The 115,343-nt window shown below is 38.3% G+C and carries 97 protein-coding genes and 1 other RNA gene (1 of these 98 cut by a window edge); 45 read left to right on the top strand and 53 right to left on the bottom strand.

What is annotated here, in order from left to right; genetic code table 11:
• Positions 1 to 114: 114 nt before the first annotated feature.
• The 3 genes from JM79_RS08075 to JM79_RS08065 all read left to right on the top strand — a co-directional run bounded on the left by JM79_RS08075 (position 115) and on the right by JM79_RS08065 (position 2,967).
• Positions 115 to 1,269, top strand: a complete 1,155-nt coding sequence (locus tag JM79_RS08075; protein ID WP_141877661.1) for a hypothetical protein — start codon at positions 115 to 117, stop codon at positions 1,267 to 1,269.
• Between the two features lie 105 nt (positions 1,270 to 1,374).
• Positions 1,375 to 2,109 carry an NYN domain-containing protein gene (locus tag JM79_RS08070; protein ID WP_141877660.1) on the top strand — a complete coding sequence of 245 codons (735 nt, stop codon included), beginning with the start codon at positions 1,375 to 1,377 and terminating at the stop codon, positions 2,107 to 2,109.
• A gap of 6 nt (positions 2,110 to 2,115) precedes the next feature.
• Entirely contained in the window at positions 2,116 to 2,967 is an 852-nt protein-coding gene (locus JM79_RS08065; RefSeq protein WP_141877659.1) for a pirin family protein, read from the top strand.
• 23 nt (positions 2,968 to 2,990) lie between these two features.
• On the opposite strand, the gene JM79_RS08060 is transcribed toward JM79_RS08065, so the two are convergent.
• From JM79_RS08060 to JM79_RS07950, 23 genes are all read right to left on the bottom strand, one after another.
• Complete coding sequence (locus tag JM79_RS08060; protein ID WP_141877658.1) at positions 2,991 to 5,279, bottom strand: choice-of-anchor L domain-containing protein; 2,289 nt, start codon at positions 5,277 to 5,279, stop codon at positions 2,991 to 2,993.
• A 19-nt stretch (positions 5,280 to 5,298) separates the two neighbouring features.
• Positions 5,299 to 5,919, bottom strand: coding sequence for a bifunctional phosphoribosyl-AMP cyclohydrolase/phosphoribosyl-ATP diphosphatase HisIE (hisIE, locus tag JM79_RS08055; RefSeq protein ID WP_141877657.1), 621 nt, complete (start codon positions 5,917 to 5,919; stop codon positions 5,299 to 5,301).
• A gap of 4 nt (positions 5,920 to 5,923) precedes the next feature.
• Positions 5,924 to 6,679 (bottom strand): imidazole glycerol phosphate synthase subunit HisF, encoded by a 756-nt coding sequence (gene hisF / locus JM79_RS08050; RefSeq protein WP_141877656.1) that lies wholly within the window; start codon positions 6,677 to 6,679, stop codon positions 5,924 to 5,926.
• A 51-nt stretch (positions 6,680 to 6,730) separates the two neighbouring features.
• Complete coding sequence (gene hisA / locus JM79_RS08045) at positions 6,731 to 7,459, bottom strand: 1-(5-phosphoribosyl)-5-[(5-phosphoribosylamino)methylideneamino]imidazole-4-carboxamide isomerase (protein WP_141877655.1); 729 nt, start codon at positions 7,457 to 7,459, stop codon at positions 6,731 to 6,733.
• 1 nt (position 7,460) lies between these two features.
• A complete protein-coding gene (gene hisH / locus JM79_RS08040; protein ID WP_141877654.1) occupies positions 7,461 to 8,042 on the bottom strand; it encodes an imidazole glycerol phosphate synthase subunit HisH in 582 nt (193 codons plus the stop codon).
• Positions 8,042 to 9,181 (bottom strand): bifunctional histidinol-phosphatase/imidazoleglycerol-phosphate dehydratase HisB, encoded by a 1,140-nt coding sequence (hisB, locus tag JM79_RS08035; RefSeq protein ID WP_141877653.1) that lies wholly within the window; start codon positions 9,179 to 9,181, stop codon positions 8,042 to 8,044. Before hisB ends, hisH begins: the two co-directional genes overlap by 1 nt.
• Entirely contained in the window at positions 9,178 to 10,224 is a 1,047-nt protein-coding gene (gene hisC / locus JM79_RS08030) for a histidinol-phosphate transaminase (RefSeq protein ID WP_141877652.1), read from the bottom strand. Before hisC ends, hisB begins: the two co-directional genes overlap by 4 nt.
• Complete coding sequence (gene hisD, locus JM79_RS08025; protein ID WP_141879203.1) at positions 10,224 to 11,510, bottom strand: histidinol dehydrogenase; 1,287 nt, start codon at positions 11,508 to 11,510, stop codon at positions 10,224 to 10,226. Before hisD ends, hisC begins: the two co-directional genes overlap by 1 nt.
• Positions 11,511 to 11,519: 9 nt before the next feature.
• Complete coding sequence (gene hisG, locus JM79_RS08020; protein WP_141877651.1) at positions 11,520 to 12,383, bottom strand: ATP phosphoribosyltransferase; 864 nt, start codon at positions 12,381 to 12,383, stop codon at positions 11,520 to 11,522.
• Between the two features lie 210 nt (positions 12,384 to 12,593).
• A complete protein-coding gene (locus tag JM79_RS08015) occupies positions 12,594 to 13,409 on the bottom strand; it encodes a prohibitin family protein (RefSeq protein ID WP_141877650.1) in 816 nt (271 codons plus the stop codon).
• Positions 13,410 to 13,423: 14 nt separating this feature from the next.
• The gene (locus JM79_RS08010; RefSeq protein ID WP_141877649.1) at positions 13,424 to 15,460 is read right to left on the bottom strand and encodes a hypothetical protein; all 2,037 of its coding nucleotides are present in this window, start codon (positions 15,458 to 15,460) and stop codon (positions 13,424 to 13,426) included.
• Between the two features lie 97 nt (positions 15,461 to 15,557).
• Positions 15,558 to 15,758 (bottom strand): hypothetical protein, encoded by a 201-nt coding sequence (locus tag JM79_RS08005; RefSeq protein WP_141877648.1) that lies wholly within the window; start codon positions 15,756 to 15,758, stop codon positions 15,558 to 15,560.
• Positions 15,759 to 15,770: 12 nt separating this feature from the next.
• Positions 15,771 to 16,517: a 3-oxoacyl-[acyl-carrier-protein] reductase gene (fabG, locus tag JM79_RS08000; protein WP_026916300.1), complete on the bottom strand. Its 747-nt coding sequence runs from the start codon at positions 16,515 to 16,517 to the stop codon at positions 15,771 to 15,773.
• 110 nt (positions 16,518 to 16,627) lie between these two features.
• Positions 16,628 to 17,503, bottom strand: a complete 876-nt coding sequence (gene sucD, locus JM79_RS07995; protein WP_141877647.1) for a succinate--CoA ligase subunit alpha — start codon at positions 17,501 to 17,503, stop codon at positions 16,628 to 16,630.
• Positions 17,504 to 17,654: 151 nt separating this feature from the next.
• Positions 17,655 to 19,643: a M56 family metallopeptidase gene (locus JM79_RS07990; RefSeq protein ID WP_141877646.1), complete on the bottom strand. Its 1,989-nt coding sequence runs from the start codon at positions 19,641 to 19,643 to the stop codon at positions 17,655 to 17,657.
• Between the two features lies 1 nt (position 19,644).
• Positions 19,645 to 20,010 carry a BlaI/MecI/CopY family transcriptional regulator gene (locus JM79_RS07985; protein WP_141877645.1) on the bottom strand — a complete coding sequence of 122 codons (366 nt, stop codon included), beginning with the start codon at positions 20,008 to 20,010 and terminating at the stop codon, positions 19,645 to 19,647.
• Between the two features lie 107 nt (positions 20,011 to 20,117).
• Positions 20,118 to 20,513, bottom strand: a complete 396-nt coding sequence (locus tag JM79_RS07980) for a nuclear transport factor 2 family protein (RefSeq protein WP_141877644.1) — start codon at positions 20,511 to 20,513, stop codon at positions 20,118 to 20,120.
• 5 nt (positions 20,514 to 20,518) lie between these two features.
• A complete protein-coding gene (locus tag JM79_RS07975; RefSeq protein ID WP_141877643.1) occupies positions 20,519 to 21,448 on the bottom strand; it encodes a UDP-3-O-(3-hydroxymyristoyl)glucosamine N-acyltransferase in 930 nt (309 codons plus the stop codon).
• Between the two features lie 3 nt (positions 21,449 to 21,451).
• A complete protein-coding gene (efp, locus tag JM79_RS07970) occupies positions 21,452 to 22,018 on the bottom strand; it encodes an elongation factor P (RefSeq protein WP_141877642.1) in 567 nt (188 codons plus the stop codon).
• Between the two features lie 6 nt (positions 22,019 to 22,024).
• Positions 22,025 to 22,810: an acyl-ACP--UDP-N-acetylglucosamine O-acyltransferase gene (lpxA, locus tag JM79_RS07965; protein WP_141877641.1), complete on the bottom strand. Its 786-nt coding sequence runs from the start codon at positions 22,808 to 22,810 to the stop codon at positions 22,025 to 22,027.
• 5 nt (positions 22,811 to 22,815) lie between these two features.
• Positions 22,816 to 24,213 (bottom strand): bifunctional UDP-3-O-[3-hydroxymyristoyl] N-acetylglucosamine deacetylase/3-hydroxyacyl-ACP dehydratase, encoded by a 1,398-nt coding sequence (locus tag JM79_RS07960; RefSeq protein ID WP_141877640.1) that lies wholly within the window; start codon positions 24,211 to 24,213, stop codon positions 22,816 to 22,818.
• Positions 24,206 to 25,231 (bottom strand): UDP-3-O-(3-hydroxymyristoyl)glucosamine N-acyltransferase, encoded by a 1,026-nt coding sequence (gene lpxD / locus JM79_RS07955; RefSeq protein WP_141877639.1) that lies wholly within the window; start codon positions 25,229 to 25,231, stop codon positions 24,206 to 24,208. The genes JM79_RS07960 and lpxD overlap by 8 nt, the downstream gene beginning before the upstream one ends.
• Positions 25,232 to 25,255: 24 nt before the next feature.
• Positions 25,256 to 26,485 carry an HD domain-containing protein gene (locus JM79_RS07950; protein ID WP_141877638.1) on the bottom strand — a complete coding sequence of 410 codons (1,230 nt, stop codon included), beginning with the start codon at positions 26,483 to 26,485 and terminating at the stop codon, positions 25,256 to 25,258.
• Positions 26,486 to 26,593: 108 nt separating this feature from the next.
• On the opposite strand from JM79_RS07950, the gene JM79_RS07945 reads away from it, so the two are divergent.
• The 6 genes from JM79_RS07945 to JM79_RS07925 all read left to right on the top strand — a co-directional run bounded on the left by JM79_RS07945 (position 26,594) and on the right by JM79_RS07925 (position 31,287).
• Positions 26,594 to 28,144 (top strand): PglZ domain-containing protein, encoded by a 1,551-nt coding sequence (locus JM79_RS07945; RefSeq protein ID WP_141877637.1) that lies wholly within the window; start codon positions 26,594 to 26,596, stop codon positions 28,142 to 28,144.
• 129 nt (positions 28,145 to 28,273) lie between these two features.
• Complete coding sequence (tsaE, locus tag JM79_RS07940) at positions 28,274 to 28,678, top strand: tRNA (adenosine(37)-N6)-threonylcarbamoyltransferase complex ATPase subunit type 1 TsaE (RefSeq protein WP_141877636.1); 405 nt, start codon at positions 28,274 to 28,276, stop codon at positions 28,676 to 28,678.
• A gap of 279 nt (positions 28,679 to 28,957) precedes the next feature.
• The gene (locus JM79_RS16125; protein ID WP_185739469.1) at positions 28,958 to 29,104 is read left to right on the top strand and encodes a hypothetical protein; all 147 of its coding nucleotides are present in this window, start codon (positions 28,958 to 28,960) and stop codon (positions 29,102 to 29,104) included.
• 121 nt (positions 29,105 to 29,225) lie between these two features.
• Positions 29,226 to 29,645, top strand: coding sequence for a hypothetical protein (locus tag JM79_RS07935; RefSeq protein WP_260443400.1), 420 nt, complete (start codon positions 29,226 to 29,228; stop codon positions 29,643 to 29,645).
• A gap of 55 nt (positions 29,646 to 29,700) precedes the next feature.
• Entirely contained in the window at positions 29,701 to 30,903 is a 1,203-nt protein-coding gene (locus tag JM79_RS07930) for an alanine dehydrogenase (RefSeq protein WP_141877634.1), read from the top strand.
• 3 nt (positions 30,904 to 30,906) lie between these two features.
• Complete coding sequence (locus JM79_RS07925; RefSeq protein WP_141877633.1) at positions 30,907 to 31,287, top strand: DUF4258 domain-containing protein; 381 nt, start codon at positions 30,907 to 30,909, stop codon at positions 31,285 to 31,287.
• Between the two features lie 17 nt (positions 31,288 to 31,304).
• Here the strand turns inward: JM79_RS07925 and bcp are convergent, their stop codons facing one another.
• Positions 31,305 to 31,757: a thioredoxin-dependent thiol peroxidase gene (gene bcp, locus JM79_RS07920; protein WP_141877632.1), complete on the bottom strand. Its 453-nt coding sequence runs from the start codon at positions 31,755 to 31,757 to the stop codon at positions 31,305 to 31,307.
• Positions 31,758 to 31,788: 31 nt separating this feature from the next.
• Between bcp and nth the strand changes: the two genes are divergently transcribed.
• A complete protein-coding gene (gene nth / locus JM79_RS07915) occupies positions 31,789 to 32,448 on the top strand; it encodes an endonuclease III (protein ID WP_141877631.1) in 660 nt (219 codons plus the stop codon).
• 238 nt (positions 32,449 to 32,686) lie between these two features.
• On the opposite strand, the gene JM79_RS07910 is transcribed toward nth, so the two are convergent.
• Positions 32,687 to 33,271 (bottom strand): sigma-70 family RNA polymerase sigma factor, encoded by a 585-nt coding sequence (locus tag JM79_RS07910; RefSeq protein ID WP_141877630.1) that lies wholly within the window; start codon positions 33,269 to 33,271, stop codon positions 32,687 to 32,689.
• A 223-nt stretch (positions 33,272 to 33,494) separates the two neighbouring features.
• On the opposite strand from JM79_RS07910, the gene uvrA reads away from it, so the two are divergent.
• Both uvrA and JM79_RS07900 read left to right on the top strand, forming a co-directional pair.
• Positions 33,495 to 36,284 carry an excinuclease ABC subunit UvrA gene (gene uvrA, locus JM79_RS07905; protein ID WP_141877629.1) on the top strand — a complete coding sequence of 930 codons (2,790 nt, stop codon included), beginning with the start codon at positions 33,495 to 33,497 and terminating at the stop codon, positions 36,282 to 36,284.
• Between the two features lie 133 nt (positions 36,285 to 36,417).
• The gene (locus JM79_RS07900; protein WP_141877628.1) at positions 36,418 to 37,641 is read left to right on the top strand and encodes a hypothetical protein; all 1,224 of its coding nucleotides are present in this window, start codon (positions 36,418 to 36,420) and stop codon (positions 37,639 to 37,641) included.
• A gap of 82 nt (positions 37,642 to 37,723) precedes the next feature.
• Here the strand turns inward: JM79_RS07900 and JM79_RS07895 are convergent, their stop codons facing one another.
• The 4 genes from JM79_RS07895 to JM79_RS07880 all read right to left on the bottom strand — a co-directional run bounded on the left by JM79_RS07895 (position 37,724) and on the right by JM79_RS07880 (position 43,255).
• Positions 37,724 to 39,181: a polysaccharide biosynthesis C-terminal domain-containing protein gene (locus JM79_RS07895; protein ID WP_141877627.1), complete on the bottom strand. Its 1,458-nt coding sequence runs from the start codon at positions 39,179 to 39,181 to the stop codon at positions 37,724 to 37,726.
• Positions 39,181 to 40,461, bottom strand: coding sequence for a glycosyltransferase family 4 protein (locus tag JM79_RS07890; protein ID WP_141877626.1), 1,281 nt, complete (start codon positions 40,459 to 40,461; stop codon positions 39,181 to 39,183). Before JM79_RS07890 ends, JM79_RS07895 begins: the two co-directional genes overlap by 1 nt.
• Before the next feature lie 8 nt (positions 40,462 to 40,469).
• On the bottom strand, positions 40,470 to 42,899 hold the full coding sequence (locus JM79_RS07885; protein WP_141877625.1) for a YfhO family protein: 2,430 nt from the start codon (positions 42,897 to 42,899) through the stop codon (positions 40,470 to 40,472).
• A 62-nt stretch (positions 42,900 to 42,961) separates the two neighbouring features.
• Entirely contained in the window at positions 42,962 to 43,255 is a 294-nt protein-coding gene (locus tag JM79_RS07880) for a DUF4834 family protein (protein ID WP_141877624.1), read from the bottom strand.
• A 106-nt stretch (positions 43,256 to 43,361) separates the two neighbouring features.
• On the opposite strand from JM79_RS07880, the gene JM79_RS07875 reads away from it, so the two are divergent.
• Positions 43,362 to 44,327 carry a transporter gene (locus tag JM79_RS07875; protein WP_260443399.1) on the top strand — a complete coding sequence of 322 codons (966 nt, stop codon included), beginning with the start codon at positions 43,362 to 43,364 and terminating at the stop codon, positions 44,325 to 44,327.
• Positions 44,328 to 44,375: 48 nt separating this feature from the next.
• On the opposite strand, the gene JM79_RS07870 is transcribed toward JM79_RS07875, so the two are convergent.
• The 3 genes from JM79_RS07870 to JM79_RS07860 all read right to left on the bottom strand — a co-directional run bounded on the left by JM79_RS07870 (position 44,376) and on the right by JM79_RS07860 (position 49,013).
• Positions 44,376 to 45,638: an aminotransferase class I/II-fold pyridoxal phosphate-dependent enzyme gene (locus JM79_RS07870; RefSeq protein WP_141877622.1), complete on the bottom strand. Its 1,263-nt coding sequence runs from the start codon at positions 45,636 to 45,638 to the stop codon at positions 44,376 to 44,378.
• A gap of 137 nt (positions 45,639 to 45,775) precedes the next feature.
• Positions 45,776 to 46,816 (bottom strand): cysteine synthase family protein, encoded by a 1,041-nt coding sequence (locus tag JM79_RS07865; protein ID WP_141877621.1) that lies wholly within the window; start codon positions 46,814 to 46,816, stop codon positions 45,776 to 45,778.
• A gap of 70 nt (positions 46,817 to 46,886) precedes the next feature.
• Positions 46,887 to 49,013, bottom strand: a complete 2,127-nt coding sequence (locus tag JM79_RS07860) for a S9 family peptidase (protein WP_141877620.1) — start codon at positions 49,011 to 49,013, stop codon at positions 46,887 to 46,889.
• 64 nt (positions 49,014 to 49,077) lie between these two features.
• On the opposite strand from JM79_RS07860, the gene JM79_RS07855 reads away from it, so the two are divergent.
• The gene (locus JM79_RS07855) at positions 49,078 to 49,401 is read left to right on the top strand and encodes a YbaB/EbfC family nucleoid-associated protein (protein WP_141877619.1); all 324 of its coding nucleotides are present in this window, start codon (positions 49,078 to 49,080) and stop codon (positions 49,399 to 49,401) included.
• A gap of 46 nt (positions 49,402 to 49,447) precedes the next feature.
• On the opposite strand, the gene JM79_RS07850 is transcribed toward JM79_RS07855, so the two are convergent.
• Both JM79_RS07850 and JM79_RS07845 read right to left on the bottom strand, forming a co-directional pair.
• A complete protein-coding gene (locus JM79_RS07850; RefSeq protein ID WP_141877618.1) occupies positions 49,448 to 49,963 on the bottom strand; it encodes a redoxin domain-containing protein in 516 nt (171 codons plus the stop codon).
• A 79-nt stretch (positions 49,964 to 50,042) separates the two neighbouring features.
• Positions 50,043 to 51,071 carry a GntG family PLP-dependent aldolase gene (locus tag JM79_RS07845; RefSeq protein ID WP_141877617.1) on the bottom strand — a complete coding sequence of 343 codons (1,029 nt, stop codon included), beginning with the start codon at positions 51,069 to 51,071 and terminating at the stop codon, positions 50,043 to 50,045.
• Between the two features lie 201 nt (positions 51,072 to 51,272).
• Between JM79_RS07845 and JM79_RS07840 the strand changes: the two genes are divergently transcribed.
• Genes JM79_RS07840 through JM79_RS07830 form a run of 3 tightly spaced genes read left to right on the top strand, consistent with a single transcriptional unit; the run spans position 51,273 to position 54,603 of the window.
• On the top strand, positions 51,273 to 52,745 hold the full coding sequence (locus tag JM79_RS07840) for a circularly permuted type 2 ATP-grasp protein (protein WP_141877616.1): 1,473 nt from the start codon (positions 51,273 to 51,275) through the stop codon (positions 52,743 to 52,745).
• Between the two features lie 3 nt (positions 52,746 to 52,748).
• Complete coding sequence (locus JM79_RS07835) at positions 52,749 to 53,693, top strand: alpha-E domain-containing protein (protein WP_141877615.1); 945 nt, start codon at positions 52,749 to 52,751, stop codon at positions 53,691 to 53,693.
• 43 nt (positions 53,694 to 53,736) lie between these two features.
• The gene (locus JM79_RS07830) at positions 53,737 to 54,603 is read left to right on the top strand and encodes a transglutaminase family protein (RefSeq protein WP_141877614.1); all 867 of its coding nucleotides are present in this window, start codon (positions 53,737 to 53,739) and stop codon (positions 54,601 to 54,603) included.
• A gap of 16 nt (positions 54,604 to 54,619) precedes the next feature.
• Here the strand turns inward: JM79_RS07830 and JM79_RS07825 are convergent, their stop codons facing one another.
• Positions 54,620 to 57,007, bottom strand: coding sequence for a zinc-dependent metalloprotease (locus JM79_RS07825; protein ID WP_141877613.1), 2,388 nt, complete (start codon positions 57,005 to 57,007; stop codon positions 54,620 to 54,622).
• Positions 57,008 to 57,102: 95 nt separating this feature from the next.
• On the opposite strand from JM79_RS07825, the gene prfB reads away from it, so the two are divergent.
• The 4 genes from prfB to JM79_RS07805 all read left to right on the top strand — a co-directional run bounded on the left by prfB (position 57,103) and on the right by JM79_RS07805 (position 61,650).
• Positions 57,103 to 58,201 (top strand): peptide chain release factor 2 gene (gene prfB / locus JM79_RS07820; protein ID WP_141877612.1). Its coding sequence is split into 2 segments (ribosomal slippage): positions 57,103 to 57,165 and positions 57,167 to 58,201, totalling 1,098 coding nucleotides; the frame shifts between segments, so codons are not numbered across the junction.
• A 51-nt stretch (positions 58,202 to 58,252) separates the two neighbouring features.
• Positions 58,253 to 58,597 carry an arsenate reductase (glutaredoxin) gene (gene arsC / locus JM79_RS07815; protein ID WP_141877611.1) on the top strand — a complete coding sequence of 115 codons (345 nt, stop codon included), beginning with the start codon at positions 58,253 to 58,255 and terminating at the stop codon, positions 58,595 to 58,597.
• 11 nt (positions 58,598 to 58,608) lie between these two features.
• Positions 58,609 to 58,977: a hypothetical protein gene (locus tag JM79_RS07810; protein ID WP_141877610.1), complete on the top strand. Its 369-nt coding sequence runs from the start codon at positions 58,609 to 58,611 to the stop codon at positions 58,975 to 58,977.
• A 111-nt stretch (positions 58,978 to 59,088) separates the two neighbouring features.
• A complete protein-coding gene (locus JM79_RS07805) occupies positions 59,089 to 61,650 on the top strand; it encodes a TonB-dependent receptor (RefSeq protein ID WP_141877609.1) in 2,562 nt (853 codons plus the stop codon).
• A gap of 52 nt (positions 61,651 to 61,702) precedes the next feature.
• Here JM79_RS07805 and JM79_RS16120 read toward each other — a convergent pair whose 3' ends face one another.
• A complete protein-coding gene (locus JM79_RS16120) occupies positions 61,703 to 61,879 on the bottom strand; it encodes a hypothetical protein (RefSeq protein ID WP_026916335.1) in 177 nt (58 codons plus the stop codon).
• Positions 61,880 to 62,002: 123 nt separating this feature from the next.
• Positions 62,003 to 62,482, bottom strand: coding sequence for a hypothetical protein (locus JM79_RS07800; RefSeq protein ID WP_141877608.1), 480 nt, complete (start codon positions 62,480 to 62,482; stop codon positions 62,003 to 62,005).
• 275 nt (positions 62,483 to 62,757) lie between these two features.
• Between JM79_RS07800 and fumC the strand changes: the two genes are divergently transcribed.
• Positions 62,758 to 64,155: a class II fumarate hydratase gene (gene fumC, locus JM79_RS07795; protein ID WP_141877607.1), complete on the top strand. Its 1,398-nt coding sequence runs from the start codon at positions 62,758 to 62,760 to the stop codon at positions 64,153 to 64,155.
• A gap of 75 nt (positions 64,156 to 64,230) precedes the next feature.
• Here the strand turns inward: fumC and ccsA are convergent, their stop codons facing one another.
• Entirely contained in the window at positions 64,231 to 67,392 is a 3,162-nt protein-coding gene (gene ccsA, locus JM79_RS07790; RefSeq protein WP_141877606.1) for a cytochrome c biogenesis protein CcsA, read from the bottom strand.
• Positions 67,393 to 67,518: 126 nt separating this feature from the next.
• Here ccsA and JM79_RS07785 point away from each other — a divergent pair, with 126 nt between their 5' ends.
• The 9 genes from JM79_RS07785 (at position 67,519) to JM79_RS07745 (ending at position 77,070) form a co-directional block, all read left to right on the top strand.
• A complete protein-coding gene (locus JM79_RS07785) occupies positions 67,519 to 68,280 on the top strand; it encodes a DUF2520 domain-containing protein (protein WP_141877605.1) in 762 nt (253 codons plus the stop codon).
• Entirely contained in the window at positions 68,264 to 68,779 is a 516-nt protein-coding gene (locus tag JM79_RS07780) for an HAD-IIIA family hydrolase (RefSeq protein WP_141877604.1), read from the top strand. Before JM79_RS07785 ends, JM79_RS07780 begins: the two co-directional genes overlap by 17 nt.
• Positions 68,780 to 69,694 (top strand): geranylgeranylglycerol-phosphate geranylgeranyltransferase, encoded by a 915-nt coding sequence (locus JM79_RS07775; RefSeq protein WP_141877603.1) that lies wholly within the window; start codon positions 68,780 to 68,782, stop codon positions 69,692 to 69,694.
• A 2-nt stretch (positions 69,695 to 69,696) separates the two neighbouring features.
• The gene (locus JM79_RS07770; protein ID WP_141877602.1) at positions 69,697 to 70,293 is read left to right on the top strand and encodes a Maf family nucleotide pyrophosphatase; all 597 of its coding nucleotides are present in this window, start codon (positions 69,697 to 69,699) and stop codon (positions 70,291 to 70,293) included.
• Between the two features lie 15 nt (positions 70,294 to 70,308).
• Positions 70,309 to 71,196, top strand: a complete 888-nt coding sequence (locus JM79_RS07765; protein ID WP_260443398.1) for a septum formation inhibitor Maf — start codon at positions 70,309 to 70,311, stop codon at positions 71,194 to 71,196.
• Positions 71,196 to 71,735 carry a mechanosensitive ion channel domain-containing protein gene (locus JM79_RS07760; protein ID WP_141877601.1) on the top strand — a complete coding sequence of 180 codons (540 nt, stop codon included), beginning with the start codon at positions 71,196 to 71,198 and terminating at the stop codon, positions 71,733 to 71,735. The genes JM79_RS07765 and JM79_RS07760 overlap by 1 nt, the downstream gene beginning before the upstream one ends.
• Before the next feature lie 68 nt (positions 71,736 to 71,803).
• Positions 71,804 to 74,293 (top strand): PIG-L family deacetylase, encoded by a 2,490-nt coding sequence (locus JM79_RS07755; RefSeq protein WP_141877600.1) that lies wholly within the window; start codon positions 71,804 to 71,806, stop codon positions 74,291 to 74,293.
• A 108-nt stretch (positions 74,294 to 74,401) separates the two neighbouring features.
• Complete coding sequence (locus JM79_RS07750) at positions 74,402 to 76,102, top strand: sodium:solute symporter (RefSeq protein WP_141877599.1); 1,701 nt, start codon at positions 74,402 to 74,404, stop codon at positions 76,100 to 76,102.
• Positions 76,099 to 77,070, top strand: coding sequence for a Gfo/Idh/MocA family oxidoreductase (locus JM79_RS07745; protein WP_141877598.1), 972 nt, complete (start codon positions 76,099 to 76,101; stop codon positions 77,068 to 77,070). Before JM79_RS07750 ends, JM79_RS07745 begins: the two co-directional genes overlap by 4 nt.
• A gap of 52 nt (positions 77,071 to 77,122) precedes the next feature.
• Here JM79_RS07745 and JM79_RS07740 read toward each other — a convergent pair whose 3' ends face one another.
• A complete protein-coding gene (locus JM79_RS07740; protein ID WP_141877597.1) occupies positions 77,123 to 77,968 on the bottom strand; it encodes a DUF2911 domain-containing protein in 846 nt (281 codons plus the stop codon).
• A gap of 162 nt (positions 77,969 to 78,130) precedes the next feature.
• Here JM79_RS07740 and JM79_RS07735 point away from each other — a divergent pair, with 162 nt between their 5' ends.
• The 3 genes from JM79_RS07735 to JM79_RS07725 are packed head-to-tail and all read left to right on the top strand — an operon-like array spanning position 78,131 to position 80,648.
• Positions 78,131 to 78,640, top strand: coding sequence for an SRPBCC family protein (locus tag JM79_RS07735; RefSeq protein ID WP_141877596.1), 510 nt, complete (start codon positions 78,131 to 78,133; stop codon positions 78,638 to 78,640).
• A gap of 5 nt (positions 78,641 to 78,645) precedes the next feature.
• A complete protein-coding gene (locus JM79_RS07730) occupies positions 78,646 to 79,344 on the top strand; it encodes an SDR family oxidoreductase (RefSeq protein WP_141877595.1) in 699 nt (232 codons plus the stop codon).
• Positions 79,344 to 80,648: a deoxyribodipyrimidine photo-lyase gene (locus tag JM79_RS07725; protein WP_141877594.1), complete on the top strand. Its 1,305-nt coding sequence runs from the start codon at positions 79,344 to 79,346 to the stop codon at positions 80,646 to 80,648. The genes JM79_RS07730 and JM79_RS07725 overlap by 1 nt, the downstream gene beginning before the upstream one ends.
• Here the strand turns inward: JM79_RS07725 and kdsB are convergent.
• Positions 80,638 to 81,390, bottom strand: a complete 753-nt coding sequence (gene kdsB / locus JM79_RS07720) for a 3-deoxy-manno-octulosonate cytidylyltransferase (protein ID WP_141877593.1) — start codon at positions 81,388 to 81,390, stop codon at positions 80,638 to 80,640. The two genes, JM79_RS07725 and kdsB, sit on opposite strands and share 11 nt — an antisense overlap.
• Positions 81,391 to 81,417: 27 nt before the next feature.
• Positions 81,418 to 82,854, bottom strand: a complete 1,437-nt coding sequence (locus JM79_RS07715; protein WP_141879201.1) for an ATP-binding domain-containing protein — start codon at positions 82,852 to 82,854, stop codon at positions 81,418 to 81,420.
• Between the two features lie 123 nt (positions 82,855 to 82,977).
• On the opposite strand from JM79_RS07715, the gene JM79_RS07710 reads away from it, so the two are divergent.
• The 5 genes from JM79_RS07710 to JM79_RS07690 are packed head-to-tail and all read left to right on the top strand — an operon-like array spanning position 82,978 to position 86,201.
• Positions 82,978 to 83,640: a hypothetical protein gene (locus JM79_RS07710; RefSeq protein WP_141877592.1), complete on the top strand. Its 663-nt coding sequence runs from the start codon at positions 82,978 to 82,980 to the stop codon at positions 83,638 to 83,640.
• The gene (locus JM79_RS07705) at positions 83,600 to 84,442 is read left to right on the top strand and encodes a DUF3822 family protein (RefSeq protein WP_141877591.1); all 843 of its coding nucleotides are present in this window, start codon (positions 83,600 to 83,602) and stop codon (positions 84,440 to 84,442) included. The genes JM79_RS07710 and JM79_RS07705 overlap by 41 nt, the downstream gene beginning before the upstream one ends.
• On the top strand, positions 84,439 to 84,972 hold the full coding sequence (locus tag JM79_RS07700; protein ID WP_141877590.1) for an RsmD family RNA methyltransferase: 534 nt from the start codon (positions 84,439 to 84,441) through the stop codon (positions 84,970 to 84,972). Before JM79_RS07705 ends, JM79_RS07700 begins: the two co-directional genes overlap by 4 nt.
• Positions 84,973 to 84,988: 16 nt before the next feature.
• Entirely contained in the window at positions 84,989 to 85,369 is a 381-nt protein-coding gene (locus tag JM79_RS07695) for a hypothetical protein (RefSeq protein ID WP_141877589.1), read from the top strand.
• On the top strand, positions 85,347 to 86,201 hold the full coding sequence (locus JM79_RS07690) for a glycoside hydrolase family 16 protein (RefSeq protein ID WP_141877588.1): 855 nt from the start codon (positions 85,347 to 85,349) through the stop codon (positions 86,199 to 86,201). Before JM79_RS07695 ends, JM79_RS07690 begins: the two co-directional genes overlap by 23 nt.
• Here the strand turns inward: JM79_RS07690 and rnpB are convergent.
• Positions 86,198 to 86,513, bottom strand: an RNA gene (gene rnpB, locus JM79_RS07685) — RNase P RNA component class A. The genes JM79_RS07690 and rnpB overlap by 4 nt on opposite strands.
• Positions 86,514 to 86,626: 113 nt before the next feature.
• On the opposite strand from rnpB, the gene JM79_RS07680 reads away from it, so the two are divergent.
• Positions 86,627 to 88,549: a DNA polymerase III subunit gamma/tau gene (locus JM79_RS07680; protein WP_141877587.1), complete on the top strand. Its 1,923-nt coding sequence runs from the start codon at positions 86,627 to 86,629 to the stop codon at positions 88,547 to 88,549.
• 2 nt (positions 88,550 to 88,551) lie between these two features.
• The gene (locus tag JM79_RS07675) at positions 88,552 to 89,136 is read left to right on the top strand and encodes a tRNA-(ms[2]io[6]A)-hydroxylase (RefSeq protein WP_141877586.1); all 585 of its coding nucleotides are present in this window, start codon (positions 88,552 to 88,554) and stop codon (positions 89,134 to 89,136) included.
• On the opposite strand, the gene JM79_RS07670 is transcribed toward JM79_RS07675, so the two are convergent.
• The 4 genes from JM79_RS07670 to pdxH are packed head-to-tail and all read right to left on the bottom strand — an operon-like array spanning position 89,133 to position 93,273.
• Positions 89,133 to 90,035, bottom strand: a complete 903-nt coding sequence (locus tag JM79_RS07670) for a rod shape-determining protein (protein WP_141877585.1) — start codon at positions 90,033 to 90,035, stop codon at positions 89,133 to 89,135. The two genes, JM79_RS07675 and JM79_RS07670, sit on opposite strands and share 4 nt — an antisense overlap.
• Entirely contained in the window at positions 90,032 to 92,134 is a 2,103-nt protein-coding gene (gene ppk1 / locus JM79_RS07665) for a polyphosphate kinase 1 (RefSeq protein ID WP_141877584.1), read from the bottom strand. The genes JM79_RS07670 and ppk1 overlap by 4 nt, the downstream gene beginning before the upstream one ends.
• A gap of 5 nt (positions 92,135 to 92,139) precedes the next feature.
• Positions 92,140 to 92,625, bottom strand: coding sequence for a histidine phosphatase family protein (locus JM79_RS07660; RefSeq protein WP_141877583.1), 486 nt, complete (start codon positions 92,623 to 92,625; stop codon positions 92,140 to 92,142).
• Between the two features lie 3 nt (positions 92,626 to 92,628).
• Entirely contained in the window at positions 92,629 to 93,273 is a 645-nt protein-coding gene (gene pdxH / locus JM79_RS07655) for a pyridoxamine 5'-phosphate oxidase (protein WP_141877582.1), read from the bottom strand.
• A 607-nt stretch (positions 93,274 to 93,880) separates the two neighbouring features.
• On the opposite strand from pdxH, the gene JM79_RS07650 reads away from it, so the two are divergent.
• The 3 genes from JM79_RS07650 to JM79_RS07640 are packed head-to-tail and all read left to right on the top strand — an operon-like array spanning position 93,881 to position 106,964.
• Entirely contained in the window at positions 93,881 to 104,164 is a 10,284-nt protein-coding gene (locus JM79_RS07650; protein WP_141877581.1) for an HYR domain-containing protein, read from the top strand.
• Positions 104,165 to 104,176: 12 nt separating this feature from the next.
• Positions 104,177 to 105,073, top strand: coding sequence for a type IX secretion system membrane protein PorP/SprF (locus JM79_RS07645; protein ID WP_141877580.1), 897 nt, complete (start codon positions 104,177 to 104,179; stop codon positions 105,071 to 105,073).
• 16 nt (positions 105,074 to 105,089) lie between these two features.
• Positions 105,090 to 106,964, top strand: coding sequence for an OmpA family protein (locus tag JM79_RS07640; RefSeq protein WP_141877579.1), 1,875 nt, complete (start codon positions 105,090 to 105,092; stop codon positions 106,962 to 106,964).
• Between the two features lie 424 nt (positions 106,965 to 107,388).
• On the opposite strand, the gene JM79_RS07635 is transcribed toward JM79_RS07640, so the two are convergent.
• Complete coding sequence (locus JM79_RS07635; RefSeq protein WP_141877578.1) at positions 107,389 to 109,551, bottom strand: T9SS type A sorting domain-containing protein; 2,163 nt, start codon at positions 109,549 to 109,551, stop codon at positions 107,389 to 107,391.
• Between the two features lie 338 nt (positions 109,552 to 109,889).
• Here JM79_RS07635 and JM79_RS07630 point away from each other — a divergent pair, with 338 nt between their 5' ends.
• Positions 109,890 to 111,368: a S41 family peptidase gene (locus tag JM79_RS07630; RefSeq protein ID WP_260443397.1), complete on the top strand. Its 1,479-nt coding sequence runs from the start codon at positions 109,890 to 109,892 to the stop codon at positions 111,366 to 111,368.
• A gap of 103 nt (positions 111,369 to 111,471) precedes the next feature.
• Here the strand turns inward: JM79_RS07630 and JM79_RS07625 are convergent, their stop codons facing one another.
• The 6 genes from JM79_RS07625 to JM79_RS07600 all read right to left on the bottom strand — a co-directional run.
• Positions 111,472 to 111,978, bottom strand: a complete 507-nt coding sequence (locus tag JM79_RS07625) for a CAP domain-containing protein (protein WP_141877576.1) — start codon at positions 111,976 to 111,978, stop codon at positions 111,472 to 111,474.
• Between the two features lie 173 nt (positions 111,979 to 112,151).
• A complete protein-coding gene (locus JM79_RS07620) occupies positions 112,152 to 113,075 on the bottom strand; it encodes a ribonuclease Z (protein ID WP_141877575.1) in 924 nt (307 codons plus the stop codon).
• 2 nt (positions 113,076 to 113,077) lie between these two features.
• Entirely contained in the window at positions 113,078 to 113,410 is a 333-nt protein-coding gene (locus JM79_RS07615) for a ribonuclease Z (RefSeq protein WP_141877574.1), read from the bottom strand.
• A gap of 8 nt (positions 113,411 to 113,418) precedes the next feature.
• Positions 113,419 to 114,351, bottom strand: a complete 933-nt coding sequence (locus JM79_RS07610; RefSeq protein WP_141877573.1) for an aspartate carbamoyltransferase catalytic subunit — start codon at positions 114,349 to 114,351, stop codon at positions 113,419 to 113,421.
• Entirely contained in the window at positions 114,344 to 114,898 is a 555-nt protein-coding gene (gene pyrR, locus JM79_RS07605; protein WP_141877572.1) for a bifunctional pyr operon transcriptional regulator/uracil phosphoribosyltransferase PyrR, read from the bottom strand. Before pyrR ends, JM79_RS07610 begins: the two co-directional genes overlap by 8 nt.
• Positions 114,899 to 115,001: 103 nt before the next feature.
• Positions 115,002 to 115,343: the 3' portion of an alpha/beta fold hydrolase gene (locus JM79_RS07600; RefSeq protein WP_141877571.1), read on the bottom strand. The gene runs 654 nt beyond the window's last position; the window shows 342 of its 996 coding nt (coding positions 655-996); its start codon lies beyond the right edge, outside the window — the gene reads right to left on this strand; it ends in the stop codon at positions 115,002 to 115,004.

The following is a 115,343-nucleotide window of genomic DNA, read 5'->3' as shown; positions in this document are numbered from 1 at the left end:
GTCAGTTCACAATATTTTGAGACTAATTAAGAAAGATTTAGTAGTAAGCACAGGGCTTTCGCTTTGAAGTGTTTCACAATAGACTTACCTTTTAACTACCAAAAAATTAAAGATATGTCTATGATAAATGAAAAGGAATTTAAGGAACTAGCAAACTTCAAAAATGACACATGTGTGTCTATTTTTATTCCAACACAACGTGCTGGAAAAGAAGTTTTAGAACAGAAAAATCTTAAGCACTTACATTCACTTTGGACTGAGGCAAGTAAAAAACTTTCAGCAAAGGGAATTGAAAAAAGTAAGTTAGATACGATGTCTAAGAAGTTTGAAGAACTTCTGGCTGATAAAGATTTCTGGAGACACCAATCAGATGGACTGGCGGTTTTCGCTGCTCCAGATTATTTCAAAACTTTCAGTCTTCCCGTAAATTTTGAAGCTTACACTTATATTTCCGAAGAGTTTTATGTGAAACCATTAATACCAGCAATGAATGGTGATGGCAAATTTCATGTATTATCCTTACAGATAAGTGATGTGCAATTATATGAGGCCAGTAAATATTCCATAACTCCAATCGATATCGATGATCTTACACCTTCAGAACTTGAAGAACGTGTAGGGTATGATTATAAAGAAAAAGCTCTGCAATTTAGAACGCAGGGAGCTGGAGGAGAAAAAACTCAGTTTCACGGTCACGGAGGTAGTGAAAGAGATGAAAAAGACGAGATCAAACAATTCTTTCGCGCGGTAGATCAAGGACTTCAGAATTATCTAAACAAAGAAAAGTTACCATTGATCGTTTACTGTCAGGATTATCTATTCTCAATTTACAAAGAGGCCAATACTTACAATCACCTTGTAGATGAAGTTGTGGATGGTAATCCAAATGACTCTGATCTACTGGGTGTACATGAAAAGTCTCTAAAGATCGCGGAAAAGTTTCTTGATAAGGATCGCGACAGCAAGCTTGAGAAATATAAAGAGCAAAGTCAGACAGAGAATACCTCTTCTGCCCCAAGTGATATCATGTCGGCAATCCATCAGGGAAGAATCGACACCCTATTTGTCGAAAATCGAGCCGAGATATGGGGAACTTACGATGAAGATCAAATGAAAACTGAGATCGACGATGAGCAAACCAGCGAAAACAGCTCTCTAATGAATCTTGCGGCGAAGAAAACCATTGAAATGGGCGGAAAAGTCTATTTGATTCAGGATTATTTAATGCCTGAAAAAGAATCTAAAATGAATGCACTTTACAGATTCTAAAATTTCAAAAATAATGGAGCCCGGATGTATTTCCGGGCTTTTTTTATTCCCTCTTCTTAGCAAAAACTGAATTTAACCTTAACTTTATCCAACCAAACCAGAAAAATGGATACAAACTTAGCCGTGCTCATAGATGGAGACAATATTCCATCAGCACATATAAAAGAAATGATGGAAGAGATTGCTAAATACGGTAATCCTACGATCAAAAGAATTTACGGAGACTGGACCAAACCTCACTTGAATAAGTGGAAAAGTGTACTTCTTGAAAATGCCATTCAACCAATTCAGCAATATGGATATACCCAGGGTAAGAACGCTACAGATTCTGCAATGATCATCGATGCGATGGACATCCTGTACTCTAATAAAGTTGATGGCTTCTGCCTGGTTTCGAGTGATTCAGATTTTACACGTCTTGCTACCAGACTTCGTGAGGCCAGCATGAAAGTTATTGGAATCGGTGAAAAAAAGACTCCAGATCCATTCATTGTTGCCTGCGATAAGTTCATATATATTGAAATCCTGAAGAATAATTCCAAGGATAATGAAAATGACAAGGCTAAAACCAAGGAGAGTAGAAAACAGAATGTAGACAAGATCACTCCAAAGGTGGTTCGACTTATCTCACAAACCATTTCTGATGTTGCCGATGAAGATGGCTGGGCTTTCCTTGGAGATGTTGGAAGTTTACTTCAGAAGAAACAACCGAATTTTGATTCGCGTAACTATGGTTTCCAGAAGCTGACTCCAATGATAGATTCTATTGAAAAATTTGAAATAGAATCCAGAGAGAATTCCAATTCCCGTTTTAAGCTTATCTATGTTCGAAATAAATAATTGCTGATGCGGAATATTAAGAAATTACATAAAGCCGAATATCGTCCAATTGGAGATCTTAAGACCTGGTCCCCTATGCCAACCAGGGATTTGCAAATGCTGGATCCTTTTCTGTTCTTAAATCATCATGGTCCGCAAACTTATGATGCGAATAACCAGGGGTTGCCGTTTGGCCCGCATCCACATCGTGGTATGGAAACCGTTACTTTCATCATTGAAGGTGATATCACACATAAGGATACCGGTGGGCATAATAGTGTAATTGAAGCTGGTGGTGTGCAATGGATGACTGCCGGAAGCGGACTCTTACATGCTGAAGTTTCTTCAGAAGAATTTAAAAAAAATGGTGGTGACCTTGAGATCCTTCAATTATGGGTGAATCTCCCTCAAAGACTGAAGATGATGCAACCACAGTATAAAGGACTTCAGAAGGAGCAGATCTCTGTCTGGGAAAATGAGGAAAGATCTGTAAAAGCCCAGGTCGTTTCAGGAAACTTCAAAGGGATACGTGGAGCTTTTGATACTCCAACTTCTGTGGATCTGGCTGTGGTACAATTTAATGCTAACACAACACTCGAATTGAAAATCCCCAGAGACGAAACGATCTTCTTTTACGTAATTTCCGGAGAACTGCAGGTGAATGATATTCTGGTACCTGCCTTACATCTGGCTGAATTCTCTAATAATTCTGAAATTCTGAATATCAAGGCTTCAGTAGAAAGTAAATTATTGTTTGGTCATGCTAAACCACTAAATGAAAATGTTGTTTTTGGTGGGCCTTTCGTGATGAATTCTGAAGATGAGATCAGGCAGGCTTATGATGATTTTCACTCCGGAAAAATGGGTAGCTGGGATTAGATTTATTAAAGTTTTTTCTGACGCTATCTAATTAAGCTGAAGTGTCCGGTTAAGCCCACTTCTCCGTTTTGAATCAGACTAAACCAGTATTCTCCCGCAGGTAGATCTACATTTTCGAATTTGCCGTTCCACCTGGTGTTCTTAGGGTCCAGCACAGTATATAATTTACCATAACGGCTATAGATCTGTACAGTATAATCTGTGGCAATACCATGAACCGTCCAGGTATCATTGATACCATCGCCGTTTGGAGTAAAGAAATGATCGTAACCAAAAATGGATATTTCTTTCGAAATCATATTGCAACCTTTTGTATCTCGAACATAGATCGTATGAATTCCAGGCGAGACATTACTAAAGATCGAACTTGGCTGAAATTGCCCGGGATCGTCTAACGAATATTCATAGGTTGCATTTCCAGTGATATCAATCTCCACTTCGTATCCATTAGCAAGATTCTTTATTTCCACCTCCTGAATGGTGGCTGTTTCTATAAGATTGACCTCGAAGTTTCTTGAACTTACGCAGGAGTTTTGATTGGTTACTTCTACTCTGTAATTTCCTGGTTGGGAAACGCAGATTTTCGAGGATGACTGCGGAAGTAGCTCCTCTTCGTAAAACCACTGAAAAGTAAAATCTTCTAAAGCATTCGAGTCCAGACCAGAGTCCAGCAACAATTCTTCTTGATTAGCATTGCATAAACTTAATACCAAATCTTCTGGAAGTTCAGCCGCACCAGCGTTTTGAATTGGTAAAACCGCAAAACCTAAACAAGCTTCTTGGTCGAGAATTTTCACGTATAGCTCTCCCTGTTCTAATTCTGAAAATGAAATGTCTGTTAGTATTTCAGAATCCTCGCTTAAGGCATTTTCTTTACTTAAGTAAATCTGGAAGTCGGAAGCACTATTGTTCTGCTGAAATAGATAGTCTCTAAGCTTGTTGATTTCTATCTCTTTACCACCAGATCCTTCTCCTGAACAAATTGAAAATGCGTTCAAAATGGTTTCAGAAGTTATAGTTAGATTTATCTCTGCGATTTCGGAACATCCAAAACCATCGTGAACAGTCCCGTAAACTGTCGCCTCAGCAGAATTGTAATTTTCAGAATCAATAATCTGATTAACTCCGTTTTCAGCGTCTGATCTATTTATAAAAAACTCTTCTACCACAGTTCTCTGACTCGGATTCAAAATTTGGGAAGCACTTTCAGGCAAGTTAAAACTGGCGATATCAGTATCAGAAAAACCGCAAGCTACAAGTTCTGCCGGGCTATAATCTATTTGAGGATAATATTCTATTATGACATTACCCTGTGCAATACAGCCTTCCGTAGAAGTTAATTCAATGGAGTATTCACCAGGTGTGGTTACAAGCAGTTGATCACCTTTCTCATCCTGCAGCAGAACACCGTTTCTGTACCATTCTACCTGATCTCCTGTTGCTGTAGCTGGCTTAAGTATAATACTTTCCCCATAGCAAATAGCATCATTATTCTGAACCAGTCGATCGGGACCAAGGTCTGCGCTAGATTGAAAACTTCCAGCTTCCAGGAATACTGCAGAATCATATTTATCATTGAGATCATCAGCGATTACGAGCTTCACATGGTAGGTTTCGCCTGGGATTACCGCTGCCAAAGCATTCAGAACTTTCGTCTGACCATCGAATATCGTTTCAGCATCAAAATTAAAGCGATCAAAATAAGCTTCGTTAACAGCTGGACAATTATCAGAAATATAAGGATGGACGGTCGTATTCAAAATGGGTGTTTGAGTACCCGGGACGACCGCGAGGTTTTCATAAGTGGTTTCATCTGCCTTCCGAATGAAAAAAGCAAAAGCATCAGAAAATTTACAAGTAACCGAGTTATCAAATTGATACTCTTCAGAAGCAAAAAGATAGCGAAAACTAATGCCGGCCACATTAGGCACGAAATCAAATTCTATGATAGTGGCGTTATAGGAGTCTATATTAAGTTCTTCCTCTAACTGGCTATCACCTTCCCAACTAGAATGAAAATCATTTGCAAGGTTAGAAGTAGGCTCTGAAATGGTATTTAGCTTTCCCGTACTTAAAACCAGGCCATTACTAATAGGAAACTCTGTGCCGCTTGCATCAAAATATCCGAAACTTTTACTGCCATCGGTAAAATTCGCTCCGGAAACATTGGTCACCACAACATCTGTAATGCAGTCACTTTGTATGAGTACCTCTTCAATAAGTTCCTGTGCAGTATATCGATCCTGATCGACCTGAATGCTCTGAGAGAAACTCAGTGCAGGCAGGAACAATAGCAGGATCAATTTTCTCATTAGTGTCTTAAACTAACTCTTAATGTCTCTTCTTGAGAACTTTTACAATATCCTCAAGTCCGTAACCTTTGGCTTTAAGCAGGATCATATAGTGAAATAATAGATCTGCACTTTCATTTAGGAAAAGATCTTCGTCATTATCCTTGGCTTCAATTACCACTTCTACAGCTTCTTCACCAACTTTCTGTGCGATCTTATTGAGCCCTTTATCAAACAGGGAAACCACATAGCTATTCTCATTTTCCTGTCTGTTTTCTTTAGGTGTTTCACTCAGCTTTTTCCTGCTGGCGATAATGCCTTCCAATTCTGAAAGGAAACCGTATTCTGTTGAGTTTTCCTCAGCCCAGCAAGTGTCGGTTCCTTTATGGCAAACAGGTCCTTCAGGGCGAACTTTGATGAGTAAAGTATCTTTATCACAATCCAATTTTATAGAAACAAGATTCAGAAAATTTCCACTTTCCTCACCTTTAGTCCACAGTCTCTGCTTGGTTCTGCTGAAAAAGGTCACTTTTTTGGATTCGTTGGTTTTCAGATATGCTTCCTCATTCATATACCCAAGCATCAAAACCTTTCCAGTATCCTGATCCTGAATGATCGCAGGAACGAGTCCGTCGTTATTTTTATTAAAATCGATATCCATAATATTATATTCTTACCGGAAGACCGGAATTTTTAAGACTGTTTTTTAGATCTGAAATTTCAATTTCTTTAAAGTGAAAAACGCTTGCAGCCAGAGCAGCATCAGCTTTACCTTCCTTAAAGGTATCTTCAAAATGCTGAATATTCCCTGCACCTCCAGAGGCAATGATCGGTATATTCAATTCTTCTGAAAGCCTGGCAAGTGCTTCATTGGCAAAACCATTCTTGGTACCATCGTGATCCATGGAAGTGAACAGGATCTCTCCAGCCCCACGGCTTTCTACTTCTTTGGCCCATTCAAAAAGATCCAGTTCTGTTGGAACTTTTCCGCCAACCAGGTGAACCGTCCATTTGCCATCAATATTTTTAGCATCAATAGCAACCACCACACACTGACTCCCAAATTTATCAGATAATTGATTAATAAGATCTGGATTCTTTACTGCGGAAGAGTTTATAGAAACTTTATCTGCACCATTCTTCAGAAGTATATCTACATCTTCTACGGAAGAAATCCCGCCGCCTACAGTAAATGGAATATTAAGTTGTTCTGCTACATCAAGAACAAGTTTGGCGAGCGTTCTTCTCTTTTCTTCAGTAGCTGAAATATCGAGGAACACCAGTTCGTCTGCCCCTTTTTCAGCATATGCAGCGGCCAGTTCTACAGGATCACCAGCATCACGCAAGTCAACAAAATTGACGCCCTTTACCGTTCGGCCATTTTTAATATCCAGACAGGGAATTATTCTTTTTGTAAGCACAGGTCTAAAATTTCAAGGTTTTTGAGTAGTTTTTAGTTTAAAGGTCTACTCCTATTCGTTTTCTAAAATATAATTTTCAAGTTGTTTCAGACTAATACGATTCTCATAGATCGCTTTTCCTATGATCACGCCTTCGCAACCAAGTTCCTGCAATTTCGGAAGTTCATCAAAATGAGATATTCCGCCAGAGGCGATCAATTTAATGTCCTTAGTTTCATCCAGAATCTCAGCATAAAGATCAAAAGATGGCCCTTCGAGCATTCCATCCTTGCTAATATCTGTACAGATCACATATTTGATACCTTCAGTTTCAAAATTCTGAATAAAAGGAATTACCTCCTGTTTGGATTCTTCCAGCCAACCTGATACCGCAATCTTTTTATTTCGGGCATCTGCTCCAAGAATGATCTTTTCAGCTCCAAATTTGGTAAGCCAGGATTTAAAGATCTCTGGATCTTTTACCGCGATACTCCCACCGGTAATCTGCTTCGCACCACATTCAAAAGCGATCTCCAGATCTTTATCGGTTTTAAGTCCGCCACCAAAATCTACTCTTAGAGAAGTTTTTGAGGCAATGGATTCCAGAATTTTATGGTTGACGATATGACTGGATTTAGCTCCGTCAAGATCTACCAGGTGAAGATATTTAATACCATGAGCTTCAAAAGATTTAGCCACCTCCAGAGGATCCTCGTTATATATTTTCTTTGTGTTGTAATCTCCTTTAGAGAGTCTTACACACTTGCCGTCGATAATATCTATCGCAGGGATAATTCGCATATTATAAGTTCAAAAAGTTCTTTAAAATCTGTTCTCCGGTTTTACTGCTCTTTTCAGGGTGGAATTGTACGCCGTAAAAATTATCCCTATTTAAAGCAGTTGAATAATCAACTCCGTAATTTGTTCTGGCGATTTCATCATGACATTCGGGAACATAAAAACTGTGCACCAGGTAAACATATTCTTCTGCAGACACATTTTCAAAAAGTTTGCCTTGAAGTTCAGTGATCGTATTCCACCCGATTTGAGGCACTTTTAGATCTGCATTAAATTTCTTCACTTCAGCATCGAAGATACCTAATCCAGTAGTATTTCCTTCTTCCGAAGATTTACACATCAATTGCATTCCCAGGCAAATTCCAAGTACTGGTTGTTTCAAATCTGGAATAAGCTTGTCTAATCCAGTGGATCGCAACATTCTCATGGCGCTTCCAGCTTCTCCAACCCCCGGAAAAATAACCTTATCAGCATTTCGAATTTCTTCCGCATTACTGGAAAGAACAGCTTCAAAACCCAATCTTTGAATGGCAAACTTTATAGACTGGATATTTCCTGCCCCGTAATCGATAATCGCAATTTTCATTATAGCATTCCTTTTGTAGATGGAAGGATCATTTTTTCTGTATCTCGTTTAACCGACATTTTTATAGCTTTCGCAAAAGCTTTAAATATTGCCTCGATCTTATGATGTTCGTTCGATCCTTCAGCCTTGATATTTAAATTAGCTCTGGCACCATCTGTAAATGACTTAAAGAAGTGAAAAAACATTTCCGTAGGCATTTTACCAATCATTTCGCGTTTGAAATCTGCTTCCCAAACCAGCCAGTTTCTACCACCAAAATCGATAGCTACCTGGGCAAGACAATCGTCCATTGGTAAACAGAAGCCATATCGTTCCATTCCAAGCTTATTTCCAAGCGCTTTATTGAACACTTCACCCAGAGCAATGGCTGTATCCTCGATGGTGTGGTGTTCATCCACTTCCAGATCACCCTTTACTTTGATCGTAAGGTCCATTTGTCCATGCCTGGCTAATTGATCCAGCATATGATCGAAAAAGTCGATACCGGTACTTATATCGCTTTTCCCGGTACCATCCAGGTTTAGGTCGATCTTAATATTGGTCTCATTCGTTTTTCTCTCGATCCCGGCTGTACGATCCTTAAGTTTTAAAAATTCATAGATTTCCTTCCAGGAAGCGGTTTTCAATGCAATATGCTGACTTACTTCTTCTTTATCTTTCGAAATTTCATCTGCAGCCAGATCTTCATGCGTATCTATAAAGATGCCCTTCCCTCCAAAGTTCATGGCAAATTCCATATCTGTAAGCCTGTCCCCGATCATAAATGATTGCTGAAGATCATATTCATTATTACCTAAATATTTCTCTTCCAGCAGTCCGGTATTGGGTTTACGGGTTTTAGCATTGTCTTTTGCAAACGTACGATCGATCAACTGTTCTGAAAATCTTACACCTTCGCTTTCAAAAGTTCTGGTAATAAAATTTTGATAAGGCCAGAAATCTGATTCAGGGAAACTGTCGGTTCCAAGTCCGTCCTGATTGGTAACCATTACCAGTTCATAATCCAGTTCTTTGGCTATTTTATTCAGGTAAGTGATCGCCTGAGGATAAAGCACAAGCTTATCGATACTATCGATCTGGTAATCTTCAGGTTCGTGGATAAGAGTTCCATCTCGATCTATAAACAATACTTTTTTCATGATTCTAATTCTTTGAAGGCCTTGAGTAAATTCTGATTTTCTGACGCTGTTCCTACCGTAATTCGAAGACAGTTTTCGCAAAGAGGCTGCTTGCTTCTATTTCTTACGACAATACCTTTACCGATCAATTCCATATATCTTTGATCTGCATCATCCACCTTTATGAGTAAAAAATTGGCATCTGAAGGAAATATCTTTGCAACATATTTTAGTTGAAGTAATTGTTTAGATAAAGCATCCCTTTCATACTTAATATCAGATACTTGCTGTTTTATCTCTGAATAATTCTGAATACCTTTGATTGCTCTTTGCTGCGTTAATTCATTTACGTTGTATGGAGGCTTGATCCTGTTTAGGATTTTAATAATTTCTGCTGAAGCGAATAGCATTCCCAACCTGATCCCGGCCATCCCGAAGGCTTTAGAGAAAGTTTGAGTAATGATAAGGTTTGGGTAAGCTTCAAGCGATTGAGACCATCCTGCAACGTCTGAAAAGTCTATATATGCTTCATCGATTACGACCAGCCCATCAAATGACTCTAAGAGTTTCCTTACAAGTTTTGCATCAAAAGAATTTCCGGATGGATTATTCGGAGAACACAGGAACAATAATTTAGTATTTGCATCTACAGCGTCCAGGATTGCTTCCATGTCAGGTTCAAATTCTGAAGTTAGCAGCACTTCACGATTTTCAACATTATTAATTCCTGAAAGCACCTTGTACATTCCGTAAGTTGGTGGTAAACTAATAACGTTATCTTTTCCAGGTTCACAAAATGCCCTGAATATGAGATCCAGAACTTCATCGCTCCCATTCCCGAGCAATATTTGCTTTTCATGAACCTGTTTAATTTCTGAAATTTTGGATTTTAAAAGCATTTGCTGTGGATCAGGATATCGATTCAATCCGTTTTCAAACGGATTTTCATTCGCATCCAGAAATATCATAGCTTCACCATCAGTTTTATATTCATCCCTGGCAGATGAATATGGCAGAAGACTTTTCATGTTATCCCTTACGAGATTATTCAGATCGAAATTCATTATTGGTTCAGTGATTTTAATCTTAGAGTTACAGCGTTCTTATGAGCCTGTAGCCCTTCAGCTTCTGCCATCAATTCAATAGCCGGGCCTATATTTTTAATTCCTTCTTCTGAAACTTTCTGATAGGTGATCTGCTTCATAAAACTATCCAGATTCACCCCGCTATATTGTTTTGCATAACCATTGGTTGGCAAGGTGTGATTCGTGCCTGAAGCATAATCTCCGGCACTTTCCGGAGCATAATTCCCAATAAAAACAGATCCAGCATTCACAATATTTTCCACAAAATAATCTTCATTTTCTGAACATACTATAAAATGCTCCGGCCCATACTCATTAATTAGCTCCAGAGCAGTCTCTTCGGAATCTACCAGAATAAGTTTAGAGTTTTCGATCGCCTGTTGTGCAATGGCCTTTCTAGGTAATTCATCCAGCTGCTTTTCTACTTCATCACTTACCAGCTTCAGCATTTTTTCCGAAGTGCATACCATGATCACCTGGCTATCCACGCCGTGTTCTGCCTGACTCAACAGGTCTGAAGCAACAAAAGCCGGGTTCGCTGAATCATCTGCATACACTAGTAATTCTGATGGTCCAGCAGGCATATCTATCGCTACCTGGTATCTTGTAGCTAGCTGTTTTGCCACGGTTACGAATTGATTCCCCGGCCCAAAGATCTTATAAACTCTGGGTACACTTTCGGTACCAAAGGTCATTGCTCCAATCGCCTGGATTCCACCAATTTTAAAAACCTGCGTTACTCCGCACAATTTCGCCGTATATAAAACTGCAGGATTTACGTTTCCATTCTTATCTGGTGGTGTACAGAGTACGATCTCCTCGCAACCGGCAATATTTGCCGGAGTTGCCAGCATCAAAATAGAGGAAAATAAAGGTGCAGTTCCTCCTGGAATATAAAGTCCTACTTTCTGTATCGCCTTTTTTTCCTGCCAGCATTTTACTCCATTCATGGTTTCCACAACAACTCTTTCAGTTCTCTGTGCTGCATGAAATATTTCGATGTTCTTTTTAGCAAGTGCTATCGCCTCTTTTAATTCCTGAGAAATTTCAGCGGAGGCTGCATCCATTTCAGAAGCAGTAACCTTGAACGTATCCAGTTCGATTCCGTCGAAAGCTTTCGTATATTTTCGAACTGCTACATCTCCTGTAAGCCTTATCTCATCAAAAACCTTATGCACTGTTTGCTCAATATCGGCAACAGTTTGAGTTGGTCGCTTTAAAATTCCGCTCCACTTAGATCTGTCAGGATTGTTGATCGTGTTCATCATTGTAAATTAAAGTACCATAGTTTCTATCGGCGCTACCAGAATTCCTTCAGCACCATTACTTTTCAGTTCGTCCAGAACTTCCCAAAATCTATCTTCATTGATAACGGTATGGATCGAACTCCACCCCTTCTCTGCCAAAGGTAAAACAGTTGGACTTCTCATCCCGGGAAGCAGACTAATAATCTTTTCTAATTTATCATCAGGGGCATTCAGAAGAATATACTTTGAAGTTCGCGCGTTCAATACAGATTTTAATCTGAATTGCAGCTTTTCAAGTATCTGCTTACGTTCTTCAGAAATTTTAGGAGAGATGGCCAGTACCGCTTCACTTTTCAGCATGACTTCAACTTCCTTGAGTCCGTTTTTAAAAAGTGTACTTCCGCTAGATACAATATCGCAAATAGCATCTGCAAGCCCAATATTAGGAGCAATTTCAACAGAACCATTAATGATATGAAGATCGGCAGAAATACCTTTTTCCTGCAAATAGTCTTTCACCGTGTTTGGATAGGAAGTGGCAATTTTGAGTCCGTCAAGGTCTTTAATACTGTTGTATTTAAATGACTTAGGCACCGCGAGGGAAACTTTACACTTGGAAAAACCAAGTTTCTCTCCTCTAATAATATCTTTTCCCTTCTCAATAAGTACGTTTTCACCAATAATGGCAACATCTACCACACCATCCCTCAAATATTGAGGAATATCACCATTACGTAAATACATCACTTCCAAAGGAAAATTTCGCGATGATGCTTTTAGCTGCTCCTTCCCGTTATCGATGGAAATACCCGCATCTTTTAAAACCTTGATAGAATCTTCAAAAAGTCTTCCTGACTTCTGTACTGCGATCCTTAATTTTTGCTGACTCATAATTTAGTTAATATTAGGAATAAAAAAACCCGCTTGATTTCTCAAACGGGTTATGATATTATAGTTAGTGTTACAACATATCAAATTTACCTCGCTTGAGCGTGGAGTAAAAAATGATGGTGATGTACATTAAAATTTGTCATTGTGATGCCAAAGCTAAATAAAAATCTGAATTATAAAACCAGTTTTTTAATTTTTAATATTTGTTTATTAGTTGTCACCAAGAATAATTGGCATTCCACCTTCACCAGAACCTATAACAATCACCTTGCTATTTGGTGATTTCGCCAGTTCTACGGTAGCCTGAATTCCTTTTTCCTGCAATACCTTATCTGTAAGTGATTCGCTAAGAATAGTATTCGCACGTGCTTTACCTTCAGCGTCAATTCTTTGTCTTTCTGCTTCCTGTTCTGCTTTTGAAAGTCGGAATTCGTACTCAAGCGACTCCTGTTCCTGTCTAAGTTTACGTTCGATCGCATCTTTTATCGTAGACGGTAAGGAAACATCTCTTACAAGAACCTCATTCACCTGAACATATTGATCTTCCAGAAGCAGGTTTGTTTCGTCGAAGATTTCCTTCTGAATTGCTTCCCGCTTACTTGCATATAGTTGCTCCGGGTTGTAACGTCCTACCACAGCTCTGGTTGCAGATCTTATCGCTGGCTGAAGTAAACGTTGAATGTAAGCTTCTCCTTTTTCCTGGTGCAACTTACCAAGAGCTTCATATTCTGGCTGAAACCATACTGATGCATCGAGGCTGATTTCCAGACCGTTTGAAGATAATACAGTCATTTCTTCATCGATGGATTGCTGACGTACTTCGTAAACAAAAACTTTGTTCCAGGGTGCAACCACATGAAATCCTTCAGAAAGAGGACTTCCTTCAGTTACAACACCACCACCAAATGTTTTGTAAAGAACCCCGGCTTCTCCGGAATCAATAGTTACAGTAGATTTTGCTAATAATATTATTACAATGACTAACCCGATAAATAACGGGATACCAATTTTAGGTAATCTTTCCATATAATTTTTTGAACTTAAATTAGACCCTTATATTTTCGGTAAAACCATTCCAGGGCAAGGGCAAACACAACAAGAAATAGCAGGTAGTACCAGTCAATCAAAGGTACGGTTTTTTGTTCGCTTTTAAGAACTGGCCTGTGACTATCATTCTTCAACAAGTAGTCTTCAAAGGTTTTAAACTGATCTTCGTAAAATATGATTGAATTATTATTCGATGCAAGGAATTGCATACCTGCCAGATTTGCTGCTTGCTGTTGCTCTTCCGCATTATAGTCGAGCACGTTGAAAGCTCCAGTTTTTCGCAGATTCGTATTTTCAGCCTGTAATTTATAAGTGTAATTCCCAGGTGCAAGATTCCCGATCTCTGCCACATATTTCAGGTTCCTGACTACAAGGCTGGAATTTATAACAGTATTTCCCAGACTATCCAAAATGCTGATATTAAGGTTAGCTCCGGAATCGAAGCTATAATTTTCGTCGTAATAAGCAGCACTTATTTCTACAAGTTCATTCTCCAGAAAAGATTGCGGATGCTCTGTGATCAATCTTTCATTAGATTTCACAGCACTTAAATTCTGTACCAAATCACTAATAAACCCATTGAACTGCTCGAAATTCTTGTCTTTCCGAAAACTTGCCGCTCTCCAGCGCCAAATATTCTCACCCGTAAGCAGACCTATTTTTGGTTTGACTCTGGAAACGGCAAGAAGCGGACTATCAGTTTCGACTCCCTGTATTTTTTGATATAACTGCACTGCGTAACGATTTGCATCGACTTCCGTTTCTCCAAATGCAATTTGTAAGGGCGGTAAATCTTCGTAGTCAAAATGTTTTGGCTGATAAATGGCGAAATTATCGTTCTTAACAGCAAAGACATCCTGTGGTTGATCGATGCTGTTCTTGGAGAATCCTAATTGGAGTTCATTGAGAAATTGCCAGTCAGTTTCAGGTCCTGTGATAAACAGTTTTCCTGCCTCAAGATTAGAAATTGACTCTATAGTTCTTTGAAAGTTTCGATTTACATTGTGTAGCACAAACAACTGTATATCAGTTAATTCAAGATTATTAAAATCACGAATATATTGTATCTCAACCATACGTTGTGAGTTCGATTCTATAACTGTCTTTAAAGCTCCCAGATCTGGATGAGGACCTGGACTTAAAATCATGATCTTAGAGCTTTCGTCTACAATTTCCACGGAGAAGTTTTCGGTATTGTTTCTGACATTCTTCTCATCTGGTAATTGGCTAAGCCTGGCAATATAGTCTTTGAGTCCGATACTTTTAGCTTCCAGTTCAGCATTTACAATAATAGATTTATTGTTTTCAGAAAATTCCAGATCCTCCTGAAATACAACCTTTCCCGAGTTCAGAATCTGCAGCTTCGTATTACGTTCATTAGATCCAGAATAGTTCAGGAAAACTTCAACAGGAAATTTATTATTCAGGAAGGCATACCTGTTTACATTGATGCGCTGAATAGCTATATCTTCAAAAGTACTTGTATCGCCTACGATTATAGGTAAAATTTCAGTAGTTCCAGAAGATTTATGATATCGAAAGTCTCTGCCGGTATTTTGATTTCCATCACTAAGCAAAACAAGTACACCTTTATTGTTATTCATTAGCTCTTCAGCCTGTTTTAAAGACTGCTGAATATTGGTATGTCCTTCACTGAAGTATGAAGTACTATCTGAAGTTAGCAGGTCCCTTCCGAAGTTATAATGGATAATTTCGAATTTGTCATTCAACTTTTCTGAAGAGAGAATCTTGTTTTGAAAGTTCTGAAGAACAGAATCCTTCTGAAGAATTTTAATAGACTCTGAAGCATCGGATAATATTACCAGTTTCTCTTTCACCTGAAAGCGTTCAGTATGAGTAATCTTGGGATTGATAAGCAGTAAAAGAATCAGAAATATAGAAAAACTACGAAGTCCGAAAAGTGTATAATTCCCGGAACTTTTCGTGTTCTTATAAAGATTCTGAAAAAAAGAAAACCCCAGAGCTATCAAAAGCGCCAGGGTTATCAATAATATTATTTGAATGTTCATTAATTCACGTTGGTATAGTGAAAATACAAATTATAGTGTGATTATAGTATCTGTAAGCTACAAAGCTCGATTATTTTCAACCTTAAAGATATTACGTTTAATTCGCAGATCTTCTTTTGAAATTTAATTCACTCCATTTAAACGGAACAAATTTTAAAAGAATAGCCACTCCCACTCCCATTAATACCCCCGCAAGAGTCTGAAATAGGGAATCCTGAGGCAACAAATAAGTAGCGATTCCAGATAGGACCATTATAGCAAGTCCCTTCCACTGACTCCAATTTAATTTTAGATTCATAAGATTATTCAATTAAGTATGCATTCCGCCATCTACATGTATCACCTGTCCGGTCACGTAAGAACTTAAGTCACTACCAAGATACACACACGTATTCGCGATATCTTCAGGTTTTCCACCACGTTTTAAAGGAATAGAATCTCTCCAGCCCTGTACTGTTTTTTCGTCAAGCTTCTCGGTCATTTCGGTTTCGATAAAACCTGGAGCTACTACATTTGTTCTAATGTTTCTGGAACCAAGTTCCTGAGCCATCGATTTTGAAAACCCAATGATCCCAGCTTTAGAAGCTGCGTAGTTTGATTGTCCGGCATTTCCAGTAACTCCTACTACAGAACTCATATTAATGATACTACCAGAACGTTGCTTAAGCATGGTTCTTTGTACGGCTTTGGTCATATTAAAAATAGACTTCAGATTAACCTCGATCACCTTGTCAAAATCTGCTTCGCTCATTCGCATTAAAAGGTTATCCTTTGTAATACCAGCGTTGTTGATTACGATGTCTATAGATCCAAATTCAGCATTTACATCATCGATCAATTTCTGTGCTTCTTCGAAACTGGCAGCATTAGATTGATAGGCTTTAGCTTTTACACCTTTAGCTTCTAATTCTTTTGCAAGATCTTCAGCAGACTGTGCCGAAGAATTATAGGTGAATGCGACATTGGCTCCATGCTCGGCAAAAACCTGAGCGATTCCTTTTCCAATACCTCTACTACCACCTGTTATGATGGCATTCTTTCCTTGTAGTAATTTCATATAACTTGATCTTGGTTAATTGTCTTTCCAAATATAGCAAAAGCCTAAGGCATTGCATAAAAAAACCCTTCTTAGAGTATAAGAAGGGTTTCAAATTATTTCGGGTTTGCTTATCCTTTTAAAACTTCAGCAACTTTCATCCCTATTTCAGCAGGAGAATCAACCACGTGGATTCCATTCTCTCTTAAAATTTTCTTTTTAGCCTGAGCAGTGTCTTCACTTCCTCCAACGATCGCACCAGCATGTCCCATTGTACGTCCAGCAGGAGCAGTTTCTCCAGCGATAAATCCAACAACTGGCTTTCTGTTACCGTTTTGTTTTACCCACTGTGCAGCATCAGCTTCAAGCTGACCTCCAATTTCACCGATCATAACGATACACTCAGTTTCATCATCGTTCATCAACAATTCTACTGCTTCTTTCGTAGTAGTTCCAATAATTGGATCTCCACCAATACCAATCGCAGTAGTGATACCAAGACCTTGTTTTACAACCTGATCTGCAGCTTCATAGGTAAGTGTACCAGATTTAGATACGATCCCTACTTTTCCTTTTTTGAAAACGAAACCTGGCATGATACCAACTTTAGCTTCTCCCGGAGTGATCACACCTGGACAGTTAGGTCCAATAAGTCTGCAATCACGGTCTTTAATATAATCTGAAGCCTTTACCATGTCTGCAACAGGTATTCCTTCAGTAATAGTAATAATCACTTTAATTCCAGCATCGGCAGCCTCCATAATGGCATCTGCAGCGAAAGCTGGTGGCACGAAGATGATAGAAACATCTGCTCCAACCTGCTCTACAGCTTCAGAAACTGTATTAAAAACTGGCTTATCAAGATGCTTTTGTCCTCCTTTACCAGGAGTAACTCCACCAACTACATTTGTACCGTATTCTATCATTTGTTCAGCATGGAAAGTACCTTCACTACCGGTAAAACCTTGCACGATTACTTTAGAATCTTTATTGACTAAAACGCTCATAAATGTCTTTTAATTTTGGAACACAAAAGTATGTTTTTAAATATAAAACCTAAAGTCATTTTATAGATTATTGCGAGAAAAAACCTTAAAGTTGACATAAAATGATCCTGAAATGAGAAATCCCGATGAATTTACATCGGGATTTCTAAAACTATCTACTTCCCGTAATCTTCATAAAACCTTCGGAATCTCCTGTTTGGTTAACAACGATCTTCGTATAGTTCTTTGATTCTATAATCTTAGTTGCTTTTTTAGCCGAGATCTTTTTGCCATTATAGAAAAAAATTCCACCCTCTGCATTGATCACTTTAATTGTCTTTAATGGATCTGGAGCGGCTGGTGGTGCTGGAGGATTTGGTACCGAATTTTGCTTGTTCTTATCTTTGACTTTTGACTTGTTCTTTAATTTCTGGTCTTTACTGTCCATCTCTTCCTTTATATAGTTTACCTCTAAGGATTCATTGGCTAGTAACTCTTCCTCCCCTGTAACAAATTCCCCTGTCTTAGCAGCCTTTGGCCTCTTAGGAGGTTTTGGTGGTTTTGGAGCCTTTTGTGGTTTTGTTGACTTAGGCGGTTTTGGAGGCTTAGGAACTTGATGATCTTCACCACGGTGCACTGGAGGTGGCGGTGGAAGTATATCATGACCGCTAACCTTAGACATTCTGCTTTTTCTGAATTCGCTATTCAGAGATTCCATATATCCAGATGCTGGATCTATAACTTGCATTCTGAAATTATAAATTTTCAACTCTTCGTCTGTTATCCCTTCGGAAAGCTTATCCAGAGTTTCACTTAACTTACCAGGATTAGTTTTCACTCCATTTACTCGAAGCGTGCTGCCAGCAACCTGAATACTGAAGAGATTGTCTCTCTGTTCTCCAATACTTGAATTTGAGCTTTGGGAGGCTGGATTTCTGCCTTCTATAGCCTGTACTGGCGGTGGCGGAGGTGGTGGCGGTGTTGCACCAGTTTCTGGAGCGCTTGGAGCTAGAAACTCGGTTCCAGATATTCTGGATAATTCAGTTTTGCGATACTCAGCATTAAGTTTCTCAATAAAACCGGTAGTTGAATTAGCGAAGTCTACATAAAAATATGGGTTTTTCAACTGCCAGTCGTTCCAGTCCTTCGTAGTTTTATCCAACTCTTCAGCAAAATCTTTAAGAGATACTGGCTTGTCGTACAAAAGAATATCTTCTTTGTTCACTGTGATATAAACCGATTTTTTCTTCTGAAACTCGATCAATTCCAAGTTCTCATCAATTGATAGCACTGGCTTCGCTACAATTTCTTGATTGAAAGTATAAATACAACCTCCAAGAATGGGTAGCAACACCAGCATTTTCATACTCAGCCGTCTGGCTGAAAGATTTTTTGTCATCATAAGTATTCGTTTTTTGATTAATGAATGATTAATGGGACTTGCCAGAACGTTATGATCCTGTCCCCGGCTGTAACCTAAAAGAAGTTCACTGTAATCTCTCAGATTTTGATGCTTTGCAAGTACTTGCTCATCTGCGAGAAACTCATGGTTTAATTTGATGGATTTTTTGATGAATATAAATATAGGATTGAACCAGAAAATCGCATTCACCAGTTCCAGAAATAGAAGATCCCAGGAATGTTTTTGATCCACATGCGCTTTTTCATGTGCTATCACCGCTTCTGAAATCTGTGAGTTTTTAAATTCCTTTCTACTGAAGAATATATAATGCAGGAAACTGAAAGGATTGATGGAATTACCAAGCAGCACATAGATATACGGAAATTCTTTTTTAAGTTGACCTTTCTTTATTGTCAATCGCATTTTATTAAGGTTCCATATAAACCGAAGCAAAAACGCGAGAAATCCAATAAAGTAAATTGCCAGCCATATCTGACTCCCATATTGATCGAAAAAACCAACTTCCTGTACTGCTGATGATTTTTCAGATGATTTTACTATCATCGGCGCAGTGTCAACGAATTCTTTGGCAGCAACCTCATAAGAAATGGTAATAAATGGTAGGATCGCTGAAAACAACAGCATGAAGATCAGATAAAAACGCTTTAGCCTGTTGGATTTTTCAGCTTCCAGAAAAAATTTATAGAAGGCAAAAAGAACCAGCAAACATCCCGCAGATTTTAAGATATACTCCAGCATCTCAATCCTTTTTTATTTTATCATCAATCAGTTTTCTCAATTTCTTCAATTCATCATCAGTAAGATCTGTTTCTTCAGTAAAGAAAGAAGCAAACTGGGAGGCAGAGTTATCGAAAAAGGATTTGATCATTCCATTCATTCTTTTAGAGAAATAAGCTTTCTTGCTCACTTTAGGATAATATTCTCTGGATCTACCTATCTGCTCATAAGCAACAAAATTTTTATCCTGCATTCTTTTAAGCAAAGTTGCGATAGTCGTCGTAGCAGGTTTTGGATTAGGATAAGCTTCGATAAGTTCTTTCATAAAAGCTTTCTCCTGTTTCCAGAGCAATTGCATTAGTTCTTCTTCAGCATTAGAAAGTGACATAGTAAAGATATTGATTCTCTACAAATGTAGAATAAATATTTAACTCTACAAGCGTAGAAGTAATTAATTATAAAAAAACCCTCTGTGAATCAGAGGGTTTAATGTTTCTATGACCAGGGATCATCGTCGATCTCTTCACCTAGCTGACTAATTTGGGTGCCCTTGTAAAGTTTTCCATCTTTCAGCTCCCACATCGCGACAAAATGCGCCAACGGCATTTCCTCTTCGGGGTTTTCTATAGTTCTTACGAAATATGTAAAATGAATAGCAGCTTCATTCCCGCTGGAGATGATCTTTTCAGTCTCAGCCCGCAATGATTCGTATGATTCTGAAATCTCTTTCGTAATCGCAGAAATACCTTCTAAATTTAATTTTCTGAATCCTGTAGTACCGTACCAGCGTAATTCAACATCTGGATGAAGATATGCCTTCAGCACTTCTTCATCTTTATAGAAATTAGATTCGTAAAATTTGGTTACAATATCTTTAGTCTCTAGATCCATAAATCTTATTTTAATTTTTTGACAATCTCCGGCAATTGTTTGATCGCCGCATATTCTCTGAGTTTTGTTCGTACTTCACCAAAAGGCGTGCCCCAATAGGTTGTGCCAGGTGTAGTATCTTTTGAAACTCCGCATTGTGCCATAAGAACCGTTCCGGTAGCAATTCGAATATCACTTCTAATTCCAACCTGTCCCCAGATCGTGACATCGTCTTCTACGATTACACAACCGGCTATTCCAATTTGAGATGCTAATAAACAATTTTTTCCGATAACAGTATCATGCCCGATCTGAATTAAATTATCAAGCTTAGAACCTTCACCAATTGTAGTATCTCCAGTAACCCCGCGATCTATCGAACAATTCGTTCCTATCTCTACATGGTCCTGCACTACTACTCTACCACCTGATAATAATTTATCGAATCCTTCTGGTCTCTTTTTATAATAAAAAGCATCACCGCCCAGTACCGTTCCACTATGGATAATCACATGATCTCCAATCACACAATTATCACCGATGGTAACATTTGCGTGGATAAGACAGTTCTTACCAATGGAAACATCATTGCCAATAACAGCATTAGGTTGCACAATAGATCCTTCGCCGATCTTTGCAGATTCTGCGATAGTAGCATTTAGCTTCTCGAATGGTTTAAAATAGCGTGTAAGCTTATTGAAATCGCGAAATGGGTCTTCAGAAATTAGCAAAGCTTTCCCATCTGGACAGTCCACTTCTTTATTAATAAGAATAACAGTCGCTGCAGAGTTAAGTGCTTTATCGTAATATTTAGGATGATCTACAAAAACGATATCTCCCGGATTCACCACGTGAATCTCATTCATACCCAGAACAGGAAAATCTGCATCACCTACATACGAACAATCAATAAGATCTGCTATCTGAGATAGCCTATGTTCTTGAGGGAATTTCATAGATTACTCCTTAATTCTCTCTTTGTAAGTACCTTTTTCGGTTTCGATCTTGATCTTATCACCTTCATTGATAAAAAGAGGAACATTCACCTCATAACCAGTTTCTACGGTTGCTGGTTTTGTAGCATTTGTAGCGGTATTTCCTTTTAAACCAGGTTCTGTATGAGTAACTTCTAACACTACACTTCCGGGCATTTCTACTGAAAGTGGCATGTTATCTTCAGTATTAATAAGAATTGTTACCACTTCGCCTTCCTTCAAAAGCTTCGGCATATCCAGAGCGTTTTCAGTAAGTCTAATTTGTGTATAATCTTCAACGTTCATAAAATGCCAGAACTCGCCATCTTCATATAGGAACTGAAATTTATGAGTTTCAACTCGAATATCTTCGATCTTATGCCCTGCGGAAAATGTGTTATCAAGAACTTTTCCTGTAGTAACACTTTTTAGTTTAGTTCTAACGAAAGCCGGACCTTTCCCTGGTTTTACATGTAGAAATTCGGTAATCTTATAAATATCGTGGTTGTAACGAATACATAAACCGTTTCTGATATCACTGGTACTAGCCATAAGTTTTTAGTTTGAGCTGAAGTATCCTTTCATGATACCTCTTTGTGAGTTTTTAATAAATTCTAATATTTCGTCCCTTTCTGCGGTTGCCTGCATTTCAGCTTCAATGATCGCTACCGCCTGGGAATTATTGTAATTCTTCTGGTATAATATTCTATAAATATCCTGAATTTCCCTGATCTTTTCGGTAGAAAAACCTCTTCTTCTTAGTCCGATAGAATTGATACCTACATAACTTAGAGGTTCTCTACCCGCTTTTACAAATGGCGGAACATCTTTTCTAACCATAGATCCACCGGTAACAAATGCATGTTTTCCAATGCTACAAAATTGCTGAATCGCTGCCATTCCCGCGAGAACTACATGATCCCCAACGTTTATATGACCTGCAAGCGTACTATTATTTGAAAAGATACAATTATCTCCTACGATACAATCATGAGCAACGTGGCAGTAGGCCATAATCCAGCAATTGTTCCCAATCACTGTTTTCATTCTATCTGTAGTTCCTCTGTTTATGGTAACACATTCCCGAATCGTTGTATTATCACCTATTACAGTAAGAGTATCTTCATCATTAAATTTCTTATCCTGAGGCACCGCAGAAATTACTGCACCTGGAAAAATACTACAATTCTTACCAATACGTGCACCTTCCATGATGCTAACATTGGAACCAATCCAGGTACCTTCTCCAATCACTACATTATTATGTATGGTCGCGAAAGGTTCGATCACCACATTCTTGGCGATCTTTGCTCCCGGATGCACATATGCTAAAGGTTGGTTCATAGTTTTTATTTTGATTTTACAATTTGTGCCATAAGGATGGCTTCAGTCGCTAATTGTCCGTTTACATAGGCATAACCCTGCATCTGGCAAATTCCACGACGTATAGGAGCCAGTAACTCCAGCTTAAAAATTAAAGTATCCCCAGGCACCACCTGTCTTTTGAACTTCACATTATCGATCTTCATAAAGAAAGTTAGATAGTTTTCAGGATCCGGAACCGACTTTAAAGCTAATATTCCACCGGTTTGAGCCATGGCTTCCACCTGCAACACACCAGGCATTACTGGTTTCCCAGGAAAGTGACCAACAAAAAATGGTTCGTTCATCGTCACATTCTTCATCCCAATCACGTGAGTATCTGTCAGCTCATAAATCTTGTCTACTAATAGAAACGGTGATCTGTGCGGCAACGTATCCATGATATCATTCACATCCATAAGTGGCGGTTGAGAAAGATCGATTTTAGGTACATTATTACGCTTTTCAGCTTTAATAACCTTGGCTAATTTTTTAGCAAATTCAGTATTGATATAATGACCAGGTTTTGTGGCAATGATTTTACCTCTAATCCTTGTCCCTGCTAGAGCCACATCCCCAATAACGTCCAGTAGTTTATGTCTTGCTGCTTCATTTGGATGATGTAATGTTAAGTTATCCAGAATCCCATTTGGTTTTACTGAAATATCATCTCTATCGAAAGCTACTCTCAACTTCTCAAGAGTATCTTCACTAATCTCTTTATCTACATATACGATCGCATTGTTTAGATCGCCACCTTTAATAAGGCCATGCTCCAGTAAAGTTTCAATTTCATGCAGAAAACTAAATGTTCTGGAATCGGCAATTTCAGTCTTAAATTCTGAAATATGCTCTATGGAAGCATTCTGAGTACCCAGTACTTTGGTTCCAAAATCGACCATGGTTGTTACCTGATATTCATCTGCAGGCATAAGGATGATTTCAGATCCATTATCATCACGATAACAAATAATATCGGTCACTACGAATTCATCTCTATCTTCTTCCTGTTCTTCAGTACCAGCTTTCTCTAAAGCTTCTACGAAAAATTTGGAAGAACCATCCATTATTGGTGGTTCCGGAGCATTCAGCTCAATATATAAGTTATCTATTTCGAGACCTACACAGGCAGCAAGTACATGTTCCGAAGTCTGGATCGTAACACCTTTCTTATCGAGGTTAGTTCCACGCTGAGTATTTACAACGTAATTTACATCTGCCTCTACTTCAGGAGATCCTTCAAGATCTGCTCTTCTAAATACATAGCCCGTATTTACAGGCGCTGGTTTAAAAGTCAGCGTTACTTCTTTTCCAGTATGCAGGCCAACGCCTTCAAGAGAAATCTCTTCCCTTATGGTTCTTTGTTTTGAAACCTTATTAGCCATTATTAATCTTTTTTTCCAGTTGGTGAATTAATTTCATTGTTTTCGGTAGGTTTTTAAAATGTATGTAGGACTTATTGTAATCACCATAACCAAACGCTGGCGACCCCTGAAGCATCTCATCATCCTTGATGTCTCTACCTATACCTGATTGCGCCTGTATTTTCACACGGTCTCCAATCGTTAGATGCCCGGCGATTCCTACCTGTCCTCCAATAAGACAGTTCTTTCCAATCTTTGTAGATCCGGCAACACCAGTTTGTGCAGCAATAGCAGTATTCTCTCCTATTTCTACATTATGTGCGATTTGTATATGATTATCCAGTTTCACACCTTTTTTGATAATCGTGGAACCTAAGGTTGCGCGATCTATAGTCGTTCCCGCACCAATGTCCACATGATCCTCTATAATAACATTCCCTATCTGCGGAACCTTACTGTAAGCACCAGTTTCTCCCGGACTAAATCCAAAACCATCAGCACCTACTACAGCGCCACTGTGAATAGTTACATCGTTTCCTATGATACTTTCAGAATAGATCTTCACTCCTGCAAAAATAGTTGTGTTATCACCTATCTGCACATTATCACCTATGTAAGCATTCGGATAGATCTTGACATTTTCTCCCAGTTTCACCTGTTCTCCTATATATGCAAAAGCGCCCAGATACAGTCCGTCACCATGAGTAGCAGATTCAGCAATAAAACTAGGATTCTCAATTCCTGACTTATTTAGCTTGATCTGGTTATAATATTCAAGTAAAGTTGAAAAAGCCTTGTAGGCATCCTTTACTTTTATTAATGTAGTGTTTACCGGTTGCTCAACCTCGAAGTTTTCGTTAACGATCGTAACGCTCGCATTCGTGGTATATAAAAAGCTATTATATTTAGGATTACTTAGAAAAGTTAGTGAGCCTTCACTCCCCTCTTCTATTTTAGCAAGTTCAGAAACTTCGGCTTCAGGATTTCCCTCCACCTTACCTTCCAATATCTCGGCAATTTGTTTTGCTTTAAATTTCATTCTGGCAAAAGTAAAAAAAATGAACTAATCTTTAACTTTTGGATAACACATATAGTATTTGGTCACAGTATTTGTAAGAGCTTTGAGATTAAACTGGTCTGAAACCTTTACTACGTCACATATTTTACCATTTTTATGTAAAATATTGATATTATCCTTTTCTCGTTTATAGGCAAGATTTGCGATTTCGCCATCAAAAACAAAGTAGGATGCTTCCTTTTCTGAAATATTATATTTCTTTTGAAGCGCTATTTTTCGCTGATCCAGCTTTTCCTGGGAAGGTCGTTTCTTTTTGATCTTACTCTTCAGAAGTTTCCTGTTAATGATCATTTCGCACAAATTGCTGAGTACAAAATCATCTGAATACATCCACTCCTTCATTGCAGAGATCACATCATTATCATCAAGCCTCGAAAACATCTCAAGGGTATGCTGATCGAAATTATGTCTTTCTACTTTATTCTGAAGAAAATACAATAGACTACCACTTGCATGTAATTGATGCCCCTCGCCTATCAATTCCTTTGCACGCTTTAAAACACGTATAAGTAATTGCTCTGCCACCAGGCTGGTTTTATGCAAATATACCTGCCAGTACATTAAGCGTCTACCTATCAAAAATTTCTCTACAGAATATATACCTTTCTCCTCAACCACCAGTTCGTCATTCACCACATTCAACATGGTAATAAGGCGTTCACTATTGATATTACCTTCTACGGCACCGGTATAGAAACTATCGCGTTTTAGATAATCAAGACGATCCATATCCATCTGACTACTAATTAACTGATTCATAAATTTGCGATCGTAACTTCCTTTAAAGATCTGAATTGCCAGAGTTAAACTTTGGTTAAATTCAGTATTCATTTGCTCCATGAAAAGCAGTGAAATGGTCTCATGATCTACTCCTTCTACCAGGCTGTGTTCCATCGCATGACTAAAAGGACCATGGCCAATATCATGCATCAAGATCGCAATAAGCAAAGCTTCTTCTTCCTCTTCTGAAATTTCTACGCCTTTAATCCTGAGTATTCTAACTGCTTTCAACATTAAGTGCACACAACCAAGAGCATGATGAAACCTGGTATGATGTGCCCCTGGATAAACCAGATAGGATAAACCCATTTGGGAAATTCTACGCAATCTCTGGAAGTAAGGATGCTCGATAATCTTAAAGATCCGTTCATTAGGAATGGTAATAAAACCGTAAATTGGATCGTTTAATATTTTGAGTTTAGTTTGTGAAGCCAAGCTTTTATAATCTAATGTTCAAAACAAAGATACATATATGAACTTAGCCCCGGTAATAAGTTCTATTTCAATTATAATGGTTCTCTTCGGAAGCCATAAATAATCAAAATTATGACGATAAAGATATTATGGGTCGACGATGAAATTGACCTGCTAAAACCACATATATTATTTCTTCAGAAGAAAAACTACGAGGTTCAAACCTGTAAAAGTGGAACTGAAGCGCTTGAACTCATCGAAGAAGAAAATTTTGACATCATATTCCTGGACGAAAATATGCCGGGACTTACTGGTCTGGAAACCCTTGCTGAAATTAAAGAGCGTCGGGAAACTGTTCCGGTGGTCATGATCACAAAAAGCGAGGAAGAGTATATCATGGAAGAAGCGATTGGTTCTAAGATCGCCGATTACCTTATTAAACCAGTGAATCCTAACCAGATATTATTGAGTCTTAAGAAAAACTTGGATCACTCCCGACTCATCTCTGAAAAGACAACTTCCAACTACCAGCAGGAGTTTCGGAAAATTGCTATGGAATTGTCTCAGGTGAATTCCTACGAAGAATGGGTATCCTTATATCAGAAATTGATCTACTGGGAAATCCAGTTAGAAGAAATTGAAGATTCTGGTATGTTCGAAATTCTGGAATCTCAAAAACAGGAAGCAAATAACCAGTTCTTTAAATTCATTTCAAAGAATTACGAAGATTGGTTTCAGCAAGGTGGTGAGCCTCCAGTGATGTCTCATACGTTATTTAAGAAAAAGATTTTGCCAGAAATTAAACCTGGAGAACCAACGTTGCTGGTTGTGGTTGACAATTTAAGATATGACCAATGGAAGTCACTGGAACCAATTATAACGACACATTATAAGAAGGAGAAAGAAGATGCTTACTTCAGTATTTTGCCAACTGCAACACAATATGCCCGAAATGCGATTTTCTCTGGAATGATGCCAAGTGAAATGGAAAAACTTTTCCCAGAATACTGGAAGAACGATACTGAAGAAGGAGGTAAAAATTTACACGAATCTGATTTTCTAAGGGAACAGCTTAAGAGATTAGGAAAAGACCTGAGGTACGAATATCATAAAATCACAAGTCTCAAAGCGGGAAGAAAGCTGGCAGATAATTTTAAAAGTCAGAAATCCAACGATCTAACGGTAGTCGTTTACAATTTTGTAGACATGCTCTCTCACTCCAAGACTGAAATGGAAGTGATTAAGGAGCTGGCTTCTAATGATAAGTCTTACCGGAGCTTAACCCAGAGTTGGTTTAAAAACTCACCATTATTGGATATCATACAAAAAGCACAGCAACAAGGCTTTAAATTGATCATTACAACAGATCATGGAACGATCAACGTAAAAAATCCTTCTAAGGTCATTGGTGATAAGAACACCAGTTTAAATTTGAGATACAAAACAGGCAGAAGTCTGACTTACGAGAAGAAAGAGGTATTTGCTATAGAGAATCCTAAGTCGGTTCATCTACCAACCATTAATATGAGTAGTTCTTATATTTTCGCAAAGGAGGATTTATTCTTTGCGTATCCTAATAATTTCAACCATTACGTAAGTTATTATAGAAATACTTATCAGCATGGTGGTATTTCCTTAGAAGAAGTTGTAATCCCATTTGTAGTCCTGAACCCAAAATAATCGATAAACGACGTTTTTATACGCTGAACGACACAGTGTAACGCTGTACTTAATTGATTATCAAAAACATACAGCAGTATATCCTTTTTTTATATATCTTTATCATCCCAAATCTGACATATTGAATTTATGGAGTTAACCTACGAACTTCACGAACTGGATCACGCAGTAGATTACATTCTACGTAATGCAAAGAGTAAAACACTACTCTTCTACGGCGAGATGGGTGCAGGCAAGACGACTCTAATTAAGGAGTTATCCAAAGCACTAGGCGTTAAAGACGCCGTTTCCAGTCCAACGTTTTCCTTAGTTAACCATTACGAGTCAGATCAGGGTGCTGTATATCATTTCGATTTTTATAGAATCGAATCAGATATTGAAGCATTAGATATTGGATTTGAAGATTACCTGGATTCTGGAGCATGGAATTTAGTTGAATGGCCACAAAAAGTAGGGAAACTACTTAGTGATGATCATCAAAAAGTGCATCTTCAGGTAGTTTCAGAGAATTCAAGATTGTTAAAGTTAAGTTAACGAAATCAAAATTTCGACGATTTGACACTAATTATTGTTTGTAAGAATATTATTACTTTTGTAGATATTTTATAAACCTGATTTATTAATTTATATTCGTTAAACGATTTATAAACAGATTTAAACTAACATATTTAAAGTTTTTTATGCGATTTTTCGGGTATTTTGTGCCTTGAAAAAGGTCGCAAAGGTACGATTAATGTTTTAACCCACAGGATTTTAAGTTGTTCTATGTTTGTCTCAGAACAAAACGAAACAACCATATTAAAATCTTATATTATGAAACTTAAAGCAGTACTTTTCGCAGCAGCAATTTTTGGAGCAAGTTTTTTTGTAACTTCAACTTCAGATAACGATATTAATAAAGATGAGATCAAGGAACAAGCTGTTCAAAAATCAAAGATCAGGATACCTACTCACGGGTAGTATTATTGCTATCGCAATAGCATTTTCACCATATTTATTCTACATATACGAAATTTTCCCTAACGGACCCGTTTGGGAAAATTTTTTATTTACATATGAAAGTAAATATTATGAGGATGTCATGACAGCTGCTTGGACATATTTTGGAAAAATAACGCCTTTATTTTTATTATTAATCTGGTTTTTCACTTGTAAGCATTGGTGGTATCATGTAATACTTGTGCCAATAGGTATGTATACATTTCAATTAGTAGGTACATTCTATGATGATGTATATTTGAGAACAGATTATATCGACATTAACCAATTAATATATTTGGCTCCTTTTTTCATAGCTATATTATCCATCGTTTATTTAATAAGAGTCAAAATATTTGATCGTGTTTACGGTTATGACCTATCCGAATTAGATGAAACAGAAGTATCAGTATTTTCCAACATTTCCGACAAAGATCGTATGGAAATCAAGGATTTTCAAGAAAATGATGAGAATATCGAACATTCCAATGTACTTGTGGAAGACTACTACCGTAAACTTTAGTTTATACTTTTCAATTCCATTTTAAATTGTAATTTAACTGCTTTAACCAATAACTATGGGCAAACAGCAGGTTTCACCTTTTACTAAAGAACAACTAATTCCGCAGGAAGAAACTCTTGAGATCTACAAGAAAAAGGGTGAATTATTCATAGGAATTCCAAAAGAGACTGCTTACCAGGAAAAAAGGATTTGTTTAAGTCCTGATGCTGTTGCAGCCATCACCGCACATGGACATCGCGTCATGATAGAATCCGGTGCCGGGAAGTGGGCACGCTTTAGCGACAAAGATTATTCAGACGCCGGAGCTGAAATCACGAAAGATACTCGCAAAGTATTCTCCTGCCCTACCATCTTGAAAATAGAGCCGCCATCTCTGGAGGAACTCGAAAATATTAATCCGCAAACAACCATAATTTCTGCGCTGCAAATTAAAACTCAGTGTAAAGAGTATTTTCAGAAGCTGGCAGAGAAAAGAATTACCGCGCTTGGCTTCGAATTCATTCGGGATGATGATGGTTCCTACCCTATTGTGCGAGCATTGAGCGAGATTGCAGGAACTGCTTCTGTCCTCATCGCTTCAGAGATCATGAGTAATCACGCTGATGGAAACGGACTCATGTTTGGTAATATAAGTGGTGTACCACCTGTTGAAGTAGTTATCATTGGCGCAGGTACCGTAGGTGAGTTTGCGACCAGATCGGCTATTGGTCTGGGTGCCAGCGTCAAAGTATTTGATTCTTCCCTCACAAAACTTCGTAATATTCAGGCGAATCTTACTAATACATTTTACACCAGTACCATTCAGCCTAAAAATTTATCTAAAGCTTTAAAACGTGCGGATGTGGTGATTGGTGCCGTTCGTGGAAAGGATCGAAGTCCCGTGCTCATTACCGATAACATGGTACAAAGTATGAAAAGAGGCGCTGTGATCATTGATGTAAGCATCGATATGGGAGGTTGTGTGGAAACCAGCGAGATCACAAGCCATGATGAACCAATTTTCAAAAAGCATAATGTCATTCACTACTGTGTTCCTAATATTCCATCTAGATACGCCAGAACGAGTTCGCTTTCGATAAGTAATATTTTCACCCCGTATTTATTACATATTGGTGAAGAAGGTGGCCTGGAAAATACTCTAAGATTTGATCGCGGTTTACGTAATGGTTTGTATTTTTACCACGGAATTTTGACCAACAAGTCGATAGCAGAATGGTTCAATCTTTCTTACCGTGATATAAATCTCCTGATTTTCTAATTAATGAAACTTATACATCGCTTTGGCTATTTTGGCGTCGGACTATTCTTCGGAATTGTACTATTAATATTTTTTCTGGGTGGTAAAAAAGCTTCCTGCGATTACTCCCCAAATGCACGTGTGCTGAAAAATATTAAGATCAAAGAGAGAAAGTGGTCCAAAGAATCTTTGAGTTTTTTCATGGATCGCGAAATTGACACCTCCTATATTTCTGAAGTACTTGAAAAGGGGGACGTAGATTTTAACTTAAGTGATACTGATGCGAAACCTTGCAATATCTATTATGTTACTGGAACACGTGAAACTGAAGAATTAGAATTCAGAATACAGAATTGTGATAGTGTTGCTACGATTCAGAAAGTAAAAATAAGAACGGCCGAATAAATCGACCGCTTCCTATATTACTCCATGATTTGCTCTGCATGAGCCTTGGTTTTCACCTTCTGAATTACCTCTTCGATCATTCCTTGTTCATCAATAATAAAAGTGGTTCGGTGAATGCCTTCGTATTCTTTTCCCATAAATTTCTTGGGTCCCCAAACTCCGTAAGCTTCGATCACTTCCTTTTCCTCATCTGCAAGTAATGGATATTTAAAATCATACTTATTTCTGAAGTTTTGCTGCCTTTTCTTTGAGTCAGCGCTAACGCCCAGAATGTCATAACCTTTGGCACTCATCGCTTCATAATTATCACTTAAATTACAAGCTTCCGCAGTACAACCAGGCGTGCTCGCTTTTGGGTAGAAAAATAATACCAGCTTTTTTCCTTTATAATCGCTTAAGCTTATCGTGTTCCCGTCCTGATCTTCAGCTTTAAAATCGGGAGCCTTATCCCCTGCTTTTAATGTTGTCATAATTCTTACTTTTGCTTAAAAATAAAGCTTTATGACCAAAAAGGAAAAGGTTCAGTTTGTAATTGATACTCTAAATGAAATTTATCCTGAAATTCCAATTCCCTTAGATCATAAAGATCCTTATACCTTATTGATCGCTGTGTTGCTTTCTGCTCAAAGCACCGATGTGAAAGTCAATCAAATCACTCCTATACTTTTTGAGATCGCAGATACTCCTGAGAAAATGGTGAAATTAAGCATAGAAGAGATTAGAGATATTATCAGACCTGTTGGGCTTTCTCCCATGAAGTCCAAAGGCATACATGGGCTTTCCCATATTCTTCTGGATAAGTACAATGGACAGGTGCCAAAAAGTATAGAAGCTCTGGAAGAACTTCCTGCGGTAGGTCACAAAACTGCCAGTGTAGTAGTAGCACAGGCGTTTAATATTCCTGCTTTTCCAGTTGACACGCATATTCACAGACTTATGTATCGCTGGAATCTTACGAACGGAAAAAACGTGGTGCAAACAGAAAAGGATGCAAAAAGACTTTTTCCTGAAGATCTCTGGAATCGACTTCATTTGCAAATAATCTGGTATGGGAGACAGTATTCTCCGGCACGCGCCTGGAACCTGGATAAGGATATTATCACTAAAACGATTGGTAGAAAAAGTGTAATTGCCGAATATAATAAGAAGTTAAAAAAATAAAACCTGCCAGTAATGACAGGTTTTTGTTTAGTTCAGAAGTGTTTCAAACTTCATGTTTCGATATTCCACAACGTTTAGGGCTTTGGAATAACTGAGCAAAAACTCAATCGTTTCCTTTGCTGGACGTGGTTGAACATTTTTTTCTTCTTTCGAAGGTTTTTTAAAGTAGAGTTTCCCCATGTGCCGTTATTTTTTGGTATTTATAAATTAACGGCATTTACTTCATAATATTGCGAAATTAGTTTGTTAAGATCAAATTTCGTTTCTCAATGATCTTTCTAAGATTGATCAAAGCGTAACGCATTCTACCTAAAGCGGTATTAATACTAACTCCTGTTCGATCTGAAATCTCCTTGAAACTCATGTCTTTATAAATCCTCATAGTAAGGACCTCCAATTGATCCTCCGGAAGCTCTTTAATAAGTTCCTGAACGTCTGACTCGATTTGATCCTTGATAATCTGGGTTTCTGCATTTAGATCACCATCGCTTAGTACGGAGAAAATATTGAAATCCCCACTATTGTCAAATTTGGGCATTCTCTTATTTCTTCGGAAATGATCAATGACAAGGTTATGTGCAATTCGCATTACCCACGGAAGAAATTTACCTTCCTCGTTATACTTACCTCGCTTTAGAGTACGAATCACTTTAATGAAAGTATCCTGAAAAATATCTTCAGAAATATCTTTATCATAGACCTTTGAGTAAATAAAACTGTAAATTCTTTGTTGGTGACGGCTAATAAGTGTTCCTAGCGCGTTCTCGTTTCCTTCCAGATAATCACGTACAAGTGAGGCATCGGTGACCTTAGTGTTATTCATACCAGTTACTTTAAATTTCAGGAACAGATCCTGAGGTTAGGTTATTTAGAGTTTAAAAGTAACTGTGCTTTATAGGCGTATGAATTTTGGTTATGCACCAAATATAGCAACTTAAATTTGAGAAATGCAAACAAAAGCTTAATATTTTAACAATACTATAGGCTTTTCGCGGCTTTCTTCTCCGCTTGATAATGAGTAACTTTGCAGCCTTATCAGAGATAGAATGACCGTAGATATAGCCAACGTTGATCCCAAGAAAAATATCATTATAAAAGGTGCAAAGCTGCACAACCTTAAGAATATCAATGCCATAATTCCCAGGAACAAACTCGTGGTTATTACAGGTCTATCCGGTTCAGGAAAGTCCAGTCTTGCTTTTGATACGCTTTATGCAGAAGGTCAACGGCGCTATGTAGAAAGTCTTAGTTCTTATGCTCGACAATTTCTTGGTAGATTGAATAAGCCTAAAGTCGATTACATCAAAGGTATCGCTCCGGCAATTGCTATAGAACAAAAAGTTAATTCTACTAACCCCAGGTCTACTGTTGGTACTTCTACGGAAATCTATGACTATCTAAAATTATTATTTGCCAGAATTGGTAAAACCTATTCCCCAGTTTCCGGAAACGAGGTTAAGAAAGATACTGTTACAGATGTGATCAATTATGTAAAAGCCTTTCCTGAACGTGAAAAATTGCTTCTTCTCGCCCCTATTCACCTGGAGGAAGGACGTAAGCTGGAAAATAAAATAAACGTACTGGCTCAGCAGGGATATAGCAGGATAAAACTAGGTGATTCAGTCGTGCGTATCGATGAAACCGATCTATCTAAAGCAAAAGTTGAAGATACTTTTCTAGTAGTAGACCGGATTATCACAAAGAATGAAGAAGACTTTTTCAACCGACTGGCAGATGCTGTTGAAGCAGCATTTTTCGAAGGTAAAGGCGAATTATTCATCGAAAAATTATCAGATAACAGTTCGACACACTTCAGTAATAAATTTGAGCTGGATGGAATCAACTTTCTGGAACCAAACGTCCATTTATTCAGCTTTAATAATCCCTATGGAGCCTGTCCGAAGTGTGAAGGTTACGGCGATGTTATAGGAATTGATGAGGAACTTGTGATTCCAAACACAGGTTTATCTATTTACGAAAATGCGATCTTCCCCTGGCGAGGTGATAGTATGAGCTGGTATAAAGATCAACTGATCAAGAACTCTCATAAATTTGATTTTCCTATACACAAACCATATTTTGAACTAAGTGATGAGCAAAAAGAGCTGGTCTGGAATGGAAATCAGTATTTCGAAGGCTTAAACCAGTTTTTTGAGTTTCTGGAGAGTAAGGCATACAAGATTCAGAATCGGGTGATGCTTTCAAGATATCGTGGTAAAACCAGGTGTTCCGTTTGTAAAGGAAAACGACTTAGACAGGAAGCGCACTATGTAAAAATAAACGGACTCAACATCACCGATCTTGTAGAAAAACCTCTGGATAAGGTTCGAGCATTCTTTGATGATATTACTCTGGATGAATACGAAGAGAAAATTGCAAAGAGATTACTGCAGGAAATTAGAAACCGACTTCAATTCCTTTCCAATGTAGGTCTGGATTATCTAACCTTAAATCGAAAATCCAATACACTTTCTGGCGGGGAATCACAAAGGATCAATCTTGCCACCTCTCTTGGCAGCAGCCTTGTTGGTTCCATGTACATTCTGGATGAACCTTCTATTGGATTACATCCTAAGGATACGGAGAAATTAATTGGTGTATTAAAGCATTTACGGGATCTTGGAAATACGGTCATTGTGGTGGAACATGATGAGGAGATTATGAATGCTGCAGATGAGATCATCGATATTGGACCGGAAGCCGGAACCAATGGCGGTCACGTGGTTGCTACGGGTAATCTTAAACAAATTCTCAAATCTAATTCTCTTACTGCGGAATATCTTAATGGTAAGAAAAACATTGAAGTTCCCGAAAAAAGAAGAACCTCTAAGAATTTTATCAAAATACTTGGGGCAAGGGAGAATAACCTGAAGAATATAGATGTCGAAATCCCATTAGGAGTTTTTACTGCGATCACCGGAGTTTCGGGAAGTGGAAAAAGTACATTGGTCAAAAAGATATTTTACCCAGCCATTCAGAAAGAATTAGGAGGTTATGGAGAGAAAGCAGGACAATTTTCAGGAATCGAGGGCAATTTTAAAAATCTTGGCAGTGTTGAGTTTGTTGATCAAAATCCTATTGGTAGATCATCAAGATCGAACCCGGTAACCTATATAAAAGCATATGATGATATTCGAAATCTATTCTCTTCCCAGAGACTCGCGAAATTACGTGGTTTTCAGCCGAAGCATTTTTCTTTTAATGTAGACGGCGGAAGATGTGAAACCTGTAAAGGTGAAGGTGAAGTTACTATTGAAATGCAATTTATGGCAGATGTTCATCTCGAGTGTGAAACCTGCAATGGTAAGCGTTTCAAAAAAGATGTGCTTGAAGTAAGCTTTCATGATAAGAATATTGATGATGTTCTAAATATGACTATCGATGATGCAACAGCATTTTTTGAAGATCATGATCAGGATAAGATTGTTAAAAAGCTGAAGCCTTTAAAAGATGTCGGTTTAGGATATGTGCAATTAGGACAAAGTTCTTCTACTCTTTCGGGTGGTGAAGCTCAGCGTATCAAGCTGGCCTCATTCCTGGTTAAAGGAACTACCAAAACCAAGGCACTTTTCATTTTTGACGAACCAACTACCGGCTTGCATTTTCACGATATAAAGAAATTATTAAAATCTTTCAATGCTCTCATATCTAAAGGACATTCGGTAGTAGTTATTGAACACAATATGGATCTTGTAAAATGTGCAGATCATGTGATCGATCTTGGACTGGAAGGTGGAGAAAATGGTGGTTATTTAATTGCCACAGGAACTCCCGAGGAAGTTGCTAAAAATAAAAAATCAGTTACCGCACCCTATCTTTCAGTAAAATTGAATTAGACATAATACGCTGTATTTCAATAATTTGAATTGTATCCAGAGGCTGGATAAATAAGTCGTATGCAGTATTTCCGGGTTTTGGCATGAGCTTTGTATTTAGATAAGAAATGTTCTTAATTTAAATACTACTACTATGAGAAATCTGACCTTATTTATCGTTTGCCTTTTTATAGGATGGTCAGTTAGCGCTGAAAATCCGCATTCTGAAATATCCAAAAGTACTACCTACTCCAATTTTTTCAATGATTCTTTTATTTTTATTGAAGGTGGTGTTGAATTCGCGGTTTATCCAAATGGAGAGTTCGATTTCTTCTATAATCCAGATTTCCGAAGAGGAAATGCAGTAAGAATTTCTACACCTAACGTAAATATTAGTTATAACTCTGGTTACAATTACGAACCATTTATTCAATATGATGATTATGGCGCTGTAATCCAGATCGAAGATGTTCCGGTCTACTACGATTATTATGGTAGAATCATCCAGGCTGGAAATATTGTAATGGACTATAATCGCTATGGAATGCTTGCTAATGTTGGTTCCTTAAGATTACATTACAACAATCTTGGTAGAGTGATTCAACGAACAGGTTATATAAACAGTTATAACCGCCATTATGTTCGCAGACCATGGCATTCTTATTATCGTCGTCCATCGGTTAATGTTAGTATTGTATTTAATCAGCCATACCGGGCTTATTATCAGCCACATCGTGTAAGCTACAACCATTATACAACGGTTTATAATAATTATTACAGTACACATAAACAGAAAAGAAACTTCTACAGACCTTCTCAGCGTGTTGCTCAATATCACTACGGAAAGCAAGTAAAACAAAAGCGTGATCTTGCACAATATCGTGGTCGTACCAGTAAAAGCGATCAATTAGTTCGTAACAGACAACAAGCGGCTAGATCCAAAGCTTATGAGAATCGATCTAATTCAAGAAGCAATAGAATTAGCACTGCTGAAAGTTCTCCTATTAAGAATAACAGGTCTAAGGACTACGGAGCGAGATCTGAAAGAAGTACAAATTCAAAAGGCCGTGTATCTTCAGATAGTCGAAAAACTAGTTCCAGGACGATGGATAGAAATTCTCGATTAGATACCAGGTCTTCTAATGACAGAGTTCAAAAAACCAGTCGTTCAACATCTGTACGAAACACTGAAAGGACTCCAAAAGTTCAAAATAAAACTCGTTCTGTTGAAAGGAATACAAGAGCTCAACGTCCAACCAGACAGAAGTCTGAGTCGACCAGAGCAAGATCTTCGAGCAGGTCAAAGTCTTCAGTGAACGAAAGAAAAAATAATTCTTCAAGAACTAGAAGTTCGGCACGAAATATGAATAATATATAACAAATGACAAGTTCATAATTTAATTTTTTGGTTGGTTAGTTAGAAAACCCCTGATGCTGCCTTGCGGATGGGGTTTTCTCGTTTATGACAATTTCAGAAACTTGTCGATCATCGTATTGATTTCCGAAGAAACCTTAGAGAAATAGATGATTAGTCCGTAGATAAGCCCGGACATTAAAACTTTTAAACATATATTCAGTATTGGTAGCGTCGAGATATCGATGTAATAAAAGCCAGCCGTTAAGACAAGAGTTAACAATAACATCAACCAGGTAGACTTCGAAAAAGGCTGAATTTTAAACTTGATGTAGACCAGGAATATTTTGGAAGTATTGTAAATAAAGAAAGCCAGAAAACTTGCAATTGCAGCACCCTCGAGTCCGAATTTTGGAATAAGTAAATAATTCAGGATAAATGCGAGGAGTACAAGGATGACACCTATACCGAGGACAATTCTATAATAATCTGAATTGAATAGAATGCTATTGTTATTCCCCAATAAGTTATCGTAAAGTTTAACGATTGAAATAAGAATTACAACAAATACTGAAATTTGATATTGCTGCGGAATAAGTTCATATAAGGCTTCTACGTTCGTGATTATCCAGATGAAGATCAACGCGCTAATAATTAGAAGGTTAAGCGAACTTTTTTGATATAGGTTTTTCAATCCTGCTTTATCTTTCGTATTCAGCATTTCGGCGGTCATTGGATGCGTGATCTGATGCATTGCTTTTTGTGGGACGGAGATCACGGTTGCGATATAGACAGCAATTCCGTAGATCGCAACATTCTCGATAGGCATGTAATATTCAATCATTACTTTATCAAGATCCAGCAACACGGTAGCTACCGAAGCTGCAATAAGTATTAATGCGGAATACTTAAGTAATCTAGATAGGTTTTCAGGAGCTTGCAGGCTAATTCTTGGTGGATGTAAGGAAAAAGCATACAATGCCATTACAATCATCCTAAATACGAAAACGCCAGAGATCGCATAGATAAAAGTCGGAATGCTGATCCAGTCTTTATAAACCATAAGCAGGAGACCACTTATGCAAAATCTATGAAAGACCTCTTTCATGAAATTACCAAAGCTACTTTTATAGTAGATCTTAGACCAGGCAAAAAAGACTTCAAAATACGCAGTTGCGAATGCGATCAGGAAAATTAGCCAGACATAAGGTTGTATGAGTTCATTCTCCCCTTTAAAGTAGTCCAGTAATTGCGAATAAAAGAATAGTCCCGCTAAACCTATGAGTAGAGCCGCAAGTGCTGGTAGTAAAAGCATTAATGTTAGTAAGCGATCCTGTTCTTTTCGTGTTTTGTAAGACGTAAAGAATTTGATTAGCGTACTGTGTACCCCAAAAACCAGAAACGGCCAGATAAGATTTGCTGCAGATAGGAGAAAACTTACCAATCCGTAATATTCTTTAGTAAGAAAATAGGTGAAAAGAAATAATGTATTTACAGCTCCAATGGCAAAACCCAAATAGGTTGTCACCATATTTTTGATGGACTGATTAATAATTATTCCCATTAGATCTTTTTGATTAAATCTGCCAGCTCACCTGTAAGCTCTCTACGACGATATTTTGAAATATCACTAGTGATTTGCTTGACTCCCTGTGCCTCTTTTTGATAAAACTGATCCAAAATCCAGGATTTGACCTTTTCTTTGTCACTATATAACAAGTAAGTTCCGCTCTGTGAATCCAGAACCATTTTACCTGCTTCCCAGCTTACGGGACCTATGGACAGAATTGGTTTTTTAGCAGCAAAATATTCGAAGATCTTACCTGGTATGATTCCCCTGGTTTCTACACTGTCAATTTCTAAAAGTAATAGAATCGAAGCTCGATTTTGTAATTCCAGAGCTTCTTTATGACTAACATAGCCTTCAATTTGGAGATACTTCTGAAGTCCCAATTCAATGATATTTTCCTTTACTTCAGAACTTATTTTTCCTGCTAATCGAATTTTTAATTTATTCCTGAAGTCCGGAACATCCTCTACAATTTCTGCGATCGCCTTCCATAAGATTTCAGGACTTCTACCTGAAAGTAAAGAGCCAATATGAGAAATCTCAAAATAATCTGAAGTGATTGGCTCCTCCTGAAGCTTATCGAAACCATTCGTGATTACGCGAATAGGTCTGGTGGTTTTAGATTCAAATTCAGCTTTTGTTGTATGGCTGGTAGTGATGATATGATCAGCTTTATTGAGCACCTCAGATTCAAGGTTCAGGTGCTTTTGTCTACTAGACTGAGTGAGTTTAAGTTTTTTGTGATAACCAATCTCTGTCCAGGGATCTCTAAAGTCGGCAATCCATTTTATGCCCACACTTTTCTGGAGTGCCAGACCAATCAAATGCAGACTATGCGGAGGTCCGGTTGTTATAAGAACATCAAACATCTCTTTCTCCAACACCAACTTTAAATATCTCACCGAGGGTTTGATCCAGAATTTTCTGGCGTCCGGGATAAAAAAGTTTCCGCGAACAAATAACATCAACTTCTGGATGGCACTTTGCTCCTGCTCTTTGGCTATAATTCCAGAACTTATAGTTTTAGAATCACCTTTAGAAAAAATCTCTGCAACTTTATATGGTTCAAAAATTGGTTGCTTTAATATTCGGATTCCTGTTGGGATTTCATCAACTAAACTTTTATCTAAAAGTGGGTAACCTGGATTTTCCGGAATATATACAACAGGTTCAATATCAAAATCTCTTAAATAAGTTACGAATTTCAACCAGCGTTGAACTCCCGGTCCTCCGGCAGGTGGCCAATAATAAGTAACAATAAGAGCTTTCTTCATTCAGAGATTTAAATTTGGTCACGATTTTTCAGCTCGTATCCCAGACCACCCAATAATATCAAACCAAATAAAATAGAACTTATAAGAACAATCGTACTTCCGGTTTCCACTACCTGAGGTTCAAATTTAAAAGTGATATCGTGAATCCCTGCAGGAACATTCATAGCTCTTAATGTATAATTCGCCTGAATATGATCAACTTCCTTTCCATCGATATAAGCCTGCCAGCCGGGTTGATAATAGTTTTCAGAAAAAACGATAAACTGAGCGGTATCTGCTTCGTATTTGTATTTAAGTTCATTCGGCTTCTGTGACACCAGATCTATTTTAGCGCTGGAACTATATACAAATTCATTGCTTACCTCGTCTTTAAATTCAGAATTAACAACAGCGGTGTTCATCAGGTTAACATCCTTCAGAATTTGAATTTCCTCGTTCTGGGTTTCCACCCATTTGATCGTTTCTACCGCCCAGGCATTTCCAAAAGCTTGCGGATTCTGCTGCGCCTGTACACCATTTTCCGTAGGAACAATAAAATACTTCACATTGAGCATGCTCAGAATTTCCATATCATTCTTAGCGATGTAGAAATCGAACAGATCCTGTATTCTGCCCGGTTTGGCAGCGTGATAACCACCTAATGCATTGTGATAATAAGAAGTCCTTCCTGTATTAAACGGACTTCCGGAAACATCAAACACGCGATAATGCGTAGTATCCTCCAGGATCTGATCATCTGCAGCATAACGCTCGTATGGCTGATCGATCTTTCTGGATTGCACAAAGTCATCACTATTTACATAACGCCTGTCCACTCCAATTAAATCGACAAGTATCAGCACTGCAAAACCTGCAATTAGTAGATTGGACTGCAGTTTATTCTTAAGATATGCCCAGATCAAACCAACTCCAATACCGGTAAAAAGTAAAGATCTCATCACATCACTGAAGAAGATATCTTTTCTATCTTCCTTCAATGCATTAATAAAATCCATACCGAACTGTTCCCTGTACAACGAGTCGTTAGCACCGGCAAAATCGAATACTGAACTCAGCAGTAAAAAGAAGATAAGCAGGCCTCCAGAAATAAAACCTGAATATTTTAGAGCATTTAATTTTTCTTCCGAAGATATTTTGTTTGATAGTAATTTATGCAGTCCTACAATCGCTAATAAGGGTAAACATAATTCCAGCAGCACCTGAATCGATGACACTGCGCGGAACTTATCATATAATGGTACATAGTCTATAAAAAAATTGGTGATAGGATTGGAACCAGCAAACCAGTTTTTTCCCCAACTCAGGATCAATGCAAGTATACTAACACCAACAATCCACCATTTTAATCTTCCTTTTATAAGAAATAAAGCGAAAATGAATAAAAAGATGACACTCGCTCCTATGTATGCAGGTGCGCCAACAAATGGTTGATCTCCCCAGTAGGTTGGAGCCGATTCTGCAAAATCTTTGGCCTGAGCCGGTGCAGCTCCAAGTTTTAAAATAGCATCGTATAAATTGGAATCGCTACCAATATTTTCTGAACTACCTCCACCAAGTAATCGAGGAACCATCAAATTGAAACTCTCTAAAATTCCATAACTGTACTCCGTGATATAATCGTAGCTAAGACCCGATTCTGTTTTAGCAGCGCCGTCTGGTCCAATACTTAGATCTGACTCTCCCCTGGTGCTGTAACTGGCATATTCACTGGTAGCAAGCAAGCTCGTTGCATTCATAGCCAAGGCAAGAACCACCGCAAGAACCATAACTCCGAGTGATTTGAAATAATTACCTACCCATGCTTTTTTAAACGCATCTATAAAGTATACGATACCAAGAACTATAACCAGAAGCAACAGGTAATAGGTCATCTGGAAATGGTTTGCCTGGATCTCAAGGGCCATCCCAACACTTAAGAGCAGGAAGCCCCACACATTTCTATTTCTAAATATTGAAATGATACCGGCAAGTACAATGGGCATATACGCAATGGCATGAGCTTTGGCATTATGACCAATTCCAAGAATAATTATGAGATAAGTGGAAAAACCAAAAGCGAGTGAGCCTACAAAGGCAACCCGGTAATCTATCTTTAAACAAAGGAGTAAAATATAAAAGCCAATAAAATAAAGAAACAGGTAGTCTGCTGGCCGGGGTAAAAACCTCAAAGCAGAATCGAGCTTCTTAATATAGTTATGCGGATAGTAAGCTCCTAACTGGAAGGTTGGCATTCCTCCAAAAGCGGAGTCTGTCCAGTAAGGTTCTTCTCCCGTTTGTTCCCTAAAGTCATTCTGCTCCTTGGCCATCCCGATATACTGAATGATATCGCTTTGATAAATTTCCTTTCCCTGTAGAACAGGATGAAAGTAGAATAGGGATAAAACAACAAATCCTGCCAGGACTAGCAGGTGTGGTATGAATTTCTTAATATCAGGCATTCACGAGTCTTTTGAAACTGAAAATTTTAAAAGCAGGATCTAAAACCTGCTAAGTCTCGAAATTAATCAATTTCTTCGTAATCGATATATTCCCCTACTTTTTTATCCTTATTGGTTTTGGCTTTAGGTTCCTTACCAATATTTGTAGGATTTGACTTTGATTTTTTGGAAGCCGAGCCTCCAAATTGGTTACCAAATTGCTGACCAAACTGCTGTTCGAACTTTTTACCCATTTTCCGCATAAAATATTTGAGAATAAGAGGGCCGAAAAATCGAATTATTATTTTGAATCCGAAATATATAAGTAATACTACAAGTACAAATTTTAATACTCCAGATAAGGATGCTTCTAACATTCTAATGCTTTTGACAAAAATAAAAATAAGCGTTCAGATTGGAAGTAGCTTCAGCAATAAAATTATAATAAAACTTATATCTTTGATTGAATTAACTCCGCAAGTTATGCGCAATACATGCATCTTCAGCCTGATTCTGCTAATGGCAGGCTTCACTGTTCAGGCACAATATACTGAAACTATAAATTCCAACCGCCCGGGACAATCACAGGGGGCTTTCGCTGTAGGAACCAATGTGATTCAGCTAGAATCCGGATTCTACCTTGGAAACGATATGCATGAAGGTCTAGGCGCCGATATCGACATTTGGGGAGTGGACTACCAACTGCGATACGGACTGTTGATGGAAAACCTTGAGATCAATCTTACCGGTGCTTTTGAGAATCAGGATATCGTTCGGAATTTTCTTGGGAATACAGTGGAAACTTCAGGAAGAAATTTCAAATCCAATACACTTGGCCTTAAATATCTATTCTATGATCCATATAAGAATATGGAAGAGGAGAAACCAAATATTAGAAGCTGGTATGCAAACAGAAAGTTTAAGTGGAAAACGCTGATTCCTGCAGTTTCGATCTACGCCGGGGCAAACTTCGCTTTTGGTGATAATCCTTACCTGGTCGAAGGAGAGAATAAATTTAGTCCAAAGGTAGCTCTTATCACACAAAACAATTGGGGTCGATGGGTACTGGTGATGAATATCATCGCGGATAAACTAACCGAAGAATATAGAACCTACACCGGAATTGCAACAGTAACTCATACCATCACTCCTAACTTTGCAATCTTTGGAGAATACCAGGGAATTAAAAGTGACCTTTATGCTGATGATTTACTTCGTGGAGGTGGTGCTTACCTGGTGGGTGAAAACCTTCAGTTTGATGTAAGCGGACTGGTAAATTTCAAAGACACTCCTTCCCGCTGGCAGGTTGCTCTTGGTGTTTCATATCGATTGGATTTGCATAAAGTAGATGAATTCCTGGAGGAATCTAATGAAGGAAATAAAAGACGTGCAAGGAGCAGGAAACTTAGCCGTGAAGCTGAGGAAGATTCTGATGATAATGATCAATAAAAAAGGCCGGAAATTCCGGCCTTTTTTTAATACTATAATTGATAATCCTTATTTATTAGACATCGCTGCTTCTACTGAAGCTGAAAGTCTTTTATATGTTCCGTTTTCAAGTCTCTCTCTGATTGCTGAAAAGGCAGTTAAGGTCTCTTCAACATCCTGCAGTGTATGGGTAGCTGTAGGAATCATTCTAAGCAGAATAAGCCCTTTAGGAATCACCGGATAAACTACAATCGAACAGAAAACACCATGATTTTCACGAAGATCTTTCACAAGAGCCATCGCTTCCGGAATACTTCCTTTCAGGTATACAGGAGTCACACAACTCTGTGTAGTTCCAATATCGAAACCATTATCTTTTAATCCGTTTTGTAATGCATTTACGTTCTCCCAAAGTTTTTCTTTAAGTTCTGGCATAGTTCTTAACATGTCCAGACGCTTTAAAGCTCCAACTACCAATTGCATTTGTAGTGATTTAGCGAACATTTGAGATCTTAGGTTATATTTCAAATAATCCATGATCTCTTTATCTCCAGCGATGAATGCACCAGTGCTTGCCAGTGATTTCGCAAAAGTTGCAAAGTATACATCAATATCATCCTGAACGCCTTGCTCCTCACCTGCTCCGGCTCCTGTCTTACCAAGAGTTCCAAAACCATGGGCATCATCTACGAAAAGTCTGAAATTGTATTTTTTCTTTAATTCAACGATCTCCTTCAGTCTTCCCTGCTCTCCTCGCATCCCGAAAACTCCTTCAGAAATAAGCAAAATACCGCCACCTGTTTGTTCAGCGATCTTAGTTGCACGCTGCAGGTTCTTCTCGATACTCTCCAGATCGTTGTGCTTGTAAGTAAATCGCTGTCCAAGGTGAAGACGAACTCCATCAATGATACATGCGTGAGCATCTACATCGTAGACAATAACGTCCTGCTTGGATACTAAAGCATCGATAGTAGATACCATCCCCTGGTATCCAAAATTCAACAGGTATGCTGCCTGTTTGTTTACAAAAGATGCAAGTTCATCCTGCAACTTTTCATGAAGATCTGTATGACCACTCATCATTCTGGCTCCCATGGGGTAAGCCGAGCCATATTCTGCAGCTGCTTCAGCATCTACTTTACGAACTTCAGGATGATTGGCAAGACCAAGGTAATCGTTAATACTCCAGGTAATTACATTCTTACCTCGAAACTTCATTCTATTGGAAATAGGTCCTTCAAGTTTAGGAAATACAAAATATCCTTCTGCCTGTTCCGCCCATTTTCCTAACGGTCCTTTGTCTTTGTAAATCTTATCAAATAAATCCTTCATCGGTCATTTTTTAGACGAGCCGCAAAAATACTGAAAATTGGCCCAATTTAACAAGGTAAATTATTAACATCGAAATCTAACGAAAACAAAAGCATCCTGCAAAGAACAGGATGCTTTTGTTAATAATTGTTAATATTTTATTTAATGATCTCTATCGAATGAGATTTTGAATCTTTTTGAGCATCGAGAAAACCCTGTTCGTTCATCCAGTCATCGCTATATATCTTACTCATGTACCTGGAACCATGATCCGGAAAGATCAATACTACATTAGAATTTTCATCAAATTCACCGTCTTCCTGATATTGTTTCAATCCCTGCATAGCTGCTCCACTGGTATAACCTACGAATAGACCTTCGGTACGTGCAAGTTCCCTGGCAGTATGCGCAGCATCCTCATCACTAACTTTTATGAACTTATCGATCATGTCAAAATCTGTAGCTGATGGGATAAGGTTCTTACCAAGTCCCTCGATCCTGTAGGGATAGATCTCATCCTTATCGAACTCTTTGGTTTCGTGATATTTTTTCAAAACTGAACCAAAAGCATCGATTCCAAGGATCTTTACATCAGGATTTTTAGACTTTAAAAATCTGGCAGTTCCAGAAATTGTTCCACCGGTACCACTACAGGCAACAAGGTGCGTAATAGTTCCTTCAGTTTGCTTCCAGATTTCTGGTCCTGTAGAATTAAAATGAGCATCGATATTTAGCTCATTAAAATACTGATTTATGTAAACTGATCCTTTAATTTCAGAATGAAGTCTTTTTGCAACTTCGTAATAAGATCTTGGATCATCTGCCGGAACGTTCGCCGGGCACACATGTACCTTCGCTCCCATTGTCTTCAGCATATCGATCTTATCCTTGGACGACTTTGAACTTACGGCAAGAATACAATCATAACCTTTGATGCAACTTACCATTGCAATACTAAAACCTGTATTACCTGAAGTTGTTTCAATAATAGTATCTCCGGGCTTCAGAATTCCTTTTCTTTCAGCTTCTTCAATAATATACAAAGCGATCCTGTCCTTCGAGGAATGACCTGGATTAAAAGCTTCGATCTTTGCGGAGTATTTTCCGGGGAAATCCTTAGTGATTTTATTTAAGTTGATCAACGGGGTGTTTCCAACTAATTGCAATACGTTATCGTAAACATGCAAATCTTCTCTCATAAAATGATCTTTAAATAAAATGCATTTTCACACATTTTACTAATCTACAAATTTAAGTCAAATTTTTTAATTACTCCTTAATACCTTCAAGGTCCAGCAAAAACGCGTATTCTTCAGCCACTTCCTTAAGGGCTTCAAACCTTCCTGAAGCACCACCATGACCAGCATCCATATTGGTGTGTAATAATAAAACGTTTTGATCTGTCTTATATTCTCTAAGTTTCGCAATCCATTTGGCAGGTTCCCAGTATTGCACCTGGCTATCGTGAAGACCTGTAGTAATTAGCATATTTGGATAATCCTGTTTTACTACATTATCATAGGGAGAATAAGATTTCATATAATCATAATATGACTTTTCATTAGGATTACCCCATTCGTCATATTCACCTGTGGTAAGAGGAATGCTATCATCCAGCATCGTAGTGATGACATCTACGAACGGTACGGCAGCAATAACTCCGTTATATAAATTTGGTGCCATATTCACGACTGCACCCATCAGCAATCCTCCTGCTGAACCTCCCATGGCATACAAATGATTGGAAGAAGTATAATTTTCCTGAATCAGAAATTCAGAAACATCTATAAAATCTGTGAATGTATTTTTCTTCTGAAAAAGTTTCCCGTTCTCATACCATTCCCTGCCCAGATATTCTCCACCTCGAATATGTGCAATGGCATAAATGAATCCGCGATCCAGCAAACTCAGTCGCACAGTTGAAAAGTAAGGATCTATTGTAGAACCATAAGAACCGTAAGCATATTGTAGCAGAGGATTTTTTTGATCTTTCTGAAGGCCTTTTTTGTATACCAAAGAAACAGGAATGCTAGTACCGTCTTTCGCTGTAGCCCAGATACGTTCTGAAGTGTAATTATCCTTATCAAAATTTCCACCCAGAACTTCCTGCTCTTTCAATATTGTCTTGTCTCCGGTCTTCATATTATATTCCACAACTGAAGTTGGAGTAGTTAGACTGTTGTAGGTATACCTCAACAAGTCTGTGTCAAAATCAGGATTTATGGAAGTGTAAGCAGTATAGGTTTCGTTATCAAACGGAATGTAGTATTCTTTATTCCCTTCCCACTCGATGATCCGTATCTTGTTGAGTCCGTTTGTTCTCTCGCTCACTACAAGGTATTTCTGGAAGATATCGATATCCTCCAATAAGAAATCCTTTCGATGAGGAATTACATCTTCCCAATGCTCTTTTTCAGTTTGAGCTAACGGAGTCTTCATCAATTTGAAATTGGTGGCATCATCCTTATTGGTGACTATATAAAAATCATCCTTGTAATGTGCAATGCTATATTCAAGTCCGCGCTCACGAGGCTGGAAAATTTTAAATTCTTTATCTGGCGTATTAGCATCAAGAATACGGTACTCGGTAGTTAAAGTACTATGAGAACCTATAATAATATATTCCCTGGATTTGGATTTGTAAACATAGGAATTAAATGTTTCGTCCTCCTCTTCATAAACAAGCTCATCGGTTTCAGTATCTGTTCCCAGAATATGCTTATAGATTCTGAAGGATCTTAAAGTTTGAGGATCCTTTTTAGTATAATAAAGCGTTTTATTGTCATTCGCCCAGGTAGAACCACCCGTAGTATTTTCTATATTTTCATCATAGATCTCACCTGTTTCCAGATTTTTGATCCTGATGGTATATTGTCTTCTGCTTACCGTATCGGTTCCAAAAGCCACCATCGTGTTATCTGGTGAAACATTAAGACCTCCAAGGCTATAGTATTCGAAGTCTTTCGCCATCTCGTTCACATTGAACATCACCTCTTCTTCTGCCTCAAGAGTTTCCTTCTTACGACTATATACCGGGTAATCATATCCTTTCTCGAACCGGGTAATATACCAGTAACCATTCAGCTTATATGGAACAGACTCATCATCTTCTTTGATACGGCCCTTCATCTCCAGGAATAATTTCTCCTGAAAATCTTTAGTATGAGCAGTCATTTGATCGTTGTATGCATTTTCAGCATTTAAATAATCCAGTACTTCCTGATCTTCCCGCTGATTCATCCAGAAATAATTATCGTTACGCACATCACCATGCTTCTCTAATTTTTTCTCGATCTTGTTGGCGATCGGAGCCTGCAAATTCTTTTCCAAATCATTGTTTTTTTGAGCGCTTGCAAATGTAATGCATCCTAACAGAATAACGAATAGTCTTTTCATAATGGCTTATTTCAAACCTGAATTTAGTAAATTTGAGCTTACCAATTTTTAAAACAAAATAGATATGTTTGGAGATATGATGGGCATGATGAATAAGCTGAAAGAAGCCCAGGAAAAAGTAGAGCAAACCAAGAAGAGACTTGATACTGTATTAATAGATGAACAATCTGCAGATGGACTACTAAAAGTGACCATCACCGCAAATCGCGAAGTCAAAAATATTAGTGTAGACGAGCAATTACTTGATGATAAAGAACAACTGGAAGATTACCTGGTTCTTACCATGAACAAAGCGATCAAAAAAGCGACAGATATCAACGAAGCTGAAATTGGGTCTGCAGCCAAGGATGGAATGCCAGACATTCCCGGAATGGACATGTTCAAATAAAAAAAAGCGGGCATTGCCCGCTTTTTTTATGTTTATTCTAAAATTACTATGCCTCTCCTCTGGCAGGATAATCCTCTTTATTCACAAAAGAGATCGACTTAATAAGATCTACAAACTGTGGTCTTGCGAACGGCATTGACTGTATGCTAGCCGAATACAAAGTACTGTCAGGTCTTATTAGAAATAAAGCTGGCTCTACAAATTCAGCAGGTTCAGAATCTTTGATCCCTTCAGAAACATACAAATCCCATTTTCTTCCGTCTTCTACATCAAAACTATGACCTATGGTGAGATTATCAACATCCCATTCTTCCACAGTTTTCTCAGCTAACTCCTTAGTATTGGAACTTACACAAATAATATTGACTCCTTTATCTTTAAAATCGTCCACCATAGTGTTCAATTCCTCAAGGTAGCTTTTACAAACCGGGCAGTGTATACCTCGGTAAAAAATAAGCATTGTGAAATTCTCAGGTTGGTTATCTCTCAGGTTCCAGTCCATACCATTAGTAGTTTTCACTATAAGTTCTGGAACTGCCTGTCTTGGTCTTAAATTTTTCATTGCTTTAAGTTTTTCCGAAAATTACAGGAAAGTCTATTTCTTCTGTGATAAAGCCCTGCTAATATTTAGTTAAGAAAGTCTAGAAACGTATTTCCTTCAAAGTTTCCTTAAAGAAGTGGTGCATCTCCTCTGTATAATCGTGATGTGTTACAATTCTAAGTTTTCCCTGTCCCATATTACTTATTCGTATGTTCTTCTCATCGAGCTTTTGCATAAACTCCAGTTCTTTTACCTCATCCTTCAGGTAGAATATAATAATATTTGTTTCAGTTGGTTCAAGACTTTTGACATAAGGTTGTTGCGCTAATAATTCTGAAAGTTCTGCTGCGCGATCATTATCTTTCTTCAGCTGCTCAAGATGATTATCCAGAGCATAGATTCCTGCGGCAGCCATAAATCCTACCTGGCGCATTCCTCCACCCAATACTTTTCGTACTCTAATGGCATTTTTCATCAGGGATTTCTTTCCTATAAGAACTGAACCCATTGGAGTTCCCAAACCTTTGGATAGACAAACCGAAATGGTATCGAAAACTTTTCCGAAGTCTTTGGAAGTATAATCTTTTTCAGCAAAAGCATTGAAAAGTCTCGCTCCATCAAGATGCAAACCAAGTTCATGGCGATCGCACACTTTACGAATCTCCTGGATGGTTTCAAGTTCATAGCATGCTCCACCTCCTTTATTCGTAGTGTTTTCAAGGCAGACAAGAGTAGTCAACGGACTATGATAAAAATCTGGAGCGTTGATATTTTCTTCTACCTGCGAAGCAGTGATCATCCCGCGATCACCATCTACAAGTTTACAGGAAACACCACTATTAAAGGAAACACCACCACCTTCATAATTGAATACATGCGCCCACTTATCACAAATGAGTTGCTCTCCAGGTTGAGTATGTAATTTGATCGCCGCCTGGTTCGCCATACTTCCGGTAGGAAAAAATAAGGCTTCGTCCATTCCAAACATATCAGCTAGCTTTTTCTCTAAAGCATTGATAGTAGGATCTTCTTTATATACATCATCACCAACTTCCGCAGTCATCATTGCCTGCATCATTCCTTTTGTTGGTCTGGTTACCGTATCACTTCTTAAATCTATTTCTTTCATCAAATAAGTTTTGCTGTTTGCTAAGGTAAAAACTTAAAAATTCTTTCTGCGGTATTTAGAAATCTATAAAAAACAGGGCTATAAATATTTATTCTGAAATATAATCGGAAACATATTCGTGTTACTACATAATTCACAGGTTTTTAATTAATTATATGATTACCACTCATTTAATTTGTACTTTATATGAAAAATTGATCAATGAAATCGAATACCGAAAATCCAACCTTTGAATCTTATAACCGGGATCCAAAACTTTATGATGAAATCTTTGACGAGAATGATAATGTAAGAGAAACATACCGCACCTTATTCAATCTATATAGCGAACATTCTGCGAAGGATTTTGCAAGATTAAATGATAAGGCAAAATCGTCATTCTTTAATCAGGGTATTACTTTCCAGGTTTACGGGGATCATGAGATCAAAGAAAAGATCTTTCCTTTTGACCTTTTCCCGCGTATTATTGATGCTGAAGAATGGGAACATATAGAAAAAGGAGTATTACAGAGAAGTAAGGCTCTAAATGAGTTTCTCCGTGACCTTTATCATGATAAAAAGATCATTAAAGCAGGGATTGTCCCTTTAGATCTTATCAGTTCTTCTGCCAACTATCTAGACCAGATGAATGGTTTTGATCCACCTGGTGGAGTTTATAATCATATCTCCGGGACCGATCTTATCAAACATTCTGATGGCAAATACTATGTGCTTGAAGATAATATTCGCTGTCCTTCCGGTGTAAGTTATGTGATCTGCAACCGTACCGCCCTGAAGAGAGCTTTATTCGGAGTTTTCAATCATTACCAGGCATATTCTGTGACAGATTATGCTGAAAATCTATTGGAGATCATGGAGAGCGTCAAACCTAAAGGTGTGGATGTTCCAAATTGCGTGGTAATTACCCCGGGAATATATAATTCAGCTTATTATGAACACTCTTATCTCGCAAAAGCGATGGGTGTGGAACTTGTTGAAGGACGGGATCTTTTTGTTGAAAATGATTTTGTGTATATGAAGACTATCAACGGACCGCAAAAAGTGGATGTTATTTACCGCAGGATTGATGATCAATTTATAGATCCGCTCGAATTCAAACCAGATTCTGCGCTGGGAGTACCAGGTCTAATGGCCTCCTATAAAAAAGGAAATGTATGTTTGGTCAATGCTCCGGGAACTGGAGTGGCAGATGATAAAGCGATCTATACATATATGCCAGAGATCATTAAATATTATCTTGATGAAGAACCTATTTTGAATAATGTTCCAACATATCATTGTAGCAGACCCGATGAATTGAAATTTGTAATGGACAATATAGCAACGCTGGTCGTTAAACCTGTAGATGAAGCAGGTGGCTACGGAATCTCCATAGGAAACCGACTCTCTTCTGAAGAGATCGAAGAAGTGAAACGAACAATTTCTGCCAGCCCTCGAAAATATATTGCACAACCAATTATGTCACTCTCAGTTCATCCCACCTATATTGAAGATGAAGATTGTTTCGAACCCAGACATGTGGACCTGAGAACTTTTACTCTTTTAGGACAGGATAAAGATTTTGTTCTCAAAGGTGGTTTGACACGTGTTGCGCTTCAAAAAGGAAATTTAATCGTTAATTCATCTCAGGGTGGAGGCTCAAAAGATACCTGGGTTTTAAAAAACAATCAATAATTTATGTTAGCAAGAGTAGCCAATAACCTTTTCTGGATGGGTAGATATATCGAACGTTCAGAACATATAGCACGATATTTAAATGTAAATTATTTCGCATCCCTGGATGCACCCAATGAGCTTTCTCAATCCCGGCAATTTGTGCTAAAGTCTATGCTGTTCATGGCAGATGATTATAGTACAAATGATGAACAGTTGGAAGAACAGGAAGTATTATTTGATATCGCATTAAATCCCGATAAACAGTATTCAATTATCAATTATGTGAAACTGGCCAGAGAAAATGCCAACAGCGCGCGGGATTTAATTTCTACGGAATTATATGAGTCCATTAATAAATTCTACCATTTCGTACTGAATTATCCGGTAGATAACTTCAAAAAAAGAGGTCTGTATGACTTTACCGTTCAGGTAGCAGAACATGTTTCAATTCTACGAGGTAAGATACGTGGAACTTTACTACATGATGAAGTCTATGCCATTATCATGCTTGGAGTTAATATTGAAAGAGCAACGCAGGTTATAAGGATCATTAACTCGAAATATAAGGATGCAGTGATAGCACAGGGAAGTTATGGTGATACACTAAGAAATAGTTATGAATGGACTACTTTGCTAAAATGTACTGAATCGTACGACATGATGCGTAGGTTTTACAGGCAGACACCCACTAGCATTACTACACTGGAATTTCTAATTCTGAATACCGATTGTCCAAGATCTGTCATGAATTCTTTGAACCAGGTCTACAAACACATTATGGTCTTGAGTACAGAGAAGCATCCTGGAAAAAATTCTTCAGCATTTCTTATAGGTAAAGTAAAAGCAAAATATCAATTTAAAGTAATTGAAGAAATTGAAATAGATTTAAAAACATTTATTCAAAACATCCTGGATGATCTTAATGAAATTGGATTAAAACTTCAGAATGAATATTTCCACTATTAATTAAAGAAAATGAAGTTAATTTGAGTTTTAATTTGAAATGAATATGAAGCTGGATTATACCATAAAATATGTTGCCAATAATAAGTATGAAAATGAATCTAATGGAGCTCTTTGGCAATTCCTTATAATTCCTGAAGATAACGACTCACAGGAGATAATCTCCAGCGATTTCACCAATTCCCTCAATATTCCTGTAGAAAGTAGTATTAATGGGTATGATTTTCAAACCTATCGGATCAACACCCGAGAAAGATTCCGTGAGATAGAATTTGTAGCTGAATTCAAGCTTTCTAAAACGGTTGAAAATATCTTTGAAACTATCAACCAGGAATTTTCAGAACAAGAATATGAAAGATTGAGATCGATTGAATTTCGAGCTAATCATGACGTTTTTCTTAGAGATACAGAGCTAACGAATTTACTTAAAGAAGTATCATTTCAGTTTGATAAAACAATTAGTCTCTTTCAGAATTTACTGAATTTAAATGCGTGGATCAAAGAGAATTTTACCTTTAAGACCGATGTCACAGGGATCGATACAGATCTAAACGATATTCTCAAAAATAAGCAAGGAGTTTGTCAGGATTTCACACATCTATTTATCGCTATCTCCAAACAATTTGGAATTCCTTCCAGATATATATCAGGATATCTACACCAGGGAAATGGTTATTTTGGAGATTCGCAAATGCACGCCTGGGTAGAATGTTGCTTGCCTGATAGCGGCTGGATTGGTTTTGATCCAACAAATAATCTTATCGCCGCAGAGAATCACATCAAGGTTGCTCATGGCAAGGATTATACAGACTGTCCTCCATTAAAAGGCATGGTATTTTCTTCTGGTAATAATGAAACTGAATACACTGTAACCGTTAGGGCACAACAACAACAACAACAACAACAACAATAATTAGAGTATTCTATTTCTAATTACCAATAGGTGAACCATCAGGTATCTTTGGAATATTCATTTCCAACTGAAATTGCTCTGGATGCTCCCTGAATTCTTTAATATTTCTAAGCATTTCTCTGTTTACTGCGGAATCATTCTTCCGAAGCCATTGTTGTAGCCCATCAATTTCAGCGTTCGCTATTGATTTTACCAGGCTCGTCGATTTATCACTGACAGCAAGATTTAGAAGGTGTTTAAAAACCACGAAATTTACCGTTTGCTGGACTCTATCAAGATACTCATCTATATAGGCTGACTTGATCGTATTGAGAACAGTTTCCTGCAGCAAAAATTCCAGTCCTGGATTATTATTATCTACTGCCTTCTGCTGAATTAACCTTTCAGCTCTAGCAGGGTGAAAAAGGAATTGCATAGTCATTCCTGCCGCGGTCGCTGGAGCTCCCAGGATATCAAATGCAACATCGGTATTACTTTTAAAACTTTCGCGGTCACGACTATATCCAAAAGCACGTGGCGGAAATAGCTCCAACTTTTCCTTCGGAATTGCGATTTCTTCAGCTTTTAAAGTTTTCAATATCTCTTTAATCGCCTTCTTCTGAATATTACCATCCAGAATTTTCACGTTTAAGTTCTCCGCTCCTTTGACTGCATATTCATATTCGAGTCCGCCCACAAGTTTTACTGCGGCTTCAGTTTGATGCCTATGGAAAAAATATAGCGGTACAAATACATCTTCCAGCACTGAAAATGGCTCTCCATTTCTAATATTATCAGCTGAAAAGTTTTGTATTGCCTGTTTGCGAATCTTTAGAACATCTTCAAGTTCATCAACCGCGTTTTTACCATTATCCCATAAGTGAGCGAATGCATTTGCTCCTCCTGCAGCCCGGGCGTCAGCATCAGATATAAAAATGAGTCCGTTTCTTTGAGCTTCTTCAAGAGTCTCATTTAAAAAATCACTTTCATTCTCTCCCTTCGGAATATCTGCATAACTATATTGAACAGTAACCTTGTCCCACTCTCCTATTCCCGTAGCATAGACATCTTCTGCAGAAATTTCACCATTTTTCAAACTGAATTGTGGATGAGGATAGTCCATTACAGATGCGCGGTCACTCGTACTTGCCGCAAAATTATGTGCAAAACCAATTGTGTGCCCAACTTCATGCGCAGACAACTGTCTAATTCTGGCCAGCGCAAGTTTCATCATAGGTTCAATATTCTCATCAGATTTCGCAAATGGTTTATTCAAAAGCGCCTGTGCGATCATAAAATCCTGGCGAATCCTCAAACTACCCAAACTTACGTGCCCTTTGATAATCTCTCCAGTTCTTGGATCTACAACGCTCGCTCCATAGCTCCAACCCCTGGTAGATCTATGAACCCATTGGATCACATTATATCTTACATCCAAAGGATCAGCGTCTTCTGGCAGCATTTTGACCTGAAAGGCATCTTTATACCCAATGGCTTCGTATGCTTCATTCCACCAGGATGCACCTTCAAGTAACGCAGAGCGAACAGGCTCCGGAGTCCCCGGGTCCAAATAATAAATAATAGGGTCAACAGCTTCGCTTACTAAGGAATCTGGTGTCTTTTTTTCCAGCCTGTGCCGTATCGCATAACGTTTTGTGATTGGTTCATAAACCGGACTTGCATAGTCCTGGTAAGAAATGAAAATCGCACCGCTTCTGGGATCGAATGCACGTTTTTTATAATTATCATCTGGTAACTTGACAAAAGAATGATGCTGCTTAACGGTAATATTACTGGCATCAGGCACTACAGAATTTACTGTCCTTCCTGTAGGTTTTCCTGAAAATGTAAGAAGTGCTTCAAACTCTACATTCTCTGGAAAGGCTTCTGTTCGATCCAGGCTAAGAGCACTCTTGGACTTATCGAGGCTGTAAGATCCGAACTTACCTTTCTTCAGCTTCTCACTAACGCCATGTGCATCTTCCAATAAAAAAGGTGTAAGATCAATGATATAGGTTGAATCTTTAGTCTCTTTGATTTCAAAACCAAATATGACCGACTCTGCAAAAGCTTCTTTTACACTATTCTTTTCAGCCTGATTGGAAGTGATTGCACGATAATTTTGATTGGGCTCTACTAATAGCAATTTATTACCTGCCTTTCTAAATTCCAGAACCTTCGTATTACCAAGTTGTCCCCTGTCAAGTCCAATGTCATTTGATCCTACTCCGGTAGTTAAGAACTGAGTATATAAAAAAGCAGTATTTAAGCTGTCAACTTCAAGGTAGATCTCGTCCTCATTTTCGTTATAGTGAAAATCAAAAAATCCGTCATAAGATTTAAGATCCTCTTTTTTTTCAAGGAACTGTGCGTTTATAGACATGGATATACTGAATGCCAGAAGGATAGATAAGAAGTAGCGCATAGATGGATTTTTTAAAGCCGTCTAAAGCTAAAAATTATTCGTTAAATACTTTCCCGAAACACCCCTAAATTCTATTTTTACGTCAAATCGAACATATGATTACGACCGAGAACATAAGAGATCTCAAAGAGCGCCTGGTTGCGTTAAGGAGGTATCTTTGACATTGATGCCAAAAAGATTGAAATAACCAACATGGAGGAAAAGACCTTTGCTCCAGACTTCTGGAATGACCCTAAAAAGGCTGAACAGATTATGAGAGAGGTCAATGCTGAAAAAAGTTGGGTGAATGAATATGCAAAAGCCGAGACTTTAGTAGAAGATCTTGAGGTTCTCTACGAGTTCTATAAAGAGGATGAAGCTTCTGCGGAAGATGTTCAGAAAAGAAATGATGATGCTCTTGATCTTATAGAAGACCTTGAGTTCAAAAATATGCTTTCCGAAGAAGGAGACAGCATGAGCGCAGTTTTGCAAATTACTGCGGGTGCTGGTGGTACTGAAAGTTGCGACTGGGCTGAAATGCTGATGCGCATGTACATGATGTGGGCTGAAAAGCGAAAGTATAAAATCAGGGAACTCAATTATCAGGGCGGTGATGTAGCTGGAATTAAAACCGTTACACTCGAAATCGAAGGTGAATTCGCTTTTGGTTGGCTAAAAGGTGAAAACGGTGTTCACAGGCTCGTAAGAATTTCTCCTTTTGATAGTAATGCCAAGCGGCATACCTCATTTGCTTCTGTATATGTGTACCCACTTGTAGATGATACTATAGAAATTGATATCAATCCTTCAGATCTTAGCTGGGAAACCATGAGATCTTCCGGAGCTGGTGGACAGAACGTAAATAAAGTAGAGACCGCGGTGCGTCTTAGACATGAGCCGACTGGAATCGTTATAGAAAATTCTGAAACCAGGTCTCAGCTTGAAAATAAGAACAAGGCGATGCAGTTATTAAAGAGTCAGTTATTTGAAATTGAACTTCAGAAGAGACAGGCCCAACGAAGAGAGATCGAAGACTCAAAAATGAAGATAGAATGGGGCTCGCAGATACGCAACTACGTGATGCATCCTTATAAACTCGTAAAAGATGTTAGAACTGCGGAAGAAACCGGAAATGTTGATGCTGTAATGGATGGCGCTATTGATCCTTTTCTGAAAGCTTTTTTGATGATGATGGGACAGAAAAATGAAGATTAGTTCATATTAAGGCTTTTATTGTTTAATCTGAAATGTTTATATTAAGACTTGATGAAATACACTATTTACCATAACGCAAGATGTAAGAAATCCAGGGAAGGACTCGAACTTCTGAAGAATTCTGGTAAGGAATTTGTAATCAGGGAGTACCTTAAAGATCCACTTTCAGCAAAAGAGCTTGAACAGCTACTAGCGAAATTAAGTTATACCCCTATTCAATTAGTGCGAACTGGAGAAAAGGTCTGGAAAGATAATTACAAGGGGAAAGATCTAAGTGAGGATGAATTAATCCATATTATGGTGGAACACCCTAAACTGATCGAAAGACCTATTGTTGAAAATGATAAAAATGCAGTAGTTGGAAGACCTGCTGCGGAAATTGATAAATTGCTATAATTACTACTCATATGAAACTACAATACAGGATTACAATTATTGGTCTGGCCGCTGCGGCAGTAGCTGGTTTCGTATACTCTCAGATCCATATTCATGAAAAAAATCGCAGAGAAATTAGAGAAATTGCCTCTGAGCTTGCTCTAACCTGGAAAAATCAGTTAAACCTGACCTTGGGCCAGACGCAACTTCTGGAAGATGCGATCATAGAATATACTATCAAAAAGAACGAGATCATTAATTCCAGTTTAGGAACAGGACAGCAAGTGAATAAATTGAAAACTATCCAGAAGAGTGAATACAAATCACTTCAAAAATTTATGAATGAGGATCAATTTGATAGATATATTCATTTAAATAAACAGCTAACCAGAAAATCCTGATTTACAAATAGCTGCAGTTGTTTATAAAAATTAATTTCACGCTTAACAATATTTTAACCCTCGTTCATTAAACTAAGTGGGTTTCCTATGGTCATAGGGTAAAATTATATAATGACCAATCGGAAGATCTATACCTTAAGTTTACTATTCCTGTTTATCGGCTTGCTGAGTTTTAAATCTTATGCTCAGGGCCCTTCACCTCTTAAAAAATACACCATTTCCGGTAAGGTTCTGGACGATGAGCTAAATGTTCCTCTGGAATATGCAACTGTCGCAGTTCAGAATACCAACGATCCTTCAAAGGTAGATGGTACTGTTACCAATATAGATGGCGAATTTGAAATAACGGTTCAGGAAGGAACCTATACGATCACGGTTGAATTTATCTCATACGAATCTAAAGTCTTCAAGAACCGAAATGTAAATTCAGATCTGGACCTGGGAACTATTCTACTTGGCTTAGGATCTGAAAATCTTGACGAAGTGGTTGTTCGGGCAGAAACTACCCAGGTAGATGTTAGACTTGACAAGAAGATCTATAACATTGGAAAAGATCTTACCACTGCCGGAGGAACTGTAAGCGATGCTTTAAATAACGTACCATCTGTCACTGTAGACATAGAAGGAGGTATAAGTCTTAGAGGGAATGAGAATGTAAGAATATTGATAAACGGTAAACCATCTGCAATGGCCGGTTTTGGTAGTACAGATGTTCTAAGCCAACTACCAGCTGAAGCTATCGAGAGAGTTGAAGTTATCACCTCACCTTCCGCAAGATATGATGCTGAAGGTACTGCTGGAATTATTAATATTATTCTTAGAAAGAAGGAAACTCTGGGATTCAATGGTTCCTTAACAATTAATGGTGGTAATCCGGCCAACGCAGGGATCAACGCAAACTTTAATTACCGAACCGATAAATATAATCTTTTCACCACCACGGGTTATAGATATAGAGAATCTCCGGGCGAAGCGTTCTTCGACACTCGATACTTTGATACTCGTGAGGATACTTTTCTTGACGGTCTTCAATATGATCGAAATGTTGAAGATAGAGATTATGATAGAATCAATAGAGGCTTCAATACCAATTTAGGAATAGAATACTATTTGAATGAACAATCTTCCATAACCGGAGCTTTATTCTATAGACTTGGGGATGATGAAGATCTTACTACGAATGTAAACGACTATTTTCTTGATGGAAACAGGGTGCTTGGAACCACACGTCTTGAAAATGAAGTTGAAGAAGACAACAGTTGGCAATTCTCCATTAATTATGTAAATAAGTTTGATAACAAAGGACACGAACTAACTACAGACTTTCAAATTGAACGTGATAAGGAAGAGCAACAAGCTTTTATCCGAGAGCCAATTAATTTTAATACTACTAATGTTGGAGAGATCTTCATCCCCAGAGAGAGAACTTTAACTACTGAAGATCAAAAAGAGTATTTACTTCAGGCAGATTATGTGAGACCTATTGGAGAGAATTCGCAATTTGAAGCTGGGTATCGAGGAAACCTTGAAAATGAGGTAACTGATTACTCACTGTTGCAAGAGGACCGTAGTAATAATTTTATTTTGAATCGTAATCAGACTAATATTTTTGACTATGACGAGAATGTTCACGCTTGGTATACACAATACGGTACTAAATTCGGTGATTTTAGTTTTCTTTTAGGATTAAGAGCTGAGCATACACAACTAAAAGGTGATATTGATTCTGAACTTACTCAGGAAGAATTAAGAGAAGAGTTTAGTTTTGATATTACTACAAATTTTGATAATAAATATTTTGGCTTGTTCCCAACACTGAATGTGATCTACGAAATCGCGGAAGAAGAAAATATCACATTTGGATATAACCGTAGAATTAATAGACCTCGAGGTTGGTATATTAATCCGTTTCCATCTAGAAGCAGTCGAAATAATATTTTTCAGGGAAATCCAAATCTGCAACCAGCGTATTCAAACAGTTTTGATATTGGATATTTGAAAAGATGGGAGAAACTTACTTTAACTTCTTCAGTTTATTATCAGAGAGAAACTGATGCTTTTCAAAGAGTGCAGGAGGAAATTGATATACAGATTGCGAATCCTGATTTTCCTGAAGAGGGACCAGAAACAATTCCGCAAACAGTTATTAGAAGCATCCCTTTTAACCTGGCGACAAACGATAGAATGGGTGGTGAACTTGGGGTATTATACAATCCTGCCGAATGGTTGAGATTAAATGGTAGCTTTAACTACTTTAGATTTAAGCTGGATGGTGAATTTAATGGAGATAGTTATAATACCGAAAACACAAGCTGGTTCGCGCGATTTAGTTCAAAAGTGACACTTCCGCTAAAAATTGACTGGCAAACTAATGCTTTTTATCGAGGACCATCAGATGAAATTCAGGGAACTCAGGATGGTATCCTTTCTATAGATTTAGCCTTAAGTAAAGAAATTCTGAATGAAAAAGCTACCATTGCATTAAATGTAAGTGATATACTAAATGGTAGAAAGAGATCATCTTATACGAATACTGAATTCTTTGAACAAGACAGTGAATTCCAATGGAGACAAGGTCAGGCAGTGAATGTATCCTTTATCTATAGGTTTAATCAGAAGAAACAGCGTCAACAGAGAAGAAATGACGAAGATTATGACGAAGGAGAATTTTAATAATCTGGAATAAAAGGAAATAAAAAAAGGGACTTAAATAAGTCCCTTTTTTTTATGCTTTTTCCGCTTTAGCTTTTTTACGAGCTTCACGTTTTTCTTTGATCAATTCTCCAACAGACCCACCGATCCAATAAGGAACGAAAGCTACCAGGAAGATCATAAGCCAGAAACCCATCGTTAATATCGTAAGGAACGCTAAAAATCCAAGGTATTGATCGAATTCGAACATAATGGTAAAGTTTGATTTAAATCAGGTCAAAGATATAAATACCTGATCGCTTATCACAGGAATTTGATCACTTTTTGAAGAATTATTAAACTTAGGGAATTGTTCGCCTTTTGATTGATGTATTTAAAGCCGAATATTAAGTTTAAACTGCCCTTCAATTGGTGCATAGCTACTTTGTTGTTCATTCCACAATTTACTACAGGAAATCTTTCCTTCAATACGATCATCAGAATTACTCGTGATCTCAATAAAGTTAGTGATATCGTTTGGAGCACCATTAGGCATTATCGCCCAAAGATCATGATCGTGAGTACTATAACTTATCCAGTTCTTGTTGTAAACCTGGTCGCCAAGTCGATAAATTCCAATCCCGGTAAAATTATCGATCTGAAAATCGAGAATAAAACTAACTGTTCCCAGGGAATTGTAATCTTTACGGAAGCTAAGAGCAGCAGAATTATTAGATGAGTTAAAAAGAACTCCGTTTACATCAGCATTCAGAAATTGATCTGAATCTGCAGGACCATCGTCATTAGCACTACAACTTACGAGGGATATTGAAACTACTAATGAAAAAACGAGTAATACTAGCTGTTTTTTCATTATTATGAATTTAGTTAAACAATAGTCTAAAGATAAAGCTAGTTGTGATGCAATGAAAAGGGAATTTCCCCCTATTTTGCTTTAGATAATTGGTTTACAGTATTTTAAAATCTACAAAGCGGGGAAATAACGAGTGTTTCAAAGCTCTTCTAATAGATTAAAGCCCGATTTAAGATTTATATAATTCAGAATAAAAGAACCACCAATTTTAAAGTTTTTTTAGATTAATAAGATTAGCGAAATATTAACTTTGCGAAACAACCAATTTTTAAAATATGGACTATAGAATAGAGAAAGATACCATGGGGGAAGTTAAAGTTCCTTCAGATAAACTCTGGGGTGCTCAAACTGAACGTTCCCGTAATAATTTCAAAATTGGACCTGCGTCCTCCATGCCACTGGATATTATATATGGTTTTGCTTACTTAAAGAAGGCTGCCGCATATACCAACTGTGAACTTGGAGTTCTTCCTGTAGAAAAGAGAGACTTTATCGCTCAGGTTTGTGATGAGATCCTGGAAGGTAAACACGATGATCAGTTTCCATTGGTGATCTGGCAAACTGGAAGTGGTACACAGAGTAACATGAATGTGAACGAAGTGATCGCTAACCGAGCTCACCAGATCGCAGGTAAAAATATTGGTGAAGGGGAAAAAACACTTCAACCAAATGATGATGTGAATAAATCTCAATCTTCGAACGATACATTCCCAACCGGAATGCATATTGCTGCTTACAAAAAAGTGACTACGAATACGCTTCCCGGTTTGAAAAAACTAAGAGATACTCTTAAGAAGAAATCTGAAGAATTCAAGCATACCGTGAAAATTGGGCGTACGCATTTTATGGACGCCACTCCCCTAACCCTTGGTCAGGAATTCAGCGGATACGTTGCTCAGTTAGATTATGGCATTAAAGCACTGGAAAATACTTTACCTCATTTATCTGAAGTTGCTTTAGGTGGAACTGCGGTAGGAACCGGACTCAATACTCCAAAAGGATATTCAAAAAGGGTTGCCGAATTTATCGCAAAATTTACGGAGATGCCTTTTATCTCTGCTGGAAATAAATTTGAAGCTCTGGCAGCACATGATGCATTTGTGGAAACTCACGGAGCACTAAAACAGATCGCTGTTTCTCTGAACAAAATTGGAAACGATATTAGAATGCTTGCTTCCGGACCAAGAAGTGGTATTGGAGAGATCAATATTCCGGCGAATGAGCCAGGTTCTTCGATCATGCCTGGTAAGGTTAATCCTACCCAGTGTGAAGCACTTACCATGGTATGTGCCCAGATCATGGGGAACGACGTGACCATGAGCGTAGGTGGAATGCAGGGACAGTTCGAACTGAATGTTTTTAAACCGGTAATGGCAAACGCTTTGCTGCAAAGTGCTCAGCTAATTGGTGATGCCTGTCTCTCTTTCGAGGAACATTGCGCTCGTGGGATCGAAGCCAACGACAAACGCATCAAAGAGCATTTAAACAACTCTTTGATGCTGGTTACTGCTTTGAATACCAAAATAGGATATTACAAAGCTGCTGAAATTGCTAACACCGCTCATAAGAATGGTACTACCTTGAAAGAAGAAGCTGCCAATCTTGGATATGTTACCAATGAAGAATTTGAGGAATGGGTAGATCCAAAAGATATGGTTGGAAATCTTAAATAATCGAGTCTCAACCAAAAATAAAAAAGCCTGCTTCTGGAAGCAGGCTTTTTTTATGTTAGAATTTTAAAAATATATCTACTTCTTAGCGAAGTATTTCTTGTATTTAAAGTAAGATACAGTACCTAAAATTGCCACAGCACCTAAGGTATAATAGATAAAGGTTGGCGTGATGACCTTATCTCCACTCGCATAGGAATGCAAACCACTCAGGTAGAAATTCACACCAAAATAGGTCATCATGATACTTGCAAATGCAATGATCGCCATTAAGTTAAAGAACCATCTACTTCTTAAACCTGGAACCAATCTCATATGGATCACAAAAGCATATACCATAATACTAATTAACGCCCAGGTCTCTTTTGGATCCCAGCCCCAGTAACGTCCCCAGCTCTCATTAGCCCACTGGCCACCTAAGAAGTTTCCAATAGTTAGCATTACTAAACCAACGGTCAATGCCATTTCAGTAATGATCGTGATCTCTTTTATATTAATGTCCATTTTCTTCTTGTTCTTGTCATTGGTTAGGATCATTAACAGCAGCGAAACCACACCAAGGATCATTCCCAGTGTAAACGGACCATAACTACCTACGATCACGGGAACATGAATAACTACCCAATACGAATCTAGAACTGGCTGAAGATTCGCAATAGCCGGATCCATCCAGTTCCAGTGGGCAACCATCAAAATCATTGAGGCCACAAATGCAGTAGATGCGATCGTAAGATTTGATTTTCTACCAAACGCCAGCCCAAAGAACATGGTGGCCCAAGCAACGTAGATCATTGACTCATAAGCATCACTCCAGGGAGCGTGTCCTGAAATATACCACCTGGCCGCAAGTCCTGCCGTATGAATTGCAAAAAGAACAATGATCGCAATTGCAACAACTTTGATAAGATTTCTGACAATTTTGTTATCATTGAAAATTTGAATAACGACAATAGTCAGCATAATGATTCCGGCTAGCATATACATCCAGAACAGATTCCTAAAGACATCATATTCATTGTATAGAATCTCAGCGTTCACTTTACTTTCAGAAGGCATTACATCTCCTCCAAATTTCTCCTGAAAGCTCTGGATGCTCTCCAGATACTGATCTGCTTTTTCATAATCGCTGGTCTCACGTGCAGTTTTAAGAGCACTCATATACAGCGGAAGTATCTGCTTCGTGTAAACAGAATCCATTCCTGAAAAGTTAGCTTCATCCAGTTCAGGATAAGAAACCCATTTATTATTCTCGTCTTCAGGAATAGGAAATACTTTTAGCACTTTTCCCTGTACCGCCTGATATAGCAGGTTTACTTTCTTATCTGTTTCTATGTAATCTTTCTGAAATTTATTCGGAACAGCCGCTTTGTAAGCAACTTCCAGATATGGAGAAAGTTTATAACCTCCTTCTTCATCAAAAAAGTCCATCAAAGCAAGGTGTTTTCTACCTTCTTCTACATTTAGTATATGATGCAAACTATCGTTCTTTTTTTCTACATAGATTACCTGCGCCTGGTACCAGAAAGCAGGATTTTCGGTAATAGAAACCAATACTTGGTCTGAACTTAAACCAGCATAAGTATCACTTTTACTTAATTTCCGAAGTAATTCTGAAGAATACGTATTGGCAGGCTTCATTCTTCCTCCGGCATCCTGAATGATCAATCGTCCAAATTTATCGGCGTGCTCTTCTTTCACAGCATTAGATACTATGATACTATCGATCTGCTGTTTGGAATTCTGATTGTGAGCGTGATCATCATCCTGGGAGAAACCGACAGATGACATTAACATTAAAGCTACTACAGCAAGTGCTTTTTTCTTCTCTTTGATCTTTTCAAGCATTACTTTAAGATTACCAAAACGGGAACCTTTGTCAAACAATATCCACATAAGTCCAAAATACAATAAGAAGTAACCTATATAAGTAAACCAGGTACCCCAGAAATCATGATTTATCGAAAGCACTGTACCCTTTTCGTCTGGGTCAAAACTAGACTGGAAGAAGCGATAACCTTCATGATCCAGTACATGGTTCATATAAATAGAGTATGGTTCAGGTTTTTCTCCTTCCTCAATGATCTCCACTTCACTTTTGAAACTGGCGTAACCAGGAGTTGCTCTATCAGCAGTACCAGGATATTTCTCTGCTATGAAATCATTCAGTTTCAACGCAAAGGGTAGTTCTTTTTCAATACTGCCGTAATTCACGAAAACCTCCAATCCGTTAAAATTGAGCGCCTGTGGATCTGCTACAGTTCCCTGTCCGCCCAGCAAGGTGATCGTTTCTGTTTTACCATTGGCTGTAATATCCAGCGTTACAGCATCAAGATCCTGCTTTGTTTTAGGGTTTGTTGGCACTACATCGTATTCCCCGGTAACCACTGGTTCTGGAATTACGAATTGCATACTTCCAATATTATAAAGCGACCTCAACATAAGAGTTTGTGTAGAGTCACTAACCAAAGTCCCCTGCATTTGATCTGCCATACGCATATAGGTTCCTTCAAATGGTGAATCTATCTGGTATTCCCCATCTTCAGTAAGCTGAATATTAATAGCTCCATCCTGCGGACTATTAAGCGTAAACAAAGTATTATGAATATTGCTAACCTCACCTTCTTTAAGATAATGGTCGTGTCGTGAGCCATCACCGGCTTCTACGATTTTAAGATAATTTTCGCCGTCTTCTGTAGGAACCAGAGCTTCTTCTGCTCCGTGAATAAAATTAGTGACTTCAAATTTTACAGGAGCACCGTTAAAATCGGTATTAAGAACATAGTCGTTCTCTACTTCAGGACCAAAAAGAACATCTTCCTGTAGCACTCTTCTTCTCGCTTCACCATCGATCTCACCATCCATAAAAAAGGTCAGGTACGTCTCATAGGTCATAAATTTATTGGTGGTTTCACCTTCACGAATTGGCATCACCCCTTCGTAGCTAATATACCTGGTTATAAATGCTCCAATTAAAATAAGGATAAATGAAAGATGCAGCAGTAGACTACTCCATTTTTCTTTTTCATGAAGCTTATATCGCTTTATATTCCCAACGAAATTGATAAGAAGAAATAACATAATCCCTTCGAACCACCAGGTATTGTAAATTAGAATTTTTGCCGTTTCGATACTGTACCAGGTTTCTATAAATGTTCCCATGGCCATGGCAATTGCAAAGATGATAAACAGGACGGCCATTATTCGGGTAGAAAAAAGGATAGAGGCTATTTTTTTCTGCATGAAAAAGTGTCTTTTTAACGGCTGCAAATTTAACGATATTTTATCGTTTTTTAGCGGCTAAAACCTCGAATCTCAAGTCAACACGTGTTAATTTCTATACCTTGAAATTTTTGGTAATTTAGCTTCATGATAAAAGTAGTGATCCTGGGTGCTGGCAATGTTGGTATTCACTTATACCAAAGCTTCAAGTTGACTCCTGAAGTTGATGTTATTCAGTTATTTAGCCGTAAATCCAATAAGTTAGACTTTATTGGGAATACTACTGAAATTATAAGTGATTATACTGAGCTGGCTGAAGCAGATATTTACATTCTTGCAGTGCGCGATGAAGCAATTTCTGAGGTCGCTCAAAAATTAAGTATTAACAATGGACTTGTAGTTCATACTTCCGGAAGTGTAGCGATGGAGAATTTATCGATGTTAGATAACTTCGGAATATTTTATCCATTGCAAACCTTCAGTAAAAATAAGGAAGTGAGTTTTGCAGATATTCCTCTTTGTATCGAGGCTAATTCAGAAGAAAATCTTGCAAAACTGAAGGATCTAGGAAATATCATATCTACAAAGGTTTTCGAGGTAAATTCGGAACAGCGGCGAGCTTTGCACCTTTCCGCAGTGATCGTAAACAATTTCACAAATCACCTGTTCACCATCGCGGCAGATTATTGCCATGAAAACGAATTGCCATTTGATATTTTAAGGCCGCTTATTCAGGAGACTTTTGATAAGATTCAGGATTTGCCACCATATGACGCTCAAACTGGTCCAGCCTTGAGAAACGACGAAAAAACGATTGAAACTCATTTGCAAATGCTGAATGAGGACCGACAAATAATTTATAAAGCACTAACCGACTCTATTCAAAAAACACATGGAAAAAAGTTATAAAGAATACCTCAACCAGATCACTACGTTCGTATTTGATGTTGATGGCGTATTAACCGATGGTTCATTACAGGTTTCTACCAAAGGCGAGCTTTTAAGAACTATGAATACCAAGGACGGTTATGCTATGAAAATGGCTTTAAAAGCTGGATTTACCATATGTATTATAAGCGGTGGAAAAAATGAAGGAGTTCGCGAGCGACTTCGTGGCCTTGGAATTACCGATATTTACCTTGGGGTGGACGATAAAGTGGAGCAAATGGATGAATTTTTTGACATCTACGATATAAAACCAGAGCAGGTATTATACATGGGCGATGATATTCCAGATTACTATCCTATGAAAATAGTAGGACTACCTTGTTGCCCTCAGGATGCAGTTCCAGAATTAAAGGAAATTTCGTTGTATGTATCTCATAAAAATGGCGGAGAAGGCTGTGTTCGTGACGTGATCGAGCAAGTGATGAAAGTTCAGGGAAAATGGATGGAAAAGAATTCATAAATGCTGGATTATTTTAAGCTGATAAGGCCGGGGAATTTATTGTTCATTGCCCTTACCATGTATCTTATCAAATACGGTTTGTTCGAACCATTTGGTGTGGCAATCACTTTAAATCTATTCGGATTTTCCATGCTGGTTCTGGCCGTAGTCTCGGTTGCTGCTTCTGGTTACGTGATCAACGATATATTTGATGTGGAAGCCGATCAAAAAAATAAGCCATCCAAAACCTATATTAAAACCGGTATTTCTGAAAAAAGTGCATACCGCATGTTCTTCATATTGAGCATTATTGGTGTTGGCTTAGGTTTTTATGTTTCCAATATGGTTGGTGTTGCTGGGTTTTCAGCATTCTTTATATTTGGCTCGGCGATATTATACCTCTATAATTCCCAGTTTCAGCAAAGCATTCTTATTGGGAACATTCTCGTGAGCCTTATTGTAGGTTTGATCCCAATTGGTGTTGGACTTTATGACCTGCTACCTGCGATCACTCCGCAGAATCAAGCCACACAATCCACGATCTTCTCAATTTTAATCGATTATTCCATCTTCGCATTCCTGGTGAATTTGCTTCGTGAAATCGTAAAGGACCAGGAGGATATTGATGGAGATTACAACGCCGGTTATAAGACTTTGCCCATCGCACTTGGTAAAAAACGCACAAACCAGGTATTGTTTTTATTAGGTCTTGCACCTATAGGTTTCCTGATCTATTATGTTTATGAATATCTCTTCGGAAACACCGCTGCAGTGGTCTACGCATTATTTCTATTGCTCGCTCCCCTATTATTTTTCCAGGTAAATATCTGGACAGCATCAAAAAAATCTGAATACTCAAGGCTTAGTAAACTTTTAAAAGCTGTATTGTTTTTCGGTTTACTTTCTATAGGCCTGCTACAATTTATAATCCTTTAACTATGATCCAGAATTTGATAAAAGACTACGAAATCATTCTTGCTTCAGGCTCTCCCAGAAGACAAAAATTTTTCGCAGATCTCCTAATCCCGGTAACCATAGATGTGCGCTCTGTAGACGAGATCTATCCTGAAGATCTTGAAGGCAAAGAAATCACAGATTTTCTTTCAAAATTAAAAGCGGAAGCATTTGAGGATCTACAAGCAAACCAGATATTGATTACGAGTGATACCATTGTGTATTGTGATGCTAAGGCACTTGGAAAACCAAGAGATCACGATCATGCCGTGGAAATGATCAATATGCTTTCAGGCAAAGAACATGAAGTCATCACTTCGGTATGTTTTACTTACAGAAATAAGCAAGAAATTTTAAATTACACCACCAAAGTAACATTTGGAGATCTTACCCAAAAAGAGATCGAGTTCTACGTAACGAATTATAAACCTTTCGATAAAGCTGGTGGTTACGCAATACAGGAATGGATAGGACTAATTGGGATAGAAACTATTAGCGGAAGCTACTTTAATGTGGTTGGTCTACCTACGAATCTGGTCTATAAAACCCTGAAACGCATACTTAAAGAGGAAAATTCGTAAATTGTCATCTGAACGATGAAACGATACCTTACACTTTTCGCGATTTCAATGCTTATCATTTCCTGTGCAGACAGGGAATCCTACGGAAACGAATTCAGATTAACTGAAGATTTTAAGGATTACTGGTATTCCGGAAATGCAGAAATTACTACTTACGATCTCGAACAATCCCGGTATGGTGAACTAAGAAAAGGCACCGCCACTCTTATTTATGTAACTGAAGACTTTTCGGCAACAGAACAGGTGAAATTAAGCGATGAATCTTTCAACAAAGTTTCTGTTCTCAAACTGAACAGCACCAAAAATTTCAATACAGGCATCTATCCTTACAGTATTATGCAGAGCAGCTTCTTTCCTCTCAACGGAAATGAACATGCGCTAAAAATTTCAGCTTCAGTACAGGAATGGTGCGGTCAGGTTTATATGCAATTAAATAACCGGGAAGATTTTGATATAACCAGTCACTCCTATTTCGCCGGAGAAGCAGATCAATATTTGAAATTGAATCCCATTCATCTGGAAAACGAGATATGGAATTTGCTGAGAATTGATCTTGATCGTGTTCCGGTAGGATCGTTTAAAATGCTGCCTTCATTGGAATTTTTAAGACTGAATCATCTACCTGTAAAAGCATTAAATGCAGAAGGACAATTTCTTACCAACGAGCAGCATCATATCTACCAGTTATACTATCCGGAATTAAACCGAGCCTTAAAGATTTACTTGAATAAGTCAACGCCTTTTACAATCGAAAAGTGGGAAGAATCAGCTCCGGCAGGTAAGAGTTCCAAGACAGGAATTTTAACGACCATTGCTACTAAAAAAGCACGATTAAGAACCGATTACTGGAATAAAAATTCGAATAAAGATTTACATTTGCGTGAGAAATTAGAACTAGATTAATGAAGGAATTACTTCTCACCTACCGCGACGAATTGCTGTATTCTCTTGCAGTACTTTTTATTTTACTCCTCATACAGTTTTTACTAAGAACGGCCGCAAACAAGGTAGGTCGTAGAAGTGAGATTAACATCACCCGCACCAGGTTGATGTTTAAATACATCAATATTCTTATCATTCTTATTGCGGCATTTCTGTTGGCACTAGCCTGGGGTGTTGGATTAACAGATCTATCATTGATCTTCTCATCTGTATTCGCGGTAATTGGAGTCGCATTGTTCGCCATTTGGTCTATCTTAAGCAATGTGACCAGCGGAATCATTTTATTCTTTTCCTTTCCATATAAAATAGGTGATACTATAAAGATCCACGATAAGGATCTTGATATTGAGGCAGAGATCGAGGATATTAAGGCTTTCCATCTTCATCTTCGAACACGAGAAGGAGAACTTGTCACGTATCCTAACAATCTTATTCTTCAAAAAGCGGTTACTTTAAAACACCGGGTAGATGGTAAAGACGAAGGAAAAGACGCTCTCTAGCCTAAAAGATCTCAAATAGGCTTCAGGACGATTTGAATTCTTTTATATTTGATGAAACCTATTATTCAATGCGGAAAATACTTTTTACCCTATTCTTATTAGGCTTTACTTTCTCCAATGCACAGACTCCTGAAAAATGGAGTTCTTCAGATATATATTCAGAAATTCAGAAACTAAACTTTTTAGGTTCTGTTCTCTATGTGGCAGCACATCCAGATGATGAAAACACCAGGTTGATCTCTCATTTTTCAAATGAAGTGAACGCCAGAACTGCTTACCTTTCCTTAACCCGAGGAGATGGTGGTCAAAATCTTGTTGGACCAGAATTGAGAGAGCAGCTGGGGATGATTAGAACTCAGGAATTACTGGCTGCCAGAAAAATCGATGGCGGAGAGCAATTTTTTACCCGCGCGAATGATTTTGGTTACTCCAAAACTCCGTCTGAAACACTGGAAATCTGGAACAAAAATGAGGTGCTTAGTGATGTTGTCTGGATCATTCGAAAATTCAGGCCAGATGTGATCATTAACAGGTTTGATCATCGTACACCGGGAAGTACTCACGGACACCACACTTCTTCTGCCATGCTGAGCGTGGAAGCTTTTGAAATGGCCGGTGATGCAAACAAATATCAGGATCAACTAGAATTGGTTGAAACCTATGACCCCAAGAGACTTTTCTTTAATACCTCTCCATGGTTCTATGGAGGTAGTGAAGCATTTGAAGAAGCTGATAAAACGAGATTCCTGACCTTTGATACCGGAACGTTTTTTCCCATAAAAGGACTTTCCAATCCTGAGATCGCGAGTCTTAGTAGAAGTCAGCATAAATCACAGGGTTTTGGAAGTACCGGAAGTCGTGGCAAGCAAATGGAATATATCGAACTTATCAAAGGTGAAATGCCGACCGATGATTCTAATATTTTCGACGGAATTGATACCAGCTGGAATAGAATTCAGGGAGGGAAAGAAATTGGTGCTATTTTAAACAAGGTTCAGGATGACTTCAATTTTGAAGATCCCTCTAAAAGTCTACCAGAACTTCTTAAAGCTTACCAACTCATTCAGAATCTTCAGGATGAACACTGGCAAGAGATAAAAACCCGGCAGATCAAGGATATCATTTATGCCAGTTCCGGGCTTTATCTTGAAGCCATTGCAGACCGAGCTTCCGTAACACCTTCAGAAGAAGTTAATATAAAACTGGAAGCGATCAATAGAAGTTCTGCTCAGGTTAAATTAAATTCCGTAGAGCTTGTTCCGAATAATACGAAAATAGAACCAGCAGAAAGTTTGAATAATAATTCATCCTGGAACGAGAACCTGGAATTCCGACTTCCGGAAAATGCAGATTTCACCAATCCATACTGGTTAAAATCTGCAGGTTCCATTGGGATGTATCAAGTAAATGATCAAAATCTTAGAGGTTTACCTCAAACACCACTTCAGAATAAAGCAATATTCAATCTTGAAATTAATGGCGAGCCTATAACTTTTGAGAAACCGATCCTTTACAAATTCAACGACCCGGTTTCCGGAGAAACTTATGAAAATTTCAAGGTGATTCCGAAGGCTGAACTTAATTTACACGAAGATATTCTTGTCTTTAATTCCTCGGAATCTAAAACTGCGGAGATCACCATTCAAGCCAACCAGGCTGATCTATCGGGAACTTTAAAATTAAATTCTGAAAAAGATTGGAGCTTTACACCAACTGAATTTAAAGTAAACATTGCACCAAAAGGTGGTGCTCAAACATTTAAATTTTCAATTTTTCCTCCTGAAGGTCAAAGTGAAATAACTTTAAATCCAGTCCTGGAGACCGAGAATAACAATTATGATCAAAATGTTATTTCCATTGATTACGATTATATTCCCGGGCAGAACCTCATTCAAAAGGCGAAGCTGGAACTGGTTAAATTAGATATCAAGAAAAAGGGTGAACTTGTAGGATACATTGCTGGTGCTGGTGATGTCGTGCCGGAAGCGATACGCCAGATGGGTTACAAAGTAGACATGCTCGATCCTTCAACAATTAATGCGAACTCATTAAAAAAATATGACGCCGTGGTTCTTGGAATTAGATCCTTCAATATTATTGAGGATCTGAAATTTCAGAAACAAGAACTATTTAAATACGTAGAAGAAGGCGGGAATCTTATTTTGCAGTACAATACCAATCGCGGATTGGTTACAGACCAGATCGCTCCATTCAACCTGCAGCTTTCTCGGGATAGAGTGACCAATGAAAATGCGAAAGTCGGTTTCAACCTGCCTGAGCACGAGCTCTTAAATTCCCCGAATAAACTGGAAAGTTCAGATTTTGAGAATTGGGTGCAGGAAAGAGGTTTATACTTCGCCGATTCCTGGTCACAAGAATTTGAAGCTCCTTTGTATATGAATGATCCAAATGAAGAGCCATCTTCAGGAAGTTTATTGGTCGCTGAATATGGTGAAGGATATTATATATATACCGGACTCAGTTTTTTCAGACAATTTCCTGAGGCAGTCCCAGGAGCATATCGACTTTTTGCTAATATGATCTCTATAGGAAAATAATGGAAAAGCCAGAAACATACCAATGGAAGAAAAGCTATACGATCGTCCTGGTCGTTAACGTTCTTTATATCGTTATTTTCTATTTAATCATGAACCTATTCGCCTAATATGGAATTAATAGACTGGATCATTCTAATTGGTACGATCGCGTTTATCGTATGGTATGGAGTTTACCAGTCTCGCGGAAGTTCGAATGTTGAAGATTATGTTGGAGGTGGTAAAGACGCCAGGTGGTGGACCATCGGCTTATCTGTTATGGCAACCCAGGCAAGTGCAATTACCTTTTTATCAACTCCGGGACAGGCTTATCATGACGGAATGGGATTTGTCCAGTTCTATTTTGGCCTGCCCATTGCGATCGTTATTATTTGTATTGTATTTATCCCTATTTACCACAGGCTTAAAGTATATACAGCTTATGAGTATCTGGAGTCACGTTTTGATCAGAAAACAAGAACTTTAACCGCTATACTATTCTTAATTCAGCGTGGACTGGCGGCAGGGATCACCATTTTTGCCCCGGCAATCGTTCTTTCCGCCGTTCTGGGCTGGAACCTTACCTATCTTACCATCGCGATTGGAGTACTGGTAATTATTTACACGGTTTCAGGAGGAACTAAAGCGGTAAGCGTCACTCATAAACAGCAAATGGCTGTGATCCTCACTGGGATGTTCGTTGCCTTTTTTATAATTCTTAGTTATCTTCCAGAGGAAGTAACTTTCACGAAAGCTCTTGAAATTGCTGGTACCAGCGGTAAAATGGATATACTGGATTTTGGCTTCGATTTTAATAACAGGTACACGATATGGAGTGGAATCATTGGTGGGACTTTCCTTATGCTCTCCTACTTCGGAACAGATCAAAGTCAGGTACAACGATATTTATCTGGTGGATCTGTCAGGGAAAGTCAGTTGGGAATGATCTTTAACGGACTCCTGAAAGTACCGTTACAATTCTTCATTCTTTTGGTAGGAGTTATGGTTTTTGTCTTTTATCAATTCAATCCTGCTCCCTTAAATTTCAATCCCGCGGCGACCGAAACTGTTCTAAATTCAGATTATGCCGAGCAGTACAAAGATCTAATGCTGGAGCATGATGATGTTCAGGAGAAGAAAAAAGAACTCGGACTCGAATATGCCTCGATAACTTCACTCGATGAAACTGAAACTGCCAATTTTAGAGAACAATATTCAGCTCTGGAGAAAGAACAATTCGCAATTCGGGAGGAAGCAAAGACTTTTATTGATGCTTCAGATGTAAAAGCTGAAAGCAATGATAAAGATTACGTATTTATTCATTTTATTCTGAATAATCTTCCGAGGGGATTTATTGGATTGCTGCTTGCTGTGATTTTATCAGCTGCAATGTCTTCCACTGCTTCAGAATTAAATGCTCTGGCGTCAACCACCGTGATCGATCTATACCGCAGAAATCATAAAGAGAACAAAAGTGATGAGCATTACCTGGCAGCTTCCAAATGGTTTACATTAATGTGGGGAGCTATTGCGATCCTGTTTGCAAGTCTTGCTGATCTATTTGATAACCTGATTCAGTTAGTAAACATCATTGGAAGTATCTTTTATGGAAATGTTCTAGGTATTTTTCTACTGGCATTTTTTATAAAATATGTGCGAAGCAATGCCGTTTTTATAGCAGCGATTATTACACAGATCATCGTGATCATTGTATTTAAAATGGATATAATGCCCTACTTATGGCTGAATGTACTGGGTTGCGTATTGGTAATGTCCATAGCGCTACTTATTCAACTTTTTCGAAATGATAAACCTCAAGTAAGCACAACATGAGTCAAAAAATAAAATGGGGAATTCTGGGTCTTGGAAAGATCGCTGGAAAGTTCTGTGATGGATTACAACATGCCTATAATGCTGAACTTTATGCAGTAGCAAGTCGTGATCTTAATAAAGCTGAAGAATTCGCTGCAGAGTTCGAAGCTGAGAAATCTTATGATAGTTATGAAGGGCTGTTAAAAGATGAACAGGTACAGGTAGTTTATATCGCCACACCACATGCCTTCCATCATGAACTCGCCATCAAATGTATCGAGCATGGCAAAGCTGTACTTTGTGAAAAACCATTTGCCTTAAATTATAAGCAGGCTGGCGAAATGATAAGCCTGGCCAGGGAAAAGAATGTCTTTATTATGGAAGCACTCTGGACCGCGTTTCTACCTCACTTTCGTGACCTGGAAACCAAGTTTAAAAATATGGAATATGGAAAGCTAAAATCTTTAAAAGCAGACTTCGGGTTTCCTGCAGAATTTGACGAAACTAAAAGACTGTTTAATAAATCCCTTGGAGGCGGTAGTCTTCTTGATATTGGAATTTATCCAGTGTTTCTCGCCTATCGTTTACTCGGTATGCCTAATAGAATTACCGCGGAAGCTCAATTAGCAGAAACCGGAGTTGACGAATCCTGCGATATCAAATTTCATTATGACCAGAATATTGAGGTAGAACTCACTTCAACTTTTAAGGAAAAAACTCCTACTGAAGCTATCCTGGAATTTGAAGAATCTAAAGTGATCATGAATTCAAGGTTCCATGAACCAACTTCGATCACTACGCATAAAGATGGTAAGCATGAAGTGCGTGATTACGGAGTAGAAAATAATGGCTACACATACGAAGCGGAGCATGTAGGAGAAATGCTTCTGAATAATAAAACCGAAAGTGATATCTGGTCTACAGAAAACACCCTGGAATTAATGCAATTGTTGGATTCCATCAGGAAAGAGATTAAATTAGAATATTAAAAAAAGGCTTCAGTTCAAACTGAAGCCTTTTTTAATACATAGTGTTTTCAGCTTATTTAGCTTCCCACTCCGCTATCGATTCTTTATTCATTTTCACATAATCTGCATTATTTGCAGCTTCTGCAGCAGAAAGAGATTTTTTGGCAGTGGCAATAGCATCCTTGGTTTTACCCATCTCCGCTTCGATTAAAGATTGTCTTCTAAGCATCCAATATGCTTTACCTTCGCTCATCTCATTGGCCTTTTTAACCCAGGTGTATGCTTTCTCCATATCTTTCCCGGCTTCGTGATAATAAGAGGCAGCTGAGAAATAATCCTGAGCCGTTGGTCCATTCATTACCTTATCTATACTCGCCATGGTACGGTTATCTGTAGGCACTTCGATTTCCAGAATAGCTACGGTATTTTCCCATAGAAAGTTAAGATTTGCAGCATCATTTTTTAGTTCATCGATAACAATGGTGAAAGTCTCCATTTTAAAGGGCATCTCCTCTACCGCTGCAGTAGCGGTAAGGGCAACTTTGGAATCATCCCATTCCTGAGGCACTCCCCAGTTATTCGTTGTTTCGTAGAACATCATTGTCCATTGGTCTTTTTGAGGTTTAGTGTAGATAGCATACGAACCTTTAGCCAGTTCCTTACCTCCTACTTTTACATCATCAGAAAATGTAATAATAGTGTTCAGATTTGCACCAGTTCTCCAAACTTTGTCAAAAGGTACCAGATCTCCAAAAATCGTACGCCCTCTCATTGCAGGCCTGGAATATTCAAGCGTGATATCGGTTAACCCAACTTTTTGTTCCATTTTTCCAAGCGGACTTGGTTGTGGTGCTTCAACCTGTGCGAATCCCGAGAATCCAGTGCAGAGCACTAAAGCAAATGCTAATAATCTTTTCATGTGTAGTAGTTTAAATTTTAATAAAGATAAGTTTATTCAGCTAACTAAATCAAAATCTAATTAAGACTGAATTATCTATAAACATCAGATTTACACTTTGTTTAACTATTTATATTTTACTTTAAACAACTATACGTGTAATTTTATATAAAATATTATCTGATGAAAATATATACCCTGAAAAGCAAACAAAAATTACCCATTTCCGTGGATGAAGCCTGGCAGTTTTTATCAGATCCCCGAAATCTTAAAACCATCACTCCAGATTATATGGGCTTTAAAATACTTTCAGGAGCAGATAGACCCATGTATCCAGGTCAGCTTATTCAATATATAGTAACACCCGTAGCAGGTATTAAAACAAAATGGGTTACAGAGATCACACAGGTCCGTGATCACGAGTTCTTTATAGATGAACAAAGATTTGGACCATATGCGCTTTGGCATCACAAACACTTTATTAAAGAAATACCAGGAGGTGTGGAAATGGAAGATATAGTAGATTATAAACTTCCCATGGGTTTTCTTGGTCGCCTGTCGCATCCAATTTTAGTAGAACCTAAACTTAAAGAGATATTTGATTACAGAAGAGAAAAACTTATTGAGTTATATGGAGAGTATACTGAACCGGAAACCCAGAACCAGACTCAAAAACACGATATTTTAAACTAATTATTATGAAGAAGAATATAGTTATCATAGGAGGAAGCAGCGGAATAGGAAATGAAATTTCAGAAATGCTGAAAGCAGATCATGAGGTTTACGCTCTTTCTAGATCAAAAGGAGATTTAGATACAGATCATGTTAAGCATTTCGAATTTGATGTGCTAAAAGATGATATTTCAGAAGTAGATCTTCCGGAGCAAATCGACGGATTGGTTTATTGCCCGGGATCTATAGATCTGAAACCCTTTAAAATGATGAAACCTGAGAGTTTCGAAAAAGAGATGAATCTTAATTTCTTTGGACTTGTACGTTCGGTTCACGGATTATTACCTAAATTAAAAAAATCTGAACAGGCAAGTCTTGTTTTCTTTAGCACTGTAGCGGTAAAAGTTGGAATGCCATTTCATACCAGCGTTGCTGCTGCAAAAGGTGCTATTGAAGGTTTTGCTAAATCCTTAGCGGCGGAGTATGCACCAAATTTTAGAGTAAATGTTATTGCTCCATCGCTTACAGATACACCACTGGCAGAAAAATTACTTTCCAATGACGATAAGAAAAAGAAAATGGATCAACGTCATCCATTAAAAAGAGTTGGACAGGCGAAAGATATTGCTAACCTTGCCGGATTCTTACTTACTGAAAAAAGTTCATGGATCACCGGGCAGGTATTAGGAGTAGATGGAGGTCTCTCTACATTAAACATTAATTAATGAGAACAGTGAATATTTTCTGGTTCCGAAGGGACCTTAGATTAGATGATAATGCAGGATTAAAGGCAGCATTGCGGGATGACCATCCTGTGCTGCCTATTTTTATTTTTGATTCTGAAATTCTTGAAAAGCTTCCCGAGGACGACGCACGGGTGACTTTTATTTTCGAGAACCTACAAAAAATGCGTGATGAGCTACAGGAGAATAACGGAAGCTCTATTGCAATGTATCACGGCAAGCCTAAAAAGATATTTCAGGAGCTACTGGAATCTTATGATATCAAAAAGGTTTTCACCAATCGCGATTATGAACCTTACGCCAAAGAACGTGATAAGGAAATTTCAGAATTATTGGAAAAGAAACAGATCGAGTTCTGTGATTTTAAGGATCAGGTTATCTTCGAAAAAGATGAAGTGGTTAAAGGAGATGGCGATCCCTACAAAGTTTACACTCCTTACAAGAATCTCTGGATGGAAGAGTTCAAAAAGAAGGACCTCGACTTTCACTACACGACCAGATACATGGATAATCTCTATGAGAATAGCAGGTTGCCTAATTTAAGCTTGAGTGACATAGGTTTTAAGGAATCAGATTTGAAGGTTCCAGATTACCAGGTAACTCCGGGTTTGATCAAAGATTACGAAGGCAAACGTAATTTTCCAGCTGTAGAAGGAACTTCAAGATTAGCTTCGCATTTACGTTTTGGTACGGTAAGCGTGCGTCAAATGGTAAGGGATGCAGATAAAGAACACAATAAAACCTTTCTTGAGGAATTAGTTTGGAGAGAATTTTTCATGCAAATTCTGTATCACTATCCAGATACGGTGACCGATGCTTTTAAATCTAAGTACGACCGGATAAAGTGGCGCAATAATAAGGATGAATTTGAAAAATGGAAAAAAGGAGAAACCGGATATCCTTTGGTTGACGCCGGAATGCGACAATTAAATGAGTCGGGTTTCATGCATAACCGGGTGAGAATGTTAGTTGGCTCCTTTCTTTGTAAACATTTACTTATCGACTGGCGATGGGGTGAAGCCTATTTTGCTGAAAAACTTTTAGACTACGAAATGTCATCAAATGTTGGCAACTGGCAGTGGATCGCTGGAAGTGGTGTCGATGCAACTCCATATTTCAGGATTTTTAATCCTACCACTCAAATTGATAAGTATGATAAGGACCACGAATATATTAAGGAGTGGGTCCCGGAATTTGGAACCGATGATTATCCTGAGAAAATGGTAGATCATAAAGAAGCTCGTGAAAGAGCTCTGGACACCTATAAGAAAGCTGTTAGCAATTAGCTAGCAATTTTCTGGCTTTCTCAAGGTCTTCCGGAGTATCGATCCCAATACTTTTTACACTGGTTTCAACCATTTTAATCTTCTTGCCATACTCCAGATAACGAATACATTCTATCTTTTCTGAAGCTTCTAATGGCAACATTGGTAAACGATAGAAATCCATTAAAGCAGATTTTCTAAATGCGTAAATTCCAACATGTTTATAGTAAACAGTTTCCACCGAAGTGTCTCTTGGGTAAGGAATAGGGAATCTAGAGAAGTATAAGGCAGACTGGTCTTTCCCGGTGATCACCTTTACATTATTAGGATTATTGATCTCCTCCAGATCTTTAAGTTCAGTTTTTAAACTTGCCAGATCTATTTCTTGGGAACCTGGTTGCTGGAAAACTTCCAGTAATTTCGTTAGACTATTGGTGTCAATAAATGGTTCATCTCCCTGTACGTTCACAACAATATCTACATCCATATTCTCTACAGCTTCAGCGATTCTATCACTGCCGCATTCGTGCTCTTTCTGGCTAAGTACAACCTTACCTCCAACTTTGATCACTTCATCATAAATACGATCATCATCTGTCACCACATAAACTTCATCGAAAAGCCCGGTGCTCTTAGCCGCCTCGTAGGTTGTGGCAATTACCGTTTGTCCATTTAAATCCTGCATTAATTTACCTGGAAACCTGGAAGCTTCATATCGCGCTGGGATCATTGCAATAACACGTAATTTTGAAGAATCTTGCATATGAGAAATTTTATGTAAAAATAGGAATTACTTGCCAGCGAAAAAATCGTCCCCAAATCCAATAAGATATAATTTCTCCTGGGCTCTGGTAATCGCAGTATATAACCATCGTAGGTACTCCTTCCCTACTCCGTTTGGCAAGTAAGGTTGCTCGATAAATACATTTTTCCACTGGCCACCCTGGGACTTATGACAGGTGATCGCATAAGAGAATTTGATCTGGAGCGCATTGAAGTATTTATTGTTCTTTACGTTCATGAACTGTTTGTACTTAGATCTTTCATGCGCGTAATCCTTTTTTACTTCTTCGTAGAGTCGGTTTGATTCTTCGTAGGTAAGCGAAGGTGTATTTGTGGTAAGTGTATCCAGCATGATCACCGTTTCGAAAGGACTCATTTTAGGATAATCCACCATTTGCACCTGCACTTCAGCAAATCTGAATCCGTACAATTCTTTAAATCCGAAGATCTCCAGCACTTTTACAATATCTCCATTTGCAATAAACCCGGCCTCACTGGTTGGTTTGATCCAGAAATAATTATTCTTCACAACCATCAAATAATCGCCAGGAGAAAGTTCATCTTCCTGGAACAGGATTCGAGATCTTATTTGTTGATTGTACATATTCGCCCGTTTATTGGACCGTACAATAATACTAGTATCTTCATGTCCATTCTCCCCATAGGAATCCTGAATAGCATCCATGATCTCGTATCCATCTGTTAATCGAATCACATCTGCATTGCTAGAAAGCTCGAATTGAAAGCTCTCATAGAATTCCTCCTGCAGGCTTTCCCGGATAAGAGTCGCGTTGTGCAAAATATCACTGCCTTCACTTTGCCTTACTACTTCATCAAGTTCAATAAAAGAAACCTCCTTATTATAGTTAAGCCCCAGTTTCTCTTCTTCAAGTGCCGGACTAAGATCCATTTTCACCGGTGGTAGCTGTGCAGTATCTCCTATTAGGATCAGCTGGCAATTGTGCCCTGCATAGACATACTCGATTAGATCATCTAGCAGTGAACCATTTTCGAAAAGTTTGGAGTTTCCACCATCATCTGAGATCATCGATGCTTCATCAACAATGAAAAGGCTGTTCTTGTGCTTGTTAGGTTGTAAAGTAAATTGAACACCGCCATTTCCCGATTTTTTCGGAAAATAGATCTTCTTATGAATAGTGAATGCTTCTTTTTTAGAGTAATTGGAGATTACCTTAGCGGCTCTTCCCGTTGGTGCCAGTAGAATTCCGGACTTCCGGATCTTCCATAAATTCTTGGTAAGCGTACTTATTATGGTAGTTTTACCCGTACCAGCGAAACCCTTCAGTAAGAACAACTTATCTCGCCCTCCTTCCACAACGAATTTAGAAAGCATTTGTAAAGCTATATCCTGTTTTGTGGTTGGTTGAAATTCAAGGTCCTGAATAAGTAATTTGAAGAAGGAATCCGGCGTGGGTATATCCATAGAAAGTGCGTAAAAACTCAAAGATACTAATGGATTTTTATGACAGAAACTTTTACGAATAAAAAAAAGTTGTAGATTTGCGTGTAACCCATTAACCTTTAAACTAAACTAAATTTTAAAAGCATGAGATTTGTAATTCAGATACTTCTTTGGTTGGTTATTATCTTCCTGGCATATCTTACTTTCAACGCGGTTTACGAACCACTACAATTTAATAAGATTAAGGAAAAAAGATATACCAAAGTAATTAAAAATCTTAAGGATATCAGAGCTGCTGAGCTTGCACATCAGGAAGTAACTGGAAAGTTCACTGGTAACTGGGATAGCCTGGTTCGTTTCCTTGACACTGCTGAATTTGCGATCACGCAAAGACGTGATACTGTAATGCTAGATGAAGAGTATGCTAAAACATACGGTGTAGATAAGAACATTGAGAAAGTGATCATCGATACATTAGATTTCGTACCAGTAAGAGACTCATTGTTTAAAGGTGACAAAGAGAGATATCAAACTATGATGAATGTTCCTGTAGAAGGTGTGAACGAAAAGTTCGAACTTAGAGCAGGTACCATTCAAAAAGGTGATAATGAAATTCCGGTATTCGAAGCTAGAATTCCTAAAGCTGTAGTACTATCAGATCAGGATAGAACTCTAATTCTTCAGGAAAATGAAGTACAGTCTGTAGATGATGTAAACGGAAGATACATTAGCGTTGGTAGTATGACAGAAGTTAGTACCAGTGGTAATGGGTTTGACAGATATGGTGGAGATAGCGACAACGACTAATAATATCAAAGCAAATAAAAAAATGTCCATTCAGGTTAGCCTGGATGGACTTTCTTTTTGTATCTTGGATAAAGAGCGCCAGGAGATCGAGTATTTGAAAAGCTTCAACTTTGAAAAACAACTGGATCCGATAAAAGTACTTTCCAGGATAGAACTTATTATTGAAGAAGAGCCTATACTTCAGCAACCGGTTCAGGAAGCAAGTTTATTTTTTACCAACACACTTTTCACGCTGGTTCCTTCAGATTTATTTGATGAAGAATATGCAGTAAGTTTCCTGAAGTTTAATACCAAGATCCTCAAAACCGACTTTATTGCTCATGATGAGATCAATAACGAACTGGTTAACGTCTATATTCCCTACGCCAATATCATAAACTATTTCTTTGATATGTTTGGTGAATTTGAATACCGGCACAGCCTGAGTATTCTTATTGATAGCCTACTGAAGATAAATTCTTCGGAAAAGCCCATTGTTTATCTACATACTCATTTGCATCATTACGAATTGGTAGTGATCCAGAACTCTAAATTGATCTTCGCTAATAGTTTCGAATTTGATACTAAAGAAGATTTTATTTACTATCTGCTATTTACTCTTGAACAACTTGAGTTGGATCCAAAGGAGGTAGAATTGATCTTACTGGGTGATATCAAAAAGGATTCAGAAGAATATAATATAGCGTACAGATACATCACGAATATTTCCTTTTTAGACGTATTTCATACTTTCAGTTTTTCCGAAGAAGCGAAGCCGAAGTATCCATTGGCCGATTATCTAACAATTAAAAGTCTATCATGAGAATCATATCAGGAAAGCATAAAGGGCGACGTATATCCGCTCCTTCCAAATTGCCAGTGAGACCAACAACAGATATGGCTAAGGAAGCGCTGTTTAATATTCTGAATAACCAGTATCACCTATCAGAACTTAAAGTACTTGATCTATTTTCAGGAACAGGGAATTTAGCATTTGAATTCGGTTCCCGTGGCGCTAAAGATATAACTGCTGTAGATGCTCATTTTGACTGCGTTAAATTTATAAAGAAAACGTCTGAAGAACTGGAGCTTCCAATAATGGCTATTAAAAGCGATGTTTATAAGTATCTCGAAAAAGGAGCCATGAAATCTGATCTTATTTTCGCAGACCCTCCCTACGATTTTACTGCAGATCAATTTGGAAAGATCTCCAGAATCATCTTTGATCGTGACCTGCTAAACGAGGATGGTTCATTGATCATTGAACATTCCAAACACACCGATCTAAGTCAGTTGCCACATTATAGTCATCAAAGAAAATACGGAAGCAGCGTTTTTAGTTTCTTCGAATAATTACTACCTTCATACTATGACACATCAGGTAAGAAGACTAAACCTCACGTATGCTGACCTTGAACTACATGAGCAATATGTAATTTCTACGATCAAAGAAGACCAGGTTCTTGATAAAGAACAGATCGAAGAAATGAGGGAGCTCTTCAACGATCATTTTGGAGATAGGAAATGGGTATATGTTAGCAATAGAAAGAACAAATATAACGTTAACCCTGTTATATATATAGATCTAATACAGAGGAAATCTCTAATTGGCATCGCAATTGTTCTTGGTGAAAATGATGGTGCTCCAACAGCGAATTTTGAAAAACAGTTTGCAACAATTCCTTTCGAGATGTTTGACAACAAAGCTGAAGCTCTTGCCTGGGCTAATGGAATGCTGCCCCAGAATTAGAAGTTTTAAAGGGTTACAATTAACCGCTGCTTTTACTATTCTACTTTTTACAAGCGCGATGATGAATGCTCAGGAAATGAAACTGGTATGGCAAGACGAATTCAATCATTCAGGAAAACCAGATCCAAATAAATGGAGTTACGAAACTGGATTCATTAGGAATCTGGAAGCACAGTATTATACTTCTAGAAAGAAAAACGTCCGCGTTAGAAATGGTAAATTAATTATAACCGCCAGGAACGAGTATTATGAAAACCCAGATTACGATCCTGCAATAAAAGATTATCGCCTCAACACACCGGAAACCAATTACACTTCTGGTAGCATTCACACCTCAGGAAAGTTTGATTTCAAATATGGCCGAATAGATGTTCGAGCGAGTTTACCAAAGGCTGCCGGCTCCTGGCCAGCTATATGGATGTTAGGTTTAAATTTCGAAGATGTAGTGTACCCGGAAGCTGGTGAGATCGATATTATGGAACACGTTGGGAAAAACCAGGGAGAAATTCATGGAAGTGTTCATTATGCCAATGATAAAAACGAGATGGTTTCCAAAACTGACACTATATATATCGATAATGTTTCAGAAGAATTCCATGTGTATTCAGTAGACTGGAACAGGGATCGCATCCAATTTCTGGTAGATAATAAAGTATATCATACGTTTGAAATTGCAAATGCCGGAACCGGTAACAATCCGTTTAGAAAACCATTCTTTATACTGATAAATCTAGCACTTGGAGGGAAATGGGCTGGCGAGATCGATGATTCGAAGTTTCCGCAGAAATTCAAGATCGATTATGTACGGGTGTACCAGCAAATTGAGAATTAAAAAGCAGGCCTATAAGCCGGATTCTGTCATCCGATAAAAAGATCGGATTCCTTATCATTTATCTGAAATTAGCGTTGCCACTAATCTTGAGCTGCCTACCCTCCGGCAACGGACGGGCGATCCTTAAATGCCGGTTTACATGGCATTGCACCGCATAGAGTTTACCTGGTTTCACTACAGCTTAACCTGTACATTCTTTCTGTTGCACTGGTCCTGATCTCACGATCGGTGGGCGTTACCCACTATACTGCCCTGTGGTGTCCGGACTTTCCTCTCCAAGGTATATGTCGAAGCGATAAGGCGGCCTGCTTCCGGCAAATGTAAGTCAAATTATGTTCATTTCTTAAGTCATTTGTTCATAAAAAACACCCCGGTTCACCTCGATTAGAATTGGGATTTTTATATTTGTAGTTCAATAGATTTTGATGGAACATTTTGTAGTATCAGCACGTAAATACAGGCCTCAAACATTCAAAGATGTTGTTGGACAGCAAGCGATCACCAATACGCTCGCGAACGCGATCCATAACAACCATCTTGCCCAGGCTTTGTTATTTACGGGACCTCGTGGTGTAGGTAAAACTACCTGCGCGCGTATCCTTGCAAAAATGATCAACCATGATGGCACACAGGCTCCAGACGAAGATTTTGCTTTTAATATTTTTGAACTGGATGCTGCTTCGAACAACTCGGTAGATGATATTCGAAATCTTATTGACCAGGTTCGTATTCCGCCACAGGTTGGAAAATATAAGGTCTATATTATAGATGAGGTGCATATGCTATCTGCCTCTGCATTTAATGCATTTCTGAAGACTTTAGAAGAACCGCCAAAACATGCTATTTTTATACTGGCCACGACAGAAAAGCACAAGATCATTCCAACGATCCTGTCCCGTTGCCAGATCTTTGATTTTAAGAGAATTACTGTTACAGATGCGAAGAACTATCTCGGTTATATCGCTGAACAGGAAGGTGTAAAAGCAGAAGATGACGCCTTGCATATTATCGCTCAAAAAGCTGATGGTGCCATGCGGGATGCATTATCTATCTATGATCGTGTGGTTAGTTTCAGTGGAAATGAGCTTACCAGACAGGCAGTTACAGAAAATCTGAACGTTCTGGATTATGACACTTATATGCAGGTAACCGATATGATTCTCGCGAATGATATTCCTCAATCACTTCTGAAATTTAATGAAATCCTATCTACAGGATTTGATGGACATCATTTTATTGCAGGATTGGCTTCGCACTTTAGAGATCTTCTGGTTTGCAAAGATCAAAAAACCATCCAATTGCTAGAAGTCGGAGAACAGACGAAAGCTCGTTATTTTGAACAGTCTCAACAAACTTCACATCAATTTTTGATGGAAGCAATCGAATTGGCAAATTCCTGCGATTTAAAATATAAAACGAGTCAGAATCAAAGATTGCTAGTTGAACTTTGCTTAATGCAACTGGCATCGATCACTTTCGATACTCAAAAAAAAAAGTCTGATCGCAACATAGTTCCCCCGGAACATTTCACTCAACATTCGGTTCAAATATCGAACGAGAAGAAGGAATTGCTAAGGGAAAATGAGCATGACAGCTCTACTCCTGCTGAAGATATTGGCCTTCCAGATCCTAAAAAAGCACCAGAATCGTGTGCTAAACCAGAAGAGGCAACTTATTATTCTAAAGAGAGTCCTTCAGATTCTACGGAAACTTCAACTGATACTAATACTAATGCTACTGAAACCAAATCTGAAACAGTTGCAAATCAGGATTCTTTAAACCTTCCGAAGCAGACATCGACCGCTACTGAAAAAACCGAAGTACAAGAGGTTAGGGAAGTTACTGAAGAGAAACCTGTTGGAACGAAAAAGATTTTTCCGGAGATCAAACGGGAAAAGGTTTCTGGCCTGTCTTTAAAAAGTATTGGTAAGAAAAAGGAACTAGCGGAAAAACAAAAAGCGATGTTACCTGTTGAAGAGGTAATGGATGATGAGTTTTCCGAAGAAGATATGGTACGGGAGTGGAAAAATTATTCAGAAAAACTGAAGAATAAAGGTGAAAAGATTCTCGCATCTATATTCGAATCGCAAACACCCAGCCTTGAAAATAGAGATATTCATCTCACCTTTCCGAATGAAACGATGAAGATCGATCTGGAACGGGAAGAAAACAGACTGATGAATTTTCTAAAAGCCAGACTTAGAAATACGCATATCAGGCTGATCATTCATGTGGACGAAGCTGTTTCTAAAAAGTACGCGTTTACTCCGCAGGAAAAATACGAAAAACTGAAAGAGGCCAATCCTCTACTCGACCAATTGCGAGCAACTTTTGATTTAGATGTATAATTATGTTAGGATTAAAATTACCTACCGACCCGAGATGGGCTGATATTGCAGAGAAAAATATTGAAGAGATTCTTGTTGATCACGCATACTGTGAACAAAAAGCAGCTTCAACAGCTATTTCCCTCATCGTAAGTTTCCCGGAATATTCTGACCTTGTGAACGCCATGACCGCACTTGCAAGAGAAGAAATGGGGCATTTCAAAATGGTACACGACCGTCTGCTAAATATGGGATTCAAAATGGGTTGGGATCGTAAAGATGAATATGTTATACAACTTTTAAAGTTTTTCCCTAAGGGTGGTAGCAGATCCACTCAACTGGTACATCGTCTTCTTATCGCTGGTTTGATCGAAGCCCGTAGCTGCGAACGTTTCAGACTACTTTCTGAAGAACTGGAAAATAAAGATCTGGCAAAATTTTATCGTGACCTTATGATAAGCGAAGCGAACCACTATACGATGTTCCTGAAGTTCGCCCGGCAATATGGCGAAGACCGGAAAGTAGTAGATCAAAAATGGGAAGATCTACTGGAATTTGAAGCTAAGATCATGAAAGACCTGGGAACTAAAGAAAGTATTCACGGTTAGACCTTTTTCCTCTTAGAATCATTATAAAGAGATTTAATGATACCATCTGCAAGTCCGATTTTAGGTACATGGATCCAGTTGGCACGAGCCCATTTCATGGAGTTTACATAGATCTTCGTAGCTGGAATGATCACGTCTGCACGGTCATTCTTTAGATCCAGTTCGGTGATTCGCTCCTCGTAAGTATAAGAATTCAGTTTTTCATCATAGTCTTTCATATACTTCAAACTAAGAGCCTTCCCTTCCTTCTTTGCACTGGTTTTGAAAATATTGTTGATATTTCCTCCGGAACCTATAAGATCAATATCATCGTAATCCCTGGTAGTTTCTTTAACCCATTCCCGCATTTCTTCCCAGGTACGATGCTCAACAAGGTCTTCCATCATTCTAACAGTTCCAACTTTGAACGATCTGGAAGCGACCGTTTTCCCATTACTATACATGGTGTACTCTGTACTTCCACCCCCAACATCCACATATAGATAATTACAATCGTTCTGGATAAGTGCGTGGAGATCTGTAGCGGCGATGATCGCAGCTTCATGAGATCCGTCAATGATTTCTATATTAATTCCAGATTTCTCCTTTATTATAGTGGCAATCTCGTTCCCATTTGTTGCTTCCCGCATTGCCGACGTTGCGTATGCCTTATATTTTTCCACGCCATGAGATTTCATTAAAAGATTAAAGGCATGCATCGTATCTATCATACGCATGGTATTCTTTTCTGAAACTTTCTTCTTCAGGAACACATCTGCGCCCAGTCTTATAGGTACACGTACTAGAGAGGTTTTACGAAACATTGGTTCTTTACCCTCTTTTTCGGTGATAGTTGATACCAATAGTCTTACAGCATTGGATCCAATATCTATAGCGGCGAAATTTTTTTGTTTGATCATTCGTAAATTTCAGTTTTTCTTAAATAATAATCATAAAGTGCGAACTGGGACCTTACCTTTTCACCATCGGTACGTCTGTAAGGATTGTCCATTCCTCTACAATGTGTTCTGGCTTTCACATTATCACTCCAGCTAATTTCGAAGGTTTCAATAAGTTCCTGCTTGATATCTTCATCATAAATCGGACAGGAAATTTCAACCCGTTGATCGAGATTTCTAGTCATAAGGTCTGCAGATGAAATATAAACCTTACGATTTCCACCATTCTCGAAAATATAAACTCTTGGATGCTCCAGAAATTTATCTACAATGCTGATAGCTTCGATATTATCACTAATTCCTTCAATGCCCGGATTGAGGCAACAGATTCCGCGAACAATCAATTTAATTTTCACACCGGCTTTACTGGCCATGTATAATTTATCAATCACTCCATTATCTGATAAACTATTCAACTTTAATCTGATACCTGCAGGCTTTCCGTTCTTCGCATTATCTATTTCAGTCTGAATAAGATTATAAATGACATGTCTCGTATAATGTGGCGAAACTATCAAATGCTTATACTTGTTAACCTTGTAATTCGTCTCGAAAAATTCAAAGAGCATATCTACTTCCTTCAGAATAGCAGCATCTGCGGTGAAAAGCGTATAATCTGTATATAGCTTGGAGGTATTTTCATTAAAGTTTCCTGTACTTATAAAACCGTATCTCTTGAGTTTACCTTCTTCTTCACGCTCTATCACACAGGTTTTACAATGTACTTTAAGTCCCGGAACTCCAAAAATTAAATTAACACCTTCTTCCTGCATTTGTTCAGCATAACGAATATTTGCTACTTCATCGAACCTTGCTCGCAATTCGATCTGAACAGTTACTTTTTTGCCATTTTTAACAGCGTTGATCAGGGAGCTGGCGATATGTGAAATCTTTGCCAGCCTGTAGATTGTGATCTTAATTGTTTTAACCTTTGGATCCAGGGCTGCCTCTCTCAAGAATTTAACTACATAAGCAAAACTCTGGTAAGGAGTATATAATAGGTAATCCTTTTCAGCAATACCCTTTAGAACACTTGTTTGGAGAATCAAGCCGGGAATTGGCAGGGGCTCCCGTTTTTCGAATTGTAGCTCTGGCCCTCCAAGACTCGGAAAATCCATATAATCCCTCCTGTTATGATATCGACCGCCAGGTATGATACTATCGGTAGAATCGATACCCATTTTATTCATCAAATAAGTAAGCGTCTCGCTATCAATATTCTTGTCATATACAAAGCGAACAGGATCGCCTTTTATTCGGTCCTTTACACTATCTGAAATCTTTTCAATAAAGCTTTTACTAAGGTCACTATCCAGATCCAGTCCAGCGTCCCGTGTAATTTTGATCATGTGTGCCGAAAGACTCTCATAATCGAAAATATTGAAAATAGTATGCAGGTTATACCGAATGAGGTCATCAAGAAGAATAATGTATTGCTTACCATCCTCCTCTGGAAGTACCACAAATCGTTCGATATTCCGTGGGATCTCAATTAAGACATACCGTTTTTCCTTAGTTTTTCTCTTTAAGATCCTGTCTATTCCATCTTTCTGCTCTACTTCTTCTGTCATAACCATCTTCACCGCCAGATATGCTGCGGAATCCTTTAAAGACGGCATTTCCGGAAGTTCATTCAGAATAATAGTAACCAGGGCCGGACTCACCTTGCTTAAAAAATAGTTTTTAATAAAGTCCTGCTGTTTGTAGGTTACTTCATTCTCATTGATAACGTGAATATTGTGTTCCTTTAGCTGTTCCTGAATGTCTTCAAGGATCTTGAGACTTTCAGACTGTTGATCTATTACGATTTTGGTAATTGCCTCCAGAAGTTTACTCGCCTTAATTCCGCCAAGAACACTTTTAGCAGCTTTCCCGGCAAGATCAATCCGTTTAACGGTTGCATAACGCACCTTAAAGAATTCATCAAGGTTATTTGAGAAGATTCCCAGGAATCTCAATCTTTCTATCAAAGGCACTGTTTCGTCTGCCGCTTCCTGTAAAACTCTCGCGTTAAAGCTTAACCAGCTTAATTCGCGGTTCGTATATTTCTTATTAGCCATAAATTTTAGCGGAGATTTTTAGGGAATAGATGCAGAATGGTTTTACCTCCATCAATGCTTTGCCAGGAATCAGTTTCAAAATCGATCACTGTGAGGCCCGTTGTTGGAACATTATCGAATTTCTTATCTCCAAGAAAATTAACAAGGATCGTCATAGCTGGATTGTGACCAAACACTATAAGTTGATCCCGATCATCAGGACATTGCTGTATCTCTCTAAGTAACTCATTTTGATTGAAGGTGTAAAGCTCTTCTTTTACCACAAAATCTGGATCTTTTACATTCAAATTCTTCTTAAATAGCTTCGCAGTTTCATGTGCGCGAACGGCGTAACTAGTCCAGAACAATCCGCCTTGCTGATAGAAATTCTGGAAGTTTTTAAGAACTAGTTCAGCATCTTTATAAGCTCTTTTCTTTAGTGGTCGTTTGTGATCCGGAAGTTCATTCGCCCAGGATGATTTGCCATGTCTTACTAAAATTAATCGCTTCATAAATTATGGTGCTAAACGTTCGTATTTCCAGGAGTTGGTAGTTTTTTTGTATCGTATGCGGTCATGCAAGCGGCTTTCCCTTCCCTGCCAGAATTCAAATGTTTCTGGCTGGAAGACATATCCTCCCCAGTCTTTTGGCTTCGGAATTTCTTCTGAATCATATTTTTCTTCAAGACTGGACAATTTTTCTTCAAGATATGCTCTTGAAGGAATCACAGAACTTTGATCTGAAGCCATTGCCCCTAATTGACTGCCTTTAGGTCTTGAATGAAAATATGCTACCGACTGTTCTTCGGAAATTTTTACTGCAGTTCCCTGGATGATGACCTGTTTTTCAAGCTCTGGCCAGAAAAATGAAAGGCAACAGTTAGGATTTTCAGCCAGTGCTTTTCCTTTATCTGAAGAGTAATTTGTATAGAAATGAAAACCCTCCAGTCCGAAAGCTTTTAATAAAATAATCCGTGACTTTGGGATCATATTTTTTCCAACCGTAGCGATGTTCATTGCATTGGCTTCAAAAATATCTTCTGAATTATCAGCCTGGTTGAACCACTCCTGAAAAAATTGTAAAGGGTCTTCAGGAATAGCATTATCCTCTATTCGATCCTTTTCGTAGGATTTACGATAATCGTTGAGATTTTTGTTCATTTATAGGCCGCTTTTCCTGCAATTTACGAGTTTCGAAAGTAAGATTGAAATGTTTCTGATGGATTCTATCACATTTCATACCGGAAGTTAAAAACATGCACTTTGTCGGATATTGTACACAAATCTTCTTTTTTACCCACAATTCTAAAATTTAACGGACTACAAAAATTACGTTTGTTTTATAATTGATATTCAGTCACTTATACCTTATAACGACATCAAATTTAAGAAATTTGTTCCGCGGCGATTCTTAAATTCCTACAAAATTCTGACAGATGATTTTTTAGATTGTATTTTATCACGCAATCTAGGGATTGTATACAGCCTTTGAACGAGATTATATTACGTTATATCTAAAAAGCTGATTATTACACACTTCAGCCCTTTATTCTCTCTAATTTTACTTCAGAATTGCACCATAATAGAGTCACCCCCACACTTCTCTAAAGTAGTTCCTCAAAACTACAGGCTGTCTTTCAAATTTTAATGTATTCCCCAAATCAGAAGAAAAGATTGTTTTTCTCTGGAAGTTACCCTATTGAAATTATTCGAACAAACTCGCTAAGACCGAGAAAAAATAGAATTGATAATTCTAAACATTATTGATATGATTTGGAAAACTACCTTTACCAAAATTACAGGTCCAACTTTTGCTAAGAGCTTAATACTGGCTTTTTTAGCTATTTTCCTGTTCAGTGCAGATACTGCATATGCGCAATTTATACCTGATGGTAATTATACGCCTAGTGAGTATGCAGGTGGTCAGGTAAGAGATATTGACCTTAACGCTACTGGAACCTGTAATGTAAAACAGGTTTATACAGTAGTTAAAAGTGACAGTGAAGGACCTTATCTATTACTTGGATTCTACAATGGTAATGCTGGTCAGGCTACTTTCAGATATTATATAGATACCGATCCTACCCTGGATTTGGTTTCAGAAACTTTTAAAGGCGAGTCTTACAGCTTTCCAGGCGCAGATGTCGTATTACAGGTCAATGCCAGTGGTAATACGGCCTCCGTTTTTAAATATAATGGAACAAGTTTAGAAACTTATACAGGTAGTGGAATTATTGCAGCGGTAGGTGATTATAATCCAGCTGATGATAAATTTATAGAGATTAAGATTCCATTATCTGGGGATGGTTCAATAATCGATGTTTGTGATTTAGCTGACGGTTTCAATATTAATCTTGGTTCTTATATATCTTTTGCTGGTAAAAGTATCACTGCGAATGTTTGTAATTATGAAAGTTTTGATATTGATATTGCTGCTAATGGAAGCATTGATGGATCAACTTCTTATTGTTCTACACAAAACTCTACTGTTCTAACTCTATCCGGTAATTATGGAGCTGTTATTAAATGGCAAAAGAATGAGGGATCAGGTTGGACAGACATCGCTAATACCTCTAATACTTATACTGCCACCGATGTTTTGGTTACTACCAGTTATAGAGCAGTCATCGTTAACAACACCTGTCCTGGTAATGAGGTTGAGACTGGTACGGCTACAATAACAATATTAGATTCTCCTGATGCTCCAGTAGTTTCCGATACAGTTCAAACAACTTGTGAAATTGCAACTGGATCCATCACTGTAACTACAGTTAATGGTCTTCAATATAGCGTTGGTGGTGATTACCAAACAAGCGGATCTTTTACAGGTCTTGCTGCTGGTACATATAATGTAATTGCTAAAAATGCGGATGGATGTATCTCACCAGCTACTTCAGTAGTAATTCAGGAGCAACCAAACACTCCGGATGCTCCAGTAGTTTCCGATACAGTTCAACCAACTTGTGAAACTGCAACTGGTTCTTTCACTGTAAATACAGTAAATGGTCTTCAATATAGTATTGGTGGCGATTACCAGGAAAGCGGATCTTTTACAGGTCTTGCCGCTGGTACATACAATGTAACTGCTAAAAATGCTGATGGATGTATTTCACCAGCTACTTCAGTAGTAATTCAGGAGCAACCAAACACTCCAGATGCTCCAGTAGTTTCTGAAACAGTTCAACCAACTTGTGAAATTGCAACTGGATCTTTTACTGTAACTACAGTAAATGGTCTTCAATATAGTATCGGTGGTGATTACCAAACAAGCGGATCTTTTACAGGTCTTGCCGCTGGCACATACAATGTAACTGCTAAAAATGCTGATGGATGTATCTCTCCAGCTACTTTAGTATCTATTAATCAGCAACCAAACACTCCGGATGCTCCAGTAGTTTCTGAAACAGTTCAACCAACTTGTGAAACTGCAACTGGTTCTTTCACTGTAACTACAGTAAATGGTCTTCAATATAGTATTGGTGGTGATTACCAGGAAAGCGGATCTTTTACAGGTCTTGCCGCTGGAACATATAATGTAACTGCTAAAAATGCTGATGGATGTATTTCACCAGCTACTTCAGTAGTAATTCAAGAGCAGCCAAATACTCCGGATGCTCCAGTAGTTTCTGAAACAGTTCAACCAACTTGTGAAACTGCAACTGGTTCTTTCACTGTAACTACAGTAAATGGTCTTCAATATAGTATTGGTGGTGATTACCAGGAAAGCGGATCTTTTACAGGTCTTGCCGCTGGAACATATAATGTAACTGCTAAAAATGCTGACGGTTGTATTTCACCAGCTACTTCAGTATCTATTAATCAGCAACCAAACACTCCAGATGCTCCAGTAGTTTCCGATACAGTTCAACCAACTTGTGAAACTGCAACTGGTTCTTTCACTGTAAATACAGTAAATGGTCTTCAATATAGTATTGGTGGTGATTACCAAACAAGCGGATCTTTTACAGGTCTTGCCGCTGGAACTTATAATATAACTGCTAAAAATGCTGATGGTTGTATTTCTCCAGCTACTTTAGTATCTATTAATCAGCAACCAAACACTCCGGATGCTCCAGTAGTTTCTGAAACAGTTCAACCAACTTGTGAAACTGCAACTGGATCCATCACTGTAACGACTACTCAAGGATTTACCTATAGCATCAATGAAACTGATTACCAAACAAGCGGATCTTTTACAGGTCTTGCTGCTGGTACATATAATGTAATTGCTAAAAATGCGGATGGATGTATCTCACCAGCTACTTCAGTAGTAATTCAGGAGCAACCAAACACTCCGGATGCTCCAGTAGTTTCCGATACAGTTCAACCAACTTGTGAAACTGCAACTGGTTCTTTCACTGTAAATACAGTAAATGGTCTTCAATATAGTATTGGTGGCGATTACCAGGAAAGCGGATCTTTTACAGGTCTTGCCGCTGGTACATACAATGTAACTGCTAAAAATGCTGATGGATGTATCTCTCCAGCTACTTCAGTAGTAATTCAGGAGCAACCAAACACTCCAGATGCTCCAGTAGTTTCTGAAACAGTTCAACCAACTTGTGAAATTGCAACTGGATCTTTTACTGTAACTACAGTAAATGGTCTTCAATATAGTATCGGTGGTGATTACCAAACAAGCGGATCTTTTACAGGTCTTGCCGCTGGCACATACAATGTAACTGCTAAAAATGCTGATGGATGTATCTCTCCAGCTACTTTAGTATCTATTAATCAGCAACCAAACACTCCAGATGCCCCAGTAGTTTCCGATACAGTTCAACCAACTTGTGAAACTGCAACTGGTTCTTTCACTGTTAATACAGTAAATGGTCTTCAATATAGTATTGGTGGCGATTACCAGGAAAGCGGATCTTTTACAGGTCTTGCCGCTGGTACATACAATGTAACTGCTAAAAATGCTGATGGATGTATTTCACCAGCTACTTCAGTAGTAATTCAAGAGCAGCCAAATACTCCGGATGCTCCAGTAGTTTCCGATACAGTTCAACCAACTTGTGAAACTGCAACTGGATCCATCACTGTAACTACAGTAAATGATCTTCAATATAGTATTGGTGGTGATTACCAAACAAGCGGATCTTTTACAGGTCTTGCCGCCGGAACATACAATGTAACTGCTAAAAATGCTGATGGATGTATTTCACCAGCTACTTCAGTATCTATTAATCAGCAGCCAAATACTCCAGATGCTCCAGTAGTTTCCGATACAGTTCAACCAACTTGTGAAACTGCAACTGGATCCATCACTGTAACTACAGTAAATGATCTTCAATATAGTATTGGTGGTGATTACCAAACAAGCGGATCTTTTACAGGTCTTGCCGCCGGAACATACAATGTAACTGCTAAAAATGCTGATGGATGTATTTCACCAGCTATTTCAGTAGTAATTCAGGAGCAACCAAACACTCCGGATGCTCCAGTAGTTTCCGATACAGTTCAACCAACTTGTGAAACTGCAACTGGTTCTTTCACTGTAACTACAGTAAATGGTCTTCAATATAGTATTGGTGGTGATTACCAAACAAGCGGATCTTTTACAGGTCTTGCCGCTGGAACATACAATGTAACTGCTAAAAATGCTGATGGTTGTATTTCTCCAGCTACTTTAGTATCTATTAATCAGCAACCAAACACTCCGGATGCTCCAGTAGTTTCTGAAACAGTTCAACCAACTTGTGAAACTGCAACTGGTTCTTTCACTGTAACTACAGTAAATGGTCTTCAATATAGTATTGGTGGTGATTACCAAACAAGCGGATCTTTTACAGGTCTTGCCGCTGGAACTTATAATATAACTGCTAAAAATGCTGATGGTTGTATTTCTCCAGCTACTTTAGTATCTATTAATCAGCAACCAAACACTCCGGATGCTCCAGTAGTTTCTGAAACAGTTCAACCAACTTGTGAAACTGCAACTGGATCCATCACTGTAACGACTACTCAAGGATTTACCTATAGCATCAATGAAACTGATTACCAAACAAGCGGATCTTTTACAGGTCTTGCCGCTGGAACATATAATGTAACTGCTAAAAATGCTGATGGTTGTATTTCACCAGCTACTTCAGTAGTAATTCAAGAGCAGCCAAATACTCCGGATGCTCCAGTAGTTTCCGATACAGTTCAACCAACTTGTGAAACTGCAACTGGATCCATCACTGTAACGACTACTCAAGGATTTACCTATAGCATCAATGAAACTGATTACCAAACAAGCGGATCTTTTACAGGTCTTGCCGCTGGTACATATAATGTAACTGCTAAAAATGCTGATGGTTGTATTTCACCAGCTACTTCAGTAGTAATTCAGGAGCAACCATTCGGAGCAATTGCGAATAATGATTCAGCTTCTACTGATGAAGACAATTCAGTAGATATTAATGTTCTTTCTAATGACTTTAATCCAGAAGATGGAGAATTAGACATCGTTTCTTTCACTCAGCCGTCAAATGGTACTGTAACCCAAAATCAGGATAACACATTTTCTTATTCTCCAATTGAAAACTTCAATGGAACTGATACTTTTGAATATGCAGTTACTAATGGAAATTGTGGAACTGATACCGCTACGGTAACCGTAACTATTGGTGCTGAGAATGATTCTCCTATTGCTGTAGATGATTCGGCTTCAACTTCTGAAGATACTCCAGTTGAGATCATTGTTCTTAATAACGATTCTGATCCCGATGGTGATGAACTAATAGTTACTGAAGTTACAGAGCCTGAAAACGGTTCAGCGGTAATCAACAATGACGGTACAGTAACTTATACGCCGAATGAAAACTTTAACGGCACAGATTCTTTCGATTACACTATTTCTGACGGTAACGGTGGAACTGATACCGCTACGGTAACCGTAACTATTGGTGCTGAGAATGATGCTCCTATTGCTGTAGATGATTCGGCTTCAACAACTGAAGATACTCCAGTCGAGATCACTGTTCTTAATAACGATTCTGATCCTGATGGTGATGAACTAATAGTTACTGAAGTTACAGAGCCTGAAAACGGTTCAGCGGTAATCAACAATGACGGTACAGTAACTTATACGCCGAATGAAAACTTTAACGGCACAGATTCTTTCGATTACACTATTTCTGACGGTAACGGTGGAACTGATACCGCTACGGTAACCGTAACTATTGGTGCTGAGAATGATGCTCCTATTGCTCTAGATGATTCGGCTTCAACAACTGAAGATACTCCAGTAGAGATCACTGTTCTTAATAACGATTCTGATCCTGATGGTGATGAACTAACAGTTATTGAAGTTACAGAGCCTGAAAACGGTTCAGCGGTAATCAACAATGACGGTACAGTAACTTATACGCCGAATGAAAACTTTAACGGCACAGATTCTTTCGATTACACTATTTCTGACGGTAACGGTGGAACTGATACCGCTACGGTAATCGTAACTATTGGTGCTGAGAATGATGCTCCTATTGCTGTAGATGATTCGGCTTCAACTTCTGAAGATACTCCAGTTGAGATCACTGTTCTTAATAATGATTCTGATCCTGATGGTGATGAGCTTACAGTAACAATCTCTGAGGCTCAGGAACCTGCCAATGGAACCGTAACTATCGATGAGAATGGCGTAGTAACATATACTCCGAATGAAAACTTCAATGGAACAGATTCTTTTAAGTACACTATTTCTGATGGTAATGGTGGAACTGATACTGCAACGGTAACAGTAACTGTAGGTGCTGAAAATGATGCTCCGATTGCTGTAGACGATGCTGTTGAGACAGATGAAGACAATGCAATAACTGTTTCTGTACTCGATAACGATTCTGATCCAGATGGTGATGATCTTAGCGTAGTGTCTACTACAACTCCTGAAAACGGAACAGTAGTAATCAACAATGACGGTACTATTACATATATACCTAATGAGAACTTCAACGGAACCGATTCTTTCGACTACACGATTAGAGATGAAGATGGTTTAACTGATACTGCTACGGTAACAGTTACAGTAAATCCGGTTAATGACGATCCAATTGCTGTAGATGATTCTGCAACCACAGATCAGGATACTGCTGTAACTATTTCAGTTTTGGACAATGATTCTGATATTGATGGTGGTGATCTAGTGGTTACCGAAACTACAACTCCAGAGTACGGAGAGGTTGTGATTAATATTAACGGAACAATAACTTATACTCCTAAAGATAGCTTCACGGGTGTAGATACTTTCGAATACAGTATTTCTGATGGAAATGGTGGAACAGATACTGCGACGGTAACAATCACGGTTAATGATACTGAAGGACCAGAAATTACCTGTCCAGAAAATCTAGATCTTAACAACTATCCTGGTGTTTGTGGAGCTGTTGTAGACTTTACAATTCCGGAATTTACCGATAATGCTGAAGGTGCAACTATTCTTCAAACTAGCGGTCCTGCTTCAGGGGAAACATTTCCTGTAGGAACTACGACGGTTAGCTTTACTGCTACCGATGCCGCTGGCAATACAAGCTTCTGTAGCTTTGATGTGATCGTAACAGATACTGAAGCTCCTGTAGTAGAAGAAATGGAGGACATTACAGTTAATAACGATGCTGGAGTATGTGGCGCCGTTGTAGACTTCGGAATGATTGGAGCAACTGATAATTGTGAACTGGAATCTGTTGAAGTTACCGAAGGTCTTACTTCAGGATCTGAATTCCCTGTTGGCACTACCACTGTAACTTATACTGTAACCGATGTGTCTGGTAATACAACTACAGAAAGCTTTACGGTAACTGTAAATGATAACGAAGCTCCTGAAATCAGCTGTCCGGCGAATATGACTATTGATACTGAAACTGGCGTTTCTTATGCAACAGTTAATTTTGACAATGCTACTGCAACCGATAATTGCGAGGTGACTGTACAACAAACTGGCGGACCGGTTTCCGGATCTCAATTCGAGATTGGAACTACCACCGTAACCTTTACAGCAACTGATGCTGCTGGAAATACTACAGAATGTAGCTTTACTGTAACGGTAGAAGACAATGAAGATCCAACAATCGTTTGTCCTGAAACAATTAATCAGGAAAATGATCCAGGTATTTGTGGAGCAGCTATAAACTTCACACTTCCTGAAATATCTGATAATTCTGGTGATGTAAGCTTAGAGCAAACTAGCGGTCCTGCTTCAGGAGAAACATTTCCTGTAGGAACTACGACGGTAAGCTTTACTGCCACCGATGCCGCTGGAAACACAAGCTTCTGTAGCTTTGATGTGATCATAACAGATTCTGAAGCTCCTGTAGTAGAAGAAATGGAGAACATTACAGTTAACAACGATGCTGGAGTATGTGGCGCAGTTGTAGACTTCGGAATGATTGGAGCAACTGATAATTGTGAACTGGAATCTGTTGAAGTGACCGAAGGTCTTACTTCCGGATCTGAATTCCCTGTTGGTACTACCACCGTAACTTATACTGTAACCGATGTTGCTGGGAATACAACTACAGAAAGCTTTACAGTAACTGTAACTGACAACGAGGTTCCGGAAATCAATTGTCCAGCCAATATGACTATTGATACTGAAACTGGCGTTTCTTATGCAATAGTAGATTTTGAAAATGCAACTGCAACCGATAATTGCGAGGTAACTGTAGAACAAACTGGCGGACCGGCTTCCGGATCTCAATTCGAGATTGGAACTACCACCGTAACCTTTACAGCTACCGATGCTGCTGGAAATACTTCAGAATGTAGCTTTACTGTAACAGTAGAAGACAACGAAGATCCAACGATCGTTTGCCAGGATGACATCGAAATAAGCAATGACGAGGATATTTGTGGTGCTGTTGTTGAATTTAATACACCGCACGGCTCTGATAATTCTGGAGAATTTACGGTGTCTCAAACTGCTGGCCTGGCTTCAGGAGAAACTTTCCCTGTAGGAACTACGACTGTAAGCTTTACTGCTACCGATGCTTCTGGAAATACAAGCTTCTGCAGCTTTGATGTGATCGTAACAGATTCTGAAGCTCCTGTAGTAGAAGAAATGGAGGATATCACAGTGAACAATGACCCGGGAGTATGTGGCGCCGTTGTAGACTTCGGAATAATTGGAGCAACTGATAATTGTGAACTGGAATCTGTAGAAGTTACCGAAGGTCTTACTTCAGGATCTGAATTCCCTGTTGGTACTACCACCGTAACTTATACTGTAACCGATGTTGCTGGTAATACAACTACAGAAAGCTTTACGGTAACTGTAAATGATAACGAAGCTCCTGAAATCAGCTGTCCAGCGAATATGACTATTAATACTGAAACTGGCGTTTCTTATGCAACAGTTAATTTTGAAGATGCTACTGCAACTGATAATTGCGAGGTGACTGTAGAACAAACTGCCGGACCGGTTTCTGGATCTCAATTCGAGATTGGAACTACCACCGTAACCTTTACAGCTACCGATGCTGCTGGAAATACTTCAGAATGTAGCTTTACTGTAACGGTAGAAGACAACGAAGATCCAACAATCGTTTGCCAGGATGATATTGAAATAAGCAATGATGAGGATATTTGTGGTGCTGTCGTTGAATTTAACACACCTCAGGGATCTGATAATTCTGGAGAATTTACGGTATCTCAAACTGCTGGCCTGGCTTCAGGAGAAACCTTCCCTGTAGGAACAACAACTGTAACATTCACTGTTACCGATGCTGCAGGAAATACGTCTGAATGTTCATTCGATATTACTGTTACCGATGATCAGGCACCGGAACTTGAAGCTTTAGAGAATATCACTGTAAACAATGATGCCGGAATATGTGGCGCTGTTGTAACCTATGAAGCTCCTACTGCTACAGATAACTGTGAATTAGCGGAAGTTACTTTGACTGAAGGTATGGAATCTGGAAGTGAGTTTCCGATTGGAACCACAACTGTTACTTACACAGCAACCGATAATAACGGAAATACGTCAACTTCTACTTTCACTGTAGCGGTGATAGATAATGAAGCTCCTGTAATAGAGTGTCCTGAGAATATCACCGTAACAGTTGGTTTCGGAATAGAAAGTAGTATTGTGGAATACAGTATGGCTCAAACGACAGATAACTGTTCTGGAGAGACCATCACTATGACTAGTGGAATTGCTTCAGGTGAAGAGTTTCCTCTAGGTGTGACCACGATCACTTTTGAAGCGACTGATGCTTCTGGAAATACTTCAGAATGTAGCTTTACAGTGACCGTTGAAGAAGAACCTGCTCCTGCTCCACCGGCTGCTCCTGAAGTAGATGTGGTACAACCGAGCTGTTCAGAACCAACAGGAACGATCACGGTAGACGTTCAAAATGGATTAACTTATAGCATAGATGGTGAAACCTACCAGGCGAACGGAGTATTTACAAACTTAAGTCCAGGAACCTATGATGTGGTTGCTCAGGATGAGTTTGGTCAATTGTCTGATCTTACTACGATCGTGCTGGCAGAACCAGTTGCTGAAGATATTGTACTAATCGATAATGGAGTGGTTGATCTTTGTATCGATGATTCAGCTTTCAATCTTTTCGATCTAATTGCAGATAACGAAGATGTTGGAAATTGGATAGATACAGATAACACAGGAACACTTGATAACGGATTTGTAACTCCAGGCTCTCTGGAACTTGGAACATATACTTTCGAATTGCAAATCGATGGCAACTGTACACAAAGTACATTCGTAACCGTAATGATCAACGATGACTGTGTGGTTTTAGACTGTAGTGTTGAAGATGTAAGAGATAGCATCTCTAAAGCAGTAACTCCAAATGGTGATAACATCAACGATTTCTTTACCATAGATACAGACATTGCATGTGGTTTCACATACGATCTTAAGATATTTAATAGATGGGGTGCTAAAGTATTCGATGCTAAAAACTACCAGAATAACTGGGATGGATACTCAGACTCGTCATTCACAAGCTCAAATCAATTGCCATCAGGAACATACTTCTATGTTCTGGAAATAAGAGAAGGTAACTTCGAACCAATTCAAGGTTATATTTACTTAGGAACTAAATAAAAAAGGGAAACCATGAAAAAAGTTTATCTAATTATATTAATGCTATTTGTTGCGGCCCCAGGATTTTCGCAGCAGCTCCCTCAGTTTACTCAATATATGTATAACACGGTTTCTATCAACCCCGCTTATGCAGGTAGTAGAGATGGGTTCTCCATTACTGCACTTAACCGAAACCAATGGGTTGGTGTAGATGGAGCACCAGTAACGCAAACGCTCTCTATCAACTCGCCGTTGCGAAATGACAAGATCGGTTTGGGATTATCGGTTATCAACGATAAGATTGGTGATGAAAATACCACTTTTGTTTATGGTGATTTCTCTTATAGAGTAGACTTAAGTGCAGATGTGTCTTTAAGACTGGGTCTTAAGGCTGGAGCGTATTACTATGGTCTGGATGATCCTACCATAGGAACAGATCCATTTTTTGCAGATGACTTCAATAGATGGACTCCAAACTTTGGTGCAGGTGCATATCTTTCAGCACAGAACTGGTATGTTGGTTTATCTGCTCCAAAACTGATCAATAAAGATAACAATGAACTTGATGAGTTTCGAGCACTGGAACAAGTGCACTATTACTTAACAGCTGGTTATGTGTTTGATGTAAGCGATAACCTGAAACTACGCCCTTCTACTCTGGTAAAGGCCACTCTGGGAGCACCGCTTTCAGTAGACATGACTGCAACGGCTATATTAAATGAGAAGTTTTATCTGGGAGCGAATTATAGAATAGATGATGCCATTGGAGCTTTTCTGGATGTACAGTTATTTCCAGGCTTCAGAGCAGGCTATGCGTATGAATATTCAATTTCAGATATTCAGCCATATACTTCCGGATCCCATGAATTCATTCTTATCTACGAATTCAGATTTAAAAATACCAGATACAAATCTCCACGTTTCTTCTAACCAAAGTCTATAGATTATGAAAAACTACTACATATTTTTCCTTTCTATCTTTATCTGTTCCCTTGGGATGCAGGCTCAAAGTGGGAAACAAAAAAAAGCAGACAGGCTATACAAAGACTTCGCTTATCTTGAAGCTACTGAAGTTTACAAGGATCTAATTGAAGATGAATATAATGTCACCTACAATTCAACTCGTTTGGGTGATGCATATATGATGCTAAGAAGTCCTGAAAATGCAGTATATTATTACGGAGATGTTATTGAAGACACTACCATCTCTCCAGAATATTACTACAAGTATGCACAGGCTCTTCGCGGAGTAAAGCGATATGACGAGTCCAGAACTTTCTTAAAACGTTACCTCGAAACAGGAAGAGATTCTGATGGAATACAAACCATGCTGAATAAGGATGAATATAAGAGCATGGCAACTTATAAACTTCAGCAAGCAGATTTTAATTCTGAAGTCAGTGATTTTGGAGTATTCGAGATGGATGGAACGATCTATTTTGTTTCCGCCAGAGCTCAGGATGTAGATGTAAAAGAGAAAACGTATAGCTGGAATGGTGAACCCTTTCTGGATATTTATGTGATGGATTCAGAAACAGGGAACATTATGCCTGTTCAGGGTGATATCAATACCAAACTTCACGACGGTCCAGCAGTAGTTTCTCCAGATGGCAGTACTATTTATTTTACCAGGAATAATTACTTCGGAAATAAAGAAGGAAAAAGAGATAAGGATAAAACGAATCACTTAAAATTGTATTCAGCTACCAGTTCCAATGGTTCATGGATGGATGTAAAGGAATTACCTTTTAATAGCAATGATTATTCCATTGGTCATCCTTCCCTATCAAGAGATGGCAAAACACTCTACTTCACTTCTGATATGCCTAATGGTAATGGTGGAACAGATATCTATAAAGTAGCGATCAATGAAGACAACACTTACGGGCCTGCAGAAAATCTGGGAGCTCCGGTAAATACAGAGTTTGATGAGACCTTCCCTTTTATGGATACTGATGGTACGCTATACTTCTCTTCTAATGGTCATGCCGGCTTAGGTTTATTCGATATCTTCAGACTAGAAGAAGACAGTGAAACTGTTGAGAATCTTGGAGAGACAATTAATAGTAGTCTTGATGATTTCGCTTATTTCCAGGTTGAAGATTCTAAGGAAGGTTATATATCAAGTAACCGTGAAGGGGATAATGACAATATTTTCGTTTTTAATAAGATAAATCCTTTAGTGGTGGCAGGAACAGTATCTGATGCTGTAAATGGAAATCCAATAAGTTCTGCTACTGTCAGGATCATGGATGAAAACGGTGAGGAACTTGCCTTTCTTGAAACAAATGAAGATGGTTATTACGAGACTCAAATTGACCGAAATTTAGAATTTCCAGTGGAAGCCAAAGAGATTAGATACGAAACCTTTAATGGAACTATAGATACCAGAGATAGTGATGAAATTGATACTCTGAAGTATGATATTAAGCTAAACCCAATTAAGGATGTTGAATATCTGGCTGAAATTGATAATATATATTTTGATTTCGACAAATCGAATATTAGAACAGATGCCGCAAAAGAGCTGGATAAACTTGTAGCACTAATGAAGGATGAGTATCCAGAACTTGTAATAGCAATTGGTTCTCATACAGACCGGAGAGGGACAGATGCTTATAACGAAAAATTGGCCGAACGGAGAGCTAAGTCAACCTTCGACTATCTTGTTGCAAATGGTATAGCTGAAAATAGAATTCAGGAATACAAAGGCTACGGTGAGAATAAACCGGCGATAGACTGCGATAGATGTTCAGAAAAAGATCATCAATTAAACAGACGATCCATGTTTAGTGTTGTTGAAATGAAAGAATCAGAATAAAATATTTTAAGACCCTACCAGAATCGAAGCTGGGGTATCGACAAAAGTTGATATGATGAATAAATCGACCCCAACAAATCGATTCGAAAAGAAAAAGGTTCAGCCTCTAGCCTGAACCTTTTTCGATTTTATAGATTTCGATTGATCACTGAATGGCAAATCATTATATCTTCAAAATACTTGAGTCTGCAACATTTAATCTTCTCGATTAATCAAGATCATTCACAGGTACAATTTTCCTAGATTGGAGCTTATAATAAGCTGAATGGCACTGCAATTAAACTTATAAAGCAATGTACCAATTCGACTTCCTTTATAAATGGAATCAGAAAGTGTTTACTAATCATTTACAAAATTCTACATAAAAGTACATAAAAAAAGCTCCATCAATTTCTGATGGAGCTTTTTAATATAATCCTTAATTTTATTTACGAACTACAGATTTGGATAACTTTCCTTCAGGAGTTACAATCTGAACGATATACATCCCTTTGGGATAATCTTTTAAATGCAATTCCTCTATTCGATCGCCTACTTTGGAAACCTTAATGTTTTTATTAAACAACTGTCTTCCATTCATGTCAAAAAGCCTAAGTTTAAAATTTGCCTTCTGTGAAGCATAAAAACTAATTTCTACTCTGTCACTGCTAGGATTCGGATATGCTTTGAATTCCACACCGGAGGTTTCTCTTAAAGTTCTGCTAGTCGCTCCATCATTACTAGTTACTTCGTCATCACTAGTTGGTTCGTCACCAACATATTCGACCAAGGCTTTTCTAGATACTTCATAGTTCCCCAGAACAAATCCTTGAAAGCTAGCAGCTCCACCTTTATACAATGCTAAAGCACCTCTAGGATCATCAAATTGATCTGTTGCGCTCGAACCACAATTGGTTCCAACAGCATCTAAGAGTAGCTCATGGAATTTAGATTCCACTCCCGGATCTGCAACTGTAAAAGTCTCTCCCGGTGCAAGTTCTCCGTATAAATTAATAGATAGACAACTTGAGCCACCTTCATCGTAATCCCTTGGGAAAGCTACAAGGACATGATCATCCATTTGTGCTGGATAATTGCTGGTATTAGTGATCGTAACGAATTCGCCATCATTATCTGTAACAATAAAATCTGAAATTTCAAATTTGGTTACAAATGGCTCAGATTCTCTTTCGTGAGCGCCTTTATCTGCCTGACCATCTGCAGGTCTCAGAAAACCTCTTGCATCAAAATTATTATCCATCGTGCTGGTCCCTGAATTTACAGCTGGACTATTAGCTCTAGGTTTTCTTGTAGGTACAGCTTCATTATCATTTTGATTCAAACCATTCAGCAATGGATCGATACCTTTCTTACCTTTTCCTATAACATCACCTGTTTTAGTTCTAAAAGCACCTGATGCGTTTTTGGTTCCAACAAGATTATAACCTTCAGAAGTAAAACGTTTACCACCTTTATTATCATAAAAATCTGTACCTGGTTGTGTTCCATCACTAGTATCATCTCCGGCTGTATTACCAGCGATAATATTATTTAGCAAAGTGGCTGTTCCTTCCACAACCTGCTCACCATCGATATATCTTGAAAGGGCAATGGCTCCACCGGAACCTCCTTCACCATCTTCTCCTCGATCTCCACCGTTAACTCCTGCAGCTCCGCTAGTTGGATCACCACCATTATTGGCAGTAATAGTACAGTTTAATAATCGTAATGAACCTGCGCTATATATTGCACCGCCATTTCCACCGTTTCCGCCACGACCACCTTCGGCCGGATCTCCGTTACTTTGACCCGATGCTGGACTTCCACCATCACCGGTACCGTTTCCAGAAAAAGTTCCACGGTTAATTTCTACATCGGCACCTGTTCCTATATAAATAGCGCCACCGTTTCCACCGCTACCTCCATTACCACCATCAATAAGTGATATTGAGCTTGCCGGTGATGTACCGTTCCCTCCACTTTGAGTGAAGTTCGAATTGAAAGTAACCTGATCCATCTTTACGACCTGACCGTCATTAATTCTCATTGCACCACCATCTGCTCCATCTTCACCATCAATTCCATAAGATCCTGAATTATCAGGATTTCCATTTCGTCCGGCACGTGCGGTACCACCGGAAAATTGTATTCTTTCTACATATACAGTTCCACCGGAAACTATATCTAGGATTCTGTCATTTGGACTTACTGAAATTGAAGGACCCGGAGTCCCAGTTCCTTGAAGAGTTAACGTATTAAAATCTCCGTTAATATCAAGATCTCCGTAGGCATTATCATCTTCGTAAGTATTGAAAGCTACGTTTGGAGCCACACGACTTAAGGTGAATTTTCCTGAATTCGAACCCTGAAGTAACCCGGGAATCACGATGATTACATCCATACCTGAACTTGCATTTGCTTCATCCACGGCAGCTCTTAGAGTACATCTGCCGTTGTTGTCTTCGCATATTCCATCACCAGGATTGGCGTCTCTTGCGTTCGTATCGTCACTAGTAGAAGTGACAATTAAATTAACAGTTTGAGCATTCATATTTCCAGATGTCAATCCGAAAAATGCTATCAAACTCAATAGTAAAATTCTTTTCATATTTCCTTGATTTTTTTGGTTTTCGTAATATAGAGCTTATCATATGTTCAGAACGATAACTTAGATTTACTTTAACTAATGTTTCTGACTTAATATGTTAATTAATAGCTATTTGCGCTGAATTAAATCTTGTAGAGTTTCTCGTCCAGCTAATTTTTGATACCTCTTTAATCTACTATTTTTACTCTTTAAAATAGAATCTCATCCTACTCATTAGTCATTTTTAATATCTGAATTCTAAAATTGAACCGGATCTTATTATTTCTCGTAAATATTAATGAACGAAAATGGCATAATTAGTGAGTTTTACACCTTGTACCAACATAAGAATGAAACACATGACTATAAAAAGTAAAATAGTGATCTTTCTTTTCAGCTTTGGAATTCTTACTTCCTGCGATAAAGAAGAAACGCCTACCGAAAGAAATCCCAATCTTCCTGAAAATGTGATCGATGAAAACGAAGAACCAGTAGATGAGGCTATAGAGGTAGAAAGCTTTGTCTATAATGGTTTAAACGAGATCTATTTATATAAGGAGGATGTGCCGGAACTTGCAGATAATTATTTCTCCTCCACTGCGGAAAAAACGGAATTTCTGGCAGATGCTTCTTCACCAGAATCTCTCTTTGATGATCTAATTGCCGATTTTGACAGATTTAGCTTTATAACTGATGATTATAATGAACTTGAGGAAAGATTTGAAGGAATGAGTGGTGCTACTGGTATCCAGTATGGTATTGGGCAGATCTCTAATTCAGATTTTGTATTTGGTTTTATACGATATGTATTACCTGGAACATCTGCAGATGAAGCGGGTTTGACTCGTGGTACTGTATTCACTGAAATTGATGGTCAGCAATTGACCTCTTCAAATTTTATGGAACTTATAAATCAGGATAGTTTTAGCATCAACATAGCTTACGTCCAGGACAACCAGATCATTGTCACAGATCAGGTTGTGAATCTAACTGATGATACATATACCGAAAACCCGGTATATATTGCTAAAACGCTGAATATAGATGGTAGAAAAATCGGCTACCTAATGTACAATAGCTTTACGGCAAGCTTCGATGATGAACTTAATGCAGCATTCGCAGAATTTCAGGCAAACGGTGTTACAGACCTAGTGGTAGATCTAAGATATAATGGTGGTGGTTCGGTAGAATCGGCTGTTGATCTGGCCAGTATGATCACCGGACAGTTCGAAGGAGAGATCTTTATGAAGGAGCAGTGGAACGATAAATATCAAACCTATTATGAAGCTCAGAATCCTGATGCTTTACTGAATAGATTTGATGGAAATGTTAGAAGCGGTTCCTCGATAAACAGCTTGAACTTATCTGAAGTTTATGTATTAACATCCAGATCCAGTGCATCTGCCAGCGAACTTATCATTAATGGCCTTGATCCATATATTACTGTAAACCAGATCGGAGATCGTACGGTAGGAAAATTCCAGGCTTCAGTTACGCTTTATGATAGCGATGACTATACAAGAGAAGGGGCTAGCGAAAACCACACTTATGCTATGCAGCCATTGGTATTCAAATCGATTAATGTGGATGGTAATTCAGATTACATCAATGGACTACAACCGGATGTAGAGTATATCGAGGATCTAAATAATCTTGGAGTTCTTGGCGAACCTTCAGAACCTCTTCTGGAAGTTGCTATTAATACCATCCTGGGACGATCCAGTATTTCTAAGTCAAGAGTGAATAGAATGGAGATTGAGTTTCTAGGTGAAAGCGGAATGTATGATACCGACTTTCAGAAAATGTATATAGATCGTATTCCAGCAGTAATTCAGTAATACATTATTGGATTTTTTTCCACAAAGTTTTAAGTGAGAAAATAAAAAAAGGGAACAGCCTCTAGCCTGTTCCCTTTTAGATTTGGGGGGTGTATATATTGTTCTATTTTTTTACAAATATGTTCGTGAAATAATTTTTCCCTTCAGCATCCTGTCTAACAGAAATTCCAAAATGAGTATAATTCCCTTCAATGTTGTCCTTATGACCTCTACTCTTTAGCCATGCATTGATAACTGCTTCAGAAGTTCTATATCCATAGCCTACATTTTCTCCTACTTTGCTCGCCCCTACTGCATTCATTAAATAGGAAGCTCTATCTGAAAAGTTATCATGGCTAACCGCACCTGCATCAATCATATAGTAATTATGATCTTCAGATTCAACGGAACCTTCAGCAAGTGGCTGCAACTCATTCAACCCATTAGCTTTTCTGTAAATATTGAGATCCTCTAAAATCTCTACTTCCAGTGCACTATATTCGTAAGAAGCACGACTGGTTACAGTTTGATCATACCCGGTTACATCATCTTCAGAATTGTCTTTAGAACAAGATGTAAGAAACAGAGTACATAAAATCAAGATTAGCCCGGGTGAATAAAATTTCGTCATAATAGAGGTTCATTTAGTTTGGGATGATAAATGTACATATTATATCGACGAAAAACATCAATCGCTTAAGATAGAACTAATTATAGCTATTTTTTAACATAAACTGTAGGAAATTACGGCTGATTATCTATCTATGTGTCGATTAAATACATGCCAGAAAGAATGGTGATGTGTTATTCAACGATAATTTCTTGTCCGTCGTCGCCCAAAATTACATTTGGGAAAACGGTGATCGCTTCCTCTTTAAATTTATTAATATCGCCATATCGTGTAGAATAATGACCAAGAATCAGTTTTCCTACTCGGGCAAGTTTAGCAATTTCAGCAGCTTGTTTTGCTGTGCTATGTTTTGTAGGAGCTGCGAGCGCCACTTCGCTTTCGAGAAAGGTTGATTCATGATAAAGAGCAGACACTTCCTGGATCAGTGGAACTATTTCAGGATCATACATGGTATCACTACAAAAAGCATAAGATAGAGGTGCTGCCGGATCCTCAGTGACCAAATCGTTTTTTATCAGGATGCCATCTTCCGAAGTTACATCTTTACCTTTTTTTAAACTTTTAAATAGAGTGTAGTGAATGTTTCTTTGCTGGGCTTCATCTATAAACAGCTTCCGATCACCTTTTTTTTCTTCAAATAAGAATCCATTGGTATAAACTCTATGTTTCAAAGGAATAGTGCTCACTGTAACTTCTTCATCTTCTAAAACAACCTCAGATTTTCTGGAACTCAGTTCATGGAATATTAGTGGAAATTTCGTCCACGCTCCGCTTAATTGAAGTTGTACGGTAATAAATTTTTTGATACCCTTGGGTCCATGAATATGAAGTTCAGATTCCCGGTTTAGTAATGAAAATGTAGAGACAAGTCCTACCAGTCCAAAGACATGATCACCGTGAAGATGGGAGATAAATATATGTTTGATCCTGGAGAACTTAATTTTATTCTTACGCAAAGCAACCTGAGTGCCTTCACCACAATCAATTAAAAAAAGTTGATTTTTAATCTCCAGTACTTGTGAAGTTGGATTCGTAAAACTTCTGGGAGTAGCGGCATAGCAGCCAAGGATCGTAATTTTTAACTGGCTGTTACCCATTTTTAAAATCCAAGATCACGCTGGATCTCGTCCATCTGTATCATGTCCTCTGCTTCCTGTAATGTGGGAACAACAACTAATTCTTCCGGTAATTCATCAATTCCCAATGCATCAGTAACTATCACAAAACTTTTGTTTTCTGCTCTATGCAAATTGGAAATTTCTAGAAAAGCCAGCAGTTGCTGATTCTCCAAATTCTTATGCTTACTTAAATCTACAACGATATTAGAAGAATTAAAATCGTGATGGTGTTTGGTTAACTCACTCGTAAAGTCTGTAAGCCCTGCATCTTCAGCAGAAATAAGTATGTAATTATCTTTTTCGATTCTTTTCATAATTTCTTTTATTGTTTGATCTTGGATGCTAGCAAATAAATTACAGCCATTCTTACTGCAACCCCATTTTGCACCTGATCAAGTATGATCGCATGTTCAGAATCTGCCACATCGCTGGTGATCTCCACTCCCCTATTTATTGGTCCGGGATGCATGATCACAATTTCTTTATTGAGACTATCCAGCATTTTTTTATTCAGCCCGAATTGCTTCACATATTCTCTTGTACTAGGGAAATAACTAATATCCATACGCTCATTCTGTACGCGCAACATATTTGCTACATCGCACCATTCCAAAGCTTTTTTGAGATTGGTTTCAACCTTTACACCCAGAGATTCAATATGCTTTGGCAGCAAGGTTTTGGGTCCACACACTTTGACTTCCGCACCCTGAAGCTTTAATGCGAAAATATTGGAAAGGGCTACCCGACTGTGAAGAATATCTCCCACGATCACGACCTTTTTTCCGCCTACATCTCCAAGCTTCTCTCTAATAGAATATGAATCAAGCAGGGCCTGGGTGGGATGCTCATGTGCGCCGTCTCCGGCATTAATAATACTCGCGTTTACGTGTCTTGAAAGAAAGATTCCTGCTCCGGGATTGGGATGTCTCATTACGACCATATCCACTTTCATTGAAAGAATATTATTGACGGTATCAATAAGAGTTTCCCCTTTTTTTACTGAAGAGGAAGCTGCAGAAAAATTAATTACATCTGCACTTAGCCTTTTTTCAGCGAGTTCAAAAGAAAGCCTGGTTCGTGTACTATTTTCAAAAAAAAGGTTCGCAATGGTTATATCTCTTAGCGAAGGTACTTTTTTGATAGGTCTGTTGATCACTTCCTTAAAATGATCTGCAGTTTTAAATATTAATTCTATATCCTCCTGCTGAAGATATTTAATTCCCAGTAAGTGATCTACACTTAATTCACTACTCATGATCCAAGTCTTTTGCAATTAAATAAACCGCATCTTCTCCATCCTGTTCCTTCCAGCTTACTTTTACTTTCTCGTCATTGATCGCATCTACCTGTCTTCCGGTGTAATCTGGCTGAATTGGTAAATGTCTGCTGAACCGCCTGTCTATCAAGCTTAGTAATTCAATTTCGAGCGGTCTTCCGAAGGATTGTATAGCAGTTAACGCCGCTCTTATGCTTCGGCCGGTATAAAGCACATCATCAATAAAGATTACATTCTTATCCTCTACTACAAAATCTATTCTGGTCTTATTCGCTTCCAGAGGTTTCTCTCCTCTTCTGAAGTCATCGCGGTAAAAAGTAATATCAAGCTGACCAGTTTTCAAGTGATCCAATCCATACTCATCTTTCAGAATATTGATAATCCTTTCAGCAACGTATATCCCACGCGGCTGGATTCCTATAAGTACGGTATCTTCGAAATTTGTATGCTTTTCTACTAATTGACAGGCCAACCTGTGAAGAATGATATCAAGTTGATTTGAGTCTAAAAGAACTTTGCGGCTCATAAAACTGGTTGTAGATTGAAACAAAAGTAAGGCTTTTTTTGCATTGATCTTTTACTAAATTATAGTCTGATCGTTTTATCATTTCACTGCTGAAAACTATTCATCATATATTTATATCTAGTTTATTTCTTAGAAATTCTTCAATAGCTTTTTCAACAATTTCTGTATCCTTAGATTTAATATCACTCCCTACGAAATGAGTTTCCGGGGTGGCTAGCGGTTTCAAAACAACCATTGAATCTGGAGTGCTCAATAGTTTGTGAATATTTTCATAGATATCAACCTCTACATGTTCATCTTCCTGAATAAAGTTCTTGTGATAATATAATGTTAGCACAGGACATTTCACCTTCTTAAAAGTTTCTGGAATCATTGTGGTTTCGACAAGTACCTGAAGATCTACAAGAGCCCTGGATGGATAAATTGTGTCCCAGTATTGAGTAGC

It is taken from the genome of Gramella sp. Hel_I_59 (assembly GCF_006714895.1).
GTDB lineage: Bacteria > Bacteroidota > Bacteroidia > Flavobacteriales > Flavobacteriaceae > Christiangramia.
The sequence above is the reverse complement of the archived record's forward strand: the minus strand, read 5'-3'. Positions and strand labels throughout refer to the sequence as shown.

Coding starts and splice junctions, on each gene's coding strand:
- JM79_RS07960 (WP_141877640.1), bottom strand. CDS start 24,213: ATGGCTAATAAGGTTTCAAAACAAAGAACCATAAGGGAAGAGATTTCT.
- JM79_RS07860 (WP_141877620.1), bottom strand. CDS start 49,013: ATGAAAAGACTATTCGTTATTCTGTTAGGATGCATTACATTTGCAAGC.
- JM79_RS07835 (WP_141877615.1), top strand. CDS start 52,749: ATGTTAGCAAGAGTAGCCAATAACCTTTTCTGGATGGGTAGATATATC.
- nth (WP_141877631.1), top strand. CDS start 31,789: ATGACCAAAAAGGAAAAGGTTCAGTTTGTAATTGATACTCTAAATGAA.
- JM79_RS07980 (WP_141877644.1), bottom strand. CDS start 20,513: ATGGATCTAGAGACTAAAGATATTGTAACCAAATTTTACGAATCTAAT.
- JM79_RS07840 (WP_141877616.1), top strand. CDS start 51,273: ATGAAATCGAATACCGAAAATCCAACCTTTGAATCTTATAACCGGGAT.
- fabG (WP_026916300.1), bottom strand. CDS start 16,517: ATGAAATTACTACAAGGAAAGAATGCCATCATAACAGGTGGTAGTAGA.
- JM79_RS07680 (WP_141877587.1), top strand. CDS start 86,627: ATGGAACATTTTGTAGTATCAGCACGTAAATACAGGCCTCAAACATTC.
- JM79_RS07625 (WP_141877576.1), bottom strand. CDS start 111,978: ATGACGAAATTTTATTCACCCGGGCTAATCTTGATTTTATGTACTCTG.
- JM79_RS07710 (WP_141877592.1), top strand. CDS start 82,978: ATGAGATTTGTAATTCAGATACTTCTTTGGTTGGTTATTATCTTCCTG.
- efp (WP_141877642.1), bottom strand. CDS start 22,018: ATGGCTAGTACCAGTGATATCAGAAACGGTTTATGTATTCGTTACAAC.
- hisA (WP_141877655.1), bottom strand. CDS start 7,459: ATGCGAATTATCCCTGCGATAGATATTATCGACGGCAAGTGTGTAAGA.
- hisD (WP_141879203.1), bottom strand. CDS start 11,510: ATGAACACGATCAACAATCCTGACAGATCTAAGTGGAGCGGAATTTTA.
- JM79_RS07715 (WP_141879201.1), bottom strand. CDS start 82,854: ATGGATATACCCACGCCGGATTCCTTCTTCAAATTACTTATTCAGGAC.
- hisG (WP_141877651.1), bottom strand. CDS start 12,383: ATGAGTCAGCAAAAATTAAGGATCGCAGTACAGAAGTCAGGAAGACTT.
- ppk1 (WP_141877584.1), bottom strand. CDS start 92,134: ATGGCTAATAAGAAATATACGAACCGCGAATTAAGCTGGTTAAGCTTT.
- pyrR (WP_141877572.1), bottom strand. CDS start 114,898: ATGAGCCGCAAAGTTCTTTTAGACTCAAATCAACTTGATATCATTCTT.
- JM79_RS07765 (WP_260443398.1), top strand. CDS start 70,309: ATGAAACGATACCTTACACTTTTCGCGATTTCAATGCTTATCATTTCC.
- JM79_RS08010 (WP_141877649.1), bottom strand. CDS start 15,460: ATGAACATTCAAATAATATTATTGATAACCCTGGCGCTTTTGATAGCT.
- JM79_RS08015 (WP_141877650.1), bottom strand. CDS start 13,409: ATGGAAAGATTACCTAAAATTGGTATCCCGTTATTTATCGGGTTAGTC.
- JM79_RS07925 (WP_141877633.1), top strand. CDS start 30,907: ATGAAACTTATACATCGCTTTGGCTATTTTGGCGTCGGACTATTCTTC.
- JM79_RS07775 (WP_141877603.1), top strand. CDS start 68,780: ATGCTGGATTATTTTAAGCTGATAAGGCCGGGGAATTTATTGTTCATT.
- arsC (WP_141877611.1), top strand. CDS start 58,253: ATGAAATACACTATTTACCATAACGCAAGATGTAAGAAATCCAGGGAA.
- hisH (WP_141877654.1), bottom strand. CDS start 8,042: ATGAAAATTGCGATTATCGATTACGGGGCAGGAAATATCCAGTCTATA.
- JM79_RS08060 (WP_141877658.1), bottom strand. CDS start 5,279: ATGAGAAAATTGATCCTGCTATTGTTCCTGCCTGCACTGAGTTTCTCT.
- JM79_RS07630 (WP_260443397.1), top strand. CDS start 109,890: ATGACTATAAAAAGTAAAATAGTGATCTTTCTTTTCAGCTTTGGAATT.
- lpxA (WP_141877641.1), bottom strand. CDS start 22,810: ATGAACCAACCTTTAGCATATGTGCATCCGGGAGCAAAGATCGCCAAG.
- JM79_RS07725 (WP_141877594.1), top strand. CDS start 79,344: ATGAGAACAGTGAATATTTTCTGGTTCCGAAGGGACCTTAGATTAGAT.
- JM79_RS07730 (WP_141877595.1), top strand. CDS start 78,646: ATGAAGAAGAATATAGTTATCATAGGAGGAAGCAGCGGAATAGGAAAT.
- JM79_RS07985 (WP_141877645.1), bottom strand. CDS start 20,010: ATGTCACTTTCTAATGCTGAAGAAGAACTAATGCAATTGCTCTGGAAA.
- JM79_RS07935 (WP_260443400.1), top strand. CDS start 29,226: ATGACAGCTGCTTGGACATATTTTGGAAAAATAACGCCTTTATTTTTA.
- JM79_RS07780 (WP_141877604.1), top strand. CDS start 68,264: ATGGAAAAAAGTTATAAAGAATACCTCAACCAGATCACTACGTTCGTA.
- JM79_RS07910 (WP_141877630.1), bottom strand. CDS start 33,271: ATGAATAACACTAAGGTCACCGATGCCTCACTTGTACGTGATTATCTG.
- JM79_RS07700 (WP_141877590.1), top strand. CDS start 84,439: ATGAGAATCATATCAGGAAAGCATAAAGGGCGACGTATATCCGCTCCT.
- JM79_RS07825 (WP_141877613.1), bottom strand. CDS start 57,007: ATGCGCTACTTCTTATCTATCCTTCTGGCATTCAGTATATCCATGTCT.
- JM79_RS07830 (WP_141877614.1), top strand. CDS start 53,737: ATGAAGCTGGATTATACCATAAAATATGTTGCCAATAATAAGTATGAA.
- JM79_RS07975 (WP_141877643.1), bottom strand. CDS start 21,448: ATGAAATTCCCTCAAGAACATAGGCTATCTCAGATAGCAGATCTTATT.
- kdsB (WP_141877593.1), bottom strand. CDS start 81,390: ATGCAAGATTCTTCAAAATTACGTGTTATTGCAATGATCCCAGCGCGA.
- JM79_RS07615 (WP_141877574.1), bottom strand. CDS start 113,410: ATGAAAAGAATCGAAAAAGATAATTACATACTTATTTCTGCTGAAGAT.
- JM79_RS07770 (WP_141877602.1), top strand. CDS start 69,697: ATGATCCAGAATTTGATAAAAGACTACGAAATCATTCTTGCTTCAGGC.
- JM79_RS07810 (WP_141877610.1), top strand. CDS start 58,609: ATGAAACTACAATACAGGATTACAATTATTGGTCTGGCCGCTGCGGCA.
- JM79_RS07640 (WP_141877579.1), top strand. CDS start 105,090: ATGAAAAACTACTACATATTTTTCCTTTCTATCTTTATCTGTTCCCTT.
- JM79_RS07755 (WP_141877600.1), top strand. CDS start 71,804: ATGCGGAAAATACTTTTTACCCTATTCTTATTAGGCTTTACTTTCTCC.
- JM79_RS07635 (WP_141877578.1), bottom strand. CDS start 109,551: ATGAAAAGAATTTTACTATTGAGTTTGATAGCATTTTTCGGATTGACA.
- JM79_RS16125 (WP_185739469.1), top strand. CDS start 28,958: ATGAAACTTAAAGCAGTACTTTTCGCAGCAGCAATTTTTGGAGCAAGT.
- bcp (WP_141877632.1), bottom strand. CDS start 31,757: ATGACAACATTAAAAGCAGGGGATAAGGCTCCCGATTTTAAAGCTGAA.
- JM79_RS07610 (WP_141877573.1), bottom strand. CDS start 114,351: ATGAGTAGTGAATTAAGTGTAGATCACTTACTGGGAATTAAATATCTT.
- pdxH (WP_141877582.1), bottom strand. CDS start 93,273: ATGAACAAAAATCTCAACGATTATCGTAAATCCTACGAAAAGGATCGA.
- JM79_RS07880 (WP_141877624.1), bottom strand. CDS start 43,255: ATGTTAGAAGCATCCTTATCTGGAGTATTAAAATTTGTACTTGTAGTA.
- JM79_RS07850 (WP_141877618.1), bottom strand. CDS start 49,963: ATGAAAAATTTAAGACCAAGACAGGCAGTTCCAGAACTTATAGTGAAA.
- JM79_RS07620 (WP_141877575.1), bottom strand. CDS start 113,075: ATGGGTAACAGCCAGTTAAAAATTACGATCCTTGGCTGCTATGCCGCT.
- JM79_RS07750 (WP_141877599.1), top strand. CDS start 74,402: ATGGAATTAATAGACTGGATCATTCTAATTGGTACGATCGCGTTTATC.
- JM79_RS07875 (WP_260443399.1), top strand. CDS start 43,362: ATGCGCAATACATGCATCTTCAGCCTGATTCTGCTAATGGCAGGCTTC.
- JM79_RS07870 (WP_141877622.1), bottom strand. CDS start 45,638: ATGAAGGATTTATTTGATAAGATTTACAAAGACAAAGGACCGTTAGGA.
- hisIE (WP_141877657.1), bottom strand. CDS start 5,919: ATGGATATCGATTTTAATAAAAATAACGACGGACTCGTTCCTGCGATC.
- lpxD (WP_141877639.1), bottom strand. CDS start 25,231: ATGAAATTTAAAGCAAAACAAATTGCCGAGATATTGGAAGGTAAGGTG.
- JM79_RS08070 (WP_141877660.1), top strand. CDS start 1,375: ATGGATACAAACTTAGCCGTGCTCATAGATGGAGACAATATTCCATCA.
- JM79_RS07690 (WP_141877588.1), top strand. CDS start 85,347: ATGGAATGCTGCCCCAGAATTAGAAGTTTTAAAGGGTTACAATTAACC.
- JM79_RS07740 (WP_141877597.1), bottom strand. CDS start 77,968: ATGAAAAGATTATTAGCATTTGCTTTAGTGCTCTGCACTGGATTCTCG.
- JM79_RS08075 (WP_141877661.1), top strand. CDS start 115: ATGTCTATGATAAATGAAAAGGAATTTAAGGAACTAGCAAACTTCAAA.
- JM79_RS07845 (WP_141877617.1), bottom strand. CDS start 51,071: ATGAAAGAAATAGATTTAAGAAGTGATACGGTAACCAGACCAACAAAA.
- JM79_RS07900 (WP_141877628.1), top strand. CDS start 36,418: ATGAGAAATCTGACCTTATTTATCGTTTGCCTTTTTATAGGATGGTCA.
- JM79_RS07930 (WP_141877634.1), top strand. CDS start 29,701: ATGGGCAAACAGCAGGTTTCACCTTTTACTAAAGAACAACTAATTCCG.
- JM79_RS07670 (WP_141877585.1), bottom strand. CDS start 90,035: ATGATCAAACAAAAAAATTTCGCCGCTATAGATATTGGATCCAATGCT.
- JM79_RS07785 (WP_141877605.1), top strand. CDS start 67,519: ATGATAAAAGTAGTGATCCTGGGTGCTGGCAATGTTGGTATTCACTTA.
- JM79_RS08065 (WP_141877659.1), top strand. CDS start 2,116: ATGCGGAATATTAAGAAATTACATAAAGCCGAATATCGTCCAATTGGA.
- JM79_RS07705 (WP_141877591.1), top strand. CDS start 83,600: ATGGGTTTGACAGATATGGTGGAGATAGCGACAACGACTAATAATATC.
- uvrA (WP_141877629.1), top strand. CDS start 33,495: ATGACCGTAGATATAGCCAACGTTGATCCCAAGAAAAATATCATTATA.
- JM79_RS07890 (WP_141877626.1), bottom strand. CDS start 40,461: ATGAAGAAAGCTCTTATTGTTACTTATTATTGGCCACCTGCCGGAGGA.
- JM79_RS07855 (WP_141877619.1), top strand. CDS start 49,078: ATGTTTGGAGATATGATGGGCATGATGAATAAGCTGAAAGAAGCCCAG.
- JM79_RS07695 (WP_141877589.1), top strand. CDS start 84,989: ATGACACATCAGGTAAGAAGACTAAACCTCACGTATGCTGACCTTGAA.
- JM79_RS07800 (WP_141877608.1), bottom strand. CDS start 62,482: ATGAAAAAACAGCTAGTATTACTCGTTTTTTCATTAGTAGTTTCAATA.
- JM79_RS07660 (WP_141877583.1), bottom strand. CDS start 92,625: ATGAAGCGATTAATTTTAGTAAGACATGGCAAATCATCCTGGGCGAAT.
- JM79_RS07645 (WP_141877580.1), top strand. CDS start 104,177: ATGAAAAAAGTTTATCTAATTATATTAATGCTATTTGTTGCGGCCCCA.
- JM79_RS07735 (WP_141877596.1), top strand. CDS start 78,131: ATGAAAATATATACCCTGAAAAGCAAACAAAAATTACCCATTTCCGTG.
- JM79_RS07885 (WP_141877625.1), bottom strand. CDS start 42,899: ATGCCTGATATTAAGAAATTCATACCACACCTGCTAGTCCTGGCAGGA.
- JM79_RS07990 (WP_141877646.1), bottom strand. CDS start 19,643: ATGCTGGAGTATATCTTAAAATCTGCGGGATGTTTGCTGGTTCTTTTT.
- JM79_RS07675 (WP_141877586.1), top strand. CDS start 88,552: ATGTTAGGATTAAAATTACCTACCGACCCGAGATGGGCTGATATTGCA.
- hisB (WP_141877653.1), bottom strand. CDS start 9,181: ATGAAAAAAGTATTGTTTATAGATCGAGATGGAACTCTTATCCACGAA.
- JM79_RS07745 (WP_141877598.1), top strand. CDS start 76,099: ATGAGTCAAAAAATAAAATGGGGAATTCTGGGTCTTGGAAAGATCGCT.
- JM79_RS16120 (WP_026916335.1), bottom strand. CDS start 61,879: ATGTTCGAATTCGATCAATACCTTGGATTTTTAGCGTTCCTTACGATA.
- tsaE (WP_141877636.1), top strand. CDS start 28,274: ATGGAGTTAACCTACGAACTTCACGAACTGGATCACGCAGTAGATTAC.
- JM79_RS08005 (WP_141877648.1), bottom strand. CDS start 15,758: ATGAATCTAAAATTAAATTGGAGTCAGTGGAAGGGACTTGCTATAATG.
- JM79_RS07865 (WP_141877621.1), bottom strand. CDS start 46,816: ATGAGAGAAGATTTGCATGTTTACGATAACGTATTGCAATTAGTTGGA.
- JM79_RS07650 (WP_141877581.1), top strand. CDS start 93,881: ATGATTTGGAAAACTACCTTTACCAAAATTACAGGTCCAACTTTTGCT.
- sucD (WP_141877647.1), bottom strand. CDS start 17,503: ATGAGCGTTTTAGTCAATAAAGATTCTAAAGTAATCGTGCAAGGTTTT.
- ccsA (WP_141877606.1), bottom strand. CDS start 67,392: ATGCAGAAAAAAATAGCCTCTATCCTTTTTTCTACCCGAATAATGGCC.
- JM79_RS07805 (WP_141877609.1), top strand. CDS start 59,089: ATGACCAATCGGAAGATCTATACCTTAAGTTTACTATTCCTGTTTATC.
- fumC (WP_141877607.1), top strand. CDS start 62,758: ATGGACTATAGAATAGAGAAAGATACCATGGGGGAAGTTAAAGTTCCT.
- JM79_RS07760 (WP_141877601.1), top strand. CDS start 71,196: ATGAAGGAATTACTTCTCACCTACCGCGACGAATTGCTGTATTCTCTT.
- hisC (WP_141877652.1), bottom strand. CDS start 10,224: ATGAATTTCGATCTGAATAATCTCGTAAGGGATAACATGAAAAGTCTT.
- JM79_RS07895 (WP_141877627.1), bottom strand. CDS start 39,181: ATGGGAATAATTATTAATCAGTCCATCAAAAATATGGTGACAACCTAT.